The 112,238-nt window shown below is 66.0% G+C and carries 113 protein-coding genes (1 of these 113 running past the window's edge); 50 read left to right on the top strand and 63 right to left on the bottom strand.

The annotated features are described in order from the left end of the window. A protein-coding gene (locus tag MRY80_RS08310; protein WP_293289929.1) for an Lrp/AsnC family transcriptional regulator crosses the window boundary here: on the top strand, positions 1-13 show its 3' end. Its footprint begins 455 nt before the window's first position; 13 of the gene's 468 nt are visible here — the last part of the coding sequence; the start codon falls outside the window, past its left edge; the stop codon is at positions 11-13. Between the two features lie 105 nt (positions 14-118). Further along, positions 119-925, top strand: a complete 807-nt coding sequence (locus MRY80_RS08305; protein WP_293289927.1) for an undecaprenyl-diphosphate phosphatase — start codon at positions 119-121, stop codon at positions 923-925. A gap of 1 nt (position 926) precedes the next feature. On the opposite strand, the gene MRY80_RS08300 is transcribed toward MRY80_RS08305, so the two are convergent. Both MRY80_RS08300 and MRY80_RS08295 read right to left on the bottom strand, forming a co-directional pair. After that, complete coding sequence (locus tag MRY80_RS08300) at positions 927-1,682, bottom strand: sulfite exporter TauE/SafE family protein (RefSeq protein ID WP_293289925.1); 756 nt, start codon at positions 1,680-1,682, stop codon at positions 927-929. A 13-nt stretch (positions 1,683-1,695) separates the two neighbouring features. Further along, on the bottom strand, positions 1,696-2,694 hold the full coding sequence (locus tag MRY80_RS08295) for a complex I NDUFA9 subunit family protein (RefSeq protein WP_293289923.1): 999 nt from the start codon (positions 2,692-2,694) through the stop codon (positions 1,696-1,698). A 177-nt stretch (positions 2,695-2,871) separates the two neighbouring features. Between MRY80_RS08295 and MRY80_RS08290 the strand changes: the two genes are divergently transcribed. From MRY80_RS08290 to MRY80_RS08255, 8 genes are all read left to right on the top strand, one after another. Next, on the top strand, positions 2,872-3,882 hold the full coding sequence (locus MRY80_RS08290) for a 2-dehydropantoate 2-reductase (RefSeq protein WP_293289921.1): 1,011 nt from the start codon (positions 2,872-2,874) through the stop codon (positions 3,880-3,882). A gap of 245 nt (positions 3,883-4,127) precedes the next feature. Continuing rightward, positions 4,128-5,726, top strand: a complete 1,599-nt coding sequence (locus tag MRY80_RS08285) for an ABC transporter substrate-binding protein (RefSeq protein WP_293289919.1) — start codon at positions 4,128-4,130, stop codon at positions 5,724-5,726. A gap of 107 nt (positions 5,727-5,833) precedes the next feature. Beyond that, entirely contained in the window at positions 5,834-6,838 is a 1,005-nt protein-coding gene (locus tag MRY80_RS08280) for an ABC transporter permease subunit (protein WP_293289917.1), read from the top strand. Positions 6,839-6,913: 75 nt separating this feature from the next. After that, positions 6,914-7,780, top strand: a complete 867-nt coding sequence (locus tag MRY80_RS08275) for an ABC transporter permease subunit (protein WP_293290466.1) — start codon at positions 6,914-6,916, stop codon at positions 7,778-7,780. Positions 7,781-7,784: 4 nt separating this feature from the next. Next, on the top strand, positions 7,785-8,792 hold the full coding sequence (locus tag MRY80_RS08270) for an ABC transporter ATP-binding protein (protein WP_293289915.1): 1,008 nt from the start codon (positions 7,785-7,787) through the stop codon (positions 8,790-8,792). Beyond that, positions 8,789-9,796: a dipeptide ABC transporter ATP-binding protein gene (locus MRY80_RS08265; RefSeq protein ID WP_293289913.1), complete on the top strand. Its 1,008-nt coding sequence runs from the start codon at positions 8,789-8,791 to the stop codon at positions 9,794-9,796. The genes MRY80_RS08270 and MRY80_RS08265 overlap by 4 nt, the downstream gene beginning before the upstream one ends. A gap of 107 nt (positions 9,797-9,903) precedes the next feature. After that, entirely contained in the window at positions 9,904-10,395 is a 492-nt protein-coding gene (locus MRY80_RS08260; RefSeq protein WP_293289911.1) for a cytochrome b/b6 domain-containing protein, read from the top strand. Positions 10,396-10,504: 109 nt separating this feature from the next. Beyond that, a complete protein-coding gene (locus tag MRY80_RS08255; RefSeq protein ID WP_293289909.1) occupies positions 10,505-11,878 on the top strand; it encodes a hypothetical protein in 1,374 nt (457 codons plus the stop codon). Between the two features lie 275 nt (positions 11,879-12,153). On the opposite strand, the gene MRY80_RS08250 is transcribed toward MRY80_RS08255, so the two are convergent. The 8 genes from MRY80_RS08250 to MRY80_RS08215 form a co-directional block, all read right to left on the bottom strand. Beyond that, a complete protein-coding gene (locus tag MRY80_RS08250) occupies positions 12,154-12,933 on the bottom strand; it encodes a succinate dehydrogenase iron-sulfur subunit (RefSeq protein ID WP_293289907.1) in 780 nt (259 codons plus the stop codon). Positions 12,934-12,948: 15 nt separating this feature from the next. Next, positions 12,949-13,266, bottom strand: coding sequence for a hypothetical protein (locus tag MRY80_RS08245; RefSeq protein WP_293289905.1), 318 nt, complete (start codon positions 13,264-13,266; stop codon positions 12,949-12,951). 32 nt (positions 13,267-13,298) lie between these two features. Beyond that, positions 13,299-13,736 carry a DUF3052 domain-containing protein gene (locus MRY80_RS08240; RefSeq protein ID WP_293289903.1) on the bottom strand — a complete coding sequence of 146 codons (438 nt, stop codon included), beginning with the start codon at positions 13,734-13,736 and terminating at the stop codon, positions 13,299-13,301. 2 nt (positions 13,737-13,738) lie between these two features. Beyond that, entirely contained in the window at positions 13,739-15,583 is a 1,845-nt protein-coding gene (sdhA, locus tag MRY80_RS08235; protein WP_293289901.1) for a succinate dehydrogenase flavoprotein subunit, read from the bottom strand. A gap of 46 nt (positions 15,584-15,629) precedes the next feature. Next, entirely contained in the window at positions 15,630-16,010 is a 381-nt protein-coding gene (gene sdhD / locus MRY80_RS08230; protein ID WP_293289899.1) for a succinate dehydrogenase, hydrophobic membrane anchor protein, read from the bottom strand. Positions 16,011-16,024: 14 nt separating this feature from the next. Then, entirely contained in the window at positions 16,025-16,426 is a 402-nt protein-coding gene (gene sdhC / locus MRY80_RS08225; protein WP_293289897.1) for a succinate dehydrogenase, cytochrome b556 subunit, read from the bottom strand. Between the two features lie 230 nt (positions 16,427-16,656). Then, positions 16,657-16,974, bottom strand: a complete 318-nt coding sequence (locus MRY80_RS08220) for a hypothetical protein (RefSeq protein ID WP_293289895.1) — start codon at positions 16,972-16,974, stop codon at positions 16,657-16,659. Positions 16,975-17,013: 39 nt separating this feature from the next. Further along, complete coding sequence (locus MRY80_RS08215) at positions 17,014-18,198, bottom strand: GGDEF domain-containing protein (RefSeq protein WP_293289893.1); 1,185 nt, start codon at positions 18,196-18,198, stop codon at positions 17,014-17,016. A 179-nt stretch (positions 18,199-18,377) separates the two neighbouring features. Here MRY80_RS08215 and MRY80_RS08210 point away from each other — a divergent pair, with 179 nt between their 5' ends. Then, positions 18,378-19,325 carry an AEC family transporter gene (locus tag MRY80_RS08210; RefSeq protein ID WP_293289891.1) on the top strand — a complete coding sequence of 316 codons (948 nt, stop codon included), beginning with the start codon at positions 18,378-18,380 and terminating at the stop codon, positions 19,323-19,325. Between the two features lie 22 nt (positions 19,326-19,347). On the opposite strand, the gene MRY80_RS08205 is transcribed toward MRY80_RS08210, so the two are convergent. Together MRY80_RS08205 and leuC are read right to left on the bottom strand one after the other, a co-directional pair. Continuing rightward, on the bottom strand, positions 19,348-20,532 hold the full coding sequence (locus tag MRY80_RS08205; RefSeq protein WP_293289889.1) for a GGDEF domain-containing protein: 1,185 nt from the start codon (positions 20,530-20,532) through the stop codon (positions 19,348-19,350). 153 nt (positions 20,533-20,685) lie between these two features. After that, positions 20,686-22,092: a 3-isopropylmalate dehydratase large subunit gene (leuC, locus tag MRY80_RS08200; protein WP_293289887.1), complete on the bottom strand. Its 1,407-nt coding sequence runs from the start codon at positions 22,090-22,092 to the stop codon at positions 20,686-20,688. Between the two features lie 347 nt (positions 22,093-22,439). Here leuC and MRY80_RS08195 point away from each other — a divergent pair, with 347 nt between their 5' ends. Beyond that, complete coding sequence (locus tag MRY80_RS08195; protein WP_293289886.1) at positions 22,440-23,237, top strand: RDD family protein; 798 nt, start codon at positions 22,440-22,442, stop codon at positions 23,235-23,237. Positions 23,238-23,245: 8 nt separating this feature from the next. On the opposite strand, the gene MRY80_RS08190 is transcribed toward MRY80_RS08195, so the two are convergent. The 4 genes from MRY80_RS08190 to rplS form a co-directional block, all read right to left on the bottom strand. After that, positions 23,246-24,058 (bottom strand): amino acid ABC transporter permease, encoded by an 813-nt coding sequence (locus tag MRY80_RS08190; RefSeq protein ID WP_293289884.1) that lies wholly within the window; start codon positions 24,056-24,058, stop codon positions 23,246-23,248. Between the two features lie 28 nt (positions 24,059-24,086). After that, positions 24,087-24,884, bottom strand: a complete 798-nt coding sequence (locus MRY80_RS08185; RefSeq protein WP_293289882.1) for a transporter substrate-binding domain-containing protein — start codon at positions 24,882-24,884, stop codon at positions 24,087-24,089. A gap of 110 nt (positions 24,885-24,994) precedes the next feature. Further along, on the bottom strand, positions 24,995-26,383 hold the full coding sequence (locus MRY80_RS08180; protein ID WP_293290464.1) for an RtcB family protein: 1,389 nt from the start codon (positions 26,381-26,383) through the stop codon (positions 24,995-24,997). Positions 26,384-26,520: 137 nt separating this feature from the next. Beyond that, entirely contained in the window at positions 26,521-27,048 is a 528-nt protein-coding gene (gene rplS / locus MRY80_RS08175) for a 50S ribosomal protein L19 (RefSeq protein WP_293289880.1), read from the bottom strand. A 346-nt stretch (positions 27,049-27,394) separates the two neighbouring features. On the opposite strand from rplS, the gene MRY80_RS08170 reads away from it, so the two are divergent. Next, positions 27,395-28,138, top strand: a complete 744-nt coding sequence (locus tag MRY80_RS08170) for a sulfite exporter TauE/SafE family protein (protein ID WP_293289878.1) — start codon at positions 27,395-27,397, stop codon at positions 28,136-28,138. 12 nt (positions 28,139-28,150) lie between these two features. On the opposite strand, the gene trmD is transcribed toward MRY80_RS08170, so the two are convergent. After that, positions 28,151-28,834, bottom strand: a complete 684-nt coding sequence (gene trmD, locus MRY80_RS08165; RefSeq protein WP_293289877.1) for a tRNA (guanosine(37)-N1)-methyltransferase TrmD — start codon at positions 28,832-28,834, stop codon at positions 28,151-28,153. After that, positions 28,831-29,406, bottom strand: a complete 576-nt coding sequence (gene rimM, locus MRY80_RS08160; protein WP_293289875.1) for a ribosome maturation factor RimM — start codon at positions 29,404-29,406, stop codon at positions 28,831-28,833. Before rimM ends, trmD begins: the two co-directional genes overlap by 4 nt. Positions 29,407-29,578: 172 nt before the next feature. Here rimM and MRY80_RS08155 point away from each other — a divergent pair, with 172 nt between their 5' ends. From MRY80_RS08155 to MRY80_RS08135, 5 genes are all read left to right on the top strand, one after another. Then, on the top strand, positions 29,579-29,848 hold the full coding sequence (locus MRY80_RS08155; RefSeq protein WP_293289874.1) for a hypothetical protein: 270 nt from the start codon (positions 29,579-29,581) through the stop codon (positions 29,846-29,848). 104 nt (positions 29,849-29,952) lie between these two features. Next, positions 29,953-30,900 carry a tyrosine recombinase XerC gene (locus tag MRY80_RS08150; RefSeq protein WP_293289872.1) on the top strand — a complete coding sequence of 316 codons (948 nt, stop codon included), beginning with the start codon at positions 29,953-29,955 and terminating at the stop codon, positions 30,898-30,900. A 60-nt stretch (positions 30,901-30,960) separates the two neighbouring features. After that, entirely contained in the window at positions 30,961-32,043 is a 1,083-nt protein-coding gene (locus MRY80_RS08145) for a TraB/GumN family protein (RefSeq protein ID WP_293289870.1), read from the top strand. Between the two features lie 110 nt (positions 32,044-32,153). Next, positions 32,154-32,351: a hypothetical protein gene (locus MRY80_RS08140; RefSeq protein ID WP_293289868.1), complete on the top strand. Its 198-nt coding sequence runs from the start codon at positions 32,154-32,156 to the stop codon at positions 32,349-32,351. A gap of 131 nt (positions 32,352-32,482) precedes the next feature. Next, positions 32,483-32,683 (top strand): hypothetical protein, encoded by a 201-nt coding sequence (locus MRY80_RS08135; RefSeq protein WP_293289866.1) that lies wholly within the window; start codon positions 32,483-32,485, stop codon positions 32,681-32,683. 25 nt (positions 32,684-32,708) lie between these two features. On the opposite strand, the gene MRY80_RS08130 is transcribed toward MRY80_RS08135, so the two are convergent. The 20 genes from MRY80_RS08130 to ffh form a co-directional block, all read right to left on the bottom strand. Beyond that, positions 32,709-33,509, bottom strand: a complete 801-nt coding sequence (locus tag MRY80_RS08130) for a MipA/OmpV family protein (RefSeq protein WP_293289864.1) — start codon at positions 33,507-33,509, stop codon at positions 32,709-32,711. A gap of 135 nt (positions 33,510-33,644) precedes the next feature. Then, positions 33,645-35,054, bottom strand: a complete 1,410-nt coding sequence (gene lpdA / locus MRY80_RS08125; protein WP_293289862.1) for a dihydrolipoyl dehydrogenase — start codon at positions 35,052-35,054, stop codon at positions 33,645-33,647. Positions 35,055-35,074: 20 nt separating this feature from the next. Continuing rightward, the gene (locus MRY80_RS08120; RefSeq protein WP_293289860.1) at positions 35,075-35,830 is read right to left on the bottom strand and encodes an SDR family oxidoreductase; all 756 of its coding nucleotides are present in this window, start codon (positions 35,828-35,830) and stop codon (positions 35,075-35,077) included. Positions 35,831-35,875: 45 nt separating this feature from the next. After that, positions 35,876-37,096: a 2-oxoglutarate dehydrogenase complex dihydrolipoyllysine-residue succinyltransferase gene (gene odhB / locus MRY80_RS08115; RefSeq protein ID WP_293289858.1), complete on the bottom strand. Its 1,221-nt coding sequence runs from the start codon at positions 37,094-37,096 to the stop codon at positions 35,876-35,878. A 40-nt stretch (positions 37,097-37,136) separates the two neighbouring features. Further along, a complete protein-coding gene (locus MRY80_RS08110; RefSeq protein WP_293289856.1) occupies positions 37,137-40,124 on the bottom strand; it encodes a 2-oxoglutarate dehydrogenase E1 component in 2,988 nt (995 codons plus the stop codon). A gap of 145 nt (positions 40,125-40,269) precedes the next feature. Beyond that, the gene (gene sucD / locus MRY80_RS08105; protein WP_293289854.1) at positions 40,270-41,190 is read right to left on the bottom strand and encodes a succinate--CoA ligase subunit alpha; all 921 of its coding nucleotides are present in this window, start codon (positions 41,188-41,190) and stop codon (positions 40,270-40,272) included. Between the two features lie 49 nt (positions 41,191-41,239). Continuing rightward, entirely contained in the window at positions 41,240-41,596 is a 357-nt protein-coding gene (locus tag MRY80_RS08100) for a hypothetical protein (RefSeq protein WP_293289852.1), read from the bottom strand. Beyond that, positions 41,597-42,793 (bottom strand): ADP-forming succinate--CoA ligase subunit beta, encoded by a 1,197-nt coding sequence (gene sucC, locus MRY80_RS08095; protein ID WP_293289850.1) that lies wholly within the window; start codon positions 42,791-42,793, stop codon positions 41,597-41,599. It abuts the gene before it with no gap. Positions 42,794-42,829: 36 nt separating this feature from the next. Further along, a complete protein-coding gene (gene mdh, locus MRY80_RS08090) occupies positions 42,830-43,792 on the bottom strand; it encodes a malate dehydrogenase (RefSeq protein WP_293289848.1) in 963 nt (320 codons plus the stop codon). 192 nt (positions 43,793-43,984) lie between these two features. Beyond that, the gene (locus MRY80_RS08085; protein WP_293289846.1) at positions 43,985-44,401 is read right to left on the bottom strand and encodes a VOC family protein; all 417 of its coding nucleotides are present in this window, start codon (positions 44,399-44,401) and stop codon (positions 43,985-43,987) included. Then, positions 44,398-45,540: a cell division protein ZapE gene (zapE, locus tag MRY80_RS08080; RefSeq protein WP_293289844.1), complete on the bottom strand. Its 1,143-nt coding sequence runs from the start codon at positions 45,538-45,540 to the stop codon at positions 44,398-44,400. The genes MRY80_RS08085 and zapE overlap by 4 nt, the downstream gene beginning before the upstream one ends. Positions 45,541-45,567: 27 nt before the next feature. Next, entirely contained in the window at positions 45,568-46,134 is a 567-nt protein-coding gene (locus tag MRY80_RS08075) for an AprI/Inh family metalloprotease inhibitor (RefSeq protein WP_293289842.1), read from the bottom strand. A 238-nt stretch (positions 46,135-46,372) separates the two neighbouring features. Continuing rightward, complete coding sequence (locus MRY80_RS08070) at positions 46,373-47,950, bottom strand: alkaline phosphatase (RefSeq protein WP_293289840.1); 1,578 nt, start codon at positions 47,948-47,950, stop codon at positions 46,373-46,375. A 131-nt stretch (positions 47,951-48,081) separates the two neighbouring features. Beyond that, positions 48,082-49,482, bottom strand: coding sequence for a radical SAM protein (locus tag MRY80_RS08065; RefSeq protein ID WP_293289838.1), 1,401 nt, complete (start codon positions 49,480-49,482; stop codon positions 48,082-48,084). A 2-nt stretch (positions 49,483-49,484) separates the two neighbouring features. Then, a complete protein-coding gene (locus MRY80_RS08060) occupies positions 49,485-49,643 on the bottom strand; it encodes a hypothetical protein (protein WP_293289836.1) in 159 nt (52 codons plus the stop codon). Between the two features lie 112 nt (positions 49,644-49,755). Beyond that, a complete protein-coding gene (locus MRY80_RS08055) occupies positions 49,756-50,007 on the bottom strand; it encodes a hypothetical protein (RefSeq protein ID WP_293289834.1) in 252 nt (83 codons plus the stop codon). A gap of 70 nt (positions 50,008-50,077) precedes the next feature. Next, positions 50,078-50,791 carry a prolipoprotein diacylglyceryl transferase family protein gene (locus MRY80_RS08050; protein WP_293289832.1) on the bottom strand — a complete coding sequence of 238 codons (714 nt, stop codon included), beginning with the start codon at positions 50,789-50,791 and terminating at the stop codon, positions 50,078-50,080. Positions 50,792-50,819: 28 nt separating this feature from the next. After that, positions 50,820-51,239 carry a 30S ribosomal protein S16 gene (gene rpsP, locus MRY80_RS08045; RefSeq protein ID WP_293289830.1) on the bottom strand — a complete coding sequence of 140 codons (420 nt, stop codon included), beginning with the start codon at positions 51,237-51,239 and terminating at the stop codon, positions 50,820-50,822. 53 nt (positions 51,240-51,292) lie between these two features. After that, positions 51,293-51,610: a chorismate mutase gene (locus MRY80_RS08040; protein WP_293289828.1), complete on the bottom strand. Its 318-nt coding sequence runs from the start codon at positions 51,608-51,610 to the stop codon at positions 51,293-51,295. A 16-nt stretch (positions 51,611-51,626) separates the two neighbouring features. Further along, the gene (gene ffh, locus MRY80_RS08035) at positions 51,627-53,177 is read right to left on the bottom strand and encodes a signal recognition particle protein (RefSeq protein ID WP_293289826.1); all 1,551 of its coding nucleotides are present in this window, start codon (positions 53,175-53,177) and stop codon (positions 51,627-51,629) included. A 287-nt stretch (positions 53,178-53,464) separates the two neighbouring features. On the opposite strand from ffh, the gene MRY80_RS08030 reads away from it, so the two are divergent. The 3 genes from MRY80_RS08030 (at position 53,465) to MRY80_RS08020 (ending at position 57,399) form a co-directional block, all read left to right on the top strand. Beyond that, a complete protein-coding gene (locus MRY80_RS08030; protein WP_293289824.1) occupies positions 53,465-54,490 on the top strand; it encodes an MBL fold metallo-hydrolase in 1,026 nt (341 codons plus the stop codon). Positions 54,491-54,630: 140 nt separating this feature from the next. Beyond that, positions 54,631-55,668 (top strand): fatty acid desaturase, encoded by a 1,038-nt coding sequence (locus MRY80_RS08025; protein ID WP_293289822.1) that lies wholly within the window; start codon positions 54,631-54,633, stop codon positions 55,666-55,668. A gap of 207 nt (positions 55,669-55,875) precedes the next feature. After that, positions 55,876-57,399, top strand: coding sequence for a hypothetical protein (locus MRY80_RS08020; RefSeq protein ID WP_293289820.1), 1,524 nt, complete (start codon positions 55,876-55,878; stop codon positions 57,397-57,399). Here MRY80_RS08020 and MRY80_RS08015 read toward each other — a convergent pair. After that, entirely contained in the window at positions 57,389-58,582 is a 1,194-nt protein-coding gene (locus MRY80_RS08015) for a winged helix-turn-helix domain-containing protein (RefSeq protein WP_293289818.1), read from the bottom strand. The genes MRY80_RS08020 and MRY80_RS08015 overlap by 11 nt on opposite strands. Before the next feature lie 142 nt (positions 58,583-58,724). Between MRY80_RS08015 and dapF the strand changes: the two genes are divergently transcribed. From dapF to ftsY, 3 genes are read left to right on the top strand one after another with little or no spacing between them, the layout of a single operon-like run. After that, entirely contained in the window at positions 58,725-59,618 is an 894-nt protein-coding gene (gene dapF / locus MRY80_RS08010; RefSeq protein ID WP_293289816.1) for a diaminopimelate epimerase, read from the top strand. Further along, positions 59,618-60,910 (top strand): tRNA (N(6)-L-threonylcarbamoyladenosine(37)-C(2))-methylthiotransferase MtaB, encoded by a 1,293-nt coding sequence (mtaB, locus tag MRY80_RS08005; RefSeq protein ID WP_293289814.1) that lies wholly within the window; start codon positions 59,618-59,620, stop codon positions 60,908-60,910. The genes dapF and mtaB overlap by 1 nt, the downstream gene beginning before the upstream one ends. A 14-nt stretch (positions 60,911-60,924) precedes the next feature. Further along, positions 60,925-62,355, top strand: a complete 1,431-nt coding sequence (ftsY, locus tag MRY80_RS08000) for a signal recognition particle-docking protein FtsY (RefSeq protein ID WP_293289812.1) — start codon at positions 60,925-60,927, stop codon at positions 62,353-62,355. Here ftsY and MRY80_RS07995 read toward each other — a convergent pair whose 3' ends face one another. Beyond that, the gene (locus MRY80_RS07995) at positions 62,356-63,030 is read right to left on the bottom strand and encodes a hypothetical protein (protein ID WP_293289810.1); all 675 of its coding nucleotides are present in this window, start codon (positions 63,028-63,030) and stop codon (positions 62,356-62,358) included. 265 nt (positions 63,031-63,295) lie between these two features. On the opposite strand from MRY80_RS07995, the gene MRY80_RS07990 reads away from it, so the two are divergent. From MRY80_RS07990 to MRY80_RS07975, 4 genes are all read left to right on the top strand, one after another. After that, complete coding sequence (locus MRY80_RS07990; RefSeq protein WP_293289809.1) at positions 63,296-63,949, top strand: septation protein A; 654 nt, start codon at positions 63,296-63,298, stop codon at positions 63,947-63,949. A gap of 121 nt (positions 63,950-64,070) precedes the next feature. Continuing rightward, positions 64,071-64,748: an amino acid ABC transporter permease gene (locus tag MRY80_RS07985; RefSeq protein WP_293289808.1), complete on the top strand. Its 678-nt coding sequence runs from the start codon at positions 64,071-64,073 to the stop codon at positions 64,746-64,748. Positions 64,749-64,765: 17 nt separating this feature from the next. After that, positions 64,766-65,452, top strand: coding sequence for an amino acid ABC transporter permease (locus MRY80_RS07980; RefSeq protein ID WP_346433392.1), 687 nt, complete (start codon positions 64,766-64,768; stop codon positions 65,450-65,452). Between the two features lie 52 nt (positions 65,453-65,504). Further along, positions 65,505-66,293, top strand: coding sequence for a transporter substrate-binding domain-containing protein (locus tag MRY80_RS07975; protein ID WP_293289804.1), 789 nt, complete (start codon positions 65,505-65,507; stop codon positions 66,291-66,293). A 43-nt stretch (positions 66,294-66,336) separates the two neighbouring features. Here the strand turns inward: MRY80_RS07975 and MRY80_RS07970 are convergent, their stop codons facing one another. The 3 genes from MRY80_RS07970 to typA are packed head-to-tail and all read right to left on the bottom strand — an operon-like array spanning position 66,337 to position 70,076. Then, the gene (locus MRY80_RS07970; protein ID WP_293289802.1) at positions 66,337-67,554 is read right to left on the bottom strand and encodes an MFS transporter; all 1,218 of its coding nucleotides are present in this window, start codon (positions 67,552-67,554) and stop codon (positions 66,337-66,339) included. Between the two features lie 60 nt (positions 67,555-67,614). Continuing rightward, positions 67,615-68,256, bottom strand: a complete 642-nt coding sequence (locus MRY80_RS07965; RefSeq protein WP_293289800.1) for a chloramphenicol acetyltransferase — start codon at positions 68,254-68,256, stop codon at positions 67,615-67,617. Next, the gene (gene typA, locus MRY80_RS07960) at positions 68,256-70,076 is read right to left on the bottom strand and encodes a translational GTPase TypA (RefSeq protein WP_293289798.1); all 1,821 of its coding nucleotides are present in this window, start codon (positions 70,074-70,076) and stop codon (positions 68,256-68,258) included. Before typA ends, MRY80_RS07965 begins: the two co-directional genes overlap by 1 nt. A 178-nt stretch (positions 70,077-70,254) precedes the next feature. Between typA and MRY80_RS07955 the strand changes: the two genes are divergently transcribed. Next, positions 70,255-70,506 (top strand): hypothetical protein, encoded by a 252-nt coding sequence (locus MRY80_RS07955; RefSeq protein ID WP_293289796.1) that lies wholly within the window; start codon positions 70,255-70,257, stop codon positions 70,504-70,506. 4 nt (positions 70,507-70,510) lie between these two features. On the opposite strand, the gene MRY80_RS07950 is transcribed toward MRY80_RS07955, so the two are convergent. Continuing rightward, positions 70,511-71,596, bottom strand: coding sequence for a site-2 protease family protein (locus tag MRY80_RS07950; RefSeq protein WP_293289794.1), 1,086 nt, complete (start codon positions 71,594-71,596; stop codon positions 70,511-70,513). Between the two features lie 122 nt (positions 71,597-71,718). On the opposite strand from MRY80_RS07950, the gene gnd reads away from it, so the two are divergent. Further along, positions 71,719-72,702 (top strand): phosphogluconate dehydrogenase (NAD(+)-dependent, decarboxylating), encoded by a 984-nt coding sequence (gene gnd, locus MRY80_RS07945; protein ID WP_293289792.1) that lies wholly within the window; start codon positions 71,719-71,721, stop codon positions 72,700-72,702. A gap of 48 nt (positions 72,703-72,750) precedes the next feature. Here the strand turns inward: gnd and MRY80_RS07940 are convergent, their stop codons facing one another. Beyond that, positions 72,751-74,793 carry a M3 family metallopeptidase gene (locus MRY80_RS07940; protein WP_293289790.1) on the bottom strand — a complete coding sequence of 681 codons (2,043 nt, stop codon included), beginning with the start codon at positions 74,791-74,793 and terminating at the stop codon, positions 72,751-72,753. Positions 74,794-74,877: 84 nt separating this feature from the next. Then, positions 74,878-76,278: a TAXI family TRAP transporter solute-binding subunit gene (locus tag MRY80_RS07935; protein WP_293289788.1), complete on the bottom strand. Its 1,401-nt coding sequence runs from the start codon at positions 76,276-76,278 to the stop codon at positions 74,878-74,880. A 156-nt stretch (positions 76,279-76,434) separates the two neighbouring features. Between MRY80_RS07935 and MRY80_RS07930 the strand changes: the two genes are divergently transcribed. From MRY80_RS07930 to MRY80_RS07920, 3 genes are all read left to right on the top strand, one after another. Beyond that, a complete protein-coding gene (locus tag MRY80_RS07930; protein ID WP_293289787.1) occupies positions 76,435-76,899 on the top strand; it encodes a MarR family transcriptional regulator in 465 nt (154 codons plus the stop codon). Then, complete coding sequence (locus tag MRY80_RS07925) at positions 76,896-78,164, top strand: multidrug effflux MFS transporter (protein ID WP_293289785.1); 1,269 nt, start codon at positions 76,896-76,898, stop codon at positions 78,162-78,164. The genes MRY80_RS07930 and MRY80_RS07925 overlap by 4 nt, the downstream gene beginning before the upstream one ends. A gap of 222 nt (positions 78,165-78,386) precedes the next feature. After that, on the top strand, positions 78,387-79,520 hold the full coding sequence (locus MRY80_RS07920) for an acyltransferase (RefSeq protein WP_293289783.1): 1,134 nt from the start codon (positions 78,387-78,389) through the stop codon (positions 79,518-79,520). 79 nt (positions 79,521-79,599) lie between these two features. Here MRY80_RS07920 and MRY80_RS07915 read toward each other — a convergent pair whose 3' ends face one another. Continuing rightward, entirely contained in the window at positions 79,600-80,826 is a 1,227-nt protein-coding gene (locus MRY80_RS07915; protein ID WP_293289781.1) for an argininosuccinate synthase, read from the bottom strand. An 89-nt stretch (positions 80,827-80,915) separates the two neighbouring features. Continuing rightward, positions 80,916-81,716, bottom strand: coding sequence for a phosphatase PAP2 family protein (locus tag MRY80_RS07910; protein ID WP_293289779.1), 801 nt, complete (start codon positions 81,714-81,716; stop codon positions 80,916-80,918). A 98-nt stretch (positions 81,717-81,814) separates the two neighbouring features. Between MRY80_RS07910 and MRY80_RS07905 the strand changes: the two genes are divergently transcribed. Together MRY80_RS07905 and MRY80_RS07900 are read left to right on the top strand one after the other, a co-directional pair. Beyond that, the gene (locus tag MRY80_RS07905; protein WP_293289777.1) at positions 81,815-83,338 is read left to right on the top strand and encodes a glycosyltransferase family 39 protein; all 1,524 of its coding nucleotides are present in this window, start codon (positions 81,815-81,817) and stop codon (positions 83,336-83,338) included. Between the two features lie 15 nt (positions 83,339-83,353). Beyond that, positions 83,354-83,995: a LysE family translocator gene (locus MRY80_RS07900; protein ID WP_293289775.1), complete on the top strand. Its 642-nt coding sequence runs from the start codon at positions 83,354-83,356 to the stop codon at positions 83,993-83,995. 3 nt (positions 83,996-83,998) lie between these two features. On the opposite strand, the gene rlmN is transcribed toward MRY80_RS07900, so the two are convergent. Further along, on the bottom strand, positions 83,999-85,234 hold the full coding sequence (gene rlmN / locus MRY80_RS07895) for a 23S rRNA (adenine(2503)-C(2))-methyltransferase RlmN (RefSeq protein ID WP_293289773.1): 1,236 nt from the start codon (positions 85,232-85,234) through the stop codon (positions 83,999-84,001). A 123-nt stretch (positions 85,235-85,357) separates the two neighbouring features. After that, positions 85,358-85,879: an invasion associated locus B family protein gene (locus tag MRY80_RS07890; protein WP_293289771.1), complete on the bottom strand. Its 522-nt coding sequence runs from the start codon at positions 85,877-85,879 to the stop codon at positions 85,358-85,360. Between the two features lie 293 nt (positions 85,880-86,172). Here MRY80_RS07890 and MRY80_RS07885 point away from each other — a divergent pair, with 293 nt between their 5' ends. Next, positions 86,173-86,748, top strand: coding sequence for a sigma-70 family RNA polymerase sigma factor (locus MRY80_RS07885; protein WP_293289769.1), 576 nt, complete (start codon positions 86,173-86,175; stop codon positions 86,746-86,748). Positions 86,749-86,757: 9 nt separating this feature from the next. Here MRY80_RS07885 and MRY80_RS07880 read toward each other — a convergent pair whose 3' ends face one another. From MRY80_RS07880 to MRY80_RS07860, 5 genes are all read right to left on the bottom strand, one after another. Beyond that, positions 86,758-87,294, bottom strand: coding sequence for an endonuclease V (locus MRY80_RS07880; protein ID WP_293289767.1), 537 nt, complete (start codon positions 87,292-87,294; stop codon positions 86,758-86,760). Continuing rightward, a complete protein-coding gene (locus MRY80_RS07875; protein WP_293289765.1) occupies positions 87,284-87,718 on the bottom strand; it encodes a YkvA family protein in 435 nt (144 codons plus the stop codon). Before MRY80_RS07875 ends, MRY80_RS07880 begins: the two co-directional genes overlap by 11 nt. Before the next feature lie 31 nt (positions 87,719-87,749). Beyond that, a complete protein-coding gene (locus tag MRY80_RS07870; RefSeq protein WP_293289764.1) occupies positions 87,750-88,046 on the bottom strand; it encodes a 4a-hydroxytetrahydrobiopterin dehydratase in 297 nt (98 codons plus the stop codon). A gap of 59 nt (positions 88,047-88,105) precedes the next feature. After that, positions 88,106-88,699, bottom strand: a complete 594-nt coding sequence (thpR, locus tag MRY80_RS07865) for an RNA 2',3'-cyclic phosphodiesterase (RefSeq protein ID WP_293289762.1) — start codon at positions 88,697-88,699, stop codon at positions 88,106-88,108. Positions 88,700-88,826: 127 nt separating this feature from the next. After that, positions 88,827-89,453, bottom strand: coding sequence for an arylesterase (locus MRY80_RS07860; RefSeq protein WP_293289760.1), 627 nt, complete (start codon positions 89,451-89,453; stop codon positions 88,827-88,829). A gap of 54 nt (positions 89,454-89,507) precedes the next feature. Here MRY80_RS07860 and MRY80_RS07855 point away from each other — a divergent pair, with 54 nt between their 5' ends. The 4 genes from MRY80_RS07855 (at position 89,508) to MRY80_RS07840 (ending at position 94,441) form a co-directional block, all read left to right on the top strand. After that, complete coding sequence (locus tag MRY80_RS07855) at positions 89,508-90,221, top strand: ABC transporter ATP-binding protein (protein ID WP_293289758.1); 714 nt, start codon at positions 89,508-89,510, stop codon at positions 90,219-90,221. A gap of 5 nt (positions 90,222-90,226) precedes the next feature. After that, a complete protein-coding gene (locus MRY80_RS07850; protein WP_293289756.1) occupies positions 90,227-92,779 on the top strand; it encodes an ABC transporter permease in 2,553 nt (850 codons plus the stop codon). A 218-nt stretch (positions 92,780-92,997) separates the two neighbouring features. Beyond that, a complete protein-coding gene (locus MRY80_RS07845) occupies positions 92,998-93,738 on the top strand; it encodes a Bax inhibitor-1/YccA family protein (protein WP_293289754.1) in 741 nt (246 codons plus the stop codon). Between the two features lie 124 nt (positions 93,739-93,862). After that, positions 93,863-94,441 (top strand): GNAT family N-acetyltransferase, encoded by a 579-nt coding sequence (locus tag MRY80_RS07840; RefSeq protein WP_293289752.1) that lies wholly within the window; start codon positions 93,863-93,865, stop codon positions 94,439-94,441. Here the strand turns inward: MRY80_RS07840 and MRY80_RS07835 are convergent. Continuing rightward, positions 94,433-94,846: a DUF2794 domain-containing protein gene (locus tag MRY80_RS07835; protein ID WP_293289750.1), complete on the bottom strand. Its 414-nt coding sequence runs from the start codon at positions 94,844-94,846 to the stop codon at positions 94,433-94,435. The two genes, MRY80_RS07840 and MRY80_RS07835, sit on opposite strands and share 9 nt — an antisense overlap. 398 nt (positions 94,847-95,244) lie before the next feature. Continuing rightward, the gene (locus MRY80_RS07830) at positions 95,245-96,018 is read right to left on the bottom strand and encodes a DUF1223 domain-containing protein (RefSeq protein WP_293289748.1); all 774 of its coding nucleotides are present in this window, start codon (positions 96,016-96,018) and stop codon (positions 95,245-95,247) included. Between the two features lie 204 nt (positions 96,019-96,222). On the opposite strand from MRY80_RS07830, the gene MRY80_RS07825 reads away from it, so the two are divergent. Both MRY80_RS07825 and MRY80_RS07820 read left to right on the top strand, forming a co-directional pair. Next, positions 96,223-97,443, top strand: coding sequence for an NAD-dependent epimerase/dehydratase family protein (locus MRY80_RS07825; RefSeq protein ID WP_293289746.1), 1,221 nt, complete (start codon positions 96,223-96,225; stop codon positions 97,441-97,443). A gap of 58 nt (positions 97,444-97,501) precedes the next feature. After that, positions 97,502-97,897 (top strand): RidA family protein, encoded by a 396-nt coding sequence (locus MRY80_RS07820; protein WP_293289744.1) that lies wholly within the window; start codon positions 97,502-97,504, stop codon positions 97,895-97,897. 22 nt (positions 97,898-97,919) lie between these two features. Here the strand turns inward: MRY80_RS07820 and MRY80_RS07815 are convergent, their stop codons facing one another. Both MRY80_RS07815 and MRY80_RS07810 read right to left on the bottom strand, forming a co-directional pair. After that, positions 97,920-99,449 carry a catalase gene (locus MRY80_RS07815; RefSeq protein ID WP_293289742.1) on the bottom strand — a complete coding sequence of 510 codons (1,530 nt, stop codon included), beginning with the start codon at positions 99,447-99,449 and terminating at the stop codon, positions 97,920-97,922. Between the two features lie 139 nt (positions 99,450-99,588). Further along, the gene (locus MRY80_RS07810; RefSeq protein ID WP_293289740.1) at positions 99,589-100,143 is read right to left on the bottom strand and encodes an NUDIX hydrolase; all 555 of its coding nucleotides are present in this window, start codon (positions 100,141-100,143) and stop codon (positions 99,589-99,591) included. A gap of 78 nt (positions 100,144-100,221) precedes the next feature. Here MRY80_RS07810 and MRY80_RS07805 point away from each other — a divergent pair, with 78 nt between their 5' ends. The 3 genes from MRY80_RS07805 (at position 100,222) to MRY80_RS07795 (ending at position 102,905) form a co-directional block, all read left to right on the top strand. Beyond that, positions 100,222-101,040: a glycosyltransferase gene (locus tag MRY80_RS07805; protein WP_293289738.1), complete on the top strand. Its 819-nt coding sequence runs from the start codon at positions 100,222-100,224 to the stop codon at positions 101,038-101,040. Beyond that, on the top strand, positions 101,040-101,930 hold the full coding sequence (locus tag MRY80_RS07800; RefSeq protein WP_293289736.1) for an NAD(P)-dependent oxidoreductase: 891 nt from the start codon (positions 101,040-101,042) through the stop codon (positions 101,928-101,930). The genes MRY80_RS07805 and MRY80_RS07800 overlap by 1 nt, the downstream gene beginning before the upstream one ends. A gap of 102 nt (positions 101,931-102,032) precedes the next feature. Beyond that, positions 102,033-102,905, top strand: a complete 873-nt coding sequence (locus MRY80_RS07795; RefSeq protein ID WP_293289735.1) for a hypothetical protein — start codon at positions 102,033-102,035, stop codon at positions 102,903-102,905. 9 nt (positions 102,906-102,914) lie between these two features. On the opposite strand, the gene MRY80_RS07790 is transcribed toward MRY80_RS07795, so the two are convergent. From MRY80_RS07790 to MRY80_RS07780, 3 genes are all read right to left on the bottom strand, one after another. Then, positions 102,915-103,283 carry a DUF779 domain-containing protein gene (locus tag MRY80_RS07790; protein ID WP_293289733.1) on the bottom strand — a complete coding sequence of 123 codons (369 nt, stop codon included), beginning with the start codon at positions 103,281-103,283 and terminating at the stop codon, positions 102,915-102,917. A gap of 68 nt (positions 103,284-103,351) precedes the next feature. Next, positions 103,352-104,866, bottom strand: a complete 1,515-nt coding sequence (adh, locus tag MRY80_RS07785; RefSeq protein WP_293290462.1) for an aldehyde dehydrogenase — start codon at positions 104,864-104,866, stop codon at positions 103,352-103,354. 112 nt (positions 104,867-104,978) lie between these two features. Further along, entirely contained in the window at positions 104,979-105,935 is a 957-nt protein-coding gene (locus MRY80_RS07780) for a GAF domain-containing protein (RefSeq protein ID WP_293289731.1), read from the bottom strand. A 378-nt stretch (positions 105,936-106,313) separates the two neighbouring features. Between MRY80_RS07780 and MRY80_RS07775 the strand changes: the two genes are divergently transcribed. Next, on the top strand, positions 106,314-107,027 hold the full coding sequence (locus tag MRY80_RS07775; protein WP_293289729.1) for a DNA helicase: 714 nt from the start codon (positions 106,314-106,316) through the stop codon (positions 107,025-107,027). An 8-nt stretch (positions 107,028-107,035) separates the two neighbouring features. On the opposite strand, the gene MRY80_RS07770 is transcribed toward MRY80_RS07775, so the two are convergent. Then, complete coding sequence (locus MRY80_RS07770; protein ID WP_293289727.1) at positions 107,036-107,620, bottom strand: WHG domain-containing protein; 585 nt, start codon at positions 107,618-107,620, stop codon at positions 107,036-107,038. A 108-nt stretch (positions 107,621-107,728) separates the two neighbouring features. Here MRY80_RS07770 and MRY80_RS07765 point away from each other — a divergent pair, with 108 nt between their 5' ends. The 4 genes from MRY80_RS07765 to MRY80_RS07750 all read left to right on the top strand — a co-directional run bounded on the left by MRY80_RS07765 (position 107,729) and on the right by MRY80_RS07750 (position 111,829). Next, entirely contained in the window at positions 107,729-108,724 is a 996-nt protein-coding gene (locus MRY80_RS07765) for an SDR family NAD(P)-dependent oxidoreductase (RefSeq protein WP_293289725.1), read from the top strand. 94 nt (positions 108,725-108,818) lie between these two features. Then, complete coding sequence (locus MRY80_RS07760) at positions 108,819-109,616, top strand: class I SAM-dependent methyltransferase (protein WP_293289723.1); 798 nt, start codon at positions 108,819-108,821, stop codon at positions 109,614-109,616. A 1-nt stretch (position 109,617) separates the two neighbouring features. Beyond that, positions 109,618-110,658: a hypothetical protein gene (locus tag MRY80_RS07755; RefSeq protein ID WP_293289721.1), complete on the top strand. Its 1,041-nt coding sequence runs from the start codon at positions 109,618-109,620 to the stop codon at positions 110,656-110,658. A gap of 391 nt (positions 110,659-111,049) precedes the next feature. After that, positions 111,050-111,829, top strand: coding sequence for a hypothetical protein (locus tag MRY80_RS07750; RefSeq protein WP_293289719.1), 780 nt, complete (start codon positions 111,050-111,052; stop codon positions 111,827-111,829). The last annotated feature ends 409 nt before the right edge of the window (positions 111,830-112,238 follow it).

The raw sequence follows: 112,238 nt of genomic DNA, 5'->3' as shown, positions 1-112,238 counted from the left end.
ACTTCCTCTGTAGAACATGGTCGACTTTCGCGCTGGCCAGCCCTTTCGGTTTTCGTGTATCTGCGGGCCACGCTGACCCTGAGGCCGCCACGGCGCGGCGTTGAACCGGATTTCTGACATGGCTGACCAGACGATCGTCGAAGCGCTCCTCCTTGGCATTCTGGAGGGGCTCACGGAATTCGTTCCCGTCTCTTCCACCGCGCATCTTCTCCTGGCCGGCCATTTCCTCGGCTTCGAATCAACCGGCAAGACCTTCGAGGTGCTGATCCAGCTCGGCGCGATCATGGCCATCCTGACGGTGTATTTCACCCGGCTGTGGCAACTGGCGGTCAACCTGCCGAAGGACCGCAAGACACAGCATTTCGTCGGCGGCATCCTGCTGGCCTTCCTGCCCGCCGCGGTCATCGGCGCGCTGGCGCATGACTTCATCAAGACGGTGCTGTTCGAGACGCCGCTCCTGATCTGCATCGTGCTGATCGTCGGCGGGGTGATCCTCCTGTGGATCGACCGGCTGCCGCTGAAGCCGCGCTACACCGACGTGACGGAATATCCGCTCGGCCTCTGCCTCAAGATCGGCCTCTGCCAGTGCCTAGCGATGGTGCCCGGCACGTCCCGGTCCGGCGCGACGATCGCCGGAGCGCTCCTGATGGGCACGGACAAGCGCTCGGCCGCCGAGTTCTCCTTCTTCCTCGCCATGCCGACGATGACCGGCGCCTTCGTGCTCGACCTCTACAAGAACCGCGACGTGCTGACACTCGACGACGCGATGATCATCGGAGCGGGCTTCGTCACCGCCTTCATCGCGGGCGCCTTCGTGGTGAAATATCTGCTCGACTATGTGTCGAAACACGGCTTTTCGCTGTTTGCCTGGTGGCGCATCGCCGTCGGCACGGCGGGCCTCATCGGGCTCTGGCTGGTCGGCTGACCTACATCCAGGCCCGGCGCGCCATTTCAAGCGCCAGAAGCGTGATGCCGACCTTCAGCGTGATGCGAAACCGCGCCTCGCCGGTGCGATCCAGCACCACCGCGCCCGCCCGCGTGCCGAGATAGCCGCTCGCGATCATGGCGGCGGCCAGGGGCAGCCAGGGCGCCAGCGCGAAGCCGAGGGCGCCGAAGGCCACCACCTTCAGAAGATGCTGCGCTGTCATCGCCAGCGCGAAATTGGCGACCATGTTGTGCCGGTCGTCGAAGGCGCGGCTGGTGAAGGCCGCCACAAGCGGCCCGGTCGCTCCGAGGAAGATGGAGGCCGCCGTCGTCACGAAACCGCCGATCGCGAACACATAGGGCGACGACGCGTTGACGAAGGCGGGCAGCTTGATCCAGGTCAGGATGATGACGAAGGCGGCGAGCGCGGTCTTCAAGACGAGATCAGGCAGATCGACAACGACGACCCCGCCCAGCATCGCCCCGAAAATGGCGCCGATGACGAACGGCGCCATCGCGCGCAGCAGGACGTGCCGGCGCAGGTGCCAGGCCCGTCCGAAATTGGAGCCGAACTGAACCAGTCCGTGGACCGGTATGAGCGCGGCGGCGGGCATGAAGAACCCCATCACCACCAGCATCACCAGCCCCCCGCCGAGACCGACGGCAGCCGTCAGGGCTGAGGTGAAGAAGCTGAGCGCGACAAATCCGAAGGCGACCGACGCCGGGATGGTGTCGGGAAGCAGAAAGGTGACGTCCAAAGGAAAGCTGCCCTTAGGCGGTGCCGCCATTCTCGGTGGGAGAGGCCGGATTGCGGTACTGGCCGGTCTCGCGGTAGCGCCACAGATAGCTGGGCAGGATCGCCTCCAGCGCAGCCGGGCGAATACCGATGCCGCTCAGGGTACGCCCGTCCAGTTCGGCCGTATCGGAGACGACATTGTCGCTCTTCAGGAGCGTGACCTGATCGACAGTCAGAAGCGGCTTCGGCAGAAGGCCGAGAATACGGCCCTGAATGCGCGCCGCCCACCACGGAACGGTCACGATGAAGCGCTTGCGCTCGGTCACCCGCAGGACCTCGTCCATGCATTCGCGGAACGTCAGAACCTCGGGCCCGCCGATCTCGTAAACCTTGCCGCCCGCGATCTCGCCGTCGATCGCACGGGCGAAGGCCTCCGCGACGTCGCCCACGTAGACCGGCTGGAACTTCGTCTCGCCACCGCCGATCAACGGCATGAAGGGCGAGAAGCGCGCCAGATCGGCAAACTTGTTGAAGAAACCGTCTTCCGGCCCGAAAATGATCGACGGCCGCATGATGATCGCCTGGTCGCCAAGCGCGGACAGAACCGCGTCCTCGCCGCGTCCCTTGGAGCGGGCATAGTCGGCCTCGGCCTTCGGATCGGCGCCAAGCGCGGACATGTGCACCAGCGGCAGGCCGGCCTCGGCGCAGACTTCAGCGACGGCGCGCGCACCGAATTCCTGCACGGCCGGGAATGACTGGCGACCGCTCTCGAACAGGATGCCGACGAGGTTGATGACGGCATCGGCGCCCTCGACGGCACGCTCGATCGACCAGCGATGGCGCAGATTGGCCTGCACTGCCGTGATCTGGCCGACATCGCCGATCGGCTGCAAATGAAAGGCAAGATCGGGGCGTCGGACGGCGACGCGCACCCGGTAGCCGCGGCGCGCCAAGGCGCGGACGACATGGCGACCGACAAAGCCCGAGCCGCCAAAGACCGTTACCACTTTGGGAAGATTGGTTTTCTCGGTCATGGATTTCTCCGGAATTCGCCGTCTCTCGCAATGTCGATCCACTACCGGTTTTGGCCGCCGAGGTGAAGGGGAAAATTGACCGCACAGCGTCGAGACCTGCGGCAATCTTCCGGGACTTGACGAAAACCGCCCCGGCGTCACCCTTGGCGTCGAAACGGCATGGAGGAGGCGAGGCCCGTGCGGATCGGAATTTTCGGCGCCGGCTCGGTCGGTTGCTATGTCGGCGGCATGCTGGCGGCGGCCGGCCTGCACGTCATTTTCGTCGGCCGCGAGACCATGGCCGAGCGGCTCTCCGGCGGCATCGTGTTGACGCGGTTCGACGGCCTCGAACAGCGCGCGGCGCCGGAGGATGTCAGTTTCTCCACAGATCCGTCGGCCCTGCGTGACTGCGACGTCATCCTCGTCTGCGTGAAGAGCGACGCGACTGAGACCGCCGCACGCGCGCTCGCCAAAGCCGCCAGGCCCGACGCCCTGGTGGTGAGCCTGCAAAACGGCGTCTCCAACGCCGCCCGGCTGCGAGACGCGCTTGCACCGCGCAGCGTCCTTGCCGGCATGGTCGGCTTCAATGTCGCGCAGATCGGATCCAGCCGCTTTCACTGCGGCACCGAGGGCGAGATCGTCATCGAGGCGGATCCCAGCGCCGGTTCGCTTGTCCGTCACTTGAACGATGCAGGTGTCATTACGGAAGAATCGGCCGAGATCGACGCGGTGCAATGGGGCAAGCTGATCCTCAACCTCAACAACGCGGTCAACGCTCTCTCGGAGCTTCCGTTGAAGCAACAATTGGCCAGACGAGCCTATCGCCAGGTGCTTGCGGCCTCCATCCGCGAGGCCCTCCTCGTGCTGCGAGAGGCCGGCATCCGGCCGGCGAAAGTCGGCAAGGTCGGCCCCGCCCTGCTCCCGGCCGTTCTCAACCTGCCGGACTGGCTGTTCCTGCGGCTCGCCGGCTCGATGCTGAAGCTCGACGACGATGCGACATCGTCTATGGCCGAAGACCTGGCGCGCGGGCGGCAGCCCGAAATCCATTGGCTGAACGGCGAAATCGTCGCGCTCGGGCGCAAGACCGGCACCGCGACACCGGTCAATGAAAGGATCGTCGCGCTGGTGGAGAGCGTCTTCGCAGGCGATATGCCGGGCGGCCTGACGGGGGAGGATTTGAGGCGCGCCGCCCTCCATCCAGCGGAGTGAGACAGCAAAACCCTGCCGGCCTCGACATTACGCCTCACCGCCTCGGCTTCTCAACCGGTGAGACTGTGGACGCGCGGATTGCAGCTTTTATCAAATGGACAAAGAATCTGATCGGGACATATTGCCAAGACCGATCTTTCGGGTTTTGCTTTGCGCTTCCGCATTCCGCAGGAATGCCGTTTTGCGGTTTCGTCCTTGGCGCGACGGACCGCTTAAACGTTAAAGCGTCAAACACGGGAGCAACCATGAAACTTCGCACCATCACCAAGCTGTTCGCTGCGACGATCCTCGCATCGGGCCTGGCGACCGCCGCCAGCGCGAAAACGCTGGTCTATTGCTCGGAGGGGTCTCCGGAAGGCTTCGACACCGCGCTCTACACGGCCGGCACGACCTTCGACGCCTCCTCCAAGCCGGTCTATAGCGGCCTCGTCCAGTTCGAGCCGGGCACGACCAATGTCGTTCCGGACCTCGCCGAGAGCTGGGAAGTCTCCGACGACGGGCTGGAGTTCACCTTCAAGCTGCGTCCGGGCGTCAAGTTCCACACGACCGACTTCTTCACCCCGACCCGCGACCTGAACGCCGACGACATCATCTTCACCTTCGAGCGGCAGATGGACGAGGCGAGCCCGTACTTCTCCTATGTCGAAGGCGCGAGCTGGGAATATTTCAACGCCATGTCGATGCCGGACCTGATCTCGTCGATCGAGAAGGTTGACGACATGACCGTCAAGTTCGTGCTGACGCGTCCGGAAGCGCCGTTCGTCGCGAACCTGGCCATGGACTTCGCCTCCGTCGTCTCCAAGGAATATGCCGACAAGCTCATCGAGTCCGACACGAAGTCCGACCTCAACCAGAAGCCCGTCGGTACCGGGCCGTTCCAGTTCGTCGCCTATCAGCCGGACGCCGTGATCCGCTACAAGGCCTTCCCGGACTACTATGCCGGCAAGCAGCCGATCGACGATCTCGTCTTCGCCATCACCACCGACAACGCCGTGCGCCAGCAAAAGCTCCTCGCCGGCGAATGCCATGTGATGCCCTATCCGAACCCGGCCGATGTCCAGTCGCTCAAGGACAATTCGGACATCACCGTGATGGAGCAGGAAGGCCTGAACGTCGGCTATCTCGCCTACAACACCAAGGTCGCGCCGTTCGACAACGCCAAGGTCCGCAAGGCCCTGAACATGGCGATCAACAAGCAGGCGATCCTCGACACGGTGTTCCAGGGCGCCGGCCAGGCGGCCAAGAACCCGATCCCGCCAACGATGTGGTCCTACAACGACTCCATCGAGGACGACCCGTATGATCCGGATGCGGCGAAGGCGATGCTCGAGGAAGCAGGCGTCACCGACCTGTCGATGAAGGTCTGGGCGATGCCGGTGCAGCGTCCTTACAACCCGAATGCGCGCCGCATGGCCGAAGTCATCCAGGAGGATTTCTCCAAGATCGGCGTGACGGTCGAGATCGTCTCCTATGAGTGGGGCGAGTATCTCGAGCGCTCCAAGGCGGAAGACCGCGACGGTGCCGTGCTGCTCGGCTGGACCGGCGACAATGGCGATCCGGACAACTTCCTCGCCGTGCTGCTCGGCTGTGACGCCGTCGGCGGCGCCAACCGCGCCCAGTGGTGCAACGAGGAATTCAACGACCTCATCATGAAGGCGAAGAGCGGTTCGCAGGACGAGCGCGCCAAGCTCTACGAGGAAGCCCAGGTCGTGTTCAAACGCGAAGCGCCGTGGGCCACCATCGCCCATTCGGTCGTCCACATGCCGATGCGCTCCAGCGTCACCGGCTACAAGATGGACCCGCTTGGCGGCCATAATTTCGAAGGCGTCGATATCGCCGAGTAAGTCGAAACCGCGATGCCCGGAGCCACGCTCCGGGCATCGTTTCCTTCGCCCTTGAGGCGAAACTGGCCGGTTGATCGGCCCAACAAAATCAGGCAGAGCCCGCCGCCATGCTTCGATTTTTCCTCTACCGGCTCGCGCTGATCATCCCGACATTCGTTGGCGTCTCGATCGTCGCCTTCGCTTTCATCCGCCTTTTGCCCGGAGACCCGATCCTGCTGCTCGCCGGCGAACGGGGCATGACACCTGAGCGCTACGAGCAGGTGCGTGCGCTCTACGGCTTCGACCAGCCGATCGTCGTGCAGTATTTCGATTATGTGCTGGGCGTCTTGCAGGGCGACCTCGGCACCTCGCTGGTCACCAAGCGCCCGGTCCTGCAGGAGTTCTTCGCGCTGTTTCCCGCGACGCTCGAACTGTCGTTCTGCGCCATCATCCTCGCGGTCGCGATCGGCATTCCCGCCGGCGTGTTGGCCGCGGTCAAGCGCGGCTCGTGGTTCGACCAGTCGATCATGGGCGTGGCCCTGACCGGCTATTCCATGCCCATCTTCTGGTGGGGCCTGCTGCTGATCATCTTCTTCTCCGGCTATCTCGGCTGGACGCCGGTCTCGGGGCGCATCTCGCTGCTCTATTATTTCGAGCCGGTGACCGGCTTCATGCTGATCGACAGCCTGCTCTCCGGCCAGAAAGGCGCCTTTTCCTCCGCCGTAAGCCATCTCGTCCTGCCGACCATCGTGCTGGCGACGATCCCGCTGGCGGTGATCGCCCGGCAGACACGCTCGGCCATGCTGGAAGTGCTCGGCGAGGACTATGTGCGCACGGCAAAGTCGAAGGGCCTCGCGCCCAAGCGCATCATCGGCCTGCACGCGCTCCGCAACGCGCTCATTCCGGTCGTGACCACGATCGGCCTGCAGGTCGGCGTGCTGATGACGGGCGCGATCCTGACCGAGACGATCTTTTCCTGGCCGGGAATCGGCAAGTGGATGATCGATTCCGTCGGCAAGCGCGACTACGCGGTCGTGCAGGGCGGGCTGCTGTTGATCGCAAGCGTCATCATGATCGTCAATCTGGCCGTCGACGTGCTCTACGGCTTCATCAATCCGCGCATCAGGAGGTAGTCTCCCGTGACCCATACCGAAGCGCAACAGGCGGACAGCGCCGCCCCGACATCCGCTCCGGTCAGCGCCGGCGCGATGCGCAGGGCAATGCTGTCGGAATTCTGGTATTATTTCAGCCAGAACAAGGGGGCCGTGATCGGCCTCGTCGTCTTCTCAGTCGTCGTCTTCCTCGCGGTCTTCGCGCCGCTGATCGCGCCCCACAGCCCGAGCCTGCAGAACCGCGAGGCGCTGTTGTGGCCGCCGGCATGGATGGAAGGCGGCACCTGGGCCTATCCGCTCGGCACGGACGCGCTCGGGCGGGACATCTTTTCGCGCCTGATCTTCGGCGCGCGCTTCTCGCTCTTCATCGGCGTCGTGGTCGTCACGCTTTCCGTGTCAGTGGGCGTCATCGTCGGACTGATCGCCGGTTTCTTCCGCGGCTGGATCGACACCGCCATCATGCGCGTGATGGACGTGATCCTCGCCTTTCCGTCACTGTTGCTGGCACTCGTTCTGGTGGCGATCCTCGGCCCGGGCCTGACCAATGCGATGATCGCCATCGCGCTGATCCTGCAGCCGCATTTCGTGCGGCTGACCCGCGCCTCCGTGCTTGCGGAACGCGAGCGCGAATACGTCATCTCGGCGCGTGTCGCAGGCGCAGGCAAGCTGCGGCTGATGTTCGTGACCATCCTGCCGAACTGCCTCGCGCCGCTGATCGTCCAGGCGACGCTCGCCTTCTCCAACGCCATCCTCGACGCCGCCGCACTCGGCTTTCTCGGCATGGGCGCGCAACCGCCGACGCCGGAATGGGGCACGATGCTCGCCGAAGCGCGCGAGTTCATCCTGCGCGCCTGGTGGGTGGTCACTTTGCCCGGCCTCGCGATCCTCGTCACCGTGCTCGCCATCAACCTGATGGGCGACGGCCTGCGGGACGCGCTGGACCCGAAACTGAAGCAGAGCTGACACAATGGCGCTTCTCGAGATTGAAAACCTGACGGTCAGCTTCAAGACCTCCACCGGCCCGTTCAAGGCGGTCGACGGCGTTTCGCTGTCCTGCGACCGCGGCGAGATCCTGTCGATCGTCGGCGAGAGCGGCTCCGGCAAGTCTGTCGCCATGCTGGCGCTGATGGGGCTCCTGCCCTGGACGGCGACGGTGACGGCCGACACGATGCGCTTCGACGGGCGCGACATGCTCGCGCTTTCGGCGAGAGACCGCCGCGGCATCATCGGCAAGGAGATCGCCATGATCTTCCAGGAGCCGATGTCGAGCCTCAACCCGTGCTTCACCGTCGGGTTCCAGATCGGCGAGAGCCTGCGCATCCATCTGGGCCTCGACCGCAAGGCGCGGCGCAAGCGCGCGATCGAACTCCTGAACCTCGTCGGCATTCCCGCGCCGGAAAAGCGGCTCGGCCAGTTCCCGCACCAACTGTCCGGCGGCATGAGCCAGCGCGTCATGATCGCCATGGCGCTTGCCTGCGACCCGAAACTGCTGATCGCCGACGAGCCGACCACCGCCCTCGACGTGACCATCCAGGCGCAGATCCTCGACCTGCTGGTCGACCTGCAGGAAAGCCATGGCATGGGGCTGATCCTGATCACCCACGACATGGGCGTCGTTGCCGAGACGGCGGAGCGGGTGCAGGTGCAATATGCCGGCCAGAAGGTGGAGGAACAGGAAGTAAAGGCGCTGTTCCGCGATCCGCATCATCCCTATACGCAAGCGCTGCTCTCGGCCCTGCCGGAACGCGCGACACGCCGCGGCAGACTACCGTCGATCCCCGGCGTCGTGCCGGGACAAGGCGACCGGCCGAGCGGATGCCTGTTCTCGCCGCGCTGCCAATACGCCACCGAGCGCTGCGCCCGCGAGGCGGTGCGCCAGGGCCCGGACCATGGCTTCGCGCTCTGCAACTACCCGCTGGTGGACGGCGTCCCGAGCGGCCATCCCGCAAGGACCGGCGCGGAGGCGGACCGATGAACGACACCGTGCTCGACCACCGCACCGAGGCCGGCGACATCGTCGTCGAGGCTCGCAATCTCACCCGCTACTACGATGTCGGCGGCAGCCCGTTCAGCGAGAAGGGCGTCGTCAAGGCGCTCGACGGCGTGTCGTTCAAGCTTGCCGCGGGCCAGACGCTCGCGGTGGTCGGCGAATCGGGATGCGGAAAGTCGACGCTCGCCCGCCTCGTGACCATGATCGAGCCGCCGACCTCCGGCGAATTGCTGATCGACGGCCAACCCGTGACGCAGTTCACGGCGGAACTGCGTCGCAAGATGCAGATCGTCTTCCAGAACCCCTATGGCTCGCTCAATCCGCGCCAGAAGATCGGCGCCATCCTGGAGGAGCCGCTGGTCATCAACACGAAGGACAATGCGACCACCCGGCGCGCCAAGGCCATCGCCATGATGGAGCGCGTGGGACTGCGCGCCGAGCATTACGAGCGCTATCCGCACATGTTCTCCGGCGGACAGCGCCAGCGCATCGCGATCGCCCGTGCCCTGATGCTGAATCCGAAGATCCTCGTCCTCGACGAGCCGGTCTCGGCGCTGGACGTGTCCATCCAGGCGCAGGTGCTCAACATCCTGATGGATCTGCAGGCCGAACTCGGGCTCGCTTATCTGTTCATCAGCCACGACCTGTCCGTGGTGAAGCACCTCGCCGACGACATCATGGTCATGTATCTCGGCAAACCGGTTGAGACCGGGCCGTCGGAAGACGTCTTCGCCCATCCGCACCACCCCTACACTGCCGCACTCCTGTCGGCGACGCCGGTGGCCGACCCGTTCCACGAAAAGCACCGCATCCGGCTGGAAGGCGAACTGCCCTCGCCGCTGGATCCGCCGAAGGGCTGCGCCTTCAACCCGCGCTGCTGGCGCGCCACGCAGGAATGCCGCGACCGACAGCCGGCGCTGACCGAAGCGGGGTCGCAGACCCATGCATGCTTCCACCCCCTGCCGGCGGAGAGCCCGGCCACATCGTGAGGCCGCGACGCAGCGTCGCAACAATATAGCATGCAATGCAGTCTATGATCGGTTAGTGTCGCCTGACAGGGATCCGGCGACGGATCCGTTTGCGCATGGAGGGTTTCATGGCCGCACCGACCGGTTTTTCCGCTACCCAGATCCGGCTGCACTGGATCGTCTTCATCCTGATCGTCCTGCAATATGTCCTGCACGAGCCGATTTCGGATGCCTGGCACGCCTATGAGCGCGGCGAGGAGATCGCCTTCAACCCGGTGGTGGCAAGCCACGTCGCCGGCGGCATCCTCGTGCTGCTCTTCGCGCTCTGGCGCATCGCTCTCAGGGTCAAGCGCGGCGCGCCGGCCGCACCGGAACAGGAGCCGCCGATCCTCAAGCTCGCCGCCTCCGTCACGCACATCGCGCTCTACGCGCTGATGATCCTGATGCCGTTGTCCGGCATGGCCGCCTGGTTCGGCGGTGTGGAAGCGGCCGCCGAGGGCCACGAAGTCATGCGGGTGATCCTGCTGGCACTGGTGGCGCTTCATGTGCTGGGCGCGCTTTACCACCAGTTCATCCTCAAGACCGACGTGCTGATCCGGATGCGCAAGCCGGCCGCCTGACCCGCCATGCGCGAATAGTTGGCATTGCCGCGCCATCTTACGTTGCGTAATGTTGATCCATTGCGCGATGTGACCGAGTGGCGCCGCACACGGAGCGAGGGAGGCAGCCGTGGCCAACGAACTGGATTTCATTCGCCGGAACTACGTGTTCCTCGATGACAACATCCCGACCGTCGATATCGACGACCCTCCGCCGGAACAGACCAATGTCGGCGAGACATGGGACCCGCAACCCGCCGGCGAGGCGACCTGGGGCAGACCGCCGCCCCATGCCCCGCCCGGCTCGGATTCCGGCAACCCCACCGACGTGCCGGAAGACCGCTACGACCCGAACTCCACGATCGAACTGATCAAGCGCCCGCTGATCTTCGTTCCCGGCATCATGGGCTCGACCCTGTCGCATGCCGACATCCGCACGGTCGGCAACACCAAGCGCATCTACACCGGCGGCGAACTGTGGCCGCCGGCGCATCACGGCCTCAACAGCGGCGACACGATGCAGCACGCGATCAAGCATATCGGCGTGCCTCAGAAAGTGCCGACAGGCCTGATCCCGAATGTCTACACGAAGCTGATCGACTTCCTCGTCGACGAGATGGGCTACAAGCTCGACGAGACGCTGTTCATCTTCCCCTATGACTGGACCAAGTCGAACAATGATTCCGGCCGCAAATTCGCTGGCTACGTCAACCACGTGATCGCCAAGTCGCCGCAATGGCAGCAGCTCGGTGTCGATGTGATCTGCCACTCGATGGGCGGCCTGGTCACACGGGCGGCGGCGGGCCTCTACAAGGCGCCGATCCACCGCACCGTCTATCTGGCCTCGCCGCATTACGGCGCCAGCCTCGCCTATTTCTGGCTGCACCCGGAAATCGCGCTGAAATATGTCGATAGCAAATTCTTCTCCTTTGCAGCCGAGATCATCCTGTCCCTGTTCAGCCCGCTCAAGGGCGACGAGGCCTCGGTCAGCAAGGCCGTGAAAGCGCTGATCGGCGACCTGCCCTCCGTCTACGAGCTGATGCCCGACGCCTACTGGTTCCATGCCCAGCACTTGAACCGCTACGTGGTGGAGGATCGAACGCTGAACGGCTCCGGCGTTCTGCAGAGCTGGAGCCTGACCTATCTGAAGAACCAGGACCTGCGCGACGTCGCCAAGTTCCCCACGCCTCAGGCAAGGCTCCTGGCGAAGAAGGCGATGCTGTTCAAGCAGGCTCTCGGACCGCAATTGCCGGGCAACATCAACCTCGTTCTCTATTCCGCCGATCACGCGACCGACGAGAAGATCAAGGTCGAGGATTACGAATCCGGCGACATCCTGACCAATGACTGGAACGATCCGCAGTCCACGGCCGGCGACGGCACGGTGCCAAAGCTGAGCGCCACCGGCCCCGGCTTCGCCGTCCGGGTGCCCGGCACCCACAACGGCCTGCCCAACGCCCGCGCCACCCATTACTGGATCCGCCGCTTCCTCGGATCGACCTGACGGCGGGTCCGCGCGGGCCTGCCGCAAAGCCTGCCGTGGTTGTGACATCCTCCGGCGACCACGGCGCAGGCAGCCGCAGGCCCGCGCCGACGCGGCGGGCGATCTCGCAATGGCGATGGCGTTTGCAGTTTGAGCGTCGCTTCGCGACGACGCCCACCCTTCATCCATCCCCACAAGCGGAGGGACGAAGGGGCCAGAAGGAGCCGAGTGCCTCGACATCGCGAGCTCAAAGCGCCGCGAAAACCGTCTTCAGCCCAACGGGACGGCAGCGGGCGTCACACCCGCCGTTCGACCATCATCTTCTTGATTTCGGCGATGGCCTTCGCCGGGTTCAGGCCCTTCGGGCAGGCCTGGGTGCAGTTCATGATCGTGTGGCAGCGATACAGCCGGAACGGGTCTTCGAGATTGTCGAGACGCTCGCCGGTCGCCTCGTCACGGCTGTCGATCAGCCAGCGATAGGCCTGCAGCAGCGCGGCGGGGCCGAGATAGCGGTCGCCGTTCCACCAGTAGGACGGGCACGAGGTCGAGCAGCAGGCGCACAGGATGCACTCGTAGAGCCCGTCGAGCTTCGCACGGTCCTCATGCGTCTGGCGCCATTCCTTTTCCGGCGCCGGCGTCTTCGTCTCCAGCCAGGGCTGGATCGAGGCGTGCTGGGCGTAGAACTGGGTCAGGTCCGGCACCAGGTCCTTGACGACCGGCATGTGCGGCAGCGGATAGACCTTGATCGAGCCGTCGATCTCGTCGGAACCCTTGGTGCAGGCCAAGGTGTTGGTGCCGTCGATGTTCATCGCGCAGGAGCCGCAAATGCCTTCGCGGCAGGAACGGCGCAGCGTCAGCGTCGGGTCGATCTTGTTCTTGATGTACAAGAGCCCGTCGAGCACCATCGGTCCGCAATCGTCCATGTCGACGTAATAGGTGTCGATGGACGGGTTCTTCCCGTCATCCGGGCTCCAGCGATAGATCTTGTACTCGCGCAGATTGGTCGCGCCTTCCGGCTTCGGCCAGACCTTGCCCTGCGAGATCTTCGAGTTCTTGGGAAGTGCGAGTTCAACCATGGTGCGTCGTTTCCACTACTGGTTCTGGCATTGCTGCGGAGTCACGGTCATGAAATTCGCGATCTCCATCATTTCAGCGCCGGTGAGCGCCATCTGGGCCTGCATCATGACAGGCTGGTTCTTGCTGATTGCGGCGACGAAGAATTCGAGCTGCTTGTCGCTCAATTCGGAGTGAACCTTGTCGAGCACGCAGGCGCATCCGGCGTCCGACAGTTGGAGCTCGGCCTTGCAGGAAGCCAGGATCACCTCGTCATTGGCAGAAGCCGCGCCGGTGGCCAGCGCCACCGCGCACACGGTCGTTGCACCTGCGAGTTTCGCGAACAGATTGGCCATGGCATTTTCCTCCCGATATCCCGTGGTCCACATCAATGCGTTCTCAGTTCCTTGCGGACGACAAGCTTCAGCCCGCTCCAGATCTCGGTGACGGCGCAGACTTTCACATCGACCAGCCCCGTCGGCAAAAGCGTCTCCCGGACGGTGTCCTCGGTGATGTCGGTCTCAACCTTCGACGACTTCTTCGGCCACGACACCCAGACCATGCCGTCCGGCATGATCCAGTCGCGCAGGCGTGCGGCATTGCCTTCCAGGTCGGATTTCTCCGTCGTGAAGGCATGCACGAAATCGTAATGCCCCTTGCCGGGGAGCGCGTTCCACGACGTCTTCTCGCAGGACGCGAAATCGCGCGCGCCGGCCAGATCGGCGACGTCCTCGGGCAGGTTGACGAACAGCTCGGCGTGGCCGTCCTTCATGCCGAGCTTGTCGGCAACGGGCTTGCCCGAATATCCGGCCGCCGCCAGCGCCATGGTCAGTACACCCGCGCCTTCGGCGCGATCTTGGCGAGCTCGATGCCGTCGGCGATCAGGTCGGTGTGCACCGGGCGATAGTCGAGCGTCACCTTGCCCGCGTCATCGACCCAGGCCAGCGTGTGCTTGCGCCAGTTGTCGTCGTCGCGGCCGGCGAACTTGCCTTCGGCATAGTCTTCGCGGGCATGCGAACCGCGGCTCTCCTTGCGGGCTTCCGCGCCGTAGACCGTGGTGATGGCGCAAGCCATCAGGTTTTCCAGTTCCAGCGTTTCCACCAGGTCGGAGTTCCAGATCATCGAGCGGTCGGTGACCTTGAGGTCCGGCAGTTCGCTCCAGATGGCCGAGATGCGCTGGCAGCCCTGCTCCAGCGATTCCTGCGTGCGGAAGACGGCGGCGTCTTCCTGCATGGCGCGCTGCATCTTCTCGCGCAGGTCGGCCGTGGGCGTGGAACCGCTGGCGTGGCGCAGCCGGTCAAAACGATCCATGATCTTGTCGCAGGCCGCCTCGTTGACGTCGGGGATCGAGGATTCGCGGTCGATCACCTCGCCGGCGCGAATGGCAGCCGCCCGGCCGAAGACCACGAGGTCGATCAGCGAGTTGGAGCCGAGCCGGTTGGCGCCGTGGACGGAGGCGCAGCCCGCCTCGCCGACCGCCATCAGGCCAGGCGCCACCGCGTCGGGCCCGCCATTGGCCGGGTTCAGCACCTCGCCCCAGTAATTGGTCGGAATGCCGCCCATGTTGTAATGGACCGTCGGCAGAACCGGGATCGGCTCCTTCGTCACATCGACGCCGGCGAAGATCTTCGCCGATTCCGAGATGCCGGGCAGGCGCTCGGCGAGCACAGCCGGATCCAGATGGTCGAGATGCAGGAAGATGTGGTCGGCGTTCTTGCCGACGCCGCGCCCTTCCCGGATCTCCATCGTCATGCAGCGCGAGACGACGTCGCGCGAGGCGAGATCCTTGGCCGACGGCGCGTAGCGCTCCATGAAGCGCTCGCCTTCCGAATTGACGAGATAGCCGCCCTCGCCGCGCGCGCCCTCGGTGATCAGGCAGCCCGCGCCGTAGATGCCGGTCGGATGGAACTGAACGAACTCCATGTCCTGCAGCGGCAGGCCCGCGCGGGCGATCATGCCGTTGCCGTCGCCGGTGCAGGTATGCGCGCTGGTCGCGGAGAAATAGGCACGGCCGTAGCCGCCGGTCGCCAGCACCACCATCTTCGCGGAGAAGCGGTGGATGGTGCCGTCGTCGAGGTTCCAGGCGACGACGCCGGTGCAGCGGCCGTCATCGTCCATGATCAGGTCGAGCGCGAAATACTCGATGAAGAACTGAGCGTTGTTGCGCACCGACTGGCCGTAGAGCGTGTGCAGGATGGCGTGGCCGGTACGGTCGGCGGCGGCGCAGGTGCGCTGCACGGGCGGGCCGTCGCCGAAATTCTGCATGTGGCCGCCGAAAGGCCGCTGGTAGATCTTGCCGTCTTCGGTGCGGCTGAAGGGCACGCCGTAATGCTCAAGCTCATAGACCGCCTTGGGCGCTTCCATGGCGAGATACTGCATGGCGTCAACGTCGCCGAGCCAGTCCGAGCCCTTCACAGTGTCGTACATGTGCCACTGCCAGCAGTCCGGCGTCATGTTGGTCAGCGAGGCAGCGATGCCGCCCTGCGCGGCGACCGTGTGCGAACGCGTCGGAAACACCTTGGTGATGCAGGCCGTGCGCAGGCCCTGTTCGGCCATGCCAAGCGTGGCGCGCAGACCGGCGCCACCGGCGCCAACGACGACGACGTCGAATTTGTGGTCCTCGTAGCGATAGGCTCTGCCCGCCGTCGCCGGGTTGGAAGCGTTTGTGTTCATGCGTGTCGTTCCCTGGAGCCGCTGTTCCGGGTTCGCCGCGGCCGTGTCAGCCGGCGAAACCCAGTTTCAGGATTGCGAAGACGCAGAGCGCGCCAATCACGAAGGTGAAGAAGACGTTGAGCATCAGCGCCACGAGCTTCGCGCTTTCGCCATGCACATAGTCCTCGATGACCACCTGCATGCCGAGCTTCGCGTGGTAGAGCCCGCTGACGACGACCAGCAGCAGGATGGCCGCCACGAAGGGATGGCCGAGCGTCGCGAGAACCGTCTCGTAGGGCTGGCCGATGCAGGAGGCCACGATCCACACGAAGGCGATCATCAGCGGCACGTTGGCCACCGCGGTCAGGCGCTGGCGCCAGAAATGCTCCGTGCCGTCCTTGGCCGAGCCGAGGCCCTGGGCGCGCTTGTAAGGTGTCAGGATGGACATGCCGTTTCTCCCCCTCAATAGGCCAGCGCGGCGACGATCCAGATCAGGAGCGTCAGCGCCACAGAGGCGATGATCGTCGCATAGGCAAGTTTCGTCGAGGTGCGCTTCTCGAACAGGTAGCCGAGATCCCAGGCGAAGTGGCGAAGGCCGCCGAGCATGTGATGGATCAAGGCCCAGGTGAAGCCGAACAGCACGAGGATGCCGAACCACGAGCCGAGCACGGCGTTGACGAAGTCGAAATAGTCCGGCCCGCTCGCCGCGGCGATCAGCCACCAAGCGACCAGCAGCGTGCCGGCATAAAGCGCGACACCCGTGATGCGATGCACGATCGACATCATCATGGTCGGAATGGGCTTGTAGATCTGCAGATGCGGCGAAAGCGGACGCTCGGTTTTCGCAGGACTGGAAGCGCTCACGACAGGCTGCTCCTCGTTTTCAAAATAGGGCCGGCGCACATTGCGGTGCACCCGTTCATAGGGCGGCTTTCACGCCGCGTCAAAGGACCGCACGGCGACCGACGTCATCCCTTAGTGGGATTCTGCTGCAATGCAACACCACGCCGGGCTTTCAATCGATTGGAACCGCGAGCGGTATCGAAAAAAGCCCAAGCCGCTGGTTTCGCGGCCCTTTCGGCGGGATCCGGCGCCTATCGGCGGCATTCCACCGGCTTCTGGCCGGACACGAACCAGGTCGCCCGCACGTCCTCCAGGATCAGCGCGTAGATGCCCTCGGCGTAGCGCGTCGTCTGGGCGGGCGGACTGGCTGGCATCTCGGCGTTGAAGCCGCGGCTGTCGGACGCCGTGACCGAGCCGGCGGAGCGCTCCAGCGTGAGCTTCACGCCGTCGGTGCAGCGATACTGCATCGGGCCGCCCGCGGGAGCGGACAGGCCATCGAGCATCATCGACTGGCAGCCGGCGGGAACGGACGCCAGGGCGACAAGAATCAGAATGCGGGGAAATCTCATGGCGACGTGATAGGCCGCCGCGAAGATGCGGGCAAGCCGTCAGGCGACGGCCTCCTGCCGGGTGTCGAGCTGCGTCTCCGCCCCGTGCAGGCAGACGCGGTTGCGGCCCGTGCGCTTGGCCCGGTAGAGCGCATGGTCGGCGCCCTGGACCGCGTCGGAAATCCGCCGCCCGCGCGTCCAGACCGCGACGCCGAAGCTCGCCGTGACGTTCTCGCCGCCGAGGCTGTCATGCCGCAGGGCTTCCAGCGCCGAGCGCACCGATTCCGCGTAGAGCCGGGCGATGCCCTTGTCGGCCATGGGCATGACGATCATGAATTCCTCGCCGCCCCAGCGCACCACGAAATCCTCCTCGCGCGCCAGGCAGGCCAGCATGCGGGCGAAATGCATGATCACGTCGTCGCCTGCCTCGTGGCCGTGCCGGTCGTTGATCGCCTTGAACCGGTCGATGTCGGCCAGGACCACGGCATGGCCCAGCCCGCCTTCTGCGATCCGGTCCGCCAATGCGGGCATCTGGCGCTCGAAACCGCGGCGATTGAGTAGGCCCGTCAGCGGATCGGTCTCGCTGGTCAGCGTCAGACGCTTCACGATCTCCATGCCGAAGATCATGAACAGATTGGCCGCGACCACCAGCGCCAGCACGGAAACGACGAACTGCATGGACATCGCCGAGAACGACTCGGCGTAGTTGAACTGGGTCAACACGCCGCCCTCGAACCACAGCATCAAAACCGTGCGCGTGATCAGCTGCGCGCCGTTGAGCGCGACCAGGGTCTGCAGGATACGATCGACAGGGCGGCGCATGAGGTGGCGCATGTCGTAGGCGGCGTAGATGAACATCGACGCGATGCCGACATCCATGACCACGATGCGGCCGGCGATCTCGTCCTGAACGAAGCGGAACACGGTCAGGCCGATGAGCATGGCGATGCAGGTACCGACGATGAGGCGCAGCGGCGCGCGGCCGCGATAGAAGGTGAAGAGCGCCACGCAGAACAGCGCCGATCCGGCCGTGTAGAGCGTGTTGATCAGGTAGATCTCGACGATCTGCGGCTGCAGGCCGCGCAGGTAGTCGGCGATGAGCGCGCAGGCGATGAAGAAATAGGAGGCGGAGAAGATCCGCGCAGCCGCGATCTCGCGCGCGTAGTGGGAAACCACCAGGAAACCGCACGCGAAAACCAGGAAGATCACCGGGCTGATCAGCTGGAAGTAGGACTGTATCTGCACGCTTCCGTTCCACCGCCCGCCGGGGAATACCGGCAATGTCGGCGCGGACCATACACCCGCCTGTTTGATGGGGAGTTAATGATGCGGCTTCGATTTCGCCGCGGCGGATAAAGTGACGATGCCGCCGCGAGCCGAACCGCCACTTCCCAATCGCGCCCTTTCCGGTCTAAACCGGACGCATGCTGGCCATTCTCGTGACCGTCGCCCCGGTCTTCCTCCTCATCGCCGTCGGCTGGACCACCGTCAAGATCGGCTACCTCCCCGGCGGCCTTGCCGACGCGCTCAACGGCTTCGCCGTCAAGATCGCCGTTCCGGTGCTGCTGTTCAGGGCGCTGGAGCGCCTCGACCTGTCGACCGCCTTCTCGCCGCCGCTGCTCCTCAGCTTCTACACCGGCGCGTTTTCATGCTTTGTCATCGGCATCATCCTGGCCCGCCGGCTGTTCGCCCGCCAGCCGGGAGAGGCCGTCGCGGTCGGCTTTGCCGCCACCTTCTCCAATTCGGTGCTGCTCGGCCTCGCCATCGTCGAACGCTCGCATGGCACGGGGCCGCTGACCCCGTCCTTCGGCATCATCGCGCTGCACGCGCCGATGATCTACGCCGTCGGCATGGTGACGATGGAACTGATGCGCCGCAACGGGCGCTCGCTGACCGAGACCCTGTCGGTCGCCGGCCGCGCGATCATCGTCAACCCGATCATGCTCGGCATCCTGTGCGGCGCCATCGTCAACGTCACCGGGCACTGGCTGCCCGCTCCGGTGATGGCCGCCGTGGACATGATCGCGCAGGCCGCCATTCCGGTCGCGCTGGTCGGGATCGGCGCGGCGATGACGCGCTACCAGCTGCGCGCCGACCTGCCGGAGGCCGGCATGGTGGCGGCCCTGTCGCTGATCGTCCATCCCGCGATCGCCTTCGTGCTGACGCACTACGTCTTCGCCCTGCCGCCCGACATGGTGCGCGCCGCCGTGACGCTGGCCGCCATGCCGCCGGGCATGAACATCTATCTCTTCGCGGTGATGTATGACCGCGCCGTCAACCTGGCCGCCTCGGCGTTCCTGTTGGCGACGACATTCTCGGTGCTGACAGTGACGGTGTGGATCTACATTCTCCACCACGCCTTGCCCGGATGAGACGGGCGGCGCGCGCCGCCGGTCAGGCGACTTCGGCGCGAACCGGCTTGGCGGGAGGGTCCGGCCGGTCCACGCAGACCCGGTTGCGGCCTTCGCGCTTGGCCTGGTAGAGCGCCGCGTCGACCGCGCGGCCGACACCGGCCACATCCTGTCCGGATCGCCAGCCGGCAACCCCGAAACTGGCCGTCACCGAACCGCCGTCGAGGCAGTCGTGGCGGATCGCCTCCCAGCGCACCCGCACCCCTTCGGCGAACAGCCGCGCGGAGGCGGTCTCGCTGTTGGCGACGACGACGAGGAACTCCTCGCCGCCCCATCGAACGACGACGTCCTCGGCACGCGCGGAATCGCGCAACAGTTTCGCAAAGGCCATGATCACGACGTCGCCGGCCTCGTGGCCATAGGTGTCGTTGACGGATTTGAACTGGTCGAGATCGGCCATGACGACGGCATGGCGGCGTTCGGTCGCCGTGCGGTCGCCGACCAGGGTCGCGATCCGGGCCTCGAAGCCGCGCCGATTGAGGGCGCCGGTCAGCGGGTCGGTGTAGCTCTTCTCCGTCATCCGGCCGACGATCTTCGTGCCGAACATGACGAAGAGGACGACGGCGATGGCAAGCGAGGCGACCGCGAGGAAGAGCTGCAGCGTCACCGAGGCCAGCGAACCGGCATAATCGGCTTCCGTCATCGTCACGCCGACATACCAGAACACCACGGCGGTCCGCACGACCAGGAGAACCGCGCTGGTCGCGACGACGCACTGGAGAGCCCGGTGCATGCCGCTGCGCATGTGCCGGCGCAACACGAAAAGCGAATGCAGATAGAGCGTGGCGATGCCGACATTGATCGCCCATGCGCTCGGAACCACGTTCTCGATGCCAAGCCGCAGAACGGTGTAGGCGACGAGCACCACCGCCCCCGCCGCCGACAGCGGCTTCCAGGGAACCCGGTTGGTGTAGAGCTGGTAGAGCCCGGCGCAGAAGAAGACCGACGCGACCACGTAGAGGCTGGTCAGAAGCGCCGACGCGACCACCGGCGCCATCATCGCCTGCAGGAAGTCGGCCACCATGGCGCAGGCCGCGAGGAAGTAGGAGGCCGAGAAGAAGCGCAGCGACCGGATGTCACGCGCATAATGCCACAGCACGAGGAACCCACCCGCGAAGGTGAGCGAAATCAGCGGATTCAGGAGCTGGAAATAAGACTGTTCGAACATCCATCCAACCGGTTGGCGGCCGGCGCCGCCCCATCGGATGACCAGATTAGGGCCTTGCGCTTGCCATTGCGTTAACCGGCCGACCGCCATGGCCTGGAGCCGGCAAGAAAACGGCGCCCGCAGGCGCCGTTCCGGATTGGTTGACGGATGCGATCAGAGATCGCGCACGTCGACGAAATGGCCGGCGATCGCCGCCGCCGCCGCCATGGCCGGCGAAACCAGATGCGTGCGGCCCTTGAAGCCCTGGCGGCCCTCGAAATTGCGGTTCGAGGTGGACGCGCAACGCTCGCCAGGCTTCAGCCGGTCGTCATTCATGGCAAGGCACATGGAGCAGCCCGGCTCGCGCCACTCGAAACCGGCGGCCAGGAAGATCTTGTCGAGACCCTCGGCTTCCGCCTGTTCCTTCACCAGGCCGGAGCCCGGCACGATCATCGCGTTGACCGTGGAAGCGACCGTCTTGCCCTCGACGACCTTCGCCACTTCGCGCAGATCCTCGATGCGGCCGTTCGTGCAGGAGCCGATGAAGACGCGGTCGATGGCGATGTCGGTCATCTTCGTGCCCGGCTCGAGGCCCATATATTCCAGCGCCCGCCATTTCGAGGCGCGCTTGTTGGCGTCGGCGATGTCGTCCGGGTTGGGCACCACGCCCTCGATCGAGACGACGTCTTCCGGCGAGGAGCCCCAGGTGACGATCGGCGGCAGGTCGGCCGCGTCGAGCTTGACGACCTTGTCGTAATGCGCGCCCTCGTCGGTCTTCAGCGTCTTCCAGTACTCCAGCGCCATGTCCCAGGCCTGGCCCTTCGGCGCGCGCGGCTTGTCCTTGATGTAGGCGAAGGTCGTCTCGTCCGGCGCGATCAGGCCGGCGCGGGCGCCGCCCTCGATGGTCATGTTGCAGACGGTCATGCGGCCTTCCATCGACAGGGCGCGGATCGCCTCGCCGGCGAACTCGATCACGTAGCCGGTGCCGCCGGCCGTGCCGATCTCGCCGATGATCGCCAGCACGATGTCCTTGGCGGTGACGCCGTCGGGAAGCTGGCCGTCCACCTGGACGAGCATGTTCTTGGCCTTCTTCTGGATCAGCGTCTGGGTGGCGAGCACATGCTCGACCTCCGACGTGCCGATGCCGTGCGCCAGCGCGCCGAAGGCGCCATGGGTGGAGGTGTGGCTGTCGCCGCAGACGATCGTCATGCCCGGCAGGGTGAAGCCCTGTTCCGGCCCGACGATGTGGACGATGCCCTGCCGCTTGTCGTTCTCCGAATAATATTCGATGTCGAAATCGGCGGCGTTCTTGGCCAGCGCCTCGACCTGGATGCGGCTTTCCTCGTTCTTGATGCCCTGGTGACGGTCGGGCGTGGTCGGCACGTTGTGGTCGACGACGGCGAGCGTCTTGGACGGCGCGTGGACGGGCCGATGCGCCATGCGCAGCCCCTCGAAGGCCTGCGGGCTGGTCACTTCGTGAACCAGGTGGCGGTCGATATAGAGCAGCGACGTGCCGTTCTCGTCGGTGTCGATCAGGTGATCGTCCCAGATCTTGTCATAGAGTGTGCGCGGTGCGGTCATGTGATTGATATCCATTCAGGGCTGCGAAAAATGTCGAAAAACCGGCGTCACGCCGGGAGCGGAAACCGCTCAGCTAAGTCGCGCGAGCTGGTTCAGCGCCACGTGCGCGAAGAAGCGCGACGGCAGGCGCTTGCGGTCCTGCAGCGTGAAGCTCTTGAAGCCCGGATGTCCGAACAGCTTTTCCATGGCCGCGCTATTATCAAGTTTCCGGTGCGACGGCAATCTGGGAAGCTCGGCGCGACGGTGCAATGCGCACATCCTGCAACCCAGCATTGAATTTCAGGCCCCGGCCGTATACCCACAAGCATATCGGCACGGTCGATAGCGGCAGAGGACGATCAGGCAGGATGCAGCAACGGCTTTTTCGAGTGCGCGCGCTCGCCTACATTGTCGATCTGCTGCTCTACTACTTCGTCGCGGCCGCCATCTTCGTGTTTCTGGCAAAGCTCCTGCCCGTCCAGGTCCTCGTTCCGTCGATCATGAATGCTCAGGCCTGCTACGACCTGGTGGTCGATCGGGACGACCCGGTGATCGTGGCGCTGCAATCGCCTTCGGACGCGATCCTGTTCAAGAAACAATGCACGATACGGCAGATGTTCATCAACCGGGTCGATCTGCGGATCGTGGGATATGCCAAGGCCGTGGAACGCGTTCAGGTGATGGTGAGCTATCCCGTCGACGAGGACGGCAAAGCCGTGCCGTTCATCGACACCGCCAGTCCGGGTGCGTTGCTGCTGCCCTTCGTGGCCGCGTTCTTCGTTGCAAGACGAGGCGCAACGCCCGGCAAATCCCTGTTCTATCTTCGCATTCAGACGCGCGAGAGAAAAAACCCGTCCTACCGCCGGGCCCTCTTGCGAGAACTCGTCCGTTTCGCTCCGTGGGTCATGTCCGCCGTGATCGCGCTCCCGACGATGTGGACGGCCCTTATGGCCGACCCGATCAAGATGGCCGAAGCGCTGGGATCGTCCGGCATTTTGACCGGCTTCAATCCGCTTCCGGGCCTGGCGTTGGTGCTGATCGTCTCATTTGCCGCGCTCTGGTTCCTGTTCGGATCCTTCATCCGCTGGAACGGCCAGGCCTATTGGGACCGGGTCGCCGGCCTCTACGTCTATGACGTCGGGGACGAATCGATCCCGTCGCGATGACGGGCCGGTCAGCCGCGCGCGTCGGTCCGGCGCATGCGGGTCTCCAGCCGCCGGAGCGCGATCGACAGGCCGACCGTCAGGATCAGGTAGACATAGGCGACGATGGAATAGGTCTCGAAGAAGCGGAACGACCCGGCCGCATAGACCTTGCCCATCTGGGTGATGTCGGCGACGCCGAGCACCGAGACGAGCGAGGAATCCTTGACCATCGCGACGAAATCATTGCCGAGGGGCGGCAGGATGGTGCGGATCGCCTGCGGGAAGACGACCAGCCGGAACCGCTGCCAGCGCGTCAGGCCGAGCGATTCGGCCGCCTCGATCTGGCCCTCGTCGACGGCGAGGATGCCGGCGCGGAAGACCTCCGCGATGAAGGCCGAATAGCCGATCATCAGCGCGAGAATGGCCCGCCACAGAAGCGAGATGTCGCGCACCAGCACCTTGTCCATCAGGTCCGCGGCCTGCAGCGGCTGGGTCAGGAGATTGACCAGCCACACCAGGCTCGGCGCGCCGACGAAGGCGATGTAGAACAGCAGGACCAGGATCGGCACGCCGCGGATGATCTCGACATAGAAGCGCGCGACCTGGCGCAGGACGAGCGAGCCCGACAGCCCCATCAGCGCGACCGCCAGGCCGAGCGCCGTGGCAAGCGCGAAACCCGTCAGCGTCACGAAGATCGTGATCCGCACGCCCTTGGCCACGGTCGAAAAGACCTGCGCGTAAGGGTCGTTGCCCGCGATCAGGAGCGCCAGCGCAAGCCCGATCGCGCCCAGCGCCACCAGCCACCAGGGAAAGTCCTTCTCGCCCTGCCGTTCAGGTCGCACCGGCCGGCGTTCCCTCGCCCGTCAAGTCCTACTGGCCGAGCTTGTAGTCGAGAAACCACTTGGTGTTGAGCGCGTCGAGCGTCCCGTCCGCCTTCATCGCCGCGATCGCGGCGTTGACCGGCGCGACGAGGTCGGAGCCCTTCGGGAAGATGAATCCGAAATCCTCCGAGCCGAGCGGGTCGCCGATCAGCTTCAGCGCGCCGCCCGAGGCTTCCACATAGCCCTTGCCGGCGGTGCCGTCGGTGAGCACGAGATCGACGTCGCCGATCCTGAGCGCCTGCACGGACGCCCCGAAGGTCTCGAACAGCTTGATGCGCGGATTGGCCTCGTCGCCGTCGAGCACGTCGTAGACGGCCACGTAGAAGGGCGTCGTGCCGGCCTGTGCGCCGACCAGCCCGTCCTCAAAGGCGGAGAAGGAGCCGGCATCCGTGAAGCGGTCCTCGTCGGCGCGCACCAGCATGTACATTTCGGAGCGCATGTAGGGATCGGAGAAATCGACCTTCTCGCCGCGCTCCTCGGTGATGGTGATGCCGGTCATGCCCATGTCGTACTGGCCGTCGGACACGGCCTGGATCATCGCGTCCCAGGAGGTGTTGCGATACTCGACCGTCATGTTCAGCCGTTCGGCCATGTCGGCGACGGCGTCATATTCCCAGCCGATCGCGTCGCCGGATTTCGGGTCGACGAACTGCAGCGGCGGATAGGCGTTTTCGGTGACGACGACCACCGAGCGGCCGCCGAGATCGGGCAGGTCCTGCGCCGAGGCGGCGACGGGTGCGATGACGAGGGCGGCGCAGGCGCCGAGCACGAAGCGACGGGAAATCATGTGTGGCCTCCGGGGGTTCGATCTTGCGGGATCAGGTGCTGGGGAGACTAGCCGCTGGCGAGCGCGGCGCAAGCGCAAACGGGAAAGGCGGGCACCCGGCCCGCCTTTCCTCACTGCTTCGCCTGCCTGCTCCTGGCGTCCCGCTTCTTGCGCCACGGCGCGTCGTGCTCCCAGTCGCCGGCCATGATCGATCCGTGCGGGATCACCTCGTCGACGACCTTCGCCAGGCCGAACCGGCCGATCTGCTCGCGCACGGCCCTGGCGTTCTTGTAGGCCGACGGCAGTTCCGACACGTCGATCCGCCCGCAGAAGAACCGCGCGTCGATGCCCGCCGTTTCGTCGGTGAAGACGTCGGCATGCGGCCGGTCGCCGAGCTGGCGCTTGTGCGCCGTGCGCGACATGTTGCGCCCGGCGCCATGCGGCGAGAAGCCGAGGCCGTGCCCGGCGTCGGCGCCGCGCACGATCAGGAGCGGTTCCGCCATGTTGAGCGGAATGATCGTCAGATCGGTCGCGTCGCCCGCCCAGCCGTCGAAGGCCGGCGTCGCCCCCTTGGCGTGGTAGAACAGGCCGTCCGACTTGCGGAAGACGAAGTTGTGCTCGTTCCAGTACCGGTCCTGAACGCCGGCACCAGTCCGCTCCGCCACCAGGTCGTGGATCGCGAAATGGTTGGCCTTCGTCCAGGCGCGCACCAGCTGCAGGGCGGTCCAGTAGGCCTCGCCCTCCTGCGTGTCCGCGGGGATCCACGCATTCTGCTTCAGCGTTTCCGGCGCAAGCCGCAAGCGATGGCGCTCCGCAATGCGCATGCCCGTCGAATACAGCCGCGCCCCGAGCCCGCGCGAGCCGTGATGGGTCACGAGGATCGTGTCGCCGGTCGAGGCCAGCGTGCCGACATAGGCGAAGTGGTTGCCGTCGCCCTGGGTGGCGAAATGGCGCGCCGCCAGAACCGCATGCGGCTTCAGCAGCGGATCCTCTTCGAGGGCCGAGCCGAGGCTTTCCGGCATGGCCACCGGCGCCGCGCGATCGGCCGGCCCGAAATGGGTGGCCTCATGCGTGGCGTCGAGCAACGCCTTCGGGTCGAGAGACCCGAAATTGGTGTAGGCCATCGAGCAGCAGATGTCGGCCGAATGCATGCCCGGATGGATTGCCTCGGAGACGGCGATGCCGCCCACGGGGATCGTGCCCGACGGGCCCGCCGGGCAGGCGTCCGGCATCACCGCGCCGGCCTTGACCACCGGCGTCCGCAACAGGGCGCGCATCGACTGGCGCACGGCTTCGAGATTGTCGGCCTCGGCGTCGTTTTCGGCGTCGATGTTCATATGCAGCGGCTTGCTGTCCACCGGGTGGAGCGCGCGCACCGGCGGCGGTGCGAGCGCGGCAACGGCCGCGAAGGCCGCGTCCCGGTCGGTGCCCTCGGCCAGCATCGCATTGGCGGTGTCCAGCGCCTCGGCGAACCACTTGCCCGGCTGAAATCCGGCCTCGATCAGATCCTTGCCCGTCAACATATTGCTCTCCTTTAGGTTCGGGCCTCGGTCAATGCCGCGCCGAAACGAAAAGGGCGCGGTTCTGACGAACCGCGCCCTTGAAAGCGATGTGTCTCAACGGGCGGCTCGAAGCCGCCCGGTCGGGCCGGACGGCCTTATGCGTCTTCTGCGCCTGCTTCGGCTTGAGCGGCCTTGGCTGCTGCTTCCTCTGCTGCCTTCTCGGCGGCCAGAGCCTCGGCGGCTGCGATCTTCTCGGCCTCGATGCGGGCCTTTTCCTCGGCGATCTTGCGGCGCTCATCGTCGTTCAGCTTGCGCGAACGGGCGTTGGTGTTCTCGGTGATACGGGCCTTTTTGCCCGTCAGGCCGCGCATGTAATAGAGCTTGGCGCGGCGCACCTTGCCTCGGCGAACGACTTCGACGGCCTCGACCAGCGGCGAATAGACGGGGAACACGCGCTCCACGCCTTCGCCGTAGGAAATCTTGCGAACGGTGAAGTTCTCGTTGAAGCCGGCGCCGGCGCGGGCGATGCAAACGCCTTCATAGGCCTGCAGACGGGTGCGCTTGCCTTCCGTGACGCGCACTTGGACGCGGACGGTGTCGCCGGGCGAAAATTCCGGCAGGGTGCGCTTTTCGATGATCTTGGCGGCCTGTTCGGCCTCGAGCTGGCGGATGATGTCCGTCATGATTTACTTCCTCTTGTTCTTTTGAACCGCCAGAGCGCTCGACAAGGGCTGAAAGTCAATTGACCGTCATGCCTGGCCCGAAGGCCGGAGCGTATTCACGAGATCGTATTTGCTGTTGAGTCAGGACTTGGCGCCCGATTTCCGCGGGTGCTTACAGGAGAAAGGTGGTTTTGTCACGCCCTTTTGGTGCTCGGCAAAGTATCGGCCGAATCCGGTCATCTCTCACCAGTCACCGGATTGCCCCGCGCTCGGCCGCCCAACACGCGGTTTGTCTCCACGCAGCTTGCGCACCGGCCGCCCGGTCGGCTAGGCGGAGACGGGCATTGCGCCCCGAGAAGCGAAACCCATGACCATAATCGATGCGATGCTCCTGTTTTCGGCCGGGTTTCTGGCCAGCGCCGTCAACGCGATCGCCGGCGGCGGCACCTTCCTGACCTTCGGGGCGCTGACGCTTGCAGGCGTGCCTCCGATCGTGGCCAACGCCACCTCCTCGGTGACCCAGTTCCCGGGCTACGTGACCTCGGCGCTCGCCTATCGTGAGGAAATCCGGAAGGATCTGCGCGAGGCGCTGCTGATCGGCGGGCTCTCCGTGATCGGCAGCCTGGTCGGCGCGCTGGTGCTGCTCGCCCTGTCGAACCCGACGTTCCGCCAGATCGTGCCGTGGCTGCTGATCGCCGCGACGGCGCTGTTCGCCGCCGGCCCGTGGCTGAAGCCGAAGCGGCTCGCCCCCGACCATCCGATGGGCCCGATCGGCCTCGCCGCCCAGTTCGCCACCTCTATCTATGGCGGCTTCTTCGGCGCAGGGATGGGCATCATGATGCTGGCGGTGCTCGGCATCTCCAAGGGCGGTGACTATCACCGGCTCAACGCGCTGAAGAATTTCGTCGCCGTGCTGATCGCCGCGGTGGCGATCATCGTCTTTTCCGGCGGTGGCGTGGTCGCCTGGCTTCCCGCCGCGCTCATGATCCCCGGCGGCGCACTTGGCGGCTATGCCGGCGTCTGGATGGCGAAACGGGTCCCGCAATCCGTCATCCGCGCCCTGGTGATCATCGTCGGCCTGACGCTGAGCTGGTATTACTTCACGAAATGACGGGCGGGACGGTCAGCCGTCCAGCAGGTCGGGTCGGCGGTCCCGTGTCAGCTTCTCCGCTTCCTCGCGCCGCCATTGATCGATCTTCGCGTGATTGCCGGAGGTCAGAACCTCGGGGATCGTCCGGCCCTCCCATTCGGCGGGACGGGTGTAATGCGGGTGTTCGAGGAGATTGCCTTCGAAGCTCTCCGTCTCGCCGGATTGCGCATTGCCCATGACGCCGGGCAACAGGCGGATGACGGCGTCGAGCAGCACCTGCGCAGCGACCTCGCCGCCGGACAGCACGTAATCGCCGATGGAGACCTCCTCCAGATCGCGGCCCTCGATCACCCGCTGGTCGACGCCCTCGAAGCGCCCGCAGACGATGACGGCGCCCGGACCGGCCGCGAGATCGCGCACGCGCGCCTGAGTCAAAGGCGCGCCGCGCGGGCTCATCAAGAGGCGCGGACGCGGATCGTCCGTGCCGGCATTGGCGTCGAGCGCCGCGGCGAGCACGTCGGCGCGCATCACCATGCCGGCCCCGCCGCCGGCCGGCGTGTCATCCACGCTCCTGTGCCGGTCGGTGGCGTAATCGCGGATCTGTACGGCGTCGAGCGACCAGTCGCCACGCGCCAGGGCCTTGCCGGCCAGCGCCTGGCCGAGCGTGCCCGGAAACATCTCCGGGTAGAGCGTCAGCACGGTTGCGCGAAAGCTCATGCCTCGCCGTCCTCGGCCGTGTCGGCCTCCTCGCCGCGCGCCTCGATCTCGTGCGGGCGGATCAGGGTCAGCCGGCCCCCTTCGAAATCGATGTCGGGCACGGTCTCCAGCGAGAATTCCACCAGGAAGGCGCGCTTGCGCGCCAGCCCGCCACCCGGCGTGACCGGGGCGACCTCCAGCAGGTCACCGGCGCCGAAATTGTGCACGGCGATCACCTGCCCGGTCTTGGCGCCGGTTTCGTCATGCGCGTCCAGACCGACCAGGTCGGCGACGAAGAACTCGTCCTCCTCCAGCTCCTCGTCGGGCAACTGGTCGCGCGAGATGAACAGTTCCACGCCGTTGAGCGCCTCGGCCTGCGACCGGTCGCGCACCTGTTCGAAGGTGACGACCACCACGGTCTTCTGCGGCCGGATCTCGATGACGTCGAAGGCGCGGCCCTCGCTGTCGAAAAGCGTACCGTAATCGCCCAGCGCCATCGGATCGGCCGTGTAGGGCTTCACGCGCAATTCGCCGCGCACGCCATGCGGCGCGCCGATCACGCCCATCAGCACCGGATTGTCGGGTTTTGTCATGCAGCTCTCGCCATTCGTCGATGTGCGGCGTTGAAAGCACCCTTTGCCCTTCCGGGCAAGTGCCGAACCTGCCGCAACGGAAGGACTCCTGTGAGGGTTTGCACATCGCGCCAGGACGGAAGCGACTATCTCCATGAGCAGGGACACACCACCCAAACAAAGGAAAAAAACGATGATGAAGAAAATCTCGACGGCACTCTTTCTTGCAACCCTCGTCGCCTCGCCGGCTCTGGCTGGCGGCAAGCTCTCGGTCCAGACCGAGCGTCCGACCATCGGCGGCTACACGACGAACAAGCCGGGCACCCAGGCGATCACCCAGCATTGCTCCGGCGTCACGGCCTGCAACGCCCTGATCGCGATCTGCGCCGGCAATGGCGGCACCTGGTCTGAATCCTCGCACAACACGCAGGGCCAGCCGACCAAGGGCGCCTGCGTCAGCTGATCTCCCGCGACAGAAAACGGAAAGGCCTCGCTCAAAGCGGGGCTTTTCTCGTTTTGAAGCCCGGCGCAATCAGCCGGTAACCATTGCCCGCCATGATGGTATCCATGCCCCAGGACCATGCCCTTTTCGTCAACGCGAAGCCCGACCTCGCCGCCGTCCGCACGGCCTGGCTGGAACATCTTTCCAGCGAACGCCGCCTGTCGCCGAAGACGGTGGAGGCCTATGAGCGCGACACGCGCCAGTTCCTCGCCTTCCTGACCGACCATCTCGGCGGACCGCCCGGCCTGAAGGACGTCGCCGACCTGAAATCGCTCGATTTCCGCGCATTCCTGACCCGCAGGCGCTCCGCCGGCGCCGGCGCCCGCACCCTCGGCCGCGGCCTCGCCGGCATCCGCTCCTTCATGCGCCACCTCGAACGCCAGGGCCTTGCGAATGCGGCGGCGGCAACCGCGCTGCGCACGCCGCGACAGCCGAAATCGCTGCCCAAGCCGCTGACGGCCGCCGATGCGCGCAAGGTCATCGACGCCGCCGAACAGCCGAACGAGGAACCGTGGATCGCGGCGCGCAACGCCGCCGTTCTGACGCTGCTCTATGGCGGCGGGCTGCGCATTGGCGAGGCGCTCGCCCTGACCGGCGAGGCGCTGAGCGACCGCAGCGAAAAGGCCTTTACGGTGACCGGCAAGGGCAACAAGGCGCGGATGGTGCCGCTGCTGCCCGTCATCTTCGATGCCGTCGATCTCTATCGTCGCCTGTGCCCGCACGACCTCGCGCCTGACCAGCCGCTGTTTCGCGGCGCGCGCGGCGGGGCGCTGCAGGCGGGCGTCCTGCAGCGCGACATGCGCAATCTGCGCGGCGCGCTCGGCCTGCCCGACACGGCGACGCCGCATGCGCTTCGCCACTCCTTCGCCACCCATCTCCTAGGCAATGGCGGCGACCTGCGCACGATCCAGGAACTGCTTGGCCATGCCAGCCTGTCGACCACGCAGGTCTATACCGGCGTCGATGCGGCGCGGCTGCTCGACGTCTACCGCCAGGCCCATCCGCGCGCCTGATGCGCGCATTTTGCCGGCCGTTTTAACGGAATCGTCGGGCTTTTGGGCCAGACTGGCGCCATGAACGCCTTTGTGACCCGCCTCGACCGGCTGTCCGGTCCGCTTCTCGCCGCGCTTGGCCTCGCCAATGCGTTGTTCATGCTGAGTTTCCTGGCCGTGCTGCTGGTCGCGATGCAGTCCCTGCCGGCCGCCGCGGCGGACGATTGCCGGGGAGAGAACCTGCTGACCGCGATGCAGACCGAGGATCCGGACACCTATCGGCAGGTGATGGACGAGGCGGCCGCGACGATCAATGGCGACACGCGCCTGTTTCGCATCGACAGGCAGGGCCTCGAACCGTCCTACCTGTTCGGCACCATGCATCTGACCGACGAGCGCCTCATCGACCTGCCGCCCCGCGCCCGCGACGGCTTCGACGCGTCGGGGACGGTGGCCATCGAATCCACCGAAATCCTTGACCCGGCCAAGGCGCAGCTCGCGATCTTCGCCAAGCCCGAACTGACCATGTTCACCGGCAAGGAAGACCTGTCGGATTACCTGACCGAGGAGCAGCGCCGGATCCTGGTGGACGGTCTCGCCGCCCGCGGCATCCAGCTCGCCCTGGTGGAACGGATGAAGCCCTGGCTCATCCTCGGCATGGTCGCGCTGCCGCCTTGCGAGATGGACCGCAAGCAGGCGGGCAAGCCTTTCCTAGACGTGAAGATCGCCCAGGACGCCCAGCGCGACGGCAAGGAACTGGTCGGGCTGGAAACCATCATGGAACAGTTCGACGCCATGGCCTCGCTGCCCATCGAATTTCACGTGCGCGCCCTCGTTGAAACCGTCTCCTATGGCGATCGCATCGACGACATGATCGAGACCATGATCGAGCTCTATGTCTCCGGCCAGACCGCCAAGGTGTGGCCCATGCTGCGCGCGGTGACGCCGCAGCCGCAGGACGGAAGCGACGCCGCCGCCGACTATGCCGAGTTCGAGGAAGCCCTCGTCCACATCCGCAACGAGACCATGGTGGAGCGTGCCTTGCCTCTTCTGGAAAAAGGCGGCGCCTTCATCGCCGTGGGCGCCCTCCACCTGCCGGGAGAGCGTGGCCTGGCCGCGCTGATCGACAAGGCCGGCTACACCGTGACGCCGCTCTACGAGTGAGACGCCGGACGACCTCCTGAATTTGTGATCGCCCGCAATATTGGTGATTCGCGACACTCGGGTTACGCTGCGTGAATCCGGTCCTTGCCGGATGAGCAAAGGAGCAGCGCATGTCTTACAAAGCACTGGGCCTTGGCCTTGCGACCGCTTTCTTCGTTTCGGGCTCCGCTCTTGCATGCCCGATGCATGACACGGTCGCGAAAAACGAGACGCCGGTCGACTATTCCAGATTGAAGACCATGGAAGTGGCGCAAATGCCGGTCGATGCCTGGCTGATCAAATACCTCGACGCCTGGCAGAAAGCCTGAACGTCGCATTGCCTCCAGCACCCGAAGACCCGGCGTCGCCACAAGCGCGCCGGGTTTTCTTTGCGAAAAGGCAATGGAACCATCCCCTTACATGAGTCGTTGTCCGCCTGAATGTAAAACAGGAGATGATCATGACGACTCAGGACCGTGAAACGAAGATCGTTTATACGAACGGAACCGGCGCCGGCTGGTTCATCGCCCTCGTGCTGCTGATCGTGCTGGCCGTCGGCGGACTGTATCTTTACAATTCCGGTGCGCTGAGCGGCGGCAACGACGTCGAGGTGACGATCGACGTGCCCGACGAGATCGTTCCGAGCGCGCCGTCCGAATGACGGCGCCTTCGAGGTCGGCCTCCGATCAGAAGTCGACCTTGAATTCGCGAACGACACCCAGCCGGAATGAAAACTGGTCGCGCGATCCGATGCCGGTGACAGGAGAATCGGCCGCATCGCCGACCAGCCGGCTGTATCCGGCAGACGATTCCACGGCCCAGGCGTCGAGCAGCGCATAGCGCGCCGACGCTTCCACGCCGATCGACTTGAAGCCCGCGCCGGCATCGAACTCCGACAGCCCCGAATTCTGCGCTTCCGACGCCGACACGCCGAAATAGGTGTCCATGTAGGCGCCGTCGGCGAACGAGGCGCGCGGACCGACGGACACCGACAGGCGATCCGTCGGATAGGCGACCAGATCGGCGCCGATCTCCCCGACATAGCCCTCATGGCCGCTGAAGCCGCGACGGACTTCGGCAAAGACCTTCCAATAGGGCGTCGCATAGCCGACGCCGGCACCCAGCTCGACTGCGGAATCGACATCGTCGAGCCCGGCCAGTTCCGGGTTGTCCGCGGCCTTGCGTTCGCCGCGGAAGGTGAAAGACGGATAGAAGGACAGGCCCATGCCGTCGCCGCCGCCGATCTGGAAACCGTTCGGCAGGGTCAGCCGTTTGAGGCGGAACGTCGGATAGGGGCTCAGAAGATAGTCGGACGCCCCTTCGTAGCGAGGCGCGACGACGCCGCCGCCCCCGAGCTCGAATTCGATGCCCGGAGCGCTGCCGTCGGCGGCCGCCGGACCGGCGAGGAAGGCAGCGCCGGCAAGCGGGCTGACGATGGCGAGGGAAACAAGTACCGAATGCGCCGGACGGCGATACGCGGTGAACAAATCACTGATCCTTCAGTTCCGTCAAAAGGAGGAGGCGGCCAATACGCGCCGCATCCCGTGGTTAAGACAGCGTAACCGGAAACAGTAAACGTTTAATTCCCGCAGCGCGTATCGCCTGTCTTGACCCGCCTGGCGTCACATGTGGATCGGCTTGCCGAAGGCCGTGGCGAGCGCCGCCTCGCGCACGGATTCCGACATGGTCGGATGGGCGTGGCAGGTGCGCGCGAGATCTTCGGAGGATCCGCCGAATTCCATCAGCACGGCCGCCTCGTGGATCATCTCGCCGACGCCGTGGCCCACCATGTGCACGCCGAGCACCCGGTCGGTCTTCTTGTCGGCCAGGATCTTCACGAAGCCGTCGGTCGCCAGCATGGCGCGGGCGCGACCATTGGCGGCGAAGGGGAACTTGCCGGACGTGTATTCGATGTCGGCCTTCTTAAGCTCTTCCTCGGTCTTGCCGACGGAGGCGACTTCCGGCTCGGTGTAGACCACGCCCGGAATGACGTCGTAATTCACGTGACCGTGCTGGCCGGCGATGATCTCGGCAACCGCCATGCCCTCGTCCTCGGCCTTGTGCGCCAGCATCGGGCCGATCACCACGTCGCCCAGCGCATAGATGCCGGTGACCGAGGTCTGCCAGTGCTCGTTGATCTGGACGCGGCCGCGCTCGTCGAGCACGACGCCGGCCTTCTCGAGTCCGAGGCCTTCCGTGTAGGGCTTGCGGCCCGTGGCGACGAGCACGACGTCGGCGTCGAGCGTCACCGCATCGCCGCCCTTGGCGGGCTCGAAGGTCACCTGGGCGCCCTTGCCCGCCTTGGTCACGCCGGTCACCTTGGCGCCGAGATTGAACTTCATGCCCTGCTTCTCCAGCATGCGCTGGAACTGCTTGGAGACTTCGCCGTCCATGCCGCCGAGGATCGTGTCGAGATATTCGACCACGGTGACCTCGGCGCCGAGGCGCTTCCACACCGAACCGAGTTCGAGCCCGATCACGCCGCCGCCGACCACGACCATGTGGCCGGGCACCTTGGCGAGGTCGAGCGCGCCGGTCGACGACACGATCACCTTCTCGTCGAAATCGACCTCCACGCCCGGAATGCCGGCGACGTCCGAGCCGGTGGCGATGACGATGTTCTTCGCCTCGATCTCCTGCTCCTTGCCGTCCTCGCCGGTCACCGAGACCTTGCCCTCGCCGAGGACCTTGCCGGTGCCGGTCATCCAGTCGATCTTGTTCTTCTTCATCAGGAAGGCGACGCCGTCGACGTTGGATTTCACGGTCGCGTCCTTGTGGGCGAGCATCGCCTTCAGGTCGAGCTTAGGCTTGCCGACCTTGACGCCCATCTTCGGCAGCGTGTGCTCGGCCGCGACGAAGTGTTCGGAGGCCTGCAGCAGGGCCTTCGACGGAATGCAGCCGATGTTCAGGCAGGTGCCGCCGAGCGTCGCCCGCTTCTCCACGATCGCGGTCTTCAGGCCAAGCTGCGCGCATTTCACGGCGCACACATAGCCGCCCGGTCCCGATCCGATCACTACAACGTCATAGGCCATAATCCACCTTTCCTTGAAAACTAGCGTCCGCCCGTCACATCGAGAACCGCGCCCGTGGAATAGGACGCCTCGTCCGACAGAAGATACAGGATGGCATGCGCCACTTCGAGCGCCGTGCCCTCACGTTTCATCGGGACCATGTCCCGCATTTGCGCCACCCGATCCGGCAGACCGCCGGATGCGTGGATGTCCGTGTCGATGATGCCGGGCCGCACCGCGTTGACGCGGACGCCTTCGGCGGCGACTTCGCGCGCCAGCCCGACGGTCATCGTATCGATCGCGCCCTTCGACGCGGCATAATCGACATATTGCCCGGGCGAGCCGAGCGACGCCGCGGCGGACGACAGGTTGACGATCGCGCCGCCCTTGCCGCCATGACGCGTCGACATGCGTTTCACCGCCTCGCGCGCACAGAGGAAGGACCCCGTGATGTTGATCGCGAACATTCGCGACAGCCTCTCGACGCTCATCTCATCGACCCGCGCCGGCACGTCGACCACGCCGGCATTGTTGACCAGCCCGTCGAGCCGGGCCCATCGCGCATCCACCGCGGCAAACATCGCGAGGATGTCGGCCTCGCGTGCCACGTCCGCCCGCACGGAAAACGCTTCGCCTCCGGCGGCCTCGATGGTCGCGACGGTCTGCGCCGCGGCGGCCTCGTCCTGGGCGTAGTTCACCGCGACGCGCCAGCCCCGTTCACCTGCGAGAAGCGCCACGGCCCTGCCGATGCCGCGCGACCCGCCGGTGACCAGCAGCGTCTTGGCGTCACCGGACATGATCCGCACCTGTCTTGCGGCCGGCGCGGATCATCGAAGCCTCCCTTAAAGGTCCAGGACGAGCCGTTCCGGATCCTCCAGGCTTTCCTTGACGCGCACCAGGAAGGTCACGGCTTCCTTGCCGTCGACGATCCGGTGATCGTAGGACAGCGCCAGATACATCATCGGGCGGATGACCACCTGGCCGCCGATCGCCATCGGGCGTTCCTGGATCTTGTGCATGCCGAGGATGCCCGACTGCGGCGCGTTCAGGATCGGCGAGGACATCAGCGAGCCGTAGACGCCGCCATTGGAGATCGTGAAGGTGCCGCCCTGCATGTCGGCCATGCCGAGCTTGCCGTCGCGCGCGGCCTTGCCGAGCCGGCCGATTTCCTTCTCGACCTCGGCGATCGACATCTGGTCCGCGTCGCGCACCACCGGCACGACGAGGCCCTTGTCGGTGCCGACGGCCACGCCGATGTGGCAGAAATGCTTGTAGATGACGTCGGTGCCGTCGATCTCGGCATTGACCGCCGGGACTTCCTGCAGCGCGTGCGTGACCGCCTTGGTGAAGAAGCCCATGAAGCCGAGCTTCACGCCGTGCTTCTTCTCGAACAGGTCCTTGTATTTCTTGCGCATCTCTATGACCGCCGTCATGTCCACCTCGTTGTAGGTGGTCAGCATGGCCGCCGTGTTCTGCGCGTCCTTCAGGCGCCGCGCGATGGTCTGGCGCAGCTTGGTCATGCGCACGCGTTCCTCGCGGGCCGCATCTTCGGCCGGCGACGCCGGGCGCGCGGCCTTCGGCGTCTCGGCCTGCGGCGCGGCCGAACCGGCGGCCAGCGCGTCGATCACGTCGCCCTTGAGGATCTGGCCGCGCTTGCCCGAGCCGGAAACCTCGCCTGCGGCGACGCCCTTGTCGGCCATCATCTTGGCGGCCGACGGCGCCGGCGGCATGTCGCCGGCGGGCTCTGCGGCGGCAGGAGCAGGCGCCGCCTTCGGCGCCTCGTCCTTCTTTTCCTCTTTGGCCGGCGCGGCGGCAGCAGCGCCCTCGCGCTCGGTCAGCATGCCGAGAAGCGCGTCGACCTCGACGGTCTCGCCTTCCTTGGCGATGATCTCGCCCAGCGTGCCGGCGGCGGGCGCGGGCACTTCGAGCGTCACCTTGTCGGTTTCAAGCTCCAGCAGGGTCTCGCCGTCGGCGACGGCGTCGCCGACCTTCTTGAACCACTGGCCGATCGTCGCTTCGGTGACCGATTCGCCGAGGGTGGGAACGCGGATTTCTTTTGCCATGTTCAGACTTTCCAGATCGATTGGGTGTTCGGCGCTTGCGTCAGTCCCCGAGGGCGTCCTCGAGGAAGGCGGCAAGCTGCTCCTTGTGTTTCGACATCAGACCCGTCGCGGTCGAGGCGGAAGCGGCGCGGCCGGTGTAGCGCACGCGCTGATGCTTGGCGTTGATATGCGCCAGCACCCATTCCAGATACGGATCGATGAATGACCATGCGCCCATGTTCTTCGGCTCTTCCTGGCACCAGACCATGTCGGCATTCTTGAACCGCGACAATTCGGTGATCAGCGCCTTGGCCGGGAACGGGTAGAGCTGTTCGAGGCGCAGCAGGTAGATGTCGTTGACACCCCGCGCCTCGCGCTCCTCCAACAGGTCGTAATAGACCTTGCCCGTGCACATGATGACGCGGCGAATCTTGGAATCCGTCACCAGCTTGGTCTCGGAATCCTTGTTCTCCGCATCGTCCCACAAGAGGCGGTGGAAGGCGCTCTCGCCCGACATCTCCGACAGCGTCGACACCGCGCGCTTGTGGCGCAGCAGCGATTTCGGCGTCATCAGGATCAGCGGCTTGCGGAAGTCGCGCTTCAACTGGCGGCGCAGGATGTGGAAGTAGTTGGCCGGCGTCGTGCAGTTGGCGACCTGCATGTTGTCTTCCGCGCACATCTGCAGGTAGCGCTCGAGGCGCGCCGAGGAGTGCTCGGGGCCCTGCCCCTCATAGCCGTGCGGCAGGAGGCAGACCAGACCCGACATGCGCAGCCACTTGCGTTCGCCCGACGAGATGAACTGGTCGAACAGCACCTGCGCGCCATTGGCGAAGTCGCCGAACTGCGCTTCCCAGAGCGTCAGCCCGTTCGGCTCGGCCAGCGAGTAGCCGTATTCGAAGCCCAGCACCGCCTCTTCCGAGAGCATCGAGTTGATGACCTCGTAGCGGCCCTGGCCGGCGGAGATGGCGTTGAGCGGAACGTAGCGGCTCTCGTCTTCCTGGTCGTAGAGCACCGAGTGGCGCTGCGAGAAGGTGCCGCGCTCGCAGTCCTGGCCGGACAGGCGCACGCCGTATCCTTCCTGCACGAGCGAACCGAAGGCGAGCGCCTCGGCGGTCGCCCAGTCGATGCCCTCGCCGGTCTCGATCATCTTGGCGCGGTTGTCCATGAAGCGCTTGACCGTGCGGTGGACGTTGAAGCCTTCCGGCACCGCCGTCAGCTTCTTGCCGATCTCCTTCAGGGTCTTCATCGGCACGGCGGTCTTGCCGCGCCGACGCTCGTCCTGGTTGTCGGCCTTGGACAGGCCCGACCACTTGCCGTCCAGCCAGTCGGCCTTGTTCGGCTTGAAGGAATCGCCCGCCTGGAACTCGACCTCGAGCGTCTCGCGCCAGTCCGACTTCATCTTGTCGTACTCGTCGACCGTGATCAGCCCCTCGGCGATCAGCTGGTCGGCATAGATCTGCGCGGTCGTCTTGTGCGTGCGGATCTTCTTGTACATCAGCGGCTGCGTGAACGCCGGCTCGTCGCCCTCGTTGTGGCCGAAGCGGCGGTAGCAGAACATGTCGATGACGACCGGCTTGTGGAACATCATCCGGAACTCGGTCGCCACCTTGGCGGCGTAGACCACGGCTTCCGGGTCGTCGCCATTCACGTGGAAGATCGGCGCCTCGATCATCTTGGCCACATCCGACGGATAGGGCGAAGACCGAGAGAAGCGCGGATTGGTGGTGAAGCCGATCTGGTTGTTGATGATGAAATGCACGGTGCCCGCGACGCGGTGGCCGCGCAGGGCCGACAGGCCGAGGCATTCCGGCACGACGCCCTGGCCGGCGAAGGCCGCGTCGCCATGGATCAGCAGCGCCATCACCTTGGCGCGATCCTCAAGCGGCACGACCTCGTCGCGCTGCGCGCCGCCGGCGATCTGGTCCTGCTTGGCGCGCGCCTTGCCCATCACCACCGGGTTGACGATTTCCAGGTGCGAGGGGTTGGCGGTCAGCGACAGGTGCACCTTGTTGCCGTCGAATTCGCGGTCCGAAGAGGCGCCGAGATGGTATTTCACGTCGCCGGAGCCTTCCACCTCGTCAGGGGTGAAGGAGCCGCCCTTGAACTCGTGGAAGATGGCGCGATGCGGCTTCGCCATCACCTGGCTGAGCACGTTGAGGCGGCCGCGGTGGGCCATGCCGAAGACGATGTCCCTCAGCCCCATCGCGCCGCCGCGCTTGATGATTTGTTCCAGCGCCGGGATCAGCGCCTCGCCGCCATCCAGGCCGAAGCGCTTGGTGCCCTTGTACTTGACGTCGATGAACTGCTCGAAGCCTTCCGCCTCGACCAGCTTCTGCAGGATCGCCTTCTTGCCGTTGGCGGTGAACGCCACGCCCTTGTCCGGACCCTCGATGCGCTGCTGGATCCAGGACTTCTCCTGCGGATTGGAGATGTGCATGAACTCCACGCCGATGGTGGAGCAATAGGTGCGCTTGAGGATGTCGAGCATCTCGGGGATGGTCGCGTATTCCAGCCCGAGCACGTTGTCGATGAAGATGCGACGGCCGTAATCGGCCTCCGTGAAGCCGTAGGCCTTGGGATCGAGCTCGTCGTAATCCTCTTTCACGCCGGCGATGCCGAGCGGGTCGAGATTGGCGTGCAGATGGCCGCGCATGCGGTAGGCGCGGATCATCATGATCGCGCGCACGGAATCGCGCTGCGCCTGCAGGATGTCGGCCTCGGAGGTCGGCGCGCCGGCGGCGACGGCCTTCTCCTTCAGCTTGGCGCCCACATGCGCCTCGACTTCGCCCCAGTTGCCGTCGAGCGCCGACGTCAGTTCGCCATTCGGCGTCAACGGCCAGTTGTCGCGCTCCCAGGAGGCGCCACGGGCGTTCTTGCGCACATCGTCGGGCTTGTCCTGCAACTCGCCGAAGAAGGCCTGCCATTCCACCGGCAGGGACGCAGGATCGTCCTGGTACTGTGCGTAGAGTTCCTCGATGTAATGGGCGTTGCCGCCATACAGGAACGACGTCGAGGCAAAGAGGTCGTTCAGTTCATCGGTGCGTGCCATTTGCTTCACCTTGCGCGGGCCGGTATCGCCCTGTCCTTGGATTTGATGCGCTGTGCGCGCTTTGCGTTTCCTCGGCGGTCTGCGCCGCCTTGCCCCAACGAAATCCGGGCGGCGGGGCGACCGTGCCGCCCCGCCGATCCCGTCGTCAGCCTTTCAGCACCTCGACAAGCGTCTTGCCGAGCTGCGCCGGCGACGGTGAAACGCGGATGCCCGCATCTTCCATCGCCGCGATCTTGTCTTCCGCGCCGCCCTTGCCGCCGGAGATCACCGCGCCGGCATGGCCCATGGTGCGTCCGGGAGGCGCCGTGCGACCGGCGATGAAGCCCACCATCGGCTTGGAGCGGCCTTTCTTGGCCTCGTCCTTGAGGAACTGGGCGGCGTCTTCCTCGGCCGAGCCGCCGATCTCGCCAATCATGATGATCGACTGGGTCTCGTCGTCGGCGAGGAACATCTCAAGCACGTCGATGAACTCGGTGCCCTTGACCGGGTCGCCGCCGATGCCGACGGCCGTCGTCTGGCCGAGGCCCTCATTGGTCGTCTGGAACACGGCCTCGTAGGTCAGCGTGCCGGAGCGCGACAGGATGCCGACATTGCCCTTCTTGAAGATGGAGCCCGGCATGATGCCGATCTTGCACTCCTCCGGCGTCAGCACGCCCGGGCAGTTCGGGCCGATCAGGCGCGAATTCGACTTCTCCAGCCGTGCCTTGACGGTGACCATGTCGAGCACCGGGATGCCCTCGGTGATGCAGACGATCAGCGGGATCTCGGCTTCGATCGCCTCGATGATCGCGGCGGCCGCGCCTGCCGGCGGGACGTAGATCACCGACGCGTCGGCGCCGGTCGCTTCCTTGGCTTCGCCGACGCTGGCGAAGATCGGCAGCTCGGCGCCGGCCTTTTCGCCCGCGCCGTCGCCGGCGACCCATTTCTCGCCGCCCTTCTTGGGGTGAATGCCGGCGACCATCTGGGTGCCGTGATAGGCGAGCGCCTGTTCGGTATGGAAGGTGCCGGTCTTGCCGGTCAGGCCCTGGACCAGGACCTTGGTGTCTTTGTTGACGAGAATGGACATTAGGAAAGTTCCCAGAATTCAGTCGGATGTGGATGAAGAATTGCGGTGATCATGCGACAGCCTTTCGCGCCCGAAGCCCCGAGGCGAGGCGCAGGCCGGTGAGGCCGGCGGCAAACAGGACGACGGCCAGGCCGCCCGCCAGAAGAGCCATGACAACGACCAGATAGGCGTCCTCGCAGTCATAGGAATTGCCGGCCGCCTCGCAGGCCGCGACGTCAGCGGCGGCCACGCCGTGCAGCCACCAGGACGACACCGCCGTCAGCGCCACGAGCAGCCCGGCGCCGGCCAGCAAGCGGCGCAGGAACCATGCGCCCCCCGCAGCCCGCCTGCCCGACCAGAACAGCGTCACCGCCGCCGCGGCAACAACCACGGCGGTCACGACGACGATCTGGTCGTTGGCGTTCACTCAGGCTTCCTCGACCGCTTTCACGATCTTCTGCGCGGCATCGTCGAGATCGTCGGCCGCGATGACGTTCAGGCCGCTCTCGTTGATGATCGCCTTGCCCTGCTCGACATTGGTGCCTTCCAGGCGCACGACCAGCGGCACCTTCAGCCCGACTTCCTTGACGGCCGCGACCACGCCCTCGGCGATGACGTCGCAACGCATGATGCCGCCGAAGATGTTGACGAGGATGCCTTTGACGTTCGGGTCTGCGGTGATGATCTTGAAGGCCGCGGTGACCTTCTCCTTCGAAGCGCCGCCGCCGACATCGAGGAAGTTCGCCGGCTCCTTGCCGTAGAGCTTGATGATGTCCATCGTCGCCATGGCGAGACCCGCGCCGTTGACCATGCAGCCGATGTCACCGTCGAGCGCCACATAGGCGAGATCGTATTTGGACGCCTCGATTTCCTTCTCGTCTTCTTCCGACTTGTCGCGAAGCGCCATGATGTCGTCGTGGCGGAACAGCGCGTTGCCGTCGAAGGAGACCTTGGCGTCGAGCACGCGCAGGCGGCCGTCGGTCATGACGATCAGCGGGTTGACCTCGAGCAGGCTCATGTCCTTCTCGACGAAGGCCTTGTAGAGGATCGGGAAGAGCTTCAGCCCGTCCTTGGCGGCTTCCTTGGTCAGCTTCAGCGCCTTGTTGAGCTTCTTGGCGTCGGCTTCGGTGACGCCCTCCTCCGGATCGATCGGCAGGGTGAAGATCTTGTCCGGGGTTTCCTCGGCGACCGCCTCGATGTCCATGCCGCCCTCGGTCGAGACGACGAAGGCCGGGCGGCCGACGGTGCGGTCGACCAGGATGGAGAGGTAGAGCTCGCGGTCAATGTCGGCGCCGTCCTCGATATAGAGGCGGTTGACCTGCTTGCCGGCCGGGCCGGTCTGCTTGGTCACCAGCGTGTTGCCGAGCATTTCCTTGGCGTTCTCGACGACTTCCTCGACCGACTTGGCCAGCCGCACGCCGCCCTTGGCGTCTTCGCCGAGTTCCTTGAACTTGCCCTTGCCGCGACCGCCGGCATGGATCTGGCTCTTGACCACGTAGAGCGGCCCGGGAAGCTTGCTGGCCCATTCCTCCGCCTGTTCGACGGAGTAGACGGCCACGCCGCCGGCGATCGGTGCGCCGTATTCGTGCAGCAGCCGCTTGGCCTGGTATTCATGGATGTTCATGGCAATTCCTCATGCCTTGGCCCCGAAGGGGCGCACTTATTTCAGGTTCGGGGCGATACCGCGGCAGGCTTCGCAAAGACCGGCGACCGCCTCGACCGACTTGTCGAACATCTTCTGCTCGGCGCTGCTGAAATCCAGCTCGACGATGCGCTCGACGCCGCCGGCGCCGATGATCGTCGGAACGCCGACATACATGTCGGAGACGCCGTACTGGCCGTCGAGATAGGCCGCGCAGGGCAGCACGCGCTTCTTGTCCTTCAGATAGGCTTCAGCCATCGAGATGGCCGATGCGGCCGGCGCGTAATAGGCCGAGCCGGTCTTCAGCAGGCCGACGATCTCGCCGCCGCCCTTGCGGGTGCGCTCGACGATCGCGTCGAGCTTTTCCTTCGACGTCCAGCCCATCTTGACGAGGTCCGGCAGCGGAATGCCGGCGACGGTGGAGTAGCGCACCATCGGCACCATGTCGTCGCCATGGCCGCCGAGCGTCATCGCGGAGACGTCCTCGACGGACACCTTGAACTCCTCGGCGAGGAAGTAGCGGAAGCGCGCCGAATCGAGCACGCCGGCCATGCCCACGACCTTGGTCTTCGGCAGGCCGGAGAACTGCTGCAGCGCCCACACCATGGCGTCCAGCGGGTTGGTGATGCAGATGACGAAGGCGTTCGGCGCGTATTTGGCGATGCCGGCGCCGACCTGTTCCATCACCTTCAGGTTGATGCCGAGCAGGTCGTCGCGGCTCATGCCGGGCTTGCGCGGCACGCCGGCCGTCACGATGCAGACATCGGCGTCCTTGATCGCCTCGTAGGAATTCGCGCCGGTATAGGCGGCGTCGAACCCGTCGACGGGGGAGGATTCGGCGATGTCGAGACCCTTGCCCTGCGGGATGCCTTCGGCGATGTCGAAGAGTACGACGTCGCCCAGTTCCTTCAGGCCGATCAGGTGCGCGAGCGTGCCGCCGATCATGCCGGAGCCGATGAGTGCAATCTTGTTGCGTGCCATGTTGGATTGTTTCCGTTGAATGCCGTGAATCGGATTGCGAGGCGCGGCCCATGGTCGCACGGGCCGGAATTATCGCGAAGGGACGTGACTCTTTCCGCGAAAAAAATCAACCGAAACTTTCGTCATCAATGAATTCAAACGGTTATATAACTCGGGAATTACGTAAACGTAAGAATTTGCGCCGTCCGTTTCTCACATTCCGCTAATTTGACCGCTTTCCCCGCCGCCCGGCTGGATCAGGTCCCAGCGATTGCCGAACGGATCCGCGAAGACCGCGACCACGCCATAGGCCTCCCTGCGCGGCGTCTCGAGGAACTCTACACCGGCGCTCATGAAAGCTTTGTGATCGCGGGCGAAATCGTCGGTTTCCAGAAAGAACGCCACGCGACCGCCGGCCTGAGCGCCGATCGCGGTCGCCTGCACCGCCCCGTCGGCCCGCGCCAGCAGCAGCGCCGTCCCGCCGCCCTTCGGCGCGACACGCACCCAGCGCTTGGCCTGCGAAAGCAGCGTGTCCTCGAGGAGATCAAAGCCGAGCGCGCCGCAATAGAAGCCGATGGCCGCATCGTAATCCGGCACGACCAGCGTCACGGTCGCGATGCGGGCGCTCACCCGGCCTCGCCCGCCTGCGCCACCCAGGCTTCCGAGCGCATCTCGATCAGCCGCGAGACCGTGCGGTCGAACTCGAACACCTCCACGCCGGTCTTCGCCTGATAGAGCTGGTCCGGCTCCGCCTCCGCGGAGACGACGAGGCGGATGCGGTTGTCGTAGAGCGTGTCGACCAGGGTGATGAACCGTTTCGCCTCGTTGCGGCGGCCTTCGCGCATGATCGGCACGCGCTCCACGAAGATGGTGTGGTAGTTGCGCGCCAGCGCCAGGAAGTCCCGCGCGCCGAGCGGCTTCTCGCACAGGTCGGGGAAAGAGAATCGGGCCGCACCCATGACGACGGCCGGCACGACGATCTCGTGGCCCTTCACCTCGATCAGTTCGCGATGCGCAGCCACGCCGCCGGTCAGCCGCGTCCAGACCTCTTCGATGGCCGCGTCGGCCGCCACGCCCAGCGGCGAGACGTAGAGTTTCGAGCGCCCCAGCCGGTCGAGGCGATAGTCGCGATCGGCGTCGAGGCTCATGACTTGCGTATGGGCGAGCAGGACGTCGATGAACGGCAGGAACAGGCCGCGATTGAGCCCATCGCGATAAAGGTCGCCCGGCGCCACGTTGGAGGTGGCCACAAGGATGACGCCGTTCTCGAACAGAGCGGTGAACAGGCGCGACAGGATCATCGCGTCCGCGATGTCGGTGACCGAGAACTCGTCGAAGCACAAGACGCGCGATTGCTTGGCGATGTCGCGCGCCACCGGCGGGATCGGATCGTCGCCCTTGACCTCGCCGTTCTTCAGTGCGGCGCGGTGGGCGGCGATGCGGTCATGCACGTCCGCCATGAAATCGTTGAAATGGGCGCGGCGCTTGCGCTTGGCCGGGCAGGCCGCGAAGAAGAAGTCCATCAGCATGGTCTTGCCACGCCCGACATGGCCGTGGACATAGAGACCCTTGACGGTTTCGGGCTTGGGCGCGCGCCGCGCGAACAGCCAGCCGAGCGAAGAGGATTTCGCGGCAAGCCGCAGCGAGCCGATCTGCTCGTTCAGCGCGTCGAAACGGCTGGCGAGCGCTTCCTGCGCGGAATCGGGATCGAGCTTGCCCTCGGCGACGAGCGCGTCGTAACGCGCCCGCACCAGGTCTATCCGCTGCATCTGGTCAGGCATCGGCGCCCGAAACGCTTAGCGCGACAGCGAGATTGCGGCCCCGGTGGTCGTCTGCCCGTTGAACGAGCCGCTGCCCGTCGGGAACAGTGTCGCCACCTTGTTGCCGTTGGAATCGCTCAGGACGACCTGCTGGCCCTGCACGTCCCAGGCGGACACGTTGGCCGCGTCACCCGGGCAGCCGCGCGAGGCGGCGCGGAAACCGCCGGTCCACTTGGTCAACGCCATGAACATCTGGCACGACGAACCGGCCGTCGTGACCTTCCATGCGCCGACCAGAGATTCACGCGTGACCGGGCCGTTTGTCGCGACGTTCTGGATGCTGGAGCCGGCCGCGTTCGGATCGCCCGGCACGCCCGTCTCGGCACCCGGCGCGGTCGGATAGGCGCCCTGCGCATTCGGGTCTGCGCCAGGCTGAGTCGGCGGCGGCAACTGGCCGGCGGTCACCGTTCCTGCGGGCGCGGCCTGAATCGGCGCCGGCTGTTGATAGGGTGGATAGCCGCCAAATCGGGCCGTCGAACACCCGCTGACGGCAATCGCCGCCACAAACAGACAGACACCCGCGGCATGCGCAGACTTCAGCATTATCTTCTCCTGTTGCCCCGGCTCGCGCCGACGGCTGATACGCCCTTCAATTCGTCAATAAAATGGCGAAATAAGGAAAACACAACATTAACGAACCCCGCGTCCCCGAATTCCGGCCCGTCTCAACCCATACCGCGATGATGTCCCGAAATGAAACAGATGGGTGGCGATTTACACCGAAAGGACGAAAAAAGCGGGCCCGAAGGCCCGCTTTCACTGTCGCTTCGGTCCGCTGAAATCAGCCGGCGCGCACCGGATCCAGCGTGACCGCATAGAGTTCAGTGTCGGCGCGGTCCATCAGACGCACGGTCATCTGTTCCGTCGCGCCGTCGATGTCGACGAGGCCGAAGAACTGCAGACCCGCCGAGGGCGGCAGGTTGGCGCCCTGCTCGGCGGTCGGTGCCTTCACGAACTTCACTTCCGGGCCGAACGTCATGTCGAGGCCGTTCGGGCCGAAGGTGCCGGCATGCAGCGGACCGGAGACGAATTCCCAGAAAGGATCGAAATCCTGGAACTGCGCCTTGTCCGGATTGTAGTAATGCGCCGCGGTGTAGTGGACGTCGGCGGTGAACCAGACCGTGTTGGTCACGCCGGCGGTCTTGATGAAGCGCAGCAGGTCGGCGATTTCCAGTTCGCGGCCCTTGGCCGGACCGTTGTCGCCATTGGCGATCGCCTCCGCGCCGGCCTGTTCGGCCCAGTTGTCCCAGACGATCAGGCCGATCGGCATGTCGCAGGCGATGACTTTCCAGGTGGCTTTCGAATTGGTCAGCTCGCGCTTCAGCCACGCCACCTGCTCGGCGCCGAGAATGCGGCTTTCCGGCGTCATCTCGGTTTCCATCGCCGGACCGTTCGGGCCGCGATAGGAGCGCAGGTCGAGGAAGAACACGTCCAGCATCGGACCGTAGGCGATCTTGCGGTAGACGCGGCCCGGCTCGGCCGGCGTGTAGCGGATCGGGCTCATCTCGTGGAAGGCGCGGCCGGCGCGTGCGCGCAGCAGGTCGACGGATTTCTCGGTGTAGCGGTCGTCGCCGGAGAGGTCCTTCGACGAGGACCAGTTGTTGCAGACCTCGTGGTCGTCCCACTGGTAGAAGGTCGGGCAGATTTCCGACAGGGCGCGCACATGGGCGTCCATCATGTTGTATTTCCACTGGCCGCGGAACTCGTCCAGCGTCTCGGCGACCTTGCGCTTCTCGTCGATCAGCACCGTGTTGACCCACTTGGTGCCGTCCTTGAACTCGACCTCGTCGGCCATCGGGCCGTCGGCGTAGATCGTGTCGCCGGAATGGATGAAGAAGTCGGGCGCGTGCTTCGCCATGGTCGCGTAGGTCAGCATGCCCTCGTCGTCGATGCCCCAGCCCTGGCCGGCGGTGTCGCCCGACCAGGCGAACTTGACCGAGCGCTTCGACATCGGCGCGGTGCGGAAGCGGCCGGTGACCGGCTCGGAGACGGCGTTCGCGTCGGAAAGGTCGACGGCGGTCATGCGGTAGAAGACGTCCTGGTCGGACGGCAGGTCCTGGAGCAGGCGCTTGACCGCGAAATCGCTGGTCGGCAGCGCGTCGAGCGCGGCGAGCTTGCGCGCGTCCTTGAAGCTCTCGGTGGTGGCGACCTCGAACATCACCTTGGCCGGGCGGTCGGTGCGCGTCCAGATGACGCCGGAAGACGCGTCCACGTCACCCGACTGGACGCCGTGCGAGAAGATCGGGCGCTGGTTGGCGCGCAAATAGGACGGAAGGGCGAGGCCGGAACCGGCGACAAGGGCCGTCGCGCCGGCGCCCGCCATGAAGCCGCGGCGGGACAGATGGGTCAGTTTCGTCATGTTGGGGTCTCCTGGACAAGGCGCACTCCGCGCCGACCGGACACATCGTCATCTTTCATGGCAGGCCTTTCTCGGTTCCGTGAAATTTTCGTAACCGGATGATGACGGTTCGCGGCTTCGCCCGGCCCGCCTCAGCCGACGCCGCGCATCCGCTCGATCTCGCCATTGCGATAGAACAGGTTGTAGGTCTCGAAAGGGATGATCTGGCCGGCCGGCGTGACGAAGTGGACGCAGGAGCGCTTGACGTTCCCGACACAGAAATCGAACCGGTCCATGAAGTTGGAAATGACGACGCGGAAGACGTTTTCATATCCGAGCCCCTCCGGCACGGCCACCTGCGGCAGGCAGCACAGGAGGTCGCCGAAGCGCTGCGCCGCATTGGGCTCGATGGTCGACAGCGAAAACAGGTCGAAGATCCGCTCCCGCAGCATCGGATAGCGCTCGAAGGTCACGGCGTTCGGCAATTCGGCGACCAGTTCGTCCTTCGGGATCATCGCGGTCACCGGGATGACCTGCTCGCCGTTGCGCAAGCCGTAGCCGATGCAGATCGCGGTCGGGTTGCAGGGCAGCGGGATCATGTCCGCCTCGCCGAAGATCCCGCTGTCTTCGACAATCCGCCGGCGGATGTCGGTCAGCAGGACCCGGTCGGTCTTCGCTTCGAAGCCGAGATTGCGCCCGGTATCCTGGATCGGCTGGAAGGTGACGCCGCGCACGCAGCGATATCTCAGGGCATGCGCGATGATGTCGCCCATCTCGTCGTCATTGACGCCCTTCTTCACTGTGCAGACCAGCGTGGTGGAGATGCCGCGCGCCTCTAATGCCTCGAGCGCATTGCGCCTGACCTTGGACAGATCCGCGCCGCGCAGCTCTCTAAGGGCCTCGGGCTTCAGAGAATCGAACTGCAGATAGATCTCCAGTCCCCTGCGCCGCTCCGCCAGCGCGTCGGCGAATTTCGGATCGGAGGCGATGCGCAGCCCGTTGGTGTTGATCATCAGATGGCGGATCGGCCGCTCGCGCGCCATGTCGACGATCGTCAGGATGTCCGGATGGATGGTCGGTTCGCCGCCGGAAAGCTGCAGGAGGTCCGGCTCGCCCTCGCTGGCGACCAGCGCATCCATCATCCGGCCGATCGTGGCCAGGTCGAGCTGCTTCGTCGCCTGTTGCGATGAGCCGGCAAAACAGACCGGGCAGGTCAGGTTGCAGGCCTCGTTGACCTCGATGATCGCAAGGCATGAATGCTGCTCGTGATCGGGGCAGAGGCCGCAATCCCAGGGGCAGCCGAAATCCGTCCGCGTCTGCACGTCCAGCGGCCGGTCGCCGGGCTTCAGGAAGGAGAGTTCCGCCTTGTAGTAGGCGGCATCCGACGAGATCTTCGTCATCTGCACGCCGTGCTCGCGGCAGCGCTTCTGGTACCAGACGTCGTCGCCGTCGATCAGGATCTTGGCGGGCACCAGCTTCAGGCAGGTCTCGCAGAGCGACTGGGTCTGGCCATGGAACAGATAGGGGCGCGACTTGCGCAACGGCGCGTTCATGCCTACCCCCGCCAGGCCTTGCGCAGCAGGACGAACCCGCCCCAGCCTATGGCGAAAGTGACGAGCCAGAGCAGCCAGAGGATTCCGGCTCCGTCATTCCCGAACATGCCCATGAAGACGACGCTGCAGACCCCCGGGAGGAGGAGAAGTACTCCGAGCACGCCCAACAAAACCCTTGCGACCATCAACGAACCCTCTTCGGCCGATCACCGATATGGTCGGCGATTTCATGCCTTTCGTAAACGGCAAGGTTCGGGAAGGGGAGCGTGTGGGTCAACTCCGTCCGCTTCGCGCGTTGCGGATCACCCGCCTCAGCAGCCAGACGCCGAGGGCGCCGACGAGAAGCCCGAGCACGGAGAACGCCACGCCGATCTCGACGAAAGGATCGTTCGGATCGTTCACGATGAGGGCGATGACGAAAACCCCGCACGCGCCGGGCAGAAGCAGCAGCAGCCCCAGTATGCCGAGCAGGATCTGCCCGAACCCGAATCGTCTGACCGCTGTCTCGTCTTCGCTGTCGTGCATCGCCGCACCCTCGTCGGAGAGGTTTGGCCAAATCTAGACCATGTCTCCGCACGGACGACAAGAAATCGCGTCAGGGCTGTTCGCCGGCTGCTGCCCGATCGGCCGTGGAGACCATGACAACGGCGTAGGCGAGAAGCACGACGGAAAGCAGCTGGAACACCGTAAGGCCCGCGACTGCGCTTCCGTAAGGCTTCCAGAATTCCAGCACGAAGCGCTGCACCGCGTAAAAGCCGACGGCATGATAGAAGCCGTCGCGTTTCCACCGCGTCGAACCGCGCGTCGCCATGACGAGATAAGCGGCCGCGAACCCTGCCATCGCAAGGCTCTCGTAGAGCTGAACCGGATGTCGGAGAATACCGTCGCCGAAATCCCAGCCCCAGTCCGCGCCGGTCGCGATGCCGTGGGTGTTGTCCTCAAGCCCGGACAAGAGGCATCCGATCCGCCCGACGGCGATCCCGAGCGCCATCGGCAGCGCGTAGATCGCCCCGGTGCGCGCTGTGATGCCGTTGACGCGCTTGTAGATCTCGATTGCGGCGATGGCGCCGAAGACCGCGCCCTCGATCGAGCGGCCGAGCCCCTCGATGCCGGACAGCCACAGATTGAGGGTTCCGAAGAGCCACGCCCCAGTTCCCGCGCCGAACAGAACCGCGACGAGATAGCCGAAGCGCAAGGGTCCGGCCACGGGCTGCGCCGGAAACCAGGTCCGGCGCAAAAGCAAAAGGGCCGTCACGGAGACGGCCCAGGCAAGGACATCGAACAGGGCGTGAAGTGCGGGAAGCGACATCGAACGCCCCGTTCGCCGGTCCTCGGACTTATTCCGCTGCTGCGGCCTCTTCTGCGGCCGGTGCCTCTGCGGCTTCGGCTGCGGCAGCTTCGGCGGCAGCCTTGGCTTCCTCTTCCTTCTGCTGCTTCATCGCGACGCGTTCCTGGGCAGCCTTGCCCGGCTTCGCCTTGTTCGGGTTGTTGCGCGCCGGGCGCTTGGCGAGACCGGCTTCGTCGAGGAAGCGCAGCACGCGGTCGGTCGGCTGGGCGCCGACTTCGAGCCAATGCTTGACGCGGTCTTCCTTCAGCGTGACGCGGGCGGCTTCGCCGTCCTTGGGAAGCATCGGGTTCCACGCGCCGATCTGTTCGATGAAGCGGCCGTCGCGCGGGCTGCGCACATCGGCAACGACGATGTGGTAGTAGGGACGCTTCTTGGAGCCCGCACGGGCCAGACGGATTTTCAGTGCCATGATTTACTCCTGTAACAGCCTGTTCTTTCGTCTCTTGGTTCGTTTCACCGGTCCTAACCGGCGATATCCTCGGTCTTCGCGGCGATCGCCTCGTGATGGCGGATCACCTCGCGAATGATGAAGGCGAGGAATTTCTCGGCGAAATCCGGATCGAGATCCGCGTCTTTCGCCAGTTGGCGCAGCCGCTCGATCTGCCGCTTCTCGCGGTCCGGGTCCGACGGCGGCAGGTCATGCGTCGCCTTCAGTTCGCCCACGGCCTTCGTGCAGCGGAACCGCTCGGCGAGCGTGTGGATCAGGATCGCGTCGAAATTGTCGATCGAACGACGCAGGTCCTTGAGCACCGATTGCGCTTTGTCCGCCGTGTCTGCCATGGTTCTTCCCCTCCCCTTATTTCTTCTTCGGCAATCCGGGCAGGCCCATTCCCGGCAGGCCGGGACCGCCGAGGCCGGGCAGTTTCGGCATGCCGCCGCCAAGGCCGCCCGGTCCGCCCAGACCGGCCGCCTCGGCCTGTTTCTGCAGCGCCTCGAGTTCCTTCGGGCTCATCTTCGACAGGTCGGGCATGCCGCCCATGCCGCCGGGCATCCCGCCGCCGGGCAGGCCGAGCCCGCCCATCATCTTGCCCATCAGGCCGCGCCCCTTCTTGCCCTTCATGGACTTCATCATGTCGGCCATCTGGCGGTGCATCTTCAGAAGCTTGTTGATGTCGGCCGCGGACGTGCCGGAACCGGCCGCGATGCGCTTCTTGCGGCTGTGCTTCAGAAGGTCCGGGCTGGAGCGCTCCTTCGGCGTCATCGACTGGATGATGGCGATCTGGCGGTCGAAGATCTTGTCGTCGAGACCGGCCGCGGCCATCTGGTCCTTCATCTTCCCCATGCCCGGCATCATGCCCATGATGCCGCCCATGCCGCCCATCTTCTTCATCTGGCGAAGCTGGTCGGCGAGATCGTTGAGGTCGAACTTGCCTTCCTGCATCTTCTTGGCCATCGCCGCGGCCTTTTCCGCGTCGATGGTTTCGGCGGCCTTCTCGACCAGCGAGACGATGTCGCCCATGCCGAGGATGCGGTCGGCGATGCGGCTGGGATGGAACTCCTCCAGCGCGTCCATTTTCTCGCCGGTACCGATCAGCTTGATCGGCTTGCCGGTGACGGCGCGCATGGAAAGCGCCGCGCCGCCGCGGCCGTCGCCGTCCATGCGGGTCAGGACGATGCCGGTCAGCGCGATGCGCTCGTCGAAGCTCTTGGCGAGGTTGACGGCGTCCTGACCGGTCAGCGAGTCGGCGACCAGCAGCGTCTCGTGCGGATTGGAGGCTTTCGCCACATCCGCCATTTCGACCATCAGCGGCTCGTCGATATGGGTGCGGCCGGCGGTGTCGAGGATGACCACGTCATGGCCGCCGAGCTTGCCCGCCTGCACGGCGCGCCTGGCGATGTCGACCGGCGACTGTCCGGCGATGATCGGCAGGGTGGCGATGCCGGTCTGCTCGCCGAGCTGCTTCAACTGCTCCTGCGCGGCCGGACGGCGCGTGTCGAGCGAGGCCATCAGGACCTTCTTGCCCTGCTTTTCCGTCAGCCGCTTGGCGATCTTGCCGGTCGTCGTCGTCTTGCCCGAGCCCTGCAGGCCGGCCATCATGATGACGACGGGCGCCGGCGCGTTCAGGTCGATCGTCGCGCCTTCGGAGCCCAACGTCTCCACCAGCTCGTCATGGACGATCTTGACGACCATCTGGCCGGGCTTGACGCTCTTCAGGACTTCCGCGCCGACCGCCTTTTCGCGCACCCGCTCGACGAAGCCGCGCACGACTTCCAGCGCCACGTCGGCCTCGATGAGCGCTCGGCGCACTTCGCGCAGCGCCGCGGACACGTCCTTGTCCGACAGGGCGCCGCGTCCGGTCAGGTTACTCAGGATCGAACCGAGGCGGTCCTGAAGCGATTCAAACATGTTTCTCTCCACTTCCGGGTCAGACCGGAAGGTAGGTGTCATGAGCGCGGATCGAAAGCCCAAAGCCAAAAAGCACCCGGGGGCGCATCGCGCTGCCGGGTGTTGACCTCCGGGAACTCTTTATACCTCTACGGGTCCCGGTCGGTGGCTCGGAGTTTCAACTCGTCGCTAGTCGGCCGGGGCTATGGCGGAAAAGCGGGCATGAGTCAAGGTTTGCGCCCCGGCGGCACGCGCAGGCGGCGCGCCGAGACGCTTGCAATCAGGCCGCCGCGTCCCACTTTGCCCGCATGAACCAGCGCACCCCTCGCCCGCCGCGCCGCTCCGGCCGTCCCAATCCCTATTACGATGGCCCGGTCTCCGATCATTTCGACGGCACGATCTTCTTCAATCCCGGCGGCACGCCCCCGCCGGGATTGAAGTCCCTGCTCCGTTGGCAGTTCGGATCGGGAAAGATCGCCTGGCCGGACCGCTATCCGAGCCCGCATGACGACCATCGCCCCGACGAACGCGTCGAGGGCGCGGGGCTGCGCGTCACCATGATCGGCCATGCGAGCCTGCTGCTGCAGACGGCCGGCATGAACATCCTCTTCGATCCGGTCTTCGCCGAGCGCGCCAGCCCGCTTCGATGGTTCGGCCCCAAACGGCGCAATCCGCCGGGCATCCGCTTCGCCAGCCTGCCGCCGATCGACGCCGTCCTCGTCAGCCACAACCATTACGACCATCTCGATCTTGCGGCCCTGGCGCGTCTGGCGGCGGAGCACGACCCGCTTTTCGTCACGCCGCTCGGCAACGACGCGATCATCAAAGGCGCGGTGGACGCGCAGCGCATCGTCACCGGCGACTGGGGCGACACGGTTTCCCTGTCGCCCGAGGTCACCGCGCATTTCGAGCCGGTGCATCACTGGTCGGCGCGCGGCGGGTCCGACCGGCGCATGGCGCTGTGGGCGGGGTTCGTCATCGAGGCGCCGGGCGGCAAGGTCTACCATGTCGGCGACACCGGCTTTCACGACGGGATCAACTACCGCGCGGCCGCCGACAAGCACGGCCCCTTTCGTCTCGCCATCCTGCCGATCGGCGCCTATGAGCCGCGCTGGTTCATGACGCCGCAGCACCAGAACCCGGACGAGGCGGTGCGCGGCCACAAGCTGTGCGGCGCGGCGCACACCGCCGGCCATCACTGGGGCACCTTCAACCTGACCGACGAGGGCATCGAGGAACCGCTGACGGCGCTGGAGCAGGCGCTCGCCAAACACGGCGTCGCGCCCGAAACCTTCAGGCCGCTGCGCCCCGGGGAAGCCTGGGACATCCCCTGATCGCGTCTTGTTGCCGCGCCGACCTCCCGCATCGCGCGAAAAAGCTGGTAACGGCGGGCGAAATCCCCCATCTGCGTTGCCTGGAAGCGTAGCCATCGGCGCTTCCGATCGGCATGATCAGAAAAAAGGGGCCATATCGCTTGTCACACACCGAAGCCGCAGCCGGCGCCGCTCCACGGGACGCGCGCGCCTGGGCGAAGACCATCGCCACCTACAGCCAGCCCTCCAACACGCGGGGCGCGGTCGAATTCGCGATCTCGCTGTTGCCCTTCGCGCTGCTCTGGGCGGCCACGGCGGTGCTGCTCTCCAACGGCTACTGGATCGGTCTGGCCCTGACGATCCCGGCGGCGGGCTTTCTCGTCCGGCTCTTCATGATCCAGCACGATTGCGGCCACGGGGCCTGCTTTCGAAGCAGCCATGCCAATGACTGGGTCGGCCGGACCGTCGGCGTGATGACGCTGACGCCCTATTCCGTCTGGAAGCGCACCCATGCGCTGCACCACGCCGGATCGGGCTGCCTCGATCATCGCGGTTTCGGCGAGATCGCCACGCTGACGGTCGAGGAATACAACGCGCTTTCGCCGTGGAAGCGGTTCAAATACCGGCTCTACCGCCACCCGCTGGTGCTGTTCGGCATCGGCCCGGCCTTTCTCTTCATCCTCGACCATCGCCTGCCCTCCGGCATGATGCGCCGCGGCTGGCAGCCTTGGATCTCCACCATGGGCACCAATCTGGCGCTCGCCGCCCTGGTGGCGGCGCTGATCTGGCTGGTCGGCTGGAAGGTCTTCCTCCTCGTGCAGCTGCCGATCACCCTCATCGCCGCGACCGCCGGCGTCTGGCTGTTCTTCGTGCAGCACCAGTTCGAGGAGACGACCTGGGAGCGCCTGCCCGCCTGGCAGCGCCAGCACGCGGCCCTGCACGGCTCGTCGCATTACGACCTGCCGCAGCCGCTGCGCTGGTTCACCGCCAATATCGGCGTGCACCACGTCCACCACCTGTCGGCGCGCATTCCCTTCTACCGGCTCGGCCGCGTGCTGCGCGACCATCCCGAACTGCGCGACATCAACCGCATGACGCTCCTCGACAGCCTCAAGACGATCCCGCTTGCGCTCTGGGACGAGACCCAGAACCGCATGATCTCGTTCCGCGAATATCGGCGCGCGCAGGCGGTGGCGTAGGTCAACGCACAAGAACCTCGCGCGCGGGCGATCATCCCATCCCGCCGGTCGGCTTTGCGCGCGAGTGCCTTTTTCAATGCTGGCCAAGTTTTCTCGCCTTCTGGTCTCCACCAAGTAAAAATTCAATAAAACTCAGTTGATCGATCTTGTCGAGGCGATGCTGATTGTGTGATAGTTAAGTCATAAGAAGCAAAGAGGCGTCCGAACATGCCCGGATCGACCCTTGTTCGACTGTCTTTAGCGGCACTTCCCGCGCTGTTGCTGATGAGCGCCTGCACCAGCCCGCGCCTCGGCTTTGACGATCTCGGCCTGTATGGATCCGACACGCGCGCGGAGCCGACGCCCGGCATTCTCCATTACGCCGACGAGAGCGACGACTCCATCATCGTCTTCAGCATTCACGGCATGGGAAAAACGCCGGCATGTTACAGCGAGACGATCGCCCGAATGCTCGCTGGCGAGAAGGGCACGGAAACGCCCGCGTCGAAAACGGGAGAGGATTCCCGGCAGCACGATATTGCCTGTCTCGCCAGCGGACGTACGATGCCGGTTTGCCTCAATGACACCGTAAGGGTGGACAGCGAGGGGTTTCACGACCGTTCGAGCACGCGGCCGATCGGCAAGGAATGTGCGAATGGCGGGAAGGCATTTTCCCTCGATGCGCTTGTCGCCGAAAAGGCCGAGGCCGAGCAACCGGTCGCGCGTTCATTCGACCGGTTCGGGACGCTGACCTATCGCGAGATCGAGACCGGCGTCGTCGGACGCAGCACGCCGCTGAAGATCAGATATTACGCCTACTGGTGGCACGGCGACGCAAACGAACTGCAGGCTCCCTTCGTTCATCACGACCTGTCCGGTCCGTATGAGCGCGAGCGAGCCCCGCTTAACAGGACCATCAAACGGGTCGTTCTCAACGAGGGTCTTACCGATGCGGCGCTTTATGCCGGCACATTCGGCATGATCGTGCGGGAGGGAACACGCAATGCTCTGTGTCTCATGATCCGTCACCTCAACGGCGAAGTCCCTGCCACCGCGCAGGCCGCGCCTTGCCGGGGGATTCAAGACCAGATCGATGACGCCATCGTTGGAAGGCGCATCGTCCTGCTTTCAAAGAGCCTCGGTAGCAGGATGCTTTTCGATGCCCTGTCCGACGATGAAACGGGAGAAGGGCCGCTAGCGCTTCTTGCGCACACCCCGGAAAATTTCGCAGGCCAGATCGGGCAATGCATCGCCCGAACGGGACCTCTCATTTACATGTCGGCCAACCAGTTGCCACTTATCGCGATCGCCGGACTGAAGATCGATCGGTCCGGCAATGCGGGCGACGGACCCCAAGGCTTCGACTTCCTCGACGAGATAACCAGGAGCCCGGCTCAGACAGACAAGGCCGAGGAACGTCTCAGGAAAACGCAACCCCGCTGCGTCACTGAAGACCGCAGGGAAGAATCCCGCATTGTGGCGTTCTACGATCCCAACGACTCGCTGGGATACCGCGCAGGAGACCACCTGTCGAAAACCCAGAAGGAACGGATATTCGAGGTCACGCAACGATATGCCGGGACTTTCCTCGGCCTTGCTGCTCTGCCCGACCAAGCGCATGACCAATCGTTCCGAAAAGCGAATGGCCGGCGGATCGTGATGTGCGGCGCGGAGGTAGTAGGAGCCCGCGGGCTGAAGGCGAAGCCGGAGTGCCGCCTAGGTGGGGAGATCCTGCGACCGACTAGGATGTGACAAGCCAGTCGCCGGCATAAGCCATGCCGGTGACCCCCGCGAACCGCCGCATCCGGTCCAGTTCCGCCTCGAGGTCCGTCAGGAACGCCTTCGAAAGCCTTATGCCCTTTTCCGGCCAGAACCTGCGGACCGTCAGCGCATCCGCGTTGCGGTCCGCCTTCATGTCGATGCGGCCGACGATGCGGTCGCCGCGCAGCACCGGGAAGACGTAGTAGCCGTAGACGCGCTTCGGCTCCGGCACGAAGATCTCGATGCGGTAGTGGAAGCCGAAGAGGCGTTCGGCGCGCGCGCGGTCGCGCAGCGCCGGGTCGAAGGGGCTGAGGATGCGAATCCGGCCGGGCGGTTCCGGCGCCTCGTCCAGAAACGCGGGATAGTCCCGGAACCGCAGGCAGGCGCGCGGCTTCGAGCCGTCGGCGGTCTCGATCAGCACGGTCTCGAGTTCGTCGGCATGCTCCGCCAGCCAGGCGGCCACCTCGTCGGGCTTCAGGAGGTCCCAGAAGGCGGCGATCTCGCCCCTTGTGGCGAAGCCGAGCCGTTGCAGCGCCGACCGGCAGGCCCAGTCGACGAAGTCGTGATGCTCCACCTCGGCGCAATGGCAGTCGTCCGGGATCACCCGTTCGGCGAGATCGTAGACCTTCTGGAACCCGTCGCGCCGCGCGATGGCGAGCCTGCCTGTGCGCCAGAGATATTCGAGCGCCGTCTTGGACGGGTGCCAGTCCCACCAGCCGGTCGACGGCTTGTCGCCCCCGAAATCGCGCGTCATAACCGGGCCGTCGCGGGCGATCCGCTCGAGAATCCCGTCGCATTCATGCAGGAAGGGCGACCCCTGCCAGGCCTCGTAGCGCTGCTGCAGGCGCTGTTCCTCGCGGGCGAAGCGGTGCCGCCAGAAGCAGAAGAACTGCGACGGGATGATCGAGGCGTCATGCGTCCAGTTCTCGAAGAGATGCCGGTCGGCCTCGACCAGCGTCTTCAGGTGGTTCTCGCGATAGGTGGCGTTGCGCGAAAACAGGATCATGTGATGCGCGCGGGCGACGGTGTTGATCGAATCCACCTGCACGAAGCCCAGCCGGCGCACCGTCTCCAGGAGATCGTCCTTCGACTGGCCGCGATGCGGCGGCTCGCAAAGCCCCTGCAGGGCGAGGAAGGCGCGGCGGGCGGTCTTGTTGGGAAGAGTGGCGGGCATGGTCACGCAATGTTGGGAATCGGCATGCGAGACTGGACCGCAAGCCGGTCGCAGGGCAAGCCGCAAGCCGAAACCTGCTGACACTGGCAATTTGCACCCCGATCCGCCATATGGTGACGACATTCGAAGGAAACCGGACAAAATGGCGCTCGACGTTCCGTTTGCGAAAATGAACGGGCTTGGAAACCTGATCATCGTGGCCGACATGCGCGGCCGCGACGACCGGATTGCGCCCGCGGCCGCCATCACGCTCAACGCCGATCCGGCGACCCGGTTCGACCAGATCATGGCGGTCCACGATCCGCGGCTCGACGGCACCGACAACTATATCGAGATCCTCAATTCCGACGGCTCCGGCGCGCAGGCCTGCGGCAACGGCACGCGCTGCGTGGTGCAGGCGCTGTCGGCGGAAACCGGCAAGCCGGCCTTCACCTTCCAGACGGTGGCCGGCATCCTCAATGCCGAAGAACACGCGGACGGCTCGATCTCCGTCGACATGGGCCGGCCGCGCTTTGCCTGGGACCAGATCCCGCTGGAAGAGGAATTCGCCGACACGACCGGCATCGAACTGCAGATCGGCCCGATCGACGCGCCGGTGCTGCACACGCCGTCGGTCGCCAATATCGGCAATCCGCACGCCGTCTTCTGGGTCGACCAGGACGTCTGGTCCTACGACCTGGAGCGCTTCGGCCCGCTTCTGGAAAACCATCCGATCTTTCCCGAAAAGGCCAACATCACGATCGCGCAGGTCAAGGCGCGCGACCACGTCGTCATCCGCACCTGGGAGCGCGGCGCGGGCATCACCCAGGCCTGCGGTTCCGCCGCCTGCGCGACGCTGGTCTGCGCCGCCCGCATGGACAAGACCGACCGCGCGGCGACGATAACGCTGCCCGGCGGCGACCTGACGGTGGAATGGCGCGCCGACGACAAGATCGTCATGACCGGCCCGGCCGAATGGGAATTCTCCGGCCGGCTCGACCCCGAGACCGGCGACTGGACGCGCGACGAGGACGCCGCCGCTCAGGAGGCCGGCTGATGGGCGTCGACATCGTCACCTTCGGATGCCGGCTCAACACCTATGAATCCGAGGTCATGCGCCGCGAGACGGAGGCAGCCGGCCTTGGCGAGGTCGAGGGCGGCGCGATCGTCTTCAACACCTGCGCGGTCACCGGCGAGGCCGTCCGCCAGGCGCGACAGGCGATCCGCAAGGCGCGCCGCGAGAACCCCGGCGCCCGCATCATCGTCACCGGCTGCGCGGCCCAGACCGAGCCCGGCGCCTTCGGCGAGATGGAGGAAGTCGATCTCGTCATCGGCAATGACGACAAGCTGAAGGCCCAGAGCTACCGCGCCCTGCCGGAATTCGGCGTCAACCAGTTCGAGAAGGTGCGCGTCAACGACATCTTCGAGGTCACCGAGACGGCGTCGCACATGGTCGACGCCATCGAGGGCCGCGCCCGCGCCTTCGTGCAGGTGCAGAACGGCTGCGACCACCGCTGCACCTTCTGCATCATCCCCTATGGCCGCGGTAATTCGCGCTCCGTGCCGATGGGCGCGGCGGTCGACCAGGTGAAGCGGCTGGCCGAAAACGGCTACCGCGAAGTGGTGCTGACCGGCGTGGACCTGACCAGCTACGGGCCGGACCTGCCGGGCAAGCCGACGCTCGGCCGGCTGGTGCGGTCGATCCTGCGCGACGTGCCGGAGCTCGACCGGCTGCGGCTGTCCTCCATCGATTCCATCGAGGCCGATGACGATCTGATGGACGCGATCGCCACCCAGCCGCGGCTGATGCCGCATTTCCACCTGTCGCTGCAGCATGGCGACAACCTGATCCTGAAGCGGATGAAGCGACGCCATGCGCGCGAGGATTCGATCCGCTTTTGCGAGGACGTGCGCCGCCTGCGCCCGGACGCCGCCTTCGGCGCCGACATCATCGCCGGCTTCCCGACCGAGACGGAGGCGCATTTCGACAATTCGCTGGCCGTCATCGAGGAATGCGGGCTGGCGCATTGCCATGTCTTCCCCTTCTCGCCGCGCGAAGGCACCCCGGCGGCGCGCATGCCGCAACTGCCGCGTTCCGTCGTCAAGGAGCGCGCCCGTCGCCTGCGCGAGGTCGCCGACGCCGCCTGGACGCGCCACATGCAGGGCCTCGTCGGTACCCGCCAGGAGGTGCTGATCGAGCGCGACGCCCTCGGCCGCACCGCCGACTTCTCGCTGGTCGAGATCGCAGGCTGCGACGCCGCGCCGGGCGAGATCGTGCCGGTCGTCATCGACGGCCATGACGGCGAAAAACTGCGCGCCAAACCGGCTTTCGCGCTGGCCGCCGAATAAGTATAGTCCGCGCCATGGCTCTCGGATTTGTCAAAAAGATCTTCTCCTTCGGCAACAAGGCCGTGGAGGAACAGCCGGCCGAAGAGGCCGAAACCCCCATCGCCGCAAGCGGCGAGCCGGACATCCCGCCACCGCCGCCCGAACAGCCTCAGCCGCCGCAACCTTCCGAGGAACCCGCCCCGGCCGCGCCCGAGGAGGCCCCGCCGGCAGACGAGCCGGGCCCGGAGGAAGCGCCGCAGGAATTGCCGCCCGGCCCGGAAACGCCGGAGCCGGCCGAGACGCCGGACATCCCGCCCTCCGCGCCGCCCGAGGTGCCGCCGGTGCACGAACCCGTCCCTGAGCCGCCGAACGAGGTGCCCACGGGACCGTCGGAGGTTCCGTCCTACACGCCTACAGAGGTTCCGCCGGGCAATTTCCCGGCGGAATTCGATTCTGACGCCGGCAGCCCCGCCGAGGCGCGCGGCAAGGTGGTGATCGGCGAGGCCCGTCCCGTCGAACAGGCGCCCGCGCCGGCCGAGCCTGAGCGCCGCAACTGGATCTCGCGGCTCACCTCCGGCCTGTCGCGCTCGTCACGGCAGCTCTCCGACAACATCGCCGGCGTCTTCACCAAGCGCAAACTCGACGACGACACGCTGGAGGAACTGGAAGACATCCTGCTGCAGGCCGATCTCGGCGTCGAAACCGCCATGCGCATCACCGACACGCTGGCGTCCGGCCGCTACGGCCGCGAGGTCTCCGGCGAAGAGGTGCGCGCCGTCATGGCCGAGGAGGTCGCCAAGGTGCTCGACCCGGTGGCGCGGCCGCTGGAGCTCGATCTCTCCGTCAAGCCGCATGTCATCCTCGTCGTCGGCGTCAACGGCACCGGCAAGACAACGACCATCGGCAAGCTCGCCGCCAAGCTGCGCGACGCCGGGCTGAGCGTCACGCTCGGCGCGGGCGACACGTTCCGCGCCGCCGCGATCGAGCAATTGAAGATCTGGGCCGACCGCACCGGCTCGACCTTCGTCGGCACCAAGCTCGGCGCGGACGCGGCAGGCCTCGCCTTCGACGCCTACAAGGCCGCCCGCGACAACGGCTCCGACGTCGTCATCATCGACACGGCCGGCCGGTTGCAGAACAAGGCGGAACTGATGGACGAGCTGGCCAAGATCGTCCGGGTCCTGCAGAAGCACGATCCCGACGCCCCGCACACCGTGCTGCAGACGCTGGACGCGACGACCGGCCAGAACGCGCTCAGCCAGGTGGAAATCTTCCGCAACGTCGCCGGCGTCAACGGCCTGGTGATGACCAAGCTCGACGGCACGGCGCGTGGCGGCATCCTCGTCGCCATCTCCGCCCGATACAAGCTGCCGGTCTATTTCATCGGCGTCGGCGAGGCCGTCGACGATCTGGAACCGTTCCGCGCGAAGGACTTCGCCGACGCCATTGCCGGCGTCGGCGCCTGATCAGTCCGCGAGCGCGATTTCGCGCGGCTTCAGCGCGTCGCTGACGGCGTTGATCGCTTCGATCCACAGACCCGCATCGGCGGTCAAACTGTCGGAATAGGGCGTGGAGAAGCCGATCACGTGCAGTTTCGACGCGCCGTCATAATAGCTGATCTCGTGGTCCGACATGTCGAGAAAGCCGTCCCGGTTGGTGTCGAGCGCCGTGCGGCGGCCCTTGATGCGCACGCTTCCGACCGAGCAGTCGAGCGGATCGGCCGAACCGTCCGCGTCGCAGAAGGTGAAGAACCGCCGGAAGCTGAAACGGTCGTCGGTGAGCGGCGCCCGCGCGATCTTCACCGTCTCGCTGCGTTCGAACACCGTCATGCGCACATGGTCCTCGACCTTCGCCGCAAGCAGCGGGCTCAGCGGCCCGGTGTGGCGCGTCTCGAACAATTTGTCGTCGCGGATGCCGAGGCTCGGCTGGTCGCCGTCGACGCCCAGCGTCCAGACATAGGCCGGATGCTCCTCGGTCCCGCAGCGCAGCGCGCCGGGCACCAGCCCGTCCTTCACGCTGGCCAGGGTCTCGGTGATCGCCCGCCCCTCGATTTCGTCGGAGACGAACTCGCAGGCCAACGCGGGCGCGGCGGCCGACACACACAGTGCCGCTGCAAAAAACGCTGAAGTCGATCGGGGCATTGCACGCTCCTTTTCTGGTGGCGAAGCGTGCGGGAGGCGGGCTTCGCTAGGCGGCCCTCTTCCTCCCGGAACATGATCATGCGACTAAAGTAGCATGCCTGTCAAATAGGCATGCAAATCACATGATCACATTTTCATCATCGCACGGAAATTGCTGCACTGCAACATGGATATGGGGAAGGCAGTCGCCGCCTTCGCACTGGCATTGCGGGGCGGGATCACCTAGGTGAGAGCCGACGGCATCAAACCTCAGCGCGGACCCACCATGTCGAAACCCGTTTTCGAACGCGATCCTTCCGATCCCGAACGCCAGAAGATCAATCCCGGCCTGAAGCTCGCGCTCGAGCTCGGACCTCTGGTCGTCTTCTTCTTCGGCAATTCGCGCGGCGAGTGGCTGGCGGCGCGCTTCCCGGCGCTGGCCGAGATCGGCGGGCCGATCTTCATCGCCACGGCGCTGTTCATGGCCGCCACGGTGCTGGCGCTCGCCGTTTCCTGGGCGCTCACCCGCACCCTGCCGATCATGCCGCTGGTCTCCGGCGTGGTCGTCGTCGTCTTCGGCGGGCTGACGCTGTGGCTGCAGGACGAGTTGTTCATCAAGCTGAAGCCGACCATCATCAACACGATGTTCGGCGCCCTCCTGCTCGGCGGGCTGTTCTTCTTCCGGACGTCGCTGCTGCGCTACGTCTTCGATTCCGCCTTCAGGATCGACGAGGAAGGTTGGAACAAGCTGACCCTGCGCTGGGGCCTCTATTTCCTCGCCATGGCCGTGGTGAACGAGGTCATCTGGCGCAATTTCTCGACCGATTTCTGGGTCGCCTTCAAGGTCTGGGGCTTCACCCCGCTGGCGATCGTCTTCACCATGGCGCAGATGCCGCTGATCGCGCGGCATTCCGTGGAAGAGCCCGCCGGCGACGCCTGACCTGCCGCCGCCTGCCCAAATTTTGACCGTCCCCGTCAGCGAATTCGCTTAATCGCCGCGCCGTCCCGCGGCGTATTGCGACATAATGTCACTTGGCACGAAACCTGCGTCGCCATTCGGCATGGAATTCCGCTTCTTCGAAATCTACCGCAATGTCGATTACATCAACCTGCTGATCGAGGGCACGGCGCGCAGCGCGCTCTTGGCGGCAGGCGCCGGCCTCGCCGGCCTTCTCTTCGCCATCGCGCTGTCGGCGTCGCGCTATTTCCGCATTCCGGTCCTGGCGCAGGTGTCGACGGCCTATGTCGAGTTCATCCGCAACACGCCGCTGATCGTGCAGCTCTTCTTCGTGGCCTTCGGCCTGCCGCTGCTGCTCGGCTACAAGTGGAGCTTCACCGCCCATGCCCTGCTCGCGCTGACGATCAACTTCTCCGCCTATTTCGCCGAGATCCTGCGCGCCGGCTACGCCTCCGTGCCGGACGGCCAGGTCGAGGCGGCGACCGCGCTCGGCGTCCGCAAATGGCTGATCTTTCGCAAGATCGTCCTGCCGCAGGCGATCGGCAAGATGTACGCCTCGCTCAACAGCCAGTTCATCTTCCTGTTCCTGACGACCGGGATCATCTCCGAGATCGGCGTGCGCGACCTCACTTATGCCGGCCTCTTCATCGACAGCCGGACCTTCCGCTCCTTCGAGGTCTTCATCGTCCTGACGGTCATCTACCTGCTGACGGCTTTCGCCTTCAAGGCGCTGCTCGGCCTCCTCTACCGGGTGTTTTTCCGCTGGAGGGCGACGGCATGAAGGACCTGTTCGTCGATATGTTCGGCAAGCCCTTCGGCATCGTCCTGTTCCAGCTGATCGACGCCACCCAATATACGATCTACCTCGCCCTGATCGCCTTCCTCGGCGGCGGACTGGTGGCGCTCGTCGTCACCATGCTGCGGGTGTCGCCGTCGAAGCACGCGCGGCGCGCAGGCGCGGCCTACACCTGGACCTTCCAATCCGTTCCGCTGCTGATGCTGCTGTTCCTCCTCGGCCTCGGCGCGCCGCGCCTGACCGGTATGGACGTCAACCCCTGGGTCGCGGCCTCCTGCGCGCTGACTCTCTACACCAGCGCCTATCTGGCCGACGTCTGGCGCGGCGCGATCGAGAGCATCCCGCGCGGCCAATGGGAAGGCGCCGCCGCGCTCGGGCTGCGTTTCGTGCCCGTGCTGCGGCTGGTCATCGTGCCGCAGGCCGTGCGCTTCGCGCTGGCGCCGACGGTCGGCTTCATGGTCCAGATCATCAAGGGCACCTCGCTCGCCTACATCATCGGCTTCCACGACCTGATGACCATCGGCAAGCGCTGGGCGAACGCCCCGGTGCACGGCACCGAGCCCTTCGTCATCTTCCCGCTGATGGCGCTGATCTATTTCGCCCTTTGCTACCCGCTCTCCCTCTACGCCCGCCACCTGGAGCGAAACCTGGCCGCCACGCGCGGCAAGGCCACCGCCCGGACCGCCTGACGGCAGAATTCCAACCGGAAAGACGTTCAACTTCGAAGTGAAAGGAAACCGCATGTTGAAGAAATTGCTGAAGACGATCACGGTCGCGATGCTGCCGGCGCTGGTGCTGGCCGCCCCGGCGAAGGCCGAGCTGTCGGACATCCTGGAAGCCGGCACGATCAAGATCGGCATCCCGGAAAACTTCCCGCCCTTCGGCTCGCTCGGCGCGGAAGGCGACTATGTCGGCTATGATGTCGATGTCGCCAACCTGATCGCCACCGACCTCGGCGTCGAGATCGAACTCGTTCCCGTCACGTCCAAGCAGCGCATCCCGTTCCTGGAGACGGATCGGGTCGATCTCATCATCTCGTCGATGGGCGCCAATCCGGAACGCGCGAAGTCGATCTGGTTCTCCAGCGCCTACGCCCCGTTCTTCTCCGGCGCCTTCGCGTCGTCCGACAAGGAGATTACCTCCATCGACAGCCTCGACGGCTTCAAGGTCGGCGTCACCGGCGGCACGCTGGAGGATCTGGAGCTGACCGAGAAGGGCCCCGAGGGCATGGAAATCATCCGCTTCGGCGACAATGCGGCCAACCTGGCGGCCTTCGTCTCCGGCCAGACCGACGTCATCGTCACCGGCAACACGGTCGCGGCACAGCTTGCCGCCGACAATCCCGACCTCGACGTCGTCACCAAGTTCATCATCAAGGAATCGCCCGCCTTCATCGGCGTGAAGAAGGGCAATTTCGACCTTCTGCAGTGGGTGAACGTGTTCATCCTGCACAAGAAGCTCGGCGGTGAACTGAACGGCCTCTCCGAGAAGTGGCTGGGCCAGGAACTCCCCGACCTGCCTTCGCTCTGAGCCGAAATTCTCCCGGCCGTCCGCCTCGCGCGGGCGGCCGCTCCTATGCCGCCGCCGGTTCCGCCCGGCGCCAGCCGTCCATCGCCAGCAGCGCAGCGACACCGGCAAGCGCCAGCATCCCGCCCAGAGCCGCCGTCCCCGCATAGGACGTCACCGTGGTCCCGACCGCGAAGGTCGCCGCGGCCACCATCTGGCCGAAGAAGTTCGACACCGCCGTCAGCGACCCGCCCGCCCCCGGCCGCGCCGAGACCAGGTCCTGCAGATAGCTGATCGAGATCGACAGGATGATCCCCGCCCCGATCGCCGCCGGCACGACCAGCAGATAGGTCACGGCCATCGAGCTCATCGACGCAAACAGGAACATGAAGCCCGCATAGATCGCGCCACCGGTGGCGATCAGCCCGGACTTCGAGACGCGCCTGAGCGCCAGACCGCAGAGCAGCATCGACGGGATTTCCAGCAACGCGATCGCCCCGTGGAACCGGCCGACATCCGGCGTCTCACCGCCGATGCCCTTGACGATCAGCAGGCCGAAAACGGCCATGTAGAGCTGGTTGGAACCCGTGATCAGCCCGACCGCGCCGATCCGCGCGACGATGGCCGGCCGCGCCAGCTCACGAAACGCGGCCGCAAAGGCAAGGCCCGATTTCGGATCCTCCAGTTGCCGGCCCGGACCGGAGGGCCACGCGAAGGCGAAGAGGCAGAAACAGACGAGCGCCGCGGTCCCGGCAGACACATAGACGCTGATCAGACCGACGCCGGAGGCAAGCGCCAGCGACCACAATGGCGGCGTGATCACGAAGGCGAGCGCGAAGGAGGAGCGGGTGACCGCGAAGATCGCGTCGGCATGCGCCCCGCCACGCGCCTTGCCGGCCATCCGCGCCAGCGCGAACAACTGGCTGAAGACGCTGAAGCCGAAGGGCAGCAGGGCGGTGTGGGCGACGACGAACGCCACCGGCGAACGGGTGAAGAAGACGAGCGCGTAGCCGGCCGCCGCAACGGCGAAGCTCGCCACCAGCATCTGCCGCCGGTTGGCGCGCTGGTCGGTGACGATGCCCGCCACCACCGAAACGGTCACCATCACGGACGACGACACCATCAGGATGATCGAATAGGCCCCGTCGGAAAGGCCGAGCCGCTGCACCGCGATCAGCGACGCGTAGGGCATGACCGAGGAGATGGCGACGCCGGTCAGAAACAGCGCGAGCGTCACCAGTCGCAGGAGCGGATCGCGGAGAATGATGGCGAGTGAGGGCAGCACGGCGCGGTTCTTCCGTGGACAGGCAGCGCTCAGTAGGCCCGACGATGCCCGAGGGCAAGCCTAGAGAGCGGAAATGGCGTTCACCGCCTCCTGCGCGGCCTCGAAATAGAGGCCGAGATGGCGCCCGTCGACCAGCGCGTGATGCGCCTCGATCGTCATCGCCACCGAATGGCGGCCCCAGCCGTCCTCGGTGAACTTGCCCCACGACACGCGCGGAATGCAGTCGTCGGGTCCGGGCATCGCGTTGGTCAGATTGGTGAAATCCAGCCACGGCAGACAGGACAGATAGGCGACGTCGTCGCGAAAGCCCTCATTGGCGCCGAGGTCGCCGCGTTCGGCCGCTTGGGCGATCTCCGCCGCGCATGACGGGTCGAAGACGCGCCAGTCCGGATCGAAGGGCACATAGCCATAGGTGAAGCCGCCATTTGCGAGCGGCACGGTCATCGACAGCGCCACCCGGTCATGTTCGACGACCGTATCGCCGCGAAACCGCGTCCTCAGTTCCGGCACGGCGTGGATGCCGACGCCGATCGCATAGATGCAGGCGCGATAGGCGGACACCCCGGCCGGCTTCAGCTCCGTCACCAGCCGGGTGACGTCGAGCCGCGACGTGATCGAATATTGCGGCCGCTGGAAGGTCCGGAAGAACCGGAACGCCTCCGCCCGCGGCCAGGTCGTCAGGTCGATCTCGCGCTCGGCCATCAGGCCGTCGCGCGGGTCTTCTCGAACCGCTTGCGGTCGTTCGGATCGAGATACGTCTTGCGAAGGCGAATGTTCTTCGGCGTCACTTCCACCAGCTCGTCATCCTGAATCCACGACAGCGCGCGGTCGAGCGTCATCTTGATCGGCGGCGTCAGCTTGACGGCCTCGTCCTTGCCGGCCGAACGGATGTTGGTCAACTGCTTGCCCTTCAGCACGTTCACTTCGAGGTCGTTGTCGCGGGTGTGAATGCCGATGATCATGCCCTGGTAAACCTTGTCGCCCGGATCGATGATCATCGGACCGCGATCCTCCAGGTTGAACATCGCGTAGGCGACGGCTTCGCCGGGCTGGTTGGACAGAAGCACGCCATTGATGCGTCCGCCGATCTCGCCCTTGTAGGGCTGATAGTCATGGAACAGGCGGTTCATCACGGCGGTGCCGCGCGTATCGGTCAGGAGCTCCGACTGGTAGCCGATCAGGCCGCGCGTCGGTGCGTAGAAGACCAGGCGAACGCGATCGCCGCCGGAGGGGCGCAGCTCGGCCATCTCGGCCTTGCGCTCCGACATCTTCTGCACGACGACGCCGGAATGTTCCTCATCGACGTCGATGACGACTTCCTCGATCGGCTCCATCAGCGTGCCGTTTTCGTCCTTGTGCATGACGACGCGCGGACGCGACACGGCGAGTTCGAAACCCTCGCGGCGCATCGTCTCGATCAGGACGGCCAGCTGCAATTCGCCACGGCCCGAGACATAGAAGGAATCCTTGCCTTCCGCCTCTTCGATCTTCAGCGCTACGTTGCCCTCGGCTTCCTTGAGCAGGCGATCGCGGATGACCCGGCTCGTCACCTTGTCGCCTTCGGTGCCGGCAAGCGGCGAATCGTTGACAAGGAAGCTCATCGTCACGGTCGGCGGGTCGATCGGCTGCGCTTGCAACGCCTCGGTGACCGACGGATCGCAGAACGTGTCGGCGACAGTGCCCTTCGACAGGCCGGCAATCGCGACGATGTCGCCCGCCTGCGCCTCTTCGACCGGCTGCCGCTCCAGCCCGCGGAAAGCGAGGATCTTCGAGATACGGCCGTTCTCGACGAGCTTGCCTTCGCCGTTGAGAACCTTCACCGGCTGGTTCGGCTTGACGGACCCGGACTGGATCCGGCCGGTGATGATGCGCCCGAGGAACGGATTGGCCTCCAGGATGGTGCCGATCATCCGGAAAGGCCCCTCGGCCACGGTCGGCTCGGGGACATGCTTCAGGACCAGATCGAACAGCGGCTCGAGCGAAGCGTCGGCCGGCTTGTCCGGGGTGTCGGCCATCCAGCCATTGCGCCCGGAGCCGTAGAGGATCGGGAAATCGAGCTGCTCGTCGGTCGCGTCGAGTGCGGCGAACAGGTCGAAGACCTCGTTGATCACCTCGTCGGCGCGCCCGTCCGGACGGTCGATCTTGTTGATCGCCACGATCGGCCGAAGCCCGACCTTCAGCGCCTTGCCGACGACGAATTTCGTCTGCGGCATCGGCCCCTCGGCGGCATCCACCAGCACGATGGCGCCGTCCACCATCGACAGGATACGCTCCACCTCGCCGCCGAAATCGGCGTGGCCGGGCGTGTCGACGATGTTGATGCGCGTGCCCTTCCATTCCACCGAGGTCGCCTTGGCGAGGATGGTGATGCCGCGTTCCTTTTCGATGTCGCCGGAATCCATGGCGCGTTCCTGAACGCGCTCATTGTCCCGGTAGACACCGGATTGCTTCAGAAGTTCGTCGACGAGCGTGGTTTTGCCATGGTCGACATGCGCGATGATCGCGATATTGCGGAGGGCCATGTTCGAAATCCGGAAATGGAGGCGCAGGCGAGTGGTTTCGCCCGGCGTTGCGTTGCCGCGCTCATACAGGCTTTTTCGCAGATGCGAAAGGGAGTCTTTCGCTTCGCGCCTCGTGGAACCCTTTCCCTAACGAAGTGTTAACCGATTAGGCGCATTTTGCACGTCAGGAGAACGATCCATGTCACTGCTGCACATCCTGAACGCCTTTGTCCTGTCCGCCGCGGTGGCCATCGTGGGCGGCGCATTCGATCCGGGCGCGGTCGACACCGCGCCGACGGAGACCGAACTCGCCTTCGCCGACGCGCCCCATGGCGTCGATCCGATGGTGACCGGACCCGTCAGCACCTCGTTCAGGGAACGCCGGGCGATCGCGGGTTGCGAGCAGGCCGAGTGGCCGGAAATCCCGCTGAAATGCTACCCCGACCGGTAATGCCTCAGCGGCGCTGAGCCGCCTCGCTGACCAGCATCAATTCGCCGATATTCTCGCTCGTCACATAGCCGACGAGCCGCCCCTGGCGGTCCGTCACGCCGACCGCCGGCGCCTGCCCGCCCTGCAGCGCCTTGAAGGCGAGGTCCAGCATGGCCGTTTCCAGGACGGTCGGAATGTCGCGCGTCATCACCTCGTGCACCGGCGCGTCGCGGCCGCGCTCCTGCAAGCCGGCGACGAGGCCCGAGCGGGTCAGGACGCCGCGCAGATTGCCGCCGCCGTCGATCACCGGAAACTCGTGCTGCGTCGTCCGCAACAGCGCGTCGGCGGCGTCGCCAAGCGTCGAGGCCGGACCGAGCGCATCGTAATGGGTGATCATGCCTTCACGCACCGGGACCCGCGCGGCGACCGCCTGGAACGTCGTCGCCTGGGCCTCCGACGTCGCGGCGATATAGACGAAGATCGCCACGAAGATCAGCAGCACATTGCCCGTCAGGAGGCCGAGAAAGCCGAAGACGAAGGACATGACCTGCCCCACGGTCGCGGCGATCTCGGTCGCCCGCACCCGTGAGAAGCGCATCGCGAGCAGCGCCCGCAGCACCCGCCCGCCATCCATCGGAAAGGCCGGGATCAGGTTGAACAGCACCAGCGCGATGTTGATCACCGCGAGCCGTGACAGGAAGCCGAAGGACGGGTTCTCGATCTCGGAGAGCGCCGTCACGTCGGGATAGGCGCCGAGGATCAGGACCAGCACCACCGCGATCGCGACATTCACCAGCGGCCCGGCGATGGCGACCACCACCTCTTCCATCGGCTTTTCCGGCATGCGCTCCAATTGCGCCACGCCGCCGATCGGCAACAAAGTGATCTTCGGCGTGTTGATGCCGTAGCGCCGCGCGGCGATGGCGTGACCGAGTTCGTGCAGCACCACGCAGGCAAAGACCGCGATGATGAACGCCACGCCCTCCACCGCCGCCGACGCGCCGCCCTCCTGGAAATAGGCGATGCCGATCCACAACAGCAGCAGGAAGAATGTCAGATGGATGCGGATCTCGCTGCCCGCGACCCTGGCGATCGGAAACGACCATTGCATAGCGCTCACCCCGGCTTGTCGCGACGCCGCAATGCCAATCCGTGCCCGCAGCACTTGACTGACAGGACGTCGCCTAGGCTCTATTTGGAACGGATCGGCACAATCAGCAAGGACGGGACGGGATGCGGATAGGAATGATCGGGCTTGGGCGGATGGGCGGCAACATGGCGCGCAGGCTGATGCGCGCCGGCCATGAATGCGTCGTCCACGACATCCACGCCGAGGCCGTCGCGGCACTGACGGCAGAGGGCGCGCTCGGCGCCGACAGCCTGGAGGCGCTCGTCGCCCAGCTCCAGCCGCCGCGGGCGGTCTGGATCATGCTGCCGGCGGCCCTGGTCGGCGAGACGGTGGAAAAGCTCGCGGCGCTGATGCAGCCCGGCGACATCATCATCGACGGCGGCAATTCGCGCTACACCGGCGCCATCGAGATCGCCGGAACGCTCGAGGCCTCCGGCATCCGTTTCATCGACGTCGGCACCAGCGGCGGCGTCTGGGGGCTGGAGCGGGGCTATTGCCTGATGATCGGCGGCGAGACGGACGCCGTGCGCCATCTGGACCCGGTCTTCGCCGCGCTCGCGCCCGGCGGCGACGGCGAGACGCCGGCCCAACGCGGCTATCTGCATTGCGGCCCGCCCGGCGCCGGCCATTTCGTCAAGATGGTCCATAACGGCATCGAATACGGCATGATGGCGGCCTATGCGGAGGGCATGAACCTGCTGAGAGCGGCCAATGCCGGCGCGACGGACCGCGCGGTCGATGCCGAGACCACGCCCCTGGAACACCCCGAACAGTACCGCTTCGACCTCGACGTCGCCGAGATCGCCGAGGTCTGGCGCCATGGCAGCGTCGTCTCGTCCTGGCTGCTCGACCTGACGGCCGAGGCGCTGCAGCGCGATCCGGCGCTGGCCGGCTATGACGGGCACGTGTCGGATTCCGGCGAGGGCCGATGGACCATCGACGCGGCGATCGACACCTCCGTGCCGGTCCCGGTGCTCTCGGCCGCCCTGTTTCAGCGCTTTTCCTCGCGCGGCGAATCCGACTTCGCCGACCGGATGCTGTCGGCGATGCGCTTCGCCTTCGGCGGCCATCTGGAAAAGACGAAATAGCGCGCCGATGACGCCGAGGTGGCCGTCGTCACCTCGGTCGCATGGGCGTCAGACCAGGCCGCGCCCTTTCAGCATGGCGTCCGGCGTCGGCAGGCGGCCGCGAAAGGCCTTGTAGGCGTCTTCGGGATCGACCGTGCCGCCGGACGAATAGATGTGGGTCTTCAGCTTCTCGGCGATCGCCGGATTGAACGGATCGCCGGTCTCCTCGAAGGCCGCGAAGGCGTCGGCGTCCATCACCTCCGACCACATGTAGGAATAGTAGCCGGCCGCGTAGCCGTCGCCGGCGAAGATGTGCTGGAAATGCGGCGAGCGGTGCCGCATGGCGATCGCGTCGGGGATCTTGATGTCTTCCAGAACCTTTGCCTCAAATTCGAGCGGCTTTGCCGGCGCGTCGCCGCGGGCGTGATAGGCCATGTCGACCAGCGCGCTGGCCGTGTATTCCACCGTCGCGAAGCCCGCATTGAAGGTCTGCGCCGCCAGCACCTTGTCGAGCAGCGTCTTCGGCATGGGCTCGCCGGTCTCGAAATGCACGGCATAGGTGTTGAGCACCTCCGGCACGGTCAGCCAGTGCTCGTAGAGCTGCGAGGGCAGTTCGACGAAATCGCGGCTCACGGACGTGCCCGAGACGGAGGGATAGGTCACCTCCGAGAGCATCCCGTGCAGCGCATGGCCGAATTCGTGGAACAGCGTGCGCGCGTCGTCAAAGGACAGGAAGGCGGGCTTGCCCTTCGGCGGCTTGGCGAAATTCATCGTGTTGAGGATGATCGGCGTCTCGTCGAGGAGCCGCGACTGCATCTGCAGCGCGCTCATCCATGCGCCGGAGCGCTTCGACGGGCGGGCGAAATAGTCGCCGATGAACAGCGCGCGGTGCGAGCCGTCCGGGTTCTTCACCTGCCAGAGCCGCGCGTCGGGATGGTAGAGCGTCACGCCCTTCACCTCCTCGAAGGTGACGCCGAAGAGCCGCGTCGCCACCGCGAAGGACGCCTGGATGATCTTTTCGAGCTGCATGTAGGGCTTGACGTCGTCGTCGGAGAAATCGAAGCGCTGCTGGCGGATCTTCTCGGCGTAGTGCCGCCAGTCCCATTTCGCCGGCGGATGGTTGTGGCCTTCCTCCGCGATCAGCCCGGCAATGTCCTCGGCCTCCTCGTTGGCGCGGGCGACCGCCTTGTCCCAGACGGTCTCCAGCAGATGGCTGACATTGTCCGGCGTCTTGGCCATCGTGTCGTCGAGCTTGTAGGCGGCATAGGTCGCATAGCCGAGCAGCGCGGCCTGTTCGCGCCGCAGCGCCAGCGTTTCGGCGATGACGTCGCTATTGTCCGTCTCGCCGCCGTTCTCGCCGCGCGCCAGCCAGGCCGTGTAGACCTTCTCGCGCAGGTCCCGCCGCGTCGAATAGGTCAGGAACGGGTCCGCGATGGAGCGCGAGAGGGACACGGCGTGCTTGCCGGCATGGCCACGCTCTTCTGCGACCGAGGCGAGCGCGTCGACCAGCCAGCCCGGCAGGCCGGCGAGATCGGCCTCGTCGTCCAGAAGCAGCATCCAGTCGGATTCGTCCTTGAGCACGTTCTGGCCGAATTGCGTGCCGAGCGAGGCGAGCCGTTCGGTGATTTCGGCGAACCGCGTCTGGTCGTCGCCCTGAAGCGCCGCGCCGGACCGCACGAAGCCCTTCCAGCGCCTTTCCAGAACGCGCAGCTGTTCGGTGGTGAGCCCCAGCGTGTCGCGCGCCGCCCACAGCGCGTCGACCCGCTGGAACAGCGTGCCGTTCATGGCGATCGCCGTGCGGTGGCGCGCATAGAGCGGCGACACCGTGCGCTCGACCGTGCGGATCACGTCGTTGGTGTGCGACCCGGCGCGATTGAAGAAGATCGCCGAAACCCGCGACAGGTCCTCGCCCGCCTTTTCCAGCGCCTCGATCGTGTTCTCGAAGGTCGGCGCCGCCGGGTCGTTGGCGATCGCCTCGATCTCGGAAAGATGCGTCTCGAACGCCGCGCGGATCGTCGGCTCGAAATCGGTGTCCTCGATCGCGCCGAAATCGGGCAGGCCCTCAGGTCCGGTCCAGGTGGTCAGGGGGGAATCAGCGCGGGTCGCGGTCATGAAGACACCTCGGTTCGGGTCGGTTTCACTGTCAGCTAGGTCATCGGGGCGGGATTGCCAAGATGGCCATCGCCCCGGGTCGCGTCAATGCCAGGTGGTCTGCCCCTGCGGCGCCGCGAGTTCCGCCATGCGGTCGTTGATCGTCTCGCGCACGGCGTCCCACAGGAGCGAGAAGGACTGGAAGCCCTCCTCCGTCACCTCGTCGGTGTCGAGCGCCACAACCACCGTCTCAAGCACGGCGTTGAGCTCGCGCTTCAGCCGGCGCAGGTCGCCCGCATCGCCCGCCGCCTCGGCTTGCCGGCGGATCGCCAGGAGCTGGTGATTGTAGGTGTCGGCCCGGTTCTTCTGGTTGGAGACGAAGCGCGAGCGCAGCGCCAAGAGCCCAGAAATGGTCAGCGTCAGCACGGTGACGAGCAGGGCCAGCGGCTCGGCGTTTTCCTGCAGGAAGCCCGGCGCGTCGCGGTCGTAGAACCGCTCCGCCCCCTCGTGCAGCGGCACCGAAAGCCCCGCCGCGACATCCGGCGCGCTGATCGCGGACGCCAGCGGAAACCGGATCGTCAGGTCGAGCCGGTGTTCGAACAGGATCCGCGTCAGTTCCCGGACCGCTTCGGCATCGACATCGTCGCGCGTGACCAGGATCCTCTCCACCGCCGCCGTCGCCGTGTCGCGCGACGGCACCGGCGTCGCCCCGGTGAACGCGCCCTGCGGGATTTCCGCCGCCGTCAGGAAGGGCCGCTTCAGCGCGATCGCCTCGGCCTGCGGCACCGGCACGTATCGTAACGCGATGCGTTTCAGCTGCGCCTCCTCGAACAGGCCGACGAGATCGGCGTCGCGCAGCGAGCGCACCGTGAACAGCGCGTCGACCTCGCCGCCCAGCAGCCGCGCCGCGCCCTTCGCGAACGGTTCCGCCGTCCATTTGAAACGGTCGATCGGCAGGTCGTAATGGTCGCCCAGCACCCAGAAGGACCGGAAGGCGTCGGTGCCGAATTGCGGGATCGAAACCGACACGCCGGCGAGATCCGTGACCTCGAAGGCCGGCGCCTCGCCGCGCACGATGATCTGGAACAGGTCGGGATAGAGCCGCGCGATCACCCGCACGTCGGCGACGACCGGCGTATCGGCGCGGATGACCGCGACATCAACGTCGCGCCTGTTGAGTTCGGCGATGTTCTGCGAGGCGTCGCGCGCGGCCCTGACGTCGAGCCGCACCGTCTCGGAGTGACGGGCGACGACGTCGGCGACCTCGCGCATCAGATTGTAGGCGTCCGAGCCGCGCGGCCCCGTCGCCACGGTCAGAACGGCCGGATCGCGCTCGCGGGCGATCCAGAACCAGGTCGCCGAAGCGGCAGTCGCGATCATGACGACGCCGACGATGGCGAGCAAGGCGCGCTGGCGCGTGCGTAGCGACGCCAGGTTCGCGCCGGCGCCTTCGGCGGCCGTCACCGAAACGTCCGGGCCTGTCTTCGGTTTCCGTTCACTCGCCAAGACGTCGTTTCCGCCTGCCCCGCTGCCGTATCAGAAGCTGTAGATGCCTGAAAATGGAGGCGCAAGCAGGCGGCCGGCCTAAAACGAACCTTGACAGGAAGCACCGATATAGTAAGCAAGCCTTATTATCTACCTGCCTTATGAAAGATCGGACCCTTGGCCGACCCACAGACCTTCGGTTTCCTCGTTTCCGACGTCGCCCGCCTGACGCGCGCATTGCTGGAACGCCGCATCACCTCCGCGGGCCTCGGCATCACGCCGGGCGAGGCGCGCGCGCTCCTGCACATCGTCGCGCTGGAAGGCGGCCGGCAGACGCGGATCGCGGAACGCATGGGCGTCGAGCCGATGACCGCCTGCGGCTATATCGACAAGCTGGAGGCCCGCGGCCTCGTCACGCGCGAGGCCGATCCCGACGACCGCCGCGCCAAGCAGGTGCACGCGACCGAGGCCGCCAAACCGCTGATCGCCGCCCTGCAGGCCGAATCGGCCGCCATGCGGGCCGACATCCTCGCCGGCCTCACGCCGGAGGAGCGCGACGCCACGATGGCCGCCCTGCGGCACGCCCATGTCAACCTCCAGGCGCTGCTTGCCCCGCAGCCGGAGGAGGCGCTGGCGTCATGAGCACGTCCACCCCGATCATGGGCGTCGGCCGCACGGCGCTGATATCGACCATCCTCGTCGCGGTGGGTCCGCTCTCCATGGCGCTCTACACGCCCGCCATGCCGATGCTGGTCGAGGCCTTCGACACCACCCAGGCCGTGGTCAAGATGACGCTGACGGCCTATTTCGCCGGCTTCGCCTTCTCGCAGCTTGCGGCCGGCCCGCTGGCCGACGCGCTCGGCCGCCGCCGTTCGACCATCATGTTCATCGGCGTCTACATCCTAGGAAGCATCGCCGCCGCGCTGGCGCCGACCATCGAGATCCTGGTCGCCGCCCGCCTGGTGCAGGGGATCGGCGCCGCCATCGGCGTCACCGTCTCGCGGGCGATCGTGCGCGACATGTATCCCGGCGAAAGAGGCGCCCGGATCCTCAATCTCGTCGCCATCGCCATGGCGTCGGCGCCGGCCTTCGCGCCGGCTCTCGGCGGCGTCACGATCCAGATCGCCGGCTGGCACGCCGTCTTCGTCCTGATGGTGATCTTCGGCTTCGTCGTCGGCGGCACGACGGTGTTCGGGCTGAAGGAAACGATCACGCCCGACATCACCCGTCTGCGGCCGCTCAACATCGCCCGCGCCTACCGCAACCTCTTGGTGAACGCCGAATTCATGACGGCGTCCGTCGTCATCGCCGCCGGCGTCGGCGCCTTCTACGCGCAAGCGACGATCCTGCCTTTCGTGATGATCGATTCCGTCGGCCTGACGCCGACCCAATACGGCTTCTCGATGCTGTTCCAGTCCGGCACCTTCATGTGCGGATCGCTGACCATGCGCCTGCTTCTGCGCTGGTGGAAGCCGAGCCAGCTCGTCGCGCCGGGCCTCACGCTGATCGTGGCCGGCGCCGTCGCGCTCGCCACCGCGCCGCATGTCATCGGCGCGTCGCTTCTCACCATCATGGTCCCCGTCGCCATCACCGCCTTCGGCGTCGCGCTGATGATGCCCTTCATGCTGATGGCCGGCATGCGCCCGTTCCCGCATATCGCCGGGCAGGCCGCCGCGCTCACGGGCTTCATGCAGATGGGGGCGGGGCTTGCGGCCGGCACGATCGGCGCGCTCTTCGCCGACCCGGTGATGGCGATTTCCACCGTGATCCCGGCCATGGGCGTGATCTCGGCGGCAACCTTCTTCCTCTATCGCCGCGCGGCCGACACCGCCGAGCGCCGCGAGGCCGACACGCAGGCCACCCTGCAAGCCGACCTTGCCCCGGTCAGCCCGGCGCCGGCGGAGTGACGCTCAGCCCAGGCAGTTGCGCTTGGCGACCACGCGCGGCTGAGACCCGACCTCGGATGCGGCAAGCGGGATAGAACGCGTTTGCGGGCCATCGTTGGCAGCAGCCCGTCACTCGGCAGCGTGACAGCATCTCCAGGCCCGGACCGAAGAACTGCGTCCTCCTGCGCGGCCGGAGAGTCCAGCCCAGCCTGGACCTGGGCGATACTTGCGATTCCAAAGAAAATGCGGTCCGTTGCGGGCACGAACGTCTTGGGGAACGGGATCGGAATGAACGAGCAAGTAAAGCTGCCCGGGCTTGTCGCCACACGATTCTATGCCGCAGCGATGATCGTTCTGTTCCACGTCATCGGTCTCGCCCAGATCGAGACGCCGGATCTGCTCTCGTTCATACCCGCGCATTTCGGAACGGGCGTGCCGCTGTTCTACATCGTCAGCGCGTTTGCGCTCTGCGTCGGCTACAGCGACAAGCTGTCATCCAGGGACGAGCTGTCCTTCTTCTTTCATCGCCGCTTCTTCAGGATCGCGCCGCTGTTCTATGTCATGATGGCGGTCTATTTTGTCTTCCTGTACATCCGGTTCGGGAAGATAACGGAACCGGAGATGATCGCTTCATCCCTGTTTTTCGTATTCAACATCATTCCCGGTCACGTCAGCGGGTTTGTCTGGGCATCGTGGTCCATCGGTGTCGAGATGCTGTTTTATGCGATATTTCCGCTGATCATGCTCGCGGTGACGAACACGGGCCGCGCATTTGTGTTCGTGCTGATAAGCTGCTTCATCATGACGATGTGGCGCCAATCCTTCGTCGGCGCGCCGCCCGAGATGGTCGCCTTCGAGAATTACGCGCTCGCGGCGAACATCCACTTCTTTGCCACGGGCGTGTTTTGCTACTTTCTTTGGCGCTCGGCAGCCGGGCGAAGGCAAGAACCTGTGCTTGGGATCGCGGCGATAGCCGCTTCCCTGATTGGAGCGGTCCTGCTCGTCCGCTTCGCCAACGCAATCCTCGCAGGGTACGGATTGCCCGCTCTCGATATCGTCCGAGCAGTCGTGCTGGGTGCCTTCGTGCTCGGTATGGCATTGAACCCGATCCGGCTTGCTGTGAACCGGGCGACGATCGGCATGGGGGAAACGTCCTACAGCCTCTATCTCTGGCATCCGCTGCTGATATCGCTGCTCTTGTCAGCGGGTGTCTACGAGGCGATCGAGGCCAGGGCGCCGAATGTGATGTCGTCGTTCCTGCTGTGCGGCCTCGCCACCTTCATCGCGTTGATCCCGACCGCCTTTCTCAGTTACCACACGATCGAAAGATGGGGCGCGCGGATGAGCCGTCGCCGGCGTCCGGCCGCGGCTCGTTGATTCCACCGCATGGCAACCGGAACGATCGGGCCGCGGATGACAGCGACGCCGATCGATCCGGTTCCGGCGTGAGAAGGCCTCAGCCCAGGCGGTTGCGCTTGGCGAGGGTGCGCAGGCGCAGCGCGTTGAGGCGGATGAACCCGGCCGCGTCCTTCTGGTCGTAGGCGCCGTGGTCGTCCTCGAAGGTGACGAGCTCCTCCGAATAGAGCGATTTCGGCGACTGGCGGCCGGTCGTGATGACGTTGCCCTTGTAGAGCTTCAGTCGCACGCTGCCCTCGACGTCCTTCTGGCTGTGGTCGATGGCGGCCTGCAGCATCTCGCGCTCGGGCGAGAACCAGAAGCCGTTATAGATGAGCTCCGCATAGCGCGGCATCAATTCGTCCTTGAGATGCGCCGCGCCGCGGTCGAGCGTGATCGACTCCATCGCCCGATGGGCGGCGAGCAGGATCGTGCCGCCGGGCGTCTCGTAGACGCCGCGCGACTTCATGCCGACAAACCGGTTCTCGACCAGGTCGATGCGACCGATGCCGTTGTCGCGGCCGAGATCGTTCAGCGCGGCGAACAGCGTCGCCGGCGACATTTCCTGACCGTTCAGGCTGACCGCGTCGCCCCGCTTGAAGCCGATCTCGACCTCGGTCGCCTGGTCCGGCGCATCCATCGGCGAGACGGTGCGCATGTGGACATATTCCGGCGCCTCTTCCCACGGATCCTCGAGCACCTTGCCCTCCGAGGAGGAGTGCAGCATGTTCGCGTCGACCGAGAACGGCGCCTCGCCATGCTTGTCCTTCGGCACCGGGATCTGGTGCAGCTGCGCGAACTCGATCAGGTCGGTGCGCGACTTGAAGGACCAGTCGCGCCACGGCGCGATCACCTTGATGTCCGGATTGAGCGCATAGGCCGACAATTCGAAGCGGACCTGGTCGTTGCCCTTGCCGGTCGCGCCGTGCGCGATGGCGTCGGCGCCGGTCTCCTCGGCGATCTCGACCAGCCGCTTGGAGATCAGCGGGCGGGCGATGGAAGTGCCGAGCAGGTAGACGCCCTCATAGACGGCATTGGCGCGGAACATCGGAAACACGAAATCGCGGATGAACTCCTCGCGCACGTCCTCGATGTAGATTTCCTTGATGCCGAGCATCTCGGCCTTCTTGCGCGCGGGCTCCAGTTCGTCGCCCTGGCCCAGATCGGCCGTGAAGGTCACCACTTCGGCGCCGAGTTCGGTCTGCAGCCATTTCAGGATGATGGAGGTGTCGAGCCCGCCGGAATAGGCGAGGACGACCTTCTTGACGTCTTTGTATGCGGCGCTCATGTCGGTTCGGTTCCAGTCGTAAGCGGTGTCGTGAAATCGCGCGCACCATATTGCCTTTGCGCGGCAGCGCAAGGGATAGCGCAAGGGATTTAGCCCGATCGGGCCCGCCGCGACACGCTCCATTCGGCCAATGCCGCAAAGGCGGCGAAGATCACCACGGTCATCAGGAAGCCGAGAACGACGTCGGACAGGTAATGCGCGCCGAAACCGACCCTCAGCCCCGCCATCGCGATCGCGAGGAGCCCGACGACGATCGCATAGGCCCGGTAGCGGTGAACGGCCAGGACAAGCGCCAGGCACATCAGCCAGCCGGCCGCCGCCGCCTCGCCGGAGACGAAGGAGCAGTTGCCGCTGGTGCAATAGTTGGAATAGACGCCGGCCTCGACAAAGGGCAGCCAGCCGCCGAAATCCTCGGTCATCCAGGGCCGCGGCCGCCCCCAATGGGCCTTCAGAACGCCGTTGACGATCAGCCCCGGCCCGGCGATCAGCGTGGCGACCAGCACGGCCTTCAGCCGCACGCCCGGATTGCGCCAGGTGCCGCCCATCCTGAGTTCCACGATCAGGAAAACCAGGGTGACGATGCCCAGGATCGCGGGCACCGGATGCATGAGTTCGCGAAACGTCGACAGCGCCGGGACGCCGGACAGCGGGAACCCCCGGCAGCGCTGGCTTTCGGCGGACGCCGTCGCCGCGCAGTTGGCCGCGTCGAAGAACAGGCCGCTTGTCGAGAGGTCCCATTCTCCGCCAAGCTGGAACCGGAGCAGAAGCGCGACCCACAGCACGGCCAGGAGGACGGCGACGAGCGGGTCGGCCAGCGGGCCGAATACGGTGCGGGGACGGGGCGACGGCAAGGCGATCAGGCTCTGTTGGTTCGACGCCCCCTCTCGCATGGCGCGGCGGGCGCCGCAAGCCGCGGCCGATTGACCGGCGCCGGCAGCCTGCCTAAGGAGCGGGCGAGCAGGCCAGAACCGCAGGAGGCGGAAACGGCATGAACACAGACGGCCCCACGACGACCCTTTCCGATCCGCCGCCCTTCTGGGCGCGGCCCGTCGGCGTGACCGTCATCTGCGCCCTGTGGGCGGGGTTCCACTTCTGGATCGCGGCCTTCCTGCGTTCCGCCCTCGTAGTGGACGACTCGCTGGAGAGCTTCCATTCCCAGTCGCTGGAGTTCTTCTACGCGTCGCGCAATCCGGCGCTCTATGACTGGATACTCAACGGCGTGAACCGGATCGTCGGATCGTCGTTCTACGGCGCGCCGCTGGTCAACTATGCGTCCATGCTCACCTGCGCCCTGCTGCTCTACGCGCTGGCGCGGCGCGTCATCGCGGATCCGCGCCTTCAGGCCTTCTCCGTCTATTCGCTGTCGCTGCTCTGGATCATCGGCTTCGAGAGCCATCGAATCCTCGCCCACAGCCAGGTGATGATCGCGCTGATGGCGGCGGCGATCCTCGTCTTCTGGTCGCTGGGCGAAAGCCGGGCGGTCTGGAAATACCTGCTGCTCGGAGCGCTGATCCCGCTCGGGATCCTCGCCAAATATTCCTTCGCCCTGTTCATCGGCGCGATCGTCGCCGCCGCGCTCCTCGAACGCGTCTATCGCCGTGTCGTGCTCGACCCGCGATTTCTCCTGACCCTGCTGGTCGCCATCGCGCCGCTTGGCCTGTTCTTCTACCTCGCCACGGCGGAGACGCAGGCGATCGTCGACACCTCGACCGGGGTTCTCACCGGCGGCGACGACGCGATCCTGAAGGTGCTGGAGAAGCTCCTCGGCGCCTTCGCCGGGTACGGGCTTCCCTTCGCGGCGATCTACGCGCTGGTCTTCTTCGTGCCGCGGCCTGCGCGCAAGGCCGGGGCGCCGGGGCCGAACGAGGCCTTTCTGCGCCTCAACCGGACGGTGCTGCTGATCGGCGTCGTGGTGATGGTCGCATGGGCGCTCGGCCCGGGCGGCACCCAGTTGCGGCCGCGCTACCTGCACTGCCTGTTCCTGACCCTGCCGCTGTTTTCCTTCATGGTGCTGGACCGCTACCAGCCGACCCGCCGCGCAATCCGCAGCTACGCGACGATCCTGCTCGTCATGGCGGTAGCCATCGGCGGGATCTATCTCGCCGGCCGCCTGGCGCCCTCCGAGACGCTCTGCGGCAGCTGCCGTCCGAGCGTGCCCTACCGGCAGCTGGGCAAGGAAATCGTGCAGCGCTACGGCCCCGCGCCCGTCATCGTCGCGCCGAACCGCATGCTCGCCGGCCAGTATCGCGCGGCGGTGCCGGCGGCCCGCGCCGTCGCCCTCGACACGACGGAATATGCGCCGCCCCCGATGGCAGCCTCCCGCTGCCTCCTCATCTGGCCCTCGACGACGACGAAACAGACGAAACTCGCCGAGCAGATGGCCGAATTCGGCAAGGATCTGCTGCCCGACGAGCAGATCACGCTGGACTGGTGGGCGCCGCTGCTGCCACAAACGCGCCAAACGACCTTCAACCTGCAGGAATTGCCGGCCGACGCCGCGCCCTGCCGATAGGCAAGCGATCACGCCATGACCTTCATTCCCGATACCGCGACGCTTCTGACATTCACCGTCGCCGCCATCGTCCTGGCGATCACGCCAGGCCCGGACATGACGCTGTTCCTGTCGCGCACGCTCGCCCAGGGCCGCGCGGCGGGATTTGCTTGCATGTTCGGCGCCTATGCCGGCGTCGCCGTCCACACCTCCATGGTCGCGCTCGGCCTGTCGGCGCTGATCGTCGCCGCGCCGACCGCCTTCATCGCCCTGAAAGTCGTCGGCGCCGGCTACCTGATCTGGCTCGCCATCGACGCTATCCGCAGCGGCTCGTCGCTGACGGTGGAGACCGAGCGCCGCCAGGCGCCGCATATCGGCGCGAGCTTCCTGACCGGTCTCGGCATCAACCTGCTCAACCCGAAGATCATCCTGTTCTTCATGACCTTCCTGCCGCAATTCGTCGCCGCCGACGATCCGCATGCGACGGGCAAGTTCTTCTTCCTGGGCGCATTCTTCATCGCGATCGCCATTCCCATCACCTCGGCGATGGTGCTCGCGGCGGGATGGATGTCGTCGACCTTGCGCAAGCGACCGATGGTGACGCGCGCCATCGACTGGCTGATGGCCAGCGTGTTCAGCGCTTTCGCGGTGAAGATCCTGTTCACCCAGGGGCGGTGAGGCTCAGTCGCCGTGCCCGGCGATCATCATCGCCTCATAGGCCAGCCGCTCGGTCTTCTTCATCCGTTCCGACGCTGACTTGAGCTGCCCGCACGCGGCGAGGATGTCCTGGCCGCGCGGCGTGCGGATGGGGGAGGCGTAGCCATTGGCGTTGATGAAGTCGGCGAAGGTCTCGATCTGCTCCCAGTCGGAGCATTCATAGGCCGAGCCGGGCCATTTGTTGAACGGGATCAGGTTGATCTTGGCCGGGATGCCCTTCAACAGCCGCACCAGTTCCTTGGCGTCCGCCAGGCCGTCATTGACGCCCTTCAGCATGACGTATTCGAAGGTGATGCGCCGCGCGTTCGACAGGCCCGGATAGGCCCGGCAGGCGTCCAGCAATTCCTTCAGCGGATACTTCTTGTTGATCGGCACGAGCTCGTCGCGCAATTCGTCATTGGTGGCGTGCAGCGAGATCGCCAGCATGACGCCGGTTTCCTCGCCGATCTTCGTGATCTGCGGCACGACGCCGGAGGTCGACAGCGTGATGCGGCGCTTGGACAGGCTCAGACCGTCGCCGTCGGCGAAGACCAGCAGCGCGTCGCGCACATTGTCGTAATTGTAGAGCGGCTCGCCCATGCCCATCATCACGACGTTGGAGACCTTGCGGCCCTCCGCCGGCACGATGGCGCCCTGCGGCGTGTCCCTGTCGGGAAAATCGCCCAGCCGGTCGCGCGCAAGCAGAAGCTGCGAGACGACCTCTTCCGATGTCAGGTTGCGCACCAGGCGCTGCGTGCCGGTGTGGCAGAAGGTGCAGGTCAGCGTGCAGCCGACCTGGCTGGAGACGCACAGCGTGCCGCGGCCTTCTTCCGGAATGTAGACGGTCTCGACCTCGACCGGACGCCCGGCGCCGCGCGACGGAAACCGCAGCAGCCACTTGCGCGTGCCGTCATTGGAGATCTGTTCCTCGACGATCTCCGGCCGCGCGATCGAGAACCGGGCCTTCAACAGCGCGCGCAGGTCCTTCGACACGTTGGTCATGTCGTCGAAGTCGGAAACGCCGCGCACATAGAGCCAGTGCCACAATTGCTGCACGCGCATCTTGACCTGGCGCTCCGGCACGCCGGCGCCCTTCAGCGCCTCGCCAAGCTGCGGCCGCGTCAGGCCGATCAGCGTCGGCTTGTCGGCCAGCGCCGCGCGCGCCTGAACGCCATGAATGTCACGCGCCGCGTTCTCGGTCAGGTCGATGGAAACGCCCATGGTCAATCCGTCATGTCTCAAGAAGCGCGCGCTTTACCACACTGCGCGCGCTGCGTCACGTCAGGCCAACGCCGAATGCCGGGCAAGCCCGGCACGCATCGGTTTCACGACCATATAGGTGCGTTACTTGCAGTTCTGAATGGCGTCGAGCGCCGCCGTCACGCCGGACAGCGAATAATCGTAGCTCGTGTTGGTGCCGCGCGCGGACGTCGCCGTCACGGTCATCTTCGAGCCTGCCTTCATCGCCGCGACGAGCGCCGGCTCCTGCGCGGCGTTCTCGGCCCAGGCAGACTTGTCCTTGGTGAAGAAGGTGAAGCTCTTGTCGCCGACAGTCACCGTGACCTTGGACGAATCACGAAGCGCGTAGTCCGCCATGAACTGCGGCTCGTAGGAGACGTTCTGGGTCGTGCGCTGCGTCACGATGAAGAAATTGGTGCCGTGATTGACTTCGGCCGGCTTCTCCGACCCGGGAATCGGCACCGACAGCGTGTAGCAGACCTTGCTGTTGCCGGAGTTGTAGCTGAAGGCGCTCCAGTCCGAATAGTCGCCGATGCGCGTCGGCGTCTGCGCCCACGCGCCGGTTGCGCTTGCTGCAACCAGGCTTGCTGCCAGCAATCCCGAGATGACTTTGGTGTCGATAAACATAATTCCTACCGGTTCGTGTCGGTCACGCATGAAACACGACGATGCGGCCAACCCAATCTGGACGAATCAGGGTTACCAGACAGTGAACAAAACACCAAAAAAATTATGGTTTTCACCCCTGTCACCGGCCACAGCGCGGCAATTTCCAGCACTTGCGTGTTGAAGCGGGAAAACGGCAACAGTTTGACTGCGAGCCGCAAACCGGATGACAGACCCGGCCCCCCGGAACTATCATTGCGGCATGGACGAAACGGCGGGGGCGCCGTCAGGAGAGAGTGGAACCGGCCCGACGCATGACGAATGAACAGCATCAAAGACACGCATCGCTTGTCCGCGCCATCGTCGCGACACGCGACCAGTCGGCGTTCGCCGAGCTGTTCGATCACTTCGCGCCGCGCATCAACGCCTATCTGCGGCGTCTCTCGCTGGAAGCCGGGCAGGCCGAGGAAGTCACCCAGGAAGTGATGATGGTGCTTTGGCACAAGGCGTCGCTGTTCGATCCGGCGAAATCCTCGCTGGCGACATGGCTGTTCCGCGTCGCGCGCAACCGGCGCATCGACCTCGTGCGCCGCGACAAGTCGGACCGGCTCGATCCTGACGATCCGGCGCTGCACCCCGAAGCGCCCGAACCCGCCGATGCCCTGATCGACGCCGAGCAGCGCGACGAGCGCGTGCGCGAGGCCCTGCGCGACCTGCCCGCCGAACAGCTCGATCTCATCCGAAAGGCGTTCTATCTCGGCCAGTCGCACAGCCAGATCGCCGACGAGACCGGCCTGCCGCTCGGCACGGTCAAATCCCGCATCCGGCTGGCCTTCACCCGCCTGCGCAAGGTCATCGACGCCGACGACCGCATCGACACCGATCCATAGAAAGAACGCTCACCCCGCCAGCGCGTCGCGCGCCAGCCGGTCCGCCAGCCTGCACATGACGGGAATACGGTGGGCGCCGTGCATCTCGGCGACCCATCGGGACGCCGTATCCAGATCGACGCCTATCGCCGTGACCCGCAAAGGCTGGCGGCTCTCGCCGCGACAGACCGGGCGCGACCAGTCGTCGCCGCGAAACGGCGTCTTGGCGACGCCGATCACGGCCACGCGGCGATCGAGCGCCGCGGCAAGACGCGCGCCCAGGCCCGGCCGGCCCGCGCCGTCGAGATGCACGTAACCGTCGATGACGATCGTCGCGACCGGCGTCGAAACCGCGTCGAGCAGGGCGAGAAGCACGGGCAATTCGCGCTTGTAGAACGCGCCCGGCTCATACTCCGCCGATTGCATGGGCAGCCGGACCTGATGCGTCGCAAGCGGCTCGGACGAAGAGAATTCGGAGATCAGGACACACCCGCCGGCGGCGACGGTGTCGCCATAGGCCGCGTCGAGAACCGCGACCGGACCGCCGCGTTCGCCCTCAGACGTCAACGACCGGTTTCTCGCCCTCGCCGGGCGCGTCCAGGTCGTGATCGGCGAGCGCCTTCCGCGCCGCCAGCCGATGGGCGTCAGTGATGTGGCCCCGCACGGCGCCGATGGCGGCCATCAGCACGGCCAGGTCGTCGCCGAAGCCGATGCCAAGCAGGAAATCGGGGATCACGTCGAGCGGCAGGACGAAATAGGCGAGCGCGGCGAACAGCGTCGCGCGCACGCGGGCCGGCGTCTTGGAATCGAGCGCGCAGAAGTAACCGGCCACCACCTCGTCCATGAAGGGAACGGCGCGCGCCGCCTTCTTCGCGGTCGCCCAGAATTTCCGGCGCACGCGCTTTTCGCGCTGCGACTGCTCCTCCGGCGTCCCCGGTGCGAGGATTTCGCCGATCAGAACGTCGTCCGGAATGTCGTGCTTGCCAGCCATGCCTGAAATGTGGGTTGCGCCGCGCCGCGCTTCAAGCCGCGGCCTTGTCCATGCGGGCGGCGAGCGCCAGATCTAGCTCGGTGAGGCCGCCGGCGTCATGCGTGGTGAGCGTCACCTCGACGCGGTTGTAGACGTTGAACCACTCGGGGTGGTGATCCATCTTCTCGGCCACCATCGCGATCTCGGTCATGAAGGCGAAGGCCTTGCGAAACGTCTTGAACCGGAATTCCCGCTTGATCGAGGCGCCGTCGGCGCCAAGCGTCCATCCGTCCAGTTCCGCCAGCCCGGCCGCAATCGCCTCTTCGTCCAGTTTCTCAGGTCTGGCCATCGGCTCGCTTTCCCGTTTCGTTGTCCACAGGCCCGCCCGGCCGGCGTCGTCGGGGCGCGTTAGCGGATGCCCCGCGCCGTGGCCTGGTCGTCGGGCGCGTAGTTCGGCGCCGAGAGACGCGGGGTCAGCGGATAGCTTTCCTCCACGATATAGGGCCCGCCGCCGACCGATTCCCGCGACGACATCAAGACGAAGCGGCTGACGGTGAAGGGCGGCACGTAAAAATTGCCGCGGCTCGACAGATAGCGCGCCGCCATCTCCGGCGCGACGTTGCGCAGCCTTGCGATGGTGACATGCGGGGTGAATTTGCGGGGGTCGGCGGGCAGCCGCAAGCGCTGGCAGATCCGCTCGATTTCGGCCTGAAGCTCGATCAGGTCCGGCGAGGCCGTCGGTGTGGCGAACAGGGAATGCGGCTTCTTGCCGCCGAAGACGCCCAGCCCGGACAGGCCGATCTTGAACTCGAAGCGCCGCACGCGATCCAGCGCGTCGGCCACCTCGTCGGCGACGTGATGCTCGATGTCGCCGATGAAACGCAGTGTCAGGTGATAGTTCTCGACGTCGATCCAGCGCGCGCCCGGCAGACCGCCGCGCAGGAGTGAGAGGGACATCGCAGCATTGTGCGGAATCTCAAGAGCGGCAAACAGACGCGGCATAAGGCTCTTCCCTCCGAATTCGGAAGTGTGACGGGCAAATCACCTTGTCCCCAGTCGAATCGAATCACGGACCATGGTGCGGTGCAAGCGAATTATTTGTGCCCATGGTGACGCGGTGGAAAACCGCTCAAGGCGCCCGCTTGGCCAGATACGCCTCCATCACCGGCATGAACCGCTCCACCATTTCGGCGACGCCGTCGCCGTTGGGATGCATGCCGTCTCCCAGCAGAAGCGCGTCCTGCGCCGCCACGCCGTCGAGAAAGAAGGGATAGAAATCAAGGCCATGCTGCTCGGCGAGCTCGGGAAAGATCGGGTCGAACCGGGCCGCGAAATCCTCGCCCATGTTCGGCGGCGCCAGCATCCCCGTCAGGATGACGTCGATTCCCCGATCCTTTAGCCGGGTAATCATTTCGTCCAGATTGGCGCGGGTCAGTTCCGGCGACACGCCGCGCAGCGCGTCGTTGGCGCCCAGTTCCAGGATCACGAAATCCGTTCCGTCGGGCACCGACCAGGTCAGCCGCGACAGGCCGCCGGAGGTCGTGTCGCCGGAAACGCCGGCATTGGCGATCACGATGTCGTGACCCTTTTCCTTCAGCGCCGCCTCCAGCATCGTGGGAAACGCCTGCCCCGGCGCGAGCTGATAGCCGGCCATCAGGCTGTCGCCGAAGCCGACGCCCTGCACCTGCTCCGCCATCGCGGGCGCTGCGGCCAGGGATCCGAAAATCGCGAAAACGCGCAACCAGGCTTTGAACATTGCCGCTCCGACACCATTTTGTTCCAGTTGCCGCAGATATAGGACCGATTTTCCGTGACAGAAGCGTTGATTTCCCTTTCCGAGGTCGATTTGCGGCTCGGCAGCGGCGTGAACGCCGTCCATGTCCTGAAATCGGTCGATCTCGACATCGGCGAGGGTGAATCGGTCGGCGTCGTCGGACCGTCGGGCTCCGGCAAGACCACATTGCTGATGGTGCTCTCCGGCCTCGAACAGCCCGATTCGGGTGTCGTGAACGTCGCCGGCGCGCAATTCCACGCCATGGACGAGGACGCCATCGCCGCCTTTCGCGGCCGCAACATCGGCATCGTGTTCCAGTCCTTCCACCTGATCCCGAACATGACCGCGCTGGAAAACGTCGCCGTGCCGCTGGAACTGGCCGGCCGCCGCGACGCCTTCGAAAAGGCCGAGGCCGAACTGGTCGCCGTCGGCCTGAAGGACCGGATGACCCACTATCCGGGCCAGCTGTCCGGAGGCGAACAGCAACGCGTCGCCATTGCCCGGGCGCTCGCGCCGGACCCGAAGATCCTGATCGCCGACGAACCGACCGGCAATCTCGACGGCGCCACCGGCCATCTGATCTCCGACCTCCTCTTCGCCAAGCAGCGCGAGCGCGGCATGACCTTTGTCCTCGTCACCCATGACCGAAGCCTCGCCGAGGAATGCGACCGCCAGGTCGCCGTCGATTCCGGCCGCGTGGAGGTTCAGGACCGAACGACCGGGCAGCGCTCCGGCCAGGCCGCCGAATGACGCGCATGCCCGTCTCCCGCGCGGTCTCGCTCGCCTTCACCTTCGCACTGCGCGAATTGCGCGGCGGCTTCTCCGGTTTCTACGTCTTCCTCGCCTGCATCGCGCTCGGCACGGCGGCGATCGGCGGCGTCAACGCCGTCTCCAAATCGGTCACCCAGGGCATCCAGGAGGAAGGCCAGGTCATTCTCGGCGGCGACATGCGCTTCGAGCTGATCCACCGCACCGCGTCCGTCGAAGAGCTCGCCTTCCTGCAATCGCAAGGCGACGTCGCGGTCACGGCCGGCATGCGCTCCATGGCGCGGCTGGAGGACCAGTCGGACCAGTCGCTGGTCGAACTGAAGGCCGTCGACGACGCCTACCCGCTCTACGGCGCGCTGCTCACCGAGCCTGCCCTGCCGCGCGACGCGCTGTTCTCCGCGCAAGACGGCGTCTTCGGAGCGGCGGTGCAGCCCATCCTGCTCGACCGGCTCGGCCTACAGGTCGGCGACAGTGTCCGGCTCGGCAACGCCACCTTCGCCATCCGCGCGACGATCGCGACCGAGCCCGACGCCGTCTCCGACGGGTTCGGCTTCGCGCCGCGCGTCCTCGTCTCGCTTGACGGGCTGCAGGCCTCCGGCCTTGTCCAGCCCGGATCGCTGGTCGAATACGGCTACAAGCTGCGCACTCCGCCGGGCACGACGGCGCAGCAGCTGAGCGCCATCGCCGAACGCGCCAACACGGATTTCCCCACCGCCGGCTGGTCGATCCGCGACCGCAGCCGTTCGGCGCCCGCCCTGTCGGCCAATATCGAGCGCTTCGCCCAGTTCCTCACCCTGGTCGGCCTCACGGCGCTGGTCACGGGCGGCGTCGGCGTCGCCAACGCGGTGCGCGCCTATCTCGACGGCAAGCGCAACGTCATCGCGACCTTCAAATGCCTCGGCGCGCCGGGCGAGTTCGTCTCGCTCGTCTATCTGATCCAGATCCTGATGATCGCCGGGATCGGCATCGTTCTCGGCCTCGTCATCGCCTCGCTGCTGCCGCTGACGGCGGCATGGGCCCTGTCGGGCGTGGTCCCGCTTCCGGCAAGCGGCGGGCTCTATCCCGGCGCCCTCGGGCTCGCCACGCTGTTCGCGCTGATCACGACGCTCGCCTTCGCCGTCCTGCCGCTCGGCCGCGCCCGCGACATCGCCGCGACGGCGCTGTTCCGCGAACAGACGATCGACGGCGAACGCCGCCCGCGCCTCGCCTATCTGTTCGCCGCCATCGTGCTCATCGCGCTTCTGGCCGGCCTCGCCATCGAGACCTCCTTCGACCGCCGCATCGCCGCGCTCTTCCTCGCCGGCATCGCCTTTTCCTTCGGCGTGCTGCGCGCGGTGTCGATCCTCGTCCAGGCGCTGGCAAGGCGGGCGCCGCGCGTCCGCTCCACCGCCATGCGGCTTGCGATCGGCAACATCCATCGTCCCGGCGCGCTGACGCCCTCCGTCGTCCTGTCCCTCGGCCTCGGCCTGACGCTGCTGGTCAGCCTCGCCCTGATCGACGGCAACCTGCGCCGCCAGATCGCCGGTAACCTGCCCGAACAGGCGCCGAACTTCTTCTTCGTCGACATCCAGAACGACGTGATCGACGATTTCTCGACGCTGGTCACCGACGCGGCCGGCGAAGACGGCGTCCTGCAGCGCGTGCCGATGCTGCGCGGCCGGATCGTCGAACTGAACGACCAGGACGTCGCCACGATGGAACTGCCGCCCGAAGGCGGCTGGGTGCTGCGCGGCGACCGCGGCATCACCTATTCCGTCGACGTGCCGGAGAATTCGACGCTGGTCGAGGGCGAGTGGTGGCCGGCCGACTATGCCGGCGAGCCGCTGGTGTCGTTTTCCGCCGAGGAGGCCGGTGAAGTCGGCCTGAAGATCGGCGACACGGTGACGATCAACGTCCTCGGCCGCAACATCACCGCGCGCATCGCCAATCTGCGCCAGGTGCAGTGGGAATCGCTCGCCATCAATTTCGTCATGGTGTTCTCGCCGAACACGTTCGCCGGCGCGCCGCATGCCTGGCTGGCGACCCTCACCGTTCCGGACGCCGGCACCAGGAAGGAAGCCGACATCCTGCGCGCCATCACCCAGGCCTTTCCGACCGTCACCTCCGTGCGCGTCAAGGACGCGATCGATCTGGTCAACCGCCTGATCGGCCAGCTCGCCACCGCCATCCGCTCCGCCGCCGCCGTCGCGCTCGTCGCCTCCGTGCTGGTGCTCGGCGGGGCGCTGGCGGCCGGAAACCGCGCCCGCGTTCACGACGCCGTCGTCCTGAAGATGCTGGGCGCGACGCGGCGCACCCTGATCGGCGCCTTCTCGCTCGAATATCTGATGCTCGGCGCCGCGACGGCGGCCTTCGCGCTGTTTGCCGGCGGCGTCGCCGCCTGGTTCGTCATCGCGCGTATCATGAGCCTGCCCTGGCAGCTCCTGCCCGGCGTCGCCGTCACGACGCTTGTCGGCGCGCTGGTGCTCACCGTCGGCCTCGGCCTCGCCGGAACGTGGCGGATTCTCGGACAAAAGGCCGCGCCGGTATTGCGAAACTTGTAAGCGAATCGGCAAGGATTCCTTAACCTTGGCCGTCGCGGCGGCGAAAAGACCCGTCTTTGCCGGGATTTAGGCCTCCTTTTCGCAGCCGGCCGGCCTTGTCTGCGCCGCTTTGGCACATCATATTACCCGCAGGCATGCTGGAGTCCCGCCAGCGGCGCCGCGGCCGGTATGGATATCGGCCGGACACCCGACGGGATTTGTGAGCTACAGAGGTAGAAATGGCTGACCTTCGAAACATGAACATGCGTGCCGGCCAGGCGCGCACATATGACGCGAGCATCGACGTGGGCCTTCGCGCCTACATGATCCGCGTCTACAACCTGATGGCCGCGGGCCTCGCGATCACCGGCCTTGCCGCATGGGGCGCTTTCCAGATGGCCGTCTCCGACGGACAGCTGACCCAGTTCGGCCAGCTGATGTTCGCCAGCCCGCTGCGCTGGCTCGTGATCCTCGCGCCGCTCGGGCTCGTGTTCTTCCTGAGCTTCCGCATCAACAAGATGAGCGTGGCCGCGGCGCAGACGACATTCTGGATCTATGCGGGCCTTGTCGGCCTGTCGCTGTCGACGATCTTCCTCGTCTACACCGCGACGAGCATCGTGCAGACCTTCTTCATCACCGCAACGGCCTTCGGTTCGCTGTCGCTGTGGGGCTACACCACCAAGCGTGACCTGTCCGGCATGGGCTCGTTCCTCTTCATGGGCCTCGTCGGCATCATCATCGCCTCGCTGGTGAACCTGTTCCTCGGGTCCTCGGCGCTGCAGTTCGCGATCTCGGTGATCGGCGTTCTCGTCTTCGCCGGCCTGACCGCCTACGACACGCAGCAGATCAAGGAGATGTATTACGAGGGTGACGGCGAAGCCGTTGCCGGCCGCAAGGCCATCATGGGCGCGCTGCGTCTCTATCTCGACTTCATCAACCTGTTCATGTTCCTGCTGCAGTTCCTCGGCAACCGCGAGTAGGACCGGTCCAGACGGGCAATCATTGTCCCGATGACAAAAAGGCGGCCTTCGGGCCGCCTTTTTCGTTTGTGCGCCGGCGCAAAACCGGCTTGATTGGCGCGACACCCCGTTTCAGGCCCGACGCATGCCCGCCCTCACGATCCGCGACACCACGCCCGCCGACATCCCCTTCGTCACCGCCATCTACCGTCACGCCGTCCTTCACGGCACCGCCAGCTTCGAGCTGGAGCCGCCGGACGAAAGCGAGATGACGGCCCGTTTCGAGGCCGTTCGCGGCCCCGGCTACCCGCATCTCGTCGCCGTGACCGAAGACGGCAGCGTCGCCGGCTACGCCTATGCGAACGCGTTCCGCGCCCGTCCGGCCTATCGCTGGTCGGTGGAGAATTCGGTCTATGTGGACCCCGCCATGCAGGGCGGCGGCGTCGGCAGGGCGCTCATGATCGCGCTGCTGGAGCGATCGGAGGCGCTCGGCTTCCGGCAGATGATCGCGGTCATCGGCGGGTCCGAGCACAAGGCCTCGATCGGCCTGCATGCGAGCCTCGGCTTCGAGACGATCGGCGTCTTCAAGGGCTCGGGGTTCAAGTTCGGCCGCTGGCTGGACACGGTGCTGATGCAAAAGGCGCTGAATGGCGGCGATGCGAACCTGCCGGACGAGAACGCCTTTCCCGGGACGCTCTATCGCCCGAAAGACGGGTCAGCTTGAGGCGACGATCTTGAGCGGCTTGTCGAACACCTTCAGCACATTGGCCAGTTCGTGTCCGCGCTTCAGGATCATGCCGGACGCCGCGACGACGCTGTAGGCGCCCTGGCGGCGGGCCAGCTTCGGGTTCTTCTCGATGCGGTAGAGAGGGATTTCGGACGCCCGCCGAAAGACCGAAAAGACCGCGCGGTCCTTCAGGCTGTCGATCGCGTAGTCGCGCCATTCGCCGGCGCCCACCATCAGGCTGTAGATACGCAGGATCTGGTCCAGTTCCCGCCGGTTGAAATGGACCGATTCGAAGCTCGGGGCGGTCGATGCCGCCGTCGGCAGGGTCACCACGGTGTCGCCGCGATCCGCGCTCGCCTCGTTCCACCGGTTCGCGCTCTCTGGCGTATCGTCCTCGGCCATTCCCTCTCCTGACGGTTCGAACGCCAAGTTTGCGCCGATTCGGCCTCGTTGCAAGACCGCCTGCAAGATTTTGGGTCACAAAAGCCTTGCGAAGTCTCCCGCGAAATCCTGCGGTGCCACTCACGAATGCGAACACGGTGTCGGCATCGGTGACCGGCGGCCTCCTTTTCGCCGCAACCACGACACATGGGCGCCCCGATTGCCGACGAACGTGCCGCCGTTGCCGATTGTGTTTCGACAAGCCAGTGTGAAACACATCGCGCAAGGTGAGAGCGGCCGCCGGTACACGGCACTGGCGTTGTCGTTCACGGACCGGTCCGGACGCGGTGTTGGAAACCTCGAGCCCCCCAGCCCCCCGATGCCTCGCCGCACCGGTCCTCTCCTTGCCGCTCGCCGGCCTAGGACGTTTGGCGGGGAAGCATGGCTGCGCCGATGATCGCTCCCGGATGGCCGCCATCGGTCGTTCTCTGGAGCAGGACGGCGCAGCCATCGGCATGCTTGGCGTCGAGCTGGGAATGCGGGATGTCCACCGTCAGCGGCTCGCCTTCCCACATCCCGATGGTCTCGTAATCCACCACGGCGTTCACATAGGCGATGGTCTTGCCGGCATTCTCGCCACGCTCGATCTCGACGTCGGAACGGTGTTTGAAATAGACGAGCACCACGTGCACCTTGTCGGCGTCGATGTCCGGAGCGCCGGCGGCGCTGACCCGCATCCGGTCGCCGAGATCGGTCAGTTCCAGGTCGACGACGAGACCCTGGCCGCTCGCGGCGTCGCCTTCCAGCATTGACGAGATTTCGCGGTAATGGCCGCCATTGGTGTGCGCCCGGCCGTTGACGACGGCCTGCGGCGTGTAGACGCCCCGCCGCTTCAGGCCCCGCGCATAGGCATATTGCCGCTCGCTGTTGGCCTTGGCGCCGAGCGTGTCCTTCCAGCCGAGATAGTCCCAGTAATCGACATGGTAGCCGAGCGCGATCACGTCGCCGCGCTCGACGAGCTTCTGGAGCGCGGCGTCGGCCGGCGGACAGGAATTGCAGCCCTGGCTGGTGAAGAGTTCGACCACGCCCAGCAACTTTGTCGAAGACGCGTCCTCGGCACTGGCTCCGGCGGCGCCTGGAAGGTACAAGCCGGCCATCACGGCCACGACGGAAAGGAAACGGGTCAATCGCATCTGGAGCATCCGGTTTGTCTTCCCGAGACTAGGCCCGGCTTCATTCAACAGGAAGTCACGTTAGGGTGACACCCGCCGTACCGTACCCACCGTGCGACGCAATCGCAGCCCGCGTCGGGAAAAGAAATATGACAGGAGCTTTTCATTTCTGTCACAAAACGGTTTTATCAGGCTGCCAAACGGACAGGAATCAGGACACCGATCATGAAAATTGCAGTTCTCGGCGGCGACGGCTTCGTTGGCTGGCCCACAGCGCTTCATCTGAGCGACCAGGGCCATGAGATCCACATCATCGACAACCTGTCGCGCCGGTGGATCGACACCGAACTCGGCGTCCAGTCCCTCACCCCGATGGACTCCATCCAGGAACGCACCCGCATCTGGCACGAGGAGACGGGCCGCCGCATCCGTTTCCACCTGATCGACCTCGCCGGCGACTACGAAGTCTTCAAGCAGTGGCTCGTGGCCGAAAAGCCGGACGCCATCGTCCATTTCGCCGAACAGCGCGCCGCGCCCTATTCGATGAAGTCCGACCGCCACAAGAACTACACGGTCAACAACAACGTCAACGCCACGCACAACGTGCTGAACGCGCTCGTCGAGACCGGCATCGACGCGCATCTCGTGCATCTCGGCACGATGGGCGTCTACGGCTACTCGACCATCGGCGCCGCCATCCCGGAAGGCTATCTGCCGGTCGGCATCGAGAATCTCGACGGCGACACGGTGTCCCAGGAGATCCTCTACCCGTCCAATCCGGGCTCGATTTACCACATGACCAAGTGCCTGGATCAGCTCCTGTTCGCCTTCTACGCCAAGAACGACGCGCTGCGCATCACCGACCTGCACCAGGGCATCGTCTGGGGCACGCACACCGAGCAGACCCGCCGCCACCCGCAGCTGATCAACCGCTTCGACTATGACGGCGACTACGGCACGGTGCTCAACCGCTTCCTGATCCAGGCGGCCATCGACTATCCGCTGACCGTGCACGGCACCGGCGGCCAGACCCGCGCCTTCATCCACATCCAGGATTCGGTGCGCTGCATCGAGATCGCGCTGAACAATCCGCCGGCGGCCGGCGACAAGGTCGAGATCTTCAACCAGATGACCGAAACCCACCGGGTGCGCGATCTGGCCGAGATGATCGCCAGGATGACCGGCGCCGAGATCGCCTATCTTCCGAACCCGCGCAAGGAAGCCGCCGAGAACGACCTGATCGTCAGGAACGACAAGTTCCTCGGCCTCGGCCTCAACCCGATCACGCTGGAAGAAGGCCTTCTCGACGAGGTCGTCGAGGTGGCGAAGAAATTCGCCTACCGCGTCGATCGCAGCCGCGTTCCGGCCGTCTCGGCCTGGACCAAGGACATCGCCAAGACGGTTGAGAAGGATCCGGAAGGCAAGCGGCTGAAATCGGTCTCCTGATCGAAACCCGCATGACGGCGGGCCGACCGGGCCCGCCATTGTCGCGAAAGGACAGGCCATGGCGCGCGCGGTGATCCCCGCCGAACTCGCCCGCTATCGCGACGACTGGCGGATGTCGCCGGGCGTGGAGCACAATGGCGTTCTGTATCTGACCGGCATGACCGCGACATCCGCCGACGGAACGGTTCCCGCCGACCCGGAGACGCAGATTCGCGAGGCCTTTCGCAAGGTCGGGCTGGTGCTCGCCGAGGCCGGCGCCGGATTTTCCGACATCCTCGAAATGACCAGCTACCATGTCGGCCTGCGGGACCATCTCGCCCTCTTCCGCGCGATCCGCGAGGAGTTCGTCTCCGAACCCTGTCCGGCCTGGACGGCGATCGAGGTCTCCGGCTTCACCACCGAGGGCGTGATCGTTGAACTGCGCGTCATCGCCGCCGCTCCGGCCGGACGCTGAGCCGGCCGGCGCGCGACGCGTCCTATTCGGCGGCGTCCTGGCCGCCGATGCTCTCGGCCGAAGCCAGGCCGGGCGCGTCCGATTTGCCGCCCAGCTTGTCGCGAACGCCCTTCTCGATCCGGTCGCCGGTTTCCTCGTCGATGTTGCGCCAGTATTCGAAGGCCCGCTGCAGCACCTTTTCGCTGACGCCGTCGCAGAGGTGGCCGACGACGTTGGAAACGAGACGCTTGCGCGCCGCTTCGTCCATCACCTCGCGGATCAGGGCGCGCGCCTGGCTCCAGTCGTCATCGTCCTCGCGCAGCCTGTAGGCCTGACGCACCATGTCGCCGTCGGCGTGCCAGAGGCCCGCCTCGCCCTCGACCGGCTGCGCCGAAGGCCCGCCATAGGAATTGGGCGCATAGACCGGGTCGGAGACGTTCTCGACCCGCATCGCGCCGTCCTTCGAATAGCTATGGACCGGGCTCTTGGGCTTGTTGACCGGGATCTGCTTGTAATTGACGCCGAGCCGGGCACGGTGCGCGTCGGCATAGGAGAAGCCGCGCGCCAGCAGCATCTTGTCCGGCGACAGGCCGATCCCCGGCACCATGTTGTTCGGTTCGAAGGCCGCCTGCTCGATCTCGGTATGGAAATCGGTCGGGTTGCGGTCGAGCACCATCCGGCCGACCTCGATCAGCGGATAATCGTCATGCGGCCAGACCTTGGTCAGGTCGAACGGGTTGATGCGATAGGTCTTCGCCTCCTCATAGGGCATGATCTGCCATTTCAGCGTCCAGCTCGGATGGTTGCCGTCACGAATGGCGTTGAACAGGTCGCGGCGGTGATAGTCGCCGTCGGTGCCGGCGAGCTTGTCCGCCTCCTCCTGGCTCAGATAGGCGTTGCCGTCGCCCTGGTCGGTGTGGAAATGGAACTTCACCCAGAACATCTCGCCGGCCTCATTCACCAGCGAGTAGGTGTGGCTCGAATAGCCGTTCATCTCGCGCCAGCTCTTCGGGATGCCGCGGTCGCCCATCAGATAGGTGACCTGATGCGCGCTTTCGGGCGACAGCGTCCAGAAATCCCACTGCATGTCATGGTCGCGCATGTCGTTGTCGGCGCGGCGCTTCTGCGAACGGATGAACTGCTGGAACTTGATCGGGTCGCGGATGAAGAAGATCGGCGTGTTGTTGCCGACCATGTCGAAATTGCCCTCCTCGGTGTACATCTTCACCGAGAAGCCGCGCGGGTCGCGCCAGGTGTCGGGGCTGCCGCGTTCGCCGGCGACGGTGGAAAAGCGGATCAGGACATCGCTCTTCGCACCCGGCTGGAAAACCTTGGCCTTGGTGTATTTCGAGACGTCCGCGGTCACTTCGAAATGACCGAACGCGCCGCCGCCCTTGGCGTGCGGCTGGCGCTCGGGAATGCGCTCCCGGTTGAAATTGGCCATCTGCTCCAGGAGATAGTGGTCGTGGAGAACGATCGGCCCGTCGCGGCCGACGGTCAGCGAATGCTCTTCGCTCTGCACACGGATGCCGGCATCGTTGGTGGTCGCGGGAACTTTCTTGTTGCTGCTCATCGTCTCGGCCTCGCCCTCTCGAATGGAACTCGCTGGCACAACCGATTGGCGAGCGCGAAAGTTCCGTCCGGGCGCGAAATTTCTGCCGGAGACCGTGCGGCAGGCCGTTAGCCGCGAGGAAGGGGCATCATGAAATCCGTCAGAACAGATGCGGGCAGCGCAGTTGCAGCGCCTGCATGAGGAACACCGTTTTCATGTCGCAGATCTCGCCCGAAGCGACCATCCCGGCCGCCTCGGCGATCGGCAATTCCATCACCTCGATGTCCTCGCCCTCATGCGCGACGCCGCCGCCGTCGCCGACGCGGTCCGCCGCGCCATAGGCGGCGAGGTAGCAATGCATGCGTTCGGTCGCGCAACCGGGCATCGACCACAAGGCACCGAGCGACTGCAGGTCCCCGAGCCGCAACCCGGTCTCCTCCATCGCCTCGCGCCGCGCCGCATGCGCCGGGTCCTCCCCGTCGGTCACGCCGGCCGGCGCTTCGATCAGCAGCGCCGGGGCGCCGACGAAGAGCGGTCCGGGGCGCGGCTGGCGCACCAGCGTCACGACGCGCCGGTCCGGATCGTAGGGCAGCACGCAGGTCGCCTCGCCATGGTCCTCGATCTGCCGCGGGTGCTCGCTGCCGTCCGGATAACGCAGCGTCGCGAGATGAAACCGGCCCCAGCCGTCGTGAACGGTCTTGATCTTGTCGATCACATGCAATGAAACGTCTCCCGTAAGATCGTGCCGCCCATCTATCGTCACCCGCGCCGCCGCAGTCCAGCAGGAAACACGATGCCCGCCAACGCCTATGTCACCCTCGTCACCAATCACGACTATGCCGACGCGGCGATCGCGCTGATCCGGTCGCTCGTCCTCACCGGCACGTCGGCCGACATCGTCGTCATGCATACCGGCGCCGTCGAGGCCGCCGATCTGGAGCCGCTGAAGGCGCTCGGCGCGCGCTGCGTCGAGGCGGGCCTGCTCGACACCTCGGCCGAATTCAACGCCCGCCACCAGCGCGACCGCCTGCATGCCGACGCGCCTTTCACCAAGGGCAACAAGCCGGCCTTCCACACCCCGCTCGACAATTTCGCCAAGCTGCGGCTCTGGGAGCTGGAGGAATACGACAACATCGTCTTCCTCGACGCCGACACGATCGTCATTCGCAACATCGACCGGCTCTTCGGCTATCCCGAATTCTCCGCCGCGCCCAACGTCTATGAGAGCCTCGCCGATTTCCATCGCCTGAACTCCGGCGTCTTCGCCGCCAAGCCGTCGAAACAGACCTTCGCGGCGATGATGCGGCGCCTCGACGGGCCGGACGCGCGGTTCTGGCGCCGCACCGACCAGACCTTCCTGCAGGAGTTCTTCCCCGACTGGCACGGCCTGCCCGTCTTCGACAACATGCTGCAATATGTCTGGTTCAACATGCCCGATCTGTGGGAATGGACGTCCGTGCGCGTGATCCACTACCAGTACGAGAAGCCCTGGCAGGCCGACCATCCGAAACGCGACCGGCTGCAGCCCCTGATCGACCTCTGGCAGGCCTATCGCACGGGCGAGGCCATTCCCGACATCGACGCCCTGCCCAACCCGGCGGCACCCGCCTGATGCGCGTCCTGGTGACCGGCGCCACCGGCTATGCCGGGCGTTTCATCGTCGAAGACCTCCTGTCGTCGGGCCATCACGTCGCCGTCATGGGCCGCAGCCGCCCCGAACCCGGCGCCTTTTCCGGGCCGGTGGATTTCGTGCCCGGCAGCCTCGAGCCGGCCGCTGCAGCGCCGGCGCTGTTCGACGCCGTCGACGGCTTCGTTCACGCCGCCTTCCATCACGTCGCCGGGCGCTATCGCGGCGGCGAGGGCGACGATCCGGAAACCTTTCGCCGGCTCAATATCGAGGGCTCGCTGGCGCTGTTCGCCGCGGCGAAACGGGCGGGCGTCCGTCGCGCCGTCTTCCTGTCGAGCCGCGCCGTCTACGGAAAACAACAACCGGGCGCGATGCTGACGGAGGATCTCGCACCGCATCCAGACACGCTCTATGGCGAGGTCAAGCTTGCGGTCGAACACGGCATCGCCGCCATGGCGGACGACGCCTTCCTGCCCGTTTCGCTGCGGGTCACCGGCATCTACGGCCCGGCGGGTCGGGGTGGCGCCCACAAATGGGCCGATCTCTTCGCCGATCATGAAGCCGGCAAACAAACCGCGCCGCGCGTCGGCACCGAGGTGCATGGCGAGGACATGGCCGCTGCCGTCCGCCTGATGCTCCAGGCCGATCCCCAAGCGATCCGTGCGGCCTCCCCGCAGGGGCTCTTCAACGTCTCCGACCTGCTGCTCGACCGGCAGGATTTGCTGGACCGCTACGCGCGCCGGACCGGCTGCGCGACGCCGCTGCCGGCGCGCGCCGACGCATCCGCCTACAACGCCATGGACTGCACCCGGCTGAAATCGCTCGGCTGGATCCCGCGCGGGACGCTGGACCTCGCCGGCCTCGTCATGCCCTGACGTCATCCGGCCCGCGTCTTCTTGACGCGGTCCTGCAACCTCTGTTTGATCCCTCGCGATGCTGCTCGCCCCTGGCGGCGCGGCAAGCAAACGGGGGCTTCTATGAAACGATTTTTCGGCAAGGCCGCTCTTGCGGCGTGTCTCCTGGCGGGTGTCAGTTCGGCATCGCAGGCGCAGACCGTGCATCCGAACGAGTGGACGGAATATTACGCCGACATCCGCGGCTGGACGGTCAACGCGATCATTCACGCCCAGGGCGGCTTCGTCGGCTGCCGTGCCGTGAAGACCAGCCGGAACGGACACCTCATCGTGGAACGCCACAACGGCATCTGGCAGCTCGTCGTGCCCACCGACCGCACCGATGTCTATGGCGGCGCGGTCCTGAGCATCGACAAGGCGGACATCGATTCGCAGTTCGGCTTCGAGAATGGCTGGGCGACGCGGGAACTGAGCGCCCGGGAACTCGACCTCATCAAGGCCGGAAACCAGCTCGGCGTCGAGATCAATGGCGAGCCGCCGCGCTACTGGGAGCTCTCCGGCTCGACGGCCGCGATCCTCAAGGCGCAGGAATGCGCCGACAATGGCGGCAATCTCCCGCAGGACGACGCGCAGACCGCATCTGGTCAGGCCGCGCCGCCGCCCCCGCCGCCACCGGGCCGGCCGCCGCAGACGGTGACCGCCACATGCGATTCGGTCCCCACCGGCCCGTATGGCTGCGAGATCACGCAGATGCCGGAGGAGCCCGGCTACAAGGAGATCTACCAGATCGCCGGCTCCAACGGCGCGCCGGCCTATTTCATCAAGGTCAAATCCGACAACAGGGCCGATGTCTGGGCGTCCTTCGACGGCGCACCGTGGCGCTATCTGGGCGTCTGGGGCAATGTCGGCCCGAACTGCTCGGAACCCTTGCCGAACCAGTCGTCCGAGGCGCGGGACAATCTGGGCCAGGACGCCTGGAACCTGTGCATCCGGTAGGCGAGGCGGTCAGACCGGGCCGAGTTGCGCCAGCTCTTCGGCGCTGAAGACCTTCGCGCGGGCCAGGAACCGGCGCTCGCGGCCATTGTCGAGCGAGAACATGCCGCCCCGGCCCGGCACGACGTCGAGGATCAGTTGGGTGTGTTTCCAGGCCGCGAATTGCGGTCCGGAAATGTAGACCGGAACGCCGTCGATGTCGCCGAGCCGCACGTCGCTCGCGCCGACCCGGAATTCGCCGGCCGGATAGCACATGGGCGAGGAGCCGTCGCAGCAGCCGCCCGACTGGTGAAAGATGATGTCCGGATGATCCGAGCGGATCTCCGCGATCAGCGTGCGGGCCGCCTCCGTCGCCTCGACCCGTCTGGGCGTCTCACGCATCGCATGGTCCTCCTTGATGTGGGAATCGGGGCCCCTTTCGGGACCCCGCGCTTCTTGGGAGGAAGCGATCAGAAGAAGCCGAGCTTGTTCGGATTGTAGCTGACCAGCATGTTCTTGGTCTGCTGGTAGTGATCGAGCATCATCTTGTGCGTCTCGCGCCCGATGCCCGACTGCTTGTAGCCGCCGAAGGCCGCATGGGCCGGATAGGCATGGTAGTTGTTGACCCAGACGCGCCCGGCCTGGATGTGCCGGCCGAAGCGGTAGCAGGTGTTCTGGTCGCGCGACCAGACGCCCGCGCCGAGGCCGTAGAGCGTGTCGTTGGCGATTTCCAGCGCCTCGTTCTCGTCCTTGAAGGTCGCCACCGAGACCACCGGGCCGAAGATCTCTTCCTGGAAGATGCGCATCTTGTTGTGGCCGCGGAAGATCGTCGGCTGGATGTAGTAGCCGCCGGACAGGTCGCCGCCGAGATCGGCCGCCTCGCCGCCGATCAGCACCTCGGCGCCTTCCTGGCGGCCGATGTCGAAATAGGAGAGGATCTTCTCCTTCTGCTCCGAACTCGCCTGCGCGCCGATCATGGTCTCGGCGACGCGCGGATCGCCCTGGACGATGGCCGCGGTCCGGGCGACCGCGCGCTCCATGAAGGCGTCGTAGATGTCCTCGTGGATCAGCGCGCGCGAGGGGCAGGTGCAGACCTCGCCCTGGTTGAGCGCGAACATGACGAAGCCCTCGATCGCCTTGTCGAGGAAGGCGTCGTCCTCGGCCATCACGTCCTTGAAGAAGATGTTCGGCGACTTGCCGCCCAGTTCCAGCGTCACCGGGATGATGTTCTCGGTGGCGTATTGCATGATCAGCCGGCCGGTCGAGGTCTCGCCGGTGAACGCGATCTTGGCGATGCGCGGCGACGACGCCAGCGGCTTGCCGGCCTCGATGCCGAAGCCGTTGACGATGTTGAGCACGCCCGCCGGCAGGATGTCGGCGATCAGTTCGGCCAGCACCATGATGGTGGCGGGCGTCTGTTCGGCCGGCTTCATCACCACGCAATTGCCGGCGGCGATCGCCGGCGCCAGCTTCCAGGCGGCCATCAGGACCGGGAAGTTCCACGGGATGATCTGGCCGACGACGCCCAGCGGCTCGTGGAAGTGGTAGGCGACGGTGTCGTTGTCGATCTCGCCCATCGTGCCTTCCTGCACGCGCACGGCGGAGGCGAAATAGCGGAAATGGTCGATCGCCAGCGGAATGTCGGCGGCCATGGTCTCGCGGATCGGCTTGCCGTTGTCCCAGGTCTCGCAGGTGGCGAGAAGCTCGGCATTGGCCTCCATCACGTCGGCGATCTTCAGGAGCGCCCCGGCGCGGTCGGCCGGCGAGGTGCGGCCCCACGCGTCCTTCGCCGCATGGGCGGCGTCGAGCGCGAGGTCGATGTCGGCGGCGTCCGACCGCGCGATCTCGCAGATGATGCGGCCGTTGATCGGCGTGGTGTTGTCGAAATAGCGGCCGGCGACGGGGGCGACGAACTTGCCGCCGATGAAATTGTCGTAGCGCTGCTTGAAGGGCGAAACGAATTGGCCCGCCTCGGGCCTGGTCATCACATTCATGGATCATCTCCTCCTGCTGCCGGACCGTTCCGGCGTTTCGCCAGATGGGACGAAAGCGGTCGGCGGGTCAGCCCCCGCGCGGCAGGAGAAGGCGCGGACTGTCTCAGCTCTGAGACAATTCCAGGCGGTTGAGACGGCGATAGAGCGTCGCGCGGCTGATGCCGAGCGCCTTGGCCGCCTTGGAGTGATTGCCGCCGGCACGCGCCAGCGCGCGCTTCAGGGCCGCGCGTTCGGCGCGCTCGAAGCCGGTGGCCCCGCCGCTGCGCCCGAGGAGGTCGGAGGCGGGCTGCGGCCGGATCGCCGCGTCGCTGCCGAGCCCGAAGGCCCGCCGCGCGGCATGGGTCGCGCCGATCACGATGTCGTCCTCGTCGACCGCCAGCAGCATCGCGTCGCCGGCTTCGGCCTGCGAGGCGACGACGATGCGCGCGTCGGGAAAGGCGGCGCGGAAATTGTCCTGCTCGATCTGCCGCGCCGTCTGGGTCACCTGCGCCGCGATCAGCCGCGAGAAGGCCTCCGTCTGGTCGGCCCGGCACGACGACACGTCGATCGCCCCGATCAGCCCGCCGTCGGCGCCGTAGATCGGCGCGTCCATGCAGCTCATCGCGGTGTTGCGGGCGAAGAAATGCTCGGAACGATGGATCACCACCTGGCGGCGTTCGGCCAGGCACGTGCCGATGCCGTTCGTGCCCTCGGCCGCCTCGCTCCACACCGCCCCGGCGCACAGTCCCCACGCCTCGAACGTGTCGAGATCGCCGGAGCCGGCGCGCTGGTCGAGAACGACGCCGTCCACATCCGTCAGCAGCACGCAGCAGCCGGAATTGCCGACCAGTCCGAAGAGCTGGTCGAGCCGCGGCGCGGCAATGGTCATCAGCCGGTCGACCGAGCCGCGGCGAAGGGTCAGCGCCGCCGCATCGACGCGGTCGGGCGCGCGCTGGTTGGAGGGGTCGAGCCCGTGATTGACCAGCGAGCGCCGCCACGACGCCGCCAGCCGCGACACGGCGGCAGCGGAAGACGACTGCACGGTCTCGAGGACCACATCCGTATGATTCGATTGCGCCAAGGGGACCTCCTCCCAAGCCTACAGGCCAAGGAGAATAGCACCGCTTGACGCCGGGTCAAAAAGACCGGGCCCCGCCGGCGATCGCCACCGCCGGGACTGTCTCGCCGGTGAGACAGTTTGCGCGAAAATCCGCGACCGCGCCCTTGGCCGGCATCGCGGCACGCTGGGCCGGCCGCACCCCGAACCCGGCGCACCGCCCGCAAACCCGCTTCTTTCCCCGGCCCGAATCACCCTATGATCGGCCAAGGCGCGGCCCGCGCCTCCTCCCTCCGCATCGGGGAAGCACGTTTCATGCAGGGCGGATACCGTTTCGAACCGACTGTCGGGCAGCAGGCATAAGGAGGGGTTGCGCACACGCTCGCAACAGGAGGTTTCGCCATGAAACTGTCTGCACCCCTTTACGCCCTGAAACGCGAGGCGAAGGCGCTCTCGCGAACCGAAAGCATCCCGCTTCACGCCGCACTCGACCGCATCGCCCGGCGCGAGGGCTTCCAGGCCTGGAGCCTGCTGATGGCGAGAGCCGCCGCAAGGCTGGACGCCCGCGACCTGCACGCCGCGCTGGAACCGGGCGATCTCCTGCTGCTCGGCGCACGGCCCGGCCAGGGCAAGACGCTGATGAGCCTGCGGCTCGCCGTCGAGGCGATGCGGCAAGGCCGGCCGGCCTTCTTCTTCACGCTGGAATACACGCCGGCCGATGTCGCCGGGCGCTTCGCCGCCATCGGCGAGGACCCCGGTCGCCATGCCGGCCTGTTCGCCTTCGACTGTTCCGACGAGATCAGCGCCGCCTATGTCGTCGAGCGGCTGGCCGATGCGCCGCGCGGCACGCTCGCCGTGATCGACTATCTGCAACTGCTCGACCAGCGGCGCGACAAGCCGCCCCTGATGCAGCAGGTCGCCGCGCTGAAGGCGTTCTGCCGGACAAGCGGGGTCACCATGGTGCTGCTGTCGCAGATCGACCGCAGCTTCGATCCGGCGACGCGGCCCTGCCCCGGCCCGCAGGATGTCCGGCTGCCCAACCCGCTCGACCTGTCGCTCTTCGACCGGACCTGCTTCCTGCATGGCGACGAGGTGCGGCTGGGCGCGCGCGGCTAGGGGAGGCCTCAGTCCCGAAATCCGAAATCGGGCACGATGTCGAGGATGCCGAGGGTCTTCGTCGCCTCCTTGTCCAGCTTGCCCGCAAGCGCGAGCTGGGCGAAGCCGTGCACGAGGCTCCACGTCATGATCTGCGCGCGCAGCTCCGCGTCCGGCAGGTCGGCCTTGTCCCAGTCGAGGTCCTGCGACGCCGCGCGCAGGATTTCGAAACAGGCCATGACGCCCTCCTTCAGGGCCGGGTCGTCGCGGTTCGTGCGCCCGCCCGAGAACATCAGTTCGAACAGGGCCGGCTGCGCGCGGGCGAAATCGACGTAGCCCCGGAACGCCGCGTTGCGGATCTGCCGGCGCGTCGCATCGTCCGCAAGGTCGCGTCGCATCCGGTCGGCCAGTTGCGCGTAGCCGCGGGCGGCGATCGCCGTCAGCAGGCCGCTCATGGTGCCGAAATGGTTCTTCGGCGCCGTGTGGCTGACACCGACGCGGGCCGCGCAGGTGCGAAGCGACAGACCGGCGAGACCGCTTTCGCCGAGAATCTCCAGCCCCGCCTCGACCAGCGCCTCCTTGAGGTTCCCGTGATGGTATCTTTTGTCGTTCAATTTCAGCGCCTTACCGTGCCCTTGTTTCCACTGTAAATATAACCTTGACTCCGACGCACGTCCATGGTGATTGATATATACACTGGAAACATTCAATCGGAGCGGACGATGCCCGCACATCAGACGCCGGCGACGCGCCATTATCACGACCTCGTCGGCGGCTTCTCCGCCATGACCGGCAAGACCGTCCTCGTCACCGGCTGCACCTCCGGCACGGGCCTGGTGCTGGCCCGGACCTGCGGCGATCTGGGCGCCAGGGTGGTCATGCTCAACCGCCCGTCCGAACGTGCCGACCGGGCCTTGAAACTGCTTCACGACGCCGGCGCCAACGCCTCGCTCGTGCCCTGCGACCTCGCCAGTTTCGACAGCGTGCGCGCCGCCGGCGCCGTGCTGCGCGAGAGCCTCGCCGAGCGGGGCGTGGACGTCCTGTGCAACAATGCCGGCGTGATGGGGCTGCCCGACATGGCGACCGGCGACGGCTTCGACGTGCAGATGCAGGCCAATCACCTGTCGCATTTCCTCCTGACCCACCTGGTCTGGCCGCTCCTGGAAAGGGCCGGCGCGCTGCGCGGCGAGGCCCGCGTCGTCAACCACAGTTCCGGCGCGCGCGGCAAGCCGGGCCAGGAACTGATCGCGGCCTATCTTCAAAGGAACGGCGGCGATCTCGGCGGCGACGGCTTCCCCGGCCTGCAGAAATGGGCCCGCTACCGCCAGTCCAAGCTCGCCAATCTGCTGTTCACCTACGCGCTGCACGAACGCGCCAATGCCAGGCCCGGCAACCGCGTGAAAAGCCTCTGCGCCCATCCCGGCCCGACCGACAGCGGGCTGCAGGCAAAGACCACGCAGGCCGGCGGCACGCGGCTTTTCGACCGCTACATCATCGCCCGGACGCTCAAGGCGGCCCAGTCGGTCGAGGACGGCGCGTCGGGCATCGCGCGCTGCTGTTGCGAAACCGGCGTCGAGAGCGGCGCGTTCTACGGGCCGGAAGGCCGCGGCAGGGGCGGCCCGGCCATGCTGCTGCCACCGGAACGCAACCCGCAGGCCGAAGCGCTTCTGTGGACCGAGAGCATGGCCGCGACGGGCGTGGCGGATTTCTTCGGCTGACACGCCACCTCCGCATCGCCTCTCCGCCGCAGGGCGGGGGCCTGTGCCGATCGCTGTTCAGAACATCCCCGCTCCGCTAGGGTCGGATCGGGGCATGCCGACACTGCGAGACAAGATGGCCGAGACCACGGACAGCTATTACGAACGCGTCACCCATTACAGCCCGGCGCGCATCGCGCCCTTCAACGCCGCCAACAGGCGCTCGCCCCAGGCCCGCGAGACGGAACGCCGGCTGCTGATCGACCGGCTCGACCTCGCCCCCGGCATGACCGTCGTCGACACCGGCGCGGGCGGCGGATACCTCGTCGACGGGTTTCCGGACGCGATCGTGGAAAGCGGCACGGTGATCTGCACCGACACCGCCGAACATTTCATCGCGACGATCCCGCGGCCCTTCGTGCCCGTGGTCTGCGGCATGGACGCCTTCCCCCTGCCCGACGCCTCGGTCGATCGCGTGTGCAACCTCGCCGGCCTCCACCATGTCCAGCACAAGGCCGATTTCTTCCGCGAGGCCGCGCGCGTGCTGAAGCCCGGCGGCCGGCTCGCCGTGGCCGACGTCAGAACGGGCACGAAGCCGGCGGTCTGGCTGAACGGCCCGGTCGACCGGTTCACCGATATCGGCCATGACGGCATGTTCGTCGCCGCGGGCGAGTTCAGCGCCATGATGGCGGAGGCCGGCTTCACCGGCGTCGAGGAACGTCACGAGGTGTTCGACTGGCCGTTCTCGAGCTGGGACGAACTCGTCGATTTCGCCCGCGACCTGTTCCGCCTGACCAGGGCGTCGCGCGCGCAGATCGAGGAGGCGCTGGTCGAATGCCTGGACCTGAAGCGCGAGGACGGCTTCGCCGCGCTCGGCTGGGAACTGACCTACGCGACCGGGATCCGGGCCTGACATGGCGCCAGCGCAACCGGCGCGGCTTCTGGTCGTCCGCCACGGTCCGGGGCGCGGCCGGCGCGGCCCCTTCCTGGAACTGGCGCTCGATCACGTCGCCCGCGCCGACCCGCAATTGCATCGCCGCATCGCCGTGCACGAGACCGGCACGCCCGCCCCGTCGCTCGACGGCGTCGGCGCGGTCTTCTTCTGGCTGGGCGACCCGCTGAAGGAACTCTATCCGCAATGCCATCGCGAGGCGGCGGCGATCGCGGCGGATGCGGCGGCGCGCGGCATCGCCGTCGCCAATCCGCCCGACGCTCTCTCCAACAGCGTCAAGAGCGTGCAGGCCCGCCTGCTGGCCGAGGCCGGGATCGCAACCCCGCGCCACGCCGTCTTCGAGACGCGCGAGGCGCTGATCGCCCACCTCGACGAGATCGCCTGTCCCGTGCTGATCAAGTCGGACCGCATGCATTCGCAAAAGGGCATGCGCATCTGCCGCACCGCCGACGCGTTGCGCGCCGCCGCCATGGCGCCCAGGCTCACCTACCCCGTCTCCGTCGCGCAATTCATCGACACGCGCGCGGGCCACGACCCGCGAAGCCTTGAAGGGCGCCTCTACCACAAGAAACGCACCCTCGTGCTGGGAGACATCGTCCATCCCCGCCACATGATCTTCTCCGCTCAACCGATCGTCAGCCTGAAGACCTCGACGCTCGCGCCGTTCAGGACATTCGCCGCGCTGCGCCACGCCCTGCCTCTCATGCCGGCCGCGCGCCGCAGCATCGAGGCGGACAATCGCTTCTTCTTCGAGGGCGACGGCCACGAACCCCTGATGCGCCGCGTCTGCGAAGCCCTGGGCGTCTCGACGGCGGCGATCGACTATTCCGTCGACGCCGAGGGCAATCCGGTCATCTGGGAAGCCAACCCCTATTTCTTCCTGTTCTCCACCGGCAAATACATCCTCCCCGCCGAACGCCGCCACACCGCCCGCAGCGACCGCCTCTTCGAAGACGCGACACGATTTCTGACAGCCCTGGCACACCCCGCAGGCCGAGAGTGACGGACGGGAGGCGTCGCGGCCAGCAGCGCCTACACACGCGCCTTCCCTTCTCCCCCTCGTGGGGTTCGAAGGACGGGTCGAGACCCGTGGCTCGACCCCGGGCGGGTGGATGCGGCGGTTCCGTGAACCGGCGCAGACGGATGAGGGGGCGCCCTATCTCCCCCCTTGCGGGGGAGAAAGTGATTTCCCGGGCTTGGCTTGCCAAGTCCTTGGAAATCACAAGAGAGGGGGCAAACGAACACCGAGCAATGCCCCCTCTCTGGCAAAAGCTAAGGACTTGGCTTCGCCAAGACCAAGCTTTTGCTTTCTCTCCCGCAAGGGGAGAGACAGGTCCGGCGCAAATCCGCCCCCAACTTATCCACCAACCAGCCACCGCCCATACCCTTGCCCGATGACCGACACGCAAGGCCCCATCTTCGACTGGCAAGCCGCCATAGACCGCAACCGCGAGGCATTGTTGCGCATCGTCGCGGTGCTGTTCGTGCGCGCCGGGCTGGACGAGGGCGGCGCGGATCTGGTGACGCGGCGCGCCTGGCGGGTGATCCTGCGCGTGCTGCGCCCCGCCGAATCCGCCGCCCGCCGGCTGATCGTCATTGCCGCGCGGAGCATCGACGTCGGCCCCCTGAAACCGCGCCCCGCGAAAGAGCCGACGGCCCTCGAACAGCTCCAGGCGGCCGGGCTCGTCATCACCCACACCGGCCTCAATCTCGGCCTCGCCCGCATGTGGCAGCCACCACCCGAAGTCCCGCAACCTGCACCGCCGCGGCCCCCGTCCTTCGCGCTCACCGACCCGCCGAGACGCTTCGATCCGAAGGGCTGGGAAGGAAAACACCCGTTCCCGCGCGACGGCTTCGATCTCGCCGACGACCACGAGGACGTCAGCGCCGACCACCTCTGCGCCCGTCTCAAGGCGCTGAAACGCGCGCTTGAGGACATCGACGGCCACGCAAGACGGCTCGCCCGCCTTCAGGCACGTCGCGCGATGTCCCCCTTCGCGCCAGCAAGCGAAGCGCAGCTTAAGGGCGCGAACAAAGGGCGCACGAGAGCCAGACCTCCGCTCCGCCACGGCTGGCCCCCGGGCCACCGCAAGCTCTCCACCCACACCGTGGACAGCGTGCTGCGCGAATGCCACGCCCTCGCGCTTCAGGCGTTGAGGCCGGACACGTCATGAGGGGCATCGACCGCTCCCGATCCTGCAATCCGCACTCGAAGACGAGCCGCGGTGCCAATGCCGCACGCCTGTCTCTGCGTACGGATGCCAACTCTCCATTTCGATACCGCAGCCCACCCGTCAGCCTCATGGAATGGATCCTCGGGTCAAGCCCGAGGATGACGGGCTGGGGGGTACGCCTCGGCCAGTCGCCAATGCTTGAGACGAGCCGCGATCCCGAAACCTTCTCCGTCATCCTAGGGCTTGACCCAAGACAAGCGGAGCGCCGTCGTCGCCCTAGGACCCATTCCGTGAACGTCCCAATTCACCGGACTCGCAGAACAGGTGCCATACCATTCGGACACCGCAGCCCACCCGTCAGCCTCACGGAATGGATCCTCGGGTCAAGCCCGAGGATGACGGGCTGGGG

It is taken from the genome of Oricola sp. (assembly GCF_022763245.1).
In the GTDB taxonomy this organism is placed as follows: domain Bacteria; phylum Pseudomonadota; class Alphaproteobacteria; order Rhizobiales; family Rhizobiaceae; genus Oricola.
Note: the sequence above shows the minus strand (reverse complement) of the source record. Positions and strands in the feature narration are given on the sequence as shown.

Coding starts and splice junctions, on each gene's coding strand:
- MRY80_RS08065 (WP_293289838.1), bottom strand. CDS start 49,482: ATGAACGCGCCGTTGCGCAAGTCGCGCCCCTATCTGTTCCATGGCCAG.
- MRY80_RS07915 (WP_293289781.1), bottom strand. CDS start 80,826: ATGAGCGCCGCATACAAAGACGTCAAGAAGGTCGTCCTCGCCTATTCC.
- MRY80_RS07905 (WP_293289777.1), top strand. CDS start 81,815: ATGAACACAGACGGCCCCACGACGACCCTTTCCGATCCGCCGCCCTTC.
- MRY80_RS07750 (WP_293289719.1), top strand. CDS start 111,050: ATGACCGACACGCAAGGCCCCATCTTCGACTGGCAAGCCGCCATAGAC.
- MRY80_RS08050 (WP_293289832.1), bottom strand. CDS start 50,791: ATGTCGCTTCCCGCACTTCACGCCCTGTTCGATGTCCTTGCCTGGGCC.
- MRY80_RS08015 (WP_293289818.1), bottom strand. CDS start 58,582: ATGCCCGCCACTCTTCCCAACAAGACCGCCCGCCGCGCCTTCCTCGCC.
- MRY80_RS08240 (WP_293289903.1), bottom strand. CDS start 13,736: ATGGCGCTGGCGGCGGCCGGATATTCGGGCAAGCCCGTTGCCGACAAG.
- MRY80_RS08280 (WP_293289917.1), top strand. CDS start 5,834: ATGCTTCGATTTTTCCTCTACCGGCTCGCGCTGATCATCCCGACATTC.
- MRY80_RS08155 (WP_293289874.1), top strand. CDS start 29,579: ATGATGAAGAAAATCTCGACGGCACTCTTTCTTGCAACCCTCGTCGCC.
- MRY80_RS07775 (WP_293289729.1), top strand. CDS start 106,314: ATGAAACTGTCTGCACCCCTTTACGCCCTGAAACGCGAGGCGAAGGCG.
- MRY80_RS08150 (WP_293289872.1), top strand. CDS start 29,953: ATGCCCCAGGACCATGCCCTTTTCGTCAACGCGAAGCCCGACCTCGCC.
- MRY80_RS08220 (WP_293289895.1), bottom strand. CDS start 16,974: ATGAGATTTCCCCGCATTCTGATTCTTGTCGCCCTGGCGTCCGTTCCC.
- MRY80_RS07755 (WP_293289721.1), top strand. CDS start 109,618: ATGGCGCCAGCGCAACCGGCGCGGCTTCTGGTCGTCCGCCACGGTCCG.
- rimM (WP_293289875.1), bottom strand. CDS start 29,406: ATGACAAAACCCGACAATCCGGTGCTGATGGGCGTGATCGGCGCGCCG.
- MRY80_RS07885 (WP_293289769.1), top strand. CDS start 86,173: ATGACGAATGAACAGCATCAAAGACACGCATCGCTTGTCCGCGCCATC.
- MRY80_RS07965 (WP_293289800.1), bottom strand. CDS start 68,256: ATGGCCGAGCGCGAGATCGACCTGACGACCTGGCCGCGGGCGGAGGCG.
- MRY80_RS07850 (WP_293289756.1), top strand. CDS start 90,227: ATGCCCGTCTCCCGCGCGGTCTCGCTCGCCTTCACCTTCGCACTGCGC.
- lpdA (WP_293289862.1), bottom strand. CDS start 35,054: ATGGCCTATGACGTTGTAGTGATCGGATCGGGACCGGGCGGCTATGTG.
- MRY80_RS08250 (WP_293289907.1), bottom strand. CDS start 12,933: ATGGTTGAACTCGCACTTCCCAAGAACTCGAAGATCTCGCAGGGCAAG.
- MRY80_RS08260 (WP_293289911.1), top strand. CDS start 9,904: ATGGCCGCACCGACCGGTTTTTCCGCTACCCAGATCCGGCTGCACTGG.
- MRY80_RS08305 (WP_293289927.1), top strand. CDS start 119: ATGGCTGACCAGACGATCGTCGAAGCGCTCCTCCTTGGCATTCTGGAG.
- MRY80_RS08170 (WP_293289878.1), top strand. CDS start 27,395: ATGACCATAATCGATGCGATGCTCCTGTTTTCGGCCGGGTTTCTGGCC.
- rplS (WP_293289880.1), bottom strand. CDS start 27,048: ATGACGGACATCATCCGCCAGCTCGAGGCCGAACAGGCCGCCAAGATC.
- rlmN (WP_293289773.1), bottom strand. CDS start 85,234: ATGGGCGTTTCCATCGACCTGACCGAGAACGCGGCGCGTGACATTCAT.
- MRY80_RS07860 (WP_293289760.1), bottom strand. CDS start 89,453: ATGTTCAAAGCCTGGTTGCGCGTTTTCGCGATTTTCGGATCCCTGGCC.
- MRY80_RS07890 (WP_293289771.1), bottom strand. CDS start 85,879: ATGTTTATCGACACCAAAGTCATCTCGGGATTGCTGGCAGCAAGCCTG.
- trmD (WP_293289877.1), bottom strand. CDS start 28,834: ATGAGCTTTCGCGCAACCGTGCTGACGCTCTACCCGGAGATGTTTCCG.
- MRY80_RS07760 (WP_293289723.1), top strand. CDS start 108,819: ATGCCGACACTGCGAGACAAGATGGCCGAGACCACGGACAGCTATTAC.
- MRY80_RS07980 (WP_346433392.1), top strand. CDS start 64,766: ATGTTCGGCAAGCCCTTCGGCATCGTCCTGTTCCAGCTGATCGACGCC.
- MRY80_RS07875 (WP_293289765.1), bottom strand. CDS start 87,718: ATGGCTGGCAAGCACGACATTCCGGACGACGTTCTGATCGGCGAAATC.
- MRY80_RS07805 (WP_293289738.1), top strand. CDS start 100,222: ATGCCCGCCAACGCCTATGTCACCCTCGTCACCAATCACGACTATGCC.
- mtaB (WP_293289814.1), top strand. CDS start 59,618: ATGGGCGTCGACATCGTCACCTTCGGATGCCGGCTCAACACCTATGAA.
- MRY80_RS08275 (WP_293290466.1), top strand. CDS start 6,914: ATGCGCAGGGCAATGCTGTCGGAATTCTGGTATTATTTCAGCCAGAAC.
- odhB (WP_293289858.1), bottom strand. CDS start 37,096: ATGGCAAAAGAAATCCGCGTTCCCACCCTCGGCGAATCGGTCACCGAA.
- MRY80_RS08210 (WP_293289891.1), top strand. CDS start 18,378: ATGCTGGCCATTCTCGTGACCGTCGCCCCGGTCTTCCTCCTCATCGCC.
- MRY80_RS07830 (WP_293289748.1), bottom strand. CDS start 96,018: ATGCGATTGACCCGTTTCCTTTCCGTCGTGGCCGTGATGGCCGGCTTG.
- MRY80_RS07845 (WP_293289754.1), top strand. CDS start 92,998: ATGGCTGACCTTCGAAACATGAACATGCGTGCCGGCCAGGCGCGCACA.
- MRY80_RS07835 (WP_293289750.1), bottom strand. CDS start 94,846: ATGGCCGAGGACGATACGCCAGAGAGCGCGAACCGGTGGAACGAGGCG.
- MRY80_RS07840 (WP_293289752.1), top strand. CDS start 93,863: ATGCCCGCCCTCACGATCCGCGACACCACGCCCGCCGACATCCCCTTC.
- typA (WP_293289798.1), bottom strand. CDS start 70,076: ATGGCCCTCCGCAATATCGCGATCATCGCGCATGTCGACCATGGCAAA.
- MRY80_RS08185 (WP_293289882.1), bottom strand. CDS start 24,884: ATGATTTCCCGTCGCTTCGTGCTCGGCGCCTGCGCCGCCCTCGTCATC.
- MRY80_RS08120 (WP_293289860.1), bottom strand. CDS start 35,830: ATGTCCGGTGACGCCAAGACGCTGCTGGTCACCGGCGGGTCGCGCGGC.
- MRY80_RS07900 (WP_293289775.1), top strand. CDS start 83,354: ATGACCTTCATTCCCGATACCGCGACGCTTCTGACATTCACCGTCGCC.
- MRY80_RS08195 (WP_293289886.1), top strand. CDS start 22,440: ATGCAGCAACGGCTTTTTCGAGTGCGCGCGCTCGCCTACATTGTCGAT.
- MRY80_RS07870 (WP_293289764.1), bottom strand. CDS start 88,046: ATGGCCAGACCTGAGAAACTGGACGAAGAGGCGATTGCGGCCGGGCTG.
- MRY80_RS07910 (WP_293289779.1), bottom strand. CDS start 81,716: ATGCGAGAGGGGGCGTCGAACCAACAGAGCCTGATCGCCTTGCCGTCG.
- MRY80_RS08285 (WP_293289919.1), top strand. CDS start 4,128: ATGAAACTTCGCACCATCACCAAGCTGTTCGCTGCGACGATCCTCGCA.
- MRY80_RS07765 (WP_293289725.1), top strand. CDS start 107,729: ATGCCCGCACATCAGACGCCGGCGACGCGCCATTATCACGACCTCGTC.
- zapE (WP_293289844.1), bottom strand. CDS start 45,540: ATGCAGCGGATAGACCTGGTGCGGGCGCGTTACGACGCGCTCGTCGCC.
- MRY80_RS07790 (WP_293289733.1), bottom strand. CDS start 103,283: ATGCGTGAGACGCCCAGACGGGTCGAGGCGACGGAGGCGGCCCGCACG.
- MRY80_RS08040 (WP_293289828.1), bottom strand. CDS start 51,610: ATGGCAGACACGGCGGACAAAGCGCAATCGGTGCTCAAGGACCTGCGT.
- MRY80_RS07825 (WP_293289746.1), top strand. CDS start 96,223: ATGAAAATTGCAGTTCTCGGCGGCGACGGCTTCGTTGGCTGGCCCACA.
- MRY80_RS08135 (WP_293289866.1), top strand. CDS start 32,483: ATGACGACTCAGGACCGTGAAACGAAGATCGTTTATACGAACGGAACC.
- leuC (WP_293289887.1), bottom strand. CDS start 22,092: ATGACCGCACCGCGCACACTCTATGACAAGATCTGGGACGATCACCTG.
- MRY80_RS07815 (WP_293289742.1), bottom strand. CDS start 99,449: ATGAGCAGCAACAAGAAAGTTCCCGCGACCACCAACGATGCCGGCATC.
- gnd (WP_293289792.1), top strand. CDS start 71,719: ATGCGGATAGGAATGATCGGGCTTGGGCGGATGGGCGGCAACATGGCG.
- MRY80_RS07985 (WP_293289808.1), top strand. CDS start 64,071: ATGGAATTCCGCTTCTTCGAAATCTACCGCAATGTCGATTACATCAAC.
- ftsY (WP_293289812.1), top strand. CDS start 60,925: ATGGCTCTCGGATTTGTCAAAAAGATCTTCTCCTTCGGCAACAAGGCC.
- MRY80_RS08140 (WP_293289868.1), top strand. CDS start 32,154: ATGTCTTACAAAGCACTGGGCCTTGGCCTTGCGACCGCTTTCTTCGTT.
- sdhD (WP_293289899.1), bottom strand. CDS start 16,010: ATGTCCATCCTGACACCTTACAAGCGCGCCCAGGGCCTCGGCTCGGCC.
- sucC (WP_293289850.1), bottom strand. CDS start 42,793: ATGAACATCCATGAATACCAGGCCAAGCGGCTGCTGCACGAATACGGC.
- MRY80_RS08070 (WP_293289840.1), bottom strand. CDS start 47,950: ATGACGAAACTGACCCATCTGTCCCGCCGCGGCTTCATGGCGGGCGCC.
- thpR (WP_293289762.1), bottom strand. CDS start 88,699: ATGCCGCGTCTGTTTGCCGCTCTTGAGATTCCGCACAATGCTGCGATG.
- sucD (WP_293289854.1), bottom strand. CDS start 41,190: ATGTCCATTCTCGTCAACAAAGACACCAAGGTCCTGGTCCAGGGCCTG.
- MRY80_RS08020 (WP_293289820.1), top strand. CDS start 55,876: ATGCCCGGATCGACCCTTGTTCGACTGTCTTTAGCGGCACTTCCCGCG.
- MRY80_RS07975 (WP_293289804.1), top strand. CDS start 65,505: ATGTTGAAGAAATTGCTGAAGACGATCACGGTCGCGATGCTGCCGGCG.
- rpsP (WP_293289830.1), bottom strand. CDS start 51,239: ATGGCACTGAAAATCCGTCTGGCCCGTGCGGGCTCCAAGAAGCGTCCC.
- MRY80_RS07795 (WP_293289735.1), top strand. CDS start 102,033: ATGAAACGATTTTTCGGCAAGGCCGCTCTTGCGGCGTGTCTCCTGGCG.
- MRY80_RS07940 (WP_293289790.1), bottom strand. CDS start 74,793: ATGACCGCGACCCGCGCTGATTCCCCCCTGACCACCTGGACCGGACCT.
- MRY80_RS07925 (WP_293289785.1), top strand. CDS start 76,896: ATGAGCACGTCCACCCCGATCATGGGCGTCGGCCGCACGGCGCTGATA.
- MRY80_RS08145 (WP_293289870.1), top strand. CDS start 30,961: ATGAACGCCTTTGTGACCCGCCTCGACCGGCTGTCCGGTCCGCTTCTC.
- MRY80_RS07995 (WP_293289810.1), bottom strand. CDS start 63,030: ATGCCCCGATCGACTTCAGCGTTTTTTGCAGCGGCACTGTGTGTGTCG.
- MRY80_RS07950 (WP_293289794.1), bottom strand. CDS start 71,596: ATGCAATGGTCGTTTCCGATCGCCAGGGTCGCGGGCAGCGAGATCCGC.
- MRY80_RS07820 (WP_293289744.1), top strand. CDS start 97,502: ATGGCGCGCGCGGTGATCCCCGCCGAACTCGCCCGCTATCGCGACGAC.
- MRY80_RS08245 (WP_293289905.1), bottom strand. CDS start 13,266: ATGGCCAATCTGTTCGCGAAACTCGCAGGTGCAACGACCGTGTGCGCG.
- MRY80_RS08265 (WP_293289913.1), top strand. CDS start 8,789: ATGAACGACACCGTGCTCGACCACCGCACCGAGGCCGGCGACATCGTC.
- MRY80_RS08110 (WP_293289856.1), bottom strand. CDS start 40,124: ATGGCACGCACCGATGAACTGAACGACCTCTTTGCCTCGACGTCGTTC.
- MRY80_RS07955 (WP_293289796.1), top strand. CDS start 70,255: ATGTCACTGCTGCACATCCTGAACGCCTTTGTCCTGTCCGCCGCGGTG.
- MRY80_RS08030 (WP_293289824.1), top strand. CDS start 53,465: ATGAACCAGCGCACCCCTCGCCCGCCGCGCCGCTCCGGCCGTCCCAAT.
- adh (WP_293290462.1), bottom strand. CDS start 104,866: ATGACCAGGCCCGAGGCGGGCCAATTCGTTTCGCCCTTCAAGCAGCGC.
- sdhA (WP_293289901.1), bottom strand. CDS start 15,583: ATGAACACAAACGCTTCCAACCCGGCGACGGCGGGCAGAGCCTATCGC.
- MRY80_RS07990 (WP_293289809.1), top strand. CDS start 63,296: ATGTCGAAACCCGTTTTCGAACGCGATCCTTCCGATCCCGAACGCCAG.
- MRY80_RS08205 (WP_293289889.1), bottom strand. CDS start 20,532: ATGTTCGAACAGTCTTATTTCCAGCTCCTGAATCCGCTGATTTCGCTC.
- MRY80_RS07800 (WP_293289736.1), top strand. CDS start 101,040: ATGCGCGTCCTGGTGACCGGCGCCACCGGCTATGCCGGGCGTTTCATC.
- MRY80_RS08295 (WP_293289923.1), bottom strand. CDS start 2,694: ATGACCGAGAAAACCAATCTTCCCAAAGTGGTAACGGTCTTTGGCGGC.
- dapF (WP_293289816.1), top strand. CDS start 58,725: ATGGCGCTCGACGTTCCGTTTGCGAAAATGAACGGGCTTGGAAACCTG.
- MRY80_RS08055 (WP_293289834.1), bottom strand. CDS start 50,007: ATGCACGACAGCGAAGACGAGACAGCGGTCAGACGATTCGGGTTCGGG.
- MRY80_RS08075 (WP_293289842.1), bottom strand. CDS start 46,134: ATGCTGAAGTCTGCGCATGCCGCGGGTGTCTGTCTGTTTGTGGCGGCG.
- mdh (WP_293289848.1), bottom strand. CDS start 43,792: ATGGCACGCAACAAGATTGCACTCATCGGCTCCGGCATGATCGGCGGC.
- ffh (WP_293289826.1), bottom strand. CDS start 53,177: ATGTTTGAATCGCTTCAGGACCGCCTCGGTTCGATCCTGAGTAACCTG.
- MRY80_RS07920 (WP_293289783.1), top strand. CDS start 78,387: ATGCGGTCCGTTGCGGGCACGAACGTCTTGGGGAACGGGATCGGAATG.
- MRY80_RS08270 (WP_293289915.1), top strand. CDS start 7,785: ATGGCGCTTCTCGAGATTGAAAACCTGACGGTCAGCTTCAAGACCTCC.